The 115343-nt window shown below is 50.6% G+C and carries 104 protein-coding genes, 1 tRNA gene, 7 pseudogenes and 1 other annotated feature (2 of these 113 cut by a window edge); of the genes and pseudogenes, 15 read left to right on the forward strand and 97 right to left on the reverse strand.

The genetic code is table 11. The annotated features are described in order from the left end of the window. On the reverse strand, positions 1 to 54 hold the 5' portion of the coding sequence (locus LJ046_RS07600) for a homoserine dehydrogenase (protein ID WP_002876761.1). 1095 nt of this gene lie to the left of the window's left edge; 54 of the gene's 1149 nt are visible here — the first part of the coding sequence; its start codon is at positions 52 to 54; its stop codon lies beyond the left edge, outside the window. Between the two features lie 139 nt (positions 55 to 193). Between LJ046_RS07600 and LJ046_RS07605 the strand changes: the two genes are divergently transcribed. Further along, positions 194 to 628 carry an ACT domain-containing protein gene (locus tag LJ046_RS07605; RefSeq protein WP_002876762.1) on the forward strand — a complete coding sequence of 145 codons (435 nt, stop codon included), beginning with the start codon at positions 194 to 196 and terminating at the stop codon, positions 626 to 628. Positions 629 to 676: 48 nt separating this feature from the next. Here the strand turns inward: LJ046_RS07605 and LJ046_RS07610 are convergent, their stop codons facing one another. The 4 genes from LJ046_RS07610 to LJ046_RS07625 all read right to left on the reverse strand — a co-directional run bounded on the left by LJ046_RS07610 (position 677) and on the right by LJ046_RS07625 (position 4904). Further along, the gene (locus LJ046_RS07610; RefSeq protein ID WP_002876764.1) at positions 677 to 2467 is read right to left on the reverse strand and encodes an ABC transporter ATP-binding protein; all 1791 of its coding nucleotides are present in this window, start codon (positions 2465 to 2467) and stop codon (positions 677 to 679) included. Beyond that, a complete protein-coding gene (locus tag LJ046_RS07615) occupies positions 2460 to 4220 on the reverse strand; it encodes an ABC transporter ATP-binding protein (protein ID WP_002876766.1) in 1761 nt (586 codons plus the stop codon). Before LJ046_RS07615 ends, LJ046_RS07610 begins: the two co-directional genes overlap by 8 nt. 110 nt (positions 4221 to 4330) lie before the next feature. After that, positions 4331 to 4555, reverse strand: coding sequence for a YneF family protein (locus tag LJ046_RS07620; protein WP_002876770.1), 225 nt, complete (start codon positions 4553 to 4555; stop codon positions 4331 to 4333). Positions 4556 to 4667: 112 nt separating this feature from the next. Further along, on the reverse strand, positions 4668 to 4904 hold the full coding sequence (locus tag LJ046_RS07625; protein ID WP_002876771.1) for a DUF896 domain-containing protein: 237 nt from the start codon (positions 4902 to 4904) through the stop codon (positions 4668 to 4670). 154 nt (positions 4905 to 5058) lie between these two features. Here LJ046_RS07625 and lexA point away from each other — a divergent pair, with 154 nt between their 5' ends. After that, positions 5059 to 5679 carry a transcriptional repressor LexA gene (gene lexA / locus LJ046_RS07630; protein ID WP_002876773.1) on the forward strand — a complete coding sequence of 207 codons (621 nt, stop codon included), beginning with the start codon at positions 5059 to 5061 and terminating at the stop codon, positions 5677 to 5679. Positions 5680 to 5878: 199 nt separating this feature from the next. Then, positions 5879 to 6727 (forward strand): GRP family sugar transporter, encoded by an 849-nt coding sequence (locus LJ046_RS07635; RefSeq protein WP_002876775.1) that lies wholly within the window; start codon positions 5879 to 5881, stop codon positions 6725 to 6727. 100 nt (positions 6728 to 6827) lie between these two features. On the opposite strand, the gene LJ046_RS07640 is transcribed toward LJ046_RS07635, so the two are convergent. The 7 genes from LJ046_RS07640 to LJ046_RS10460 form a co-directional block, all read right to left on the reverse strand. Continuing rightward, the gene (locus tag LJ046_RS07640; RefSeq protein ID WP_002876778.1) at positions 6828 to 7688 is read right to left on the reverse strand and encodes a transporter substrate-binding domain-containing protein; all 861 of its coding nucleotides are present in this window, start codon (positions 7686 to 7688) and stop codon (positions 6828 to 6830) included. A 195-nt stretch (positions 7689 to 7883) separates the two neighbouring features. Then, positions 7884 to 8417, reverse strand: coding sequence for a hypothetical protein (locus LJ046_RS07645; protein ID WP_002876780.1), 534 nt, complete (start codon positions 8415 to 8417; stop codon positions 7884 to 7886). Positions 8418 to 8473: 56 nt separating this feature from the next. Next, entirely contained in the window at positions 8474 to 10708 is a 2235-nt protein-coding gene (locus LJ046_RS07650; RefSeq protein WP_002876782.1) for a DEAD/DEAH box helicase, read from the reverse strand. A gap of 22 nt (positions 10709 to 10730) precedes the next feature. After that, the gene (locus LJ046_RS07655; RefSeq protein WP_002876784.1) at positions 10731 to 12053 is read right to left on the reverse strand and encodes an ATP-binding protein; all 1323 of its coding nucleotides are present in this window, start codon (positions 12051 to 12053) and stop codon (positions 10731 to 10733) included. Beyond that, positions 12053 to 13951, reverse strand: a complete 1899-nt coding sequence (locus LJ046_RS07660; protein ID WP_002876786.1) for a TerB N-terminal domain-containing protein — start codon at positions 13949 to 13951, stop codon at positions 12053 to 12055. Before LJ046_RS07660 ends, LJ046_RS07655 begins: the two co-directional genes overlap by 1 nt. Before the next feature lie 131 nt (positions 13952 to 14082). Then, positions 14083 to 14622 (reverse strand): 5'-nucleotidase C-terminal domain-containing protein, encoded by a 540-nt coding sequence (locus LJ046_RS10455; RefSeq protein WP_231128010.1) that lies wholly within the window; start codon positions 14620 to 14622, stop codon positions 14083 to 14085. Then, complete coding sequence (locus LJ046_RS10460) at positions 14577 to 15461, reverse strand: metallophosphoesterase family protein (RefSeq protein WP_231128011.1); 885 nt, start codon at positions 15459 to 15461, stop codon at positions 14577 to 14579. Before LJ046_RS10460 ends, LJ046_RS10455 begins: the two co-directional genes overlap by 46 nt. A 109-nt stretch (positions 15462 to 15570) precedes the next feature. Here LJ046_RS10460 and LJ046_RS07670 point away from each other — a divergent pair, with 109 nt between their 5' ends. Beyond that, entirely contained in the window at positions 15571 to 16620 is a 1050-nt protein-coding gene (locus LJ046_RS07670; RefSeq protein WP_002878880.1) for an IS30-like element ISL7 family transposase, read from the forward strand. Between the two features lie 54 nt (positions 16621 to 16674). Here the strand turns inward: LJ046_RS07670 and LJ046_RS07675 are convergent. The 23 genes and pseudogenes from LJ046_RS07675 to LJ046_RS07785 form a co-directional block, all read right to left on the reverse strand. After that, positions 16675 to 17175 (reverse strand): annotated as a pseudogene (locus LJ046_RS07675) (bifunctional metallophosphatase/5'-nucleotidase); the annotation flags it as partial. Positions 17176 to 17441: 266 nt separating this feature from the next. Continuing rightward, entirely contained in the window at positions 17442 to 17789 is a 348-nt protein-coding gene (gene rplS, locus LJ046_RS07680; protein WP_002879741.1) for a 50S ribosomal protein L19, read from the reverse strand. 121 nt (positions 17790 to 17910) lie between these two features. Next, positions 17911 to 21468 carry a DEAD/DEAH box helicase gene (locus LJ046_RS07685; RefSeq protein WP_002879740.1) on the reverse strand — a complete coding sequence of 1186 codons (3558 nt, stop codon included), beginning with the start codon at positions 21466 to 21468 and terminating at the stop codon, positions 17911 to 17913. Positions 21469 to 21482: 14 nt separating this feature from the next. Continuing rightward, positions 21483 to 22220, reverse strand: coding sequence for a tRNA (guanosine(37)-N1)-methyltransferase TrmD (gene trmD, locus LJ046_RS07690; protein WP_002879739.1), 738 nt, complete (start codon positions 22218 to 22220; stop codon positions 21483 to 21485). Beyond that, positions 22220 to 22723, reverse strand: coding sequence for a ribosome maturation factor RimM (gene rimM / locus LJ046_RS07695; protein ID WP_002879738.1), 504 nt, complete (start codon positions 22721 to 22723; stop codon positions 22220 to 22222). The genes trmD and rimM overlap by 1 nt, the downstream gene beginning before the upstream one ends. Positions 22724 to 22784: 61 nt before the next feature. Further along, positions 22785 to 23057 carry a 30S ribosomal protein S16 gene (rpsP, locus tag LJ046_RS07700; protein ID WP_002879737.1) on the reverse strand — a complete coding sequence of 91 codons (273 nt, stop codon included), beginning with the start codon at positions 23055 to 23057 and terminating at the stop codon, positions 22785 to 22787. A 93-nt stretch (positions 23058 to 23150) separates the two neighbouring features. Further along, positions 23151 to 24581, reverse strand: a complete 1431-nt coding sequence (gene ffh, locus LJ046_RS07705; protein ID WP_002879736.1) for a signal recognition particle protein — start codon at positions 24579 to 24581, stop codon at positions 23151 to 23153. Between the two features lies 1 nt (position 24582). Continuing rightward, a complete protein-coding gene (ylxM, locus tag LJ046_RS07710) occupies positions 24583 to 24924 on the reverse strand; it encodes a YlxM family DNA-binding protein (protein ID WP_002879735.1) in 342 nt (113 codons plus the stop codon). Positions 24925 to 24975: 51 nt separating this feature from the next. After that, positions 24976 to 25185, reverse strand: a pseudogene (locus LJ046_RS07715) (C69 family dipeptidase); the annotation flags it as partial. A gap of 9 nt (positions 25186 to 25194) precedes the next feature. Continuing rightward, complete coding sequence (ftsY, locus tag LJ046_RS07720; protein WP_002879731.1) at positions 25195 to 26466, reverse strand: signal recognition particle-docking protein FtsY; 1272 nt, start codon at positions 26464 to 26466, stop codon at positions 25195 to 25197. Between the two features lie 2 nt (positions 26467 to 26468). Next, positions 26469 to 30029 carry a chromosome segregation protein SMC gene (gene smc, locus LJ046_RS07725; RefSeq protein WP_002879729.1) on the reverse strand — a complete coding sequence of 1187 codons (3561 nt, stop codon included), beginning with the start codon at positions 30027 to 30029 and terminating at the stop codon, positions 26469 to 26471. Continuing rightward, complete coding sequence (gene rnc / locus LJ046_RS07730; RefSeq protein ID WP_002879727.1) at positions 30029 to 30724, reverse strand: ribonuclease III; 696 nt, start codon at positions 30722 to 30724, stop codon at positions 30029 to 30031. Before rnc ends, smc begins: the two co-directional genes overlap by 1 nt. 124 nt (positions 30725 to 30848) lie before the next feature. Further along, positions 30849 to 32627, reverse strand: a complete 1779-nt coding sequence (locus LJ046_RS07735; RefSeq protein WP_035176774.1) for an oligopeptide ABC transporter substrate-binding protein — start codon at positions 32625 to 32627, stop codon at positions 30849 to 30851. A gap of 136 nt (positions 32628 to 32763) precedes the next feature. Next, the gene (locus LJ046_RS07740; protein WP_002879723.1) at positions 32764 to 34536 is read right to left on the reverse strand and encodes an oligopeptide ABC transporter substrate-binding protein; all 1773 of its coding nucleotides are present in this window, start codon (positions 34534 to 34536) and stop codon (positions 32764 to 32766) included. Between the two features lie 159 nt (positions 34537 to 34695). Then, complete coding sequence (locus LJ046_RS07745; protein ID WP_002879721.1) at positions 34696 to 35607, reverse strand: ABC transporter permease; 912 nt, start codon at positions 35605 to 35607, stop codon at positions 34696 to 34698. Positions 35608 to 35617: 10 nt separating this feature from the next. Continuing rightward, a complete protein-coding gene (gene opp4B, locus LJ046_RS07750; protein ID WP_002879720.1) occupies positions 35618 to 36577 on the reverse strand; it encodes an oligopeptide ABC transporter permease in 960 nt (319 codons plus the stop codon). 3 nt (positions 36578 to 36580) lie between these two features. Next, on the reverse strand, positions 36581 to 37537 hold the full coding sequence (locus LJ046_RS07755; protein WP_002879719.1) for an ATP-binding cassette domain-containing protein: 957 nt from the start codon (positions 37535 to 37537) through the stop codon (positions 36581 to 36583). Positions 37538 to 37546: 9 nt separating this feature from the next. Further along, positions 37547 to 38548 carry an ABC transporter ATP-binding protein gene (locus LJ046_RS07760; protein ID WP_002879718.1) on the reverse strand — a complete coding sequence of 334 codons (1002 nt, stop codon included), beginning with the start codon at positions 38546 to 38548 and terminating at the stop codon, positions 37547 to 37549. Between the two features lie 289 nt (positions 38549 to 38837). Beyond that, the gene (gene acpP, locus LJ046_RS07765; protein WP_002879717.1) at positions 38838 to 39080 is read right to left on the reverse strand and encodes an acyl carrier protein; all 243 of its coding nucleotides are present in this window, start codon (positions 39078 to 39080) and stop codon (positions 38838 to 38840) included. 61 nt (positions 39081 to 39141) lie between these two features. Next, a complete protein-coding gene (gene plsX / locus LJ046_RS07770) occupies positions 39142 to 40134 on the reverse strand; it encodes a phosphate acyltransferase PlsX (protein WP_002879716.1) in 993 nt (330 codons plus the stop codon). 25 nt (positions 40135 to 40159) lie between these two features. After that, positions 40160 to 42199, reverse strand: coding sequence for an ATP-dependent DNA helicase RecG (gene recG, locus LJ046_RS07775; protein WP_002879715.1), 2040 nt, complete (start codon positions 42197 to 42199; stop codon positions 40160 to 40162). Continuing rightward, a complete protein-coding gene (locus LJ046_RS07780; protein ID WP_002879713.1) occupies positions 42199 to 43863 on the reverse strand; it encodes a DAK2 domain-containing protein in 1665 nt (554 codons plus the stop codon). Before LJ046_RS07780 ends, recG begins: the two co-directional genes overlap by 1 nt. A gap of 19 nt (positions 43864 to 43882) precedes the next feature. Beyond that, entirely contained in the window at positions 43883 to 44245 is a 363-nt protein-coding gene (locus tag LJ046_RS07785; protein ID WP_002879711.1) for an Asp23/Gls24 family envelope stress response protein, read from the reverse strand. A 175-nt stretch (positions 44246 to 44420) separates the two neighbouring features. Between LJ046_RS07785 and rpmB the strand changes: the two genes are divergently transcribed. Then, on the forward strand, positions 44421 to 44606 hold the full coding sequence (gene rpmB / locus LJ046_RS07790; RefSeq protein ID WP_002879709.1) for a 50S ribosomal protein L28: 186 nt from the start codon (positions 44421 to 44423) through the stop codon (positions 44604 to 44606). A gap of 100 nt (positions 44607 to 44706) precedes the next feature. Here rpmB and LJ046_RS07795 read toward each other — a convergent pair whose 3' ends face one another. Then, positions 44707 to 46278, reverse strand: coding sequence for an ATP-binding cassette domain-containing protein (locus tag LJ046_RS07795; RefSeq protein ID WP_002879707.1), 1572 nt, complete (start codon positions 46276 to 46278; stop codon positions 44707 to 44709). Positions 46279 to 46370: 92 nt separating this feature from the next. Beyond that, a complete protein-coding gene (locus LJ046_RS10750; RefSeq protein ID WP_002879706.1) occupies positions 46371 to 47024 on the reverse strand; it encodes a hypothetical protein in 654 nt (217 codons plus the stop codon). Positions 47025 to 47237: 213 nt separating this feature from the next. Here LJ046_RS10750 and LJ046_RS07805 point away from each other — a divergent pair, with 213 nt between their 5' ends. Together LJ046_RS07805 and LJ046_RS07810 are read left to right on the forward strand one after the other, a co-directional pair. Next, positions 47238 to 47903 (forward strand): IS607 family transposase, encoded by a 666-nt coding sequence (locus tag LJ046_RS07805; protein WP_002879705.1) that lies wholly within the window; start codon positions 47238 to 47240, stop codon positions 47901 to 47903. Next, on the forward strand, positions 47878 to 49200 hold the full coding sequence (locus tag LJ046_RS07810) for an RNA-guided endonuclease InsQ/TnpB family protein (RefSeq protein WP_002879703.1): 1323 nt from the start codon (positions 47878 to 47880) through the stop codon (positions 49198 to 49200). The genes LJ046_RS07805 and LJ046_RS07810 overlap by 26 nt, the downstream gene beginning before the upstream one ends. A gap of 799 nt (positions 49201 to 49999) precedes the next feature. Here LJ046_RS07810 and LJ046_RS07815 read toward each other — a convergent pair. The 9 genes from LJ046_RS07815 to gmk form a co-directional block, all read right to left on the reverse strand. Next, positions 50000 to 50683 (reverse strand): thiamine diphosphokinase, encoded by a 684-nt coding sequence (locus LJ046_RS07815; RefSeq protein ID WP_002879697.1) that lies wholly within the window; start codon positions 50681 to 50683, stop codon positions 50000 to 50002. A 29-nt stretch (positions 50684 to 50712) separates the two neighbouring features. Then, entirely contained in the window at positions 50713 to 51606 is an 894-nt protein-coding gene (rsgA, locus tag LJ046_RS07820) for a ribosome small subunit-dependent GTPase A (protein ID WP_002879696.1), read from the reverse strand. After that, positions 51607 to 53598: a Stk1 family PASTA domain-containing Ser/Thr kinase gene (gene pknB / locus LJ046_RS07825; RefSeq protein ID WP_002879695.1), complete on the reverse strand. Its 1992-nt coding sequence runs from the start codon at positions 53596 to 53598 to the stop codon at positions 51607 to 51609. Further along, the gene (locus tag LJ046_RS07830) at positions 53588 to 54343 is read right to left on the reverse strand and encodes a Stp1/IreP family PP2C-type Ser/Thr phosphatase (protein ID WP_002879694.1); all 756 of its coding nucleotides are present in this window, start codon (positions 54341 to 54343) and stop codon (positions 53588 to 53590) included. Before LJ046_RS07830 ends, pknB begins: the two co-directional genes overlap by 11 nt. A 5-nt stretch (positions 54344 to 54348) precedes the next feature. Continuing rightward, positions 54349 to 55665, reverse strand: a complete 1317-nt coding sequence (rsmB, locus tag LJ046_RS07835) for a 16S rRNA (cytosine(967)-C(5))-methyltransferase RsmB (RefSeq protein WP_002879693.1) — start codon at positions 55663 to 55665, stop codon at positions 54349 to 54351. After that, positions 55655 to 56602 carry a methionyl-tRNA formyltransferase gene (fmt, locus tag LJ046_RS07840; protein WP_002879692.1) on the reverse strand — a complete coding sequence of 316 codons (948 nt, stop codon included), beginning with the start codon at positions 56600 to 56602 and terminating at the stop codon, positions 55655 to 55657. Before fmt ends, rsmB begins: the two co-directional genes overlap by 11 nt. A gap of 12 nt (positions 56603 to 56614) precedes the next feature. Beyond that, positions 56615 to 58996: a primosomal protein N' gene (gene priA / locus LJ046_RS07845; RefSeq protein ID WP_002879691.1), complete on the reverse strand. Its 2382-nt coding sequence runs from the start codon at positions 58994 to 58996 to the stop codon at positions 56615 to 56617. 62 nt (positions 58997 to 59058) lie between these two features. Further along, positions 59059 to 59280: a DNA-directed RNA polymerase subunit omega gene (rpoZ, locus tag LJ046_RS07850; RefSeq protein ID WP_002879690.1), complete on the reverse strand. Its 222-nt coding sequence runs from the start codon at positions 59278 to 59280 to the stop codon at positions 59059 to 59061. A gap of 1 nt (position 59281) precedes the next feature. Then, positions 59282 to 59896: a guanylate kinase gene (gene gmk / locus LJ046_RS07855; protein WP_002879689.1), complete on the reverse strand. Its 615-nt coding sequence runs from the start codon at positions 59894 to 59896 to the stop codon at positions 59282 to 59284. 173 nt (positions 59897 to 60069) lie between these two features. Here gmk and LJ046_RS07860 point away from each other — a divergent pair, with 173 nt between their 5' ends. Then, positions 60070 to 60375: a hypothetical protein gene (locus LJ046_RS07860; protein ID WP_002879688.1), complete on the forward strand. Its 306-nt coding sequence runs from the start codon at positions 60070 to 60072 to the stop codon at positions 60373 to 60375. Positions 60376 to 60527: 152 nt separating this feature from the next. Here the strand turns inward: LJ046_RS07860 and LJ046_RS10725 are convergent. The 10 genes and pseudogenes from LJ046_RS10725 to efp form a co-directional block, all read right to left on the reverse strand. After that, positions 60528 to 60683 (reverse strand): annotated as a pseudogene (locus LJ046_RS10725) (ABC transporter substrate-binding protein); the annotation flags it as partial. 154 nt (positions 60684 to 60837) lie between these two features. After that, a complete protein-coding gene (gene recN / locus LJ046_RS07870) occupies positions 60838 to 62526 on the reverse strand; it encodes a DNA repair protein RecN (protein ID WP_002879685.1) in 1689 nt (562 codons plus the stop codon). A gap of 21 nt (positions 62527 to 62547) precedes the next feature. Then, positions 62548 to 63363 (reverse strand): TlyA family RNA methyltransferase, encoded by an 816-nt coding sequence (locus tag LJ046_RS07875; protein WP_002879684.1) that lies wholly within the window; start codon positions 63361 to 63363, stop codon positions 62548 to 62550. Continuing rightward, the gene (locus LJ046_RS07880) at positions 63363 to 64226 is read right to left on the reverse strand and encodes a polyprenyl synthetase family protein (protein WP_002879683.1); all 864 of its coding nucleotides are present in this window, start codon (positions 64224 to 64226) and stop codon (positions 63363 to 63365) included. The genes LJ046_RS07875 and LJ046_RS07880 overlap by 1 nt, the downstream gene beginning before the upstream one ends. A 4-nt stretch (positions 64227 to 64230) precedes the next feature. Further along, the gene (locus LJ046_RS07885) at positions 64231 to 64470 is read right to left on the reverse strand and encodes an exodeoxyribonuclease VII small subunit (protein WP_002879682.1); all 240 of its coding nucleotides are present in this window, start codon (positions 64468 to 64470) and stop codon (positions 64231 to 64233) included. Further along, positions 64463 to 65833, reverse strand: coding sequence for an exodeoxyribonuclease VII large subunit (gene xseA / locus LJ046_RS07890; protein WP_002879681.1), 1371 nt, complete (start codon positions 65831 to 65833; stop codon positions 64463 to 64465). The genes LJ046_RS07885 and xseA overlap by 8 nt, the downstream gene beginning before the upstream one ends. Next, a complete protein-coding gene (locus tag LJ046_RS07895; protein WP_002879680.1) occupies positions 65820 to 66671 on the reverse strand; it encodes a bifunctional methylenetetrahydrofolate dehydrogenase/methenyltetrahydrofolate cyclohydrolase in 852 nt (283 codons plus the stop codon). The genes xseA and LJ046_RS07895 overlap by 14 nt, the downstream gene beginning before the upstream one ends. Positions 66672 to 66722: 51 nt before the next feature. After that, positions 66723 to 67121, reverse strand: a complete 399-nt coding sequence (gene nusB, locus LJ046_RS07900) for a transcription antitermination factor NusB (RefSeq protein ID WP_002879679.1) — start codon at positions 67119 to 67121, stop codon at positions 66723 to 66725. Continuing rightward, on the reverse strand, positions 67121 to 67555 hold the full coding sequence (locus LJ046_RS07905) for an Asp23/Gls24 family envelope stress response protein (RefSeq protein ID WP_002879678.1): 435 nt from the start codon (positions 67553 to 67555) through the stop codon (positions 67121 to 67123). Before LJ046_RS07905 ends, nusB begins: the two co-directional genes overlap by 1 nt. 19 nt (positions 67556 to 67574) lie before the next feature. Beyond that, entirely contained in the window at positions 67575 to 68141 is a 567-nt protein-coding gene (gene efp, locus LJ046_RS07910) for an elongation factor P (protein WP_025895739.1), read from the reverse strand. 207 nt (positions 68142 to 68348) lie between these two features. Here efp and LJ046_RS07915 point away from each other — a divergent pair, with 207 nt between their 5' ends. Further along, complete coding sequence (locus LJ046_RS07915; RefSeq protein ID WP_072557716.1) at positions 68349 to 69398, forward strand: IS30-like element ISL7 family transposase; 1050 nt, start codon at positions 68349 to 68351, stop codon at positions 69396 to 69398. Between the two features lie 64 nt (positions 69399 to 69462). On the opposite strand, the pseudogene LJ046_RS07920 reads toward LJ046_RS07915, so the two are convergent. The 3 genes and pseudogenes from LJ046_RS07920 to rplU form a co-directional block, all read right to left on the reverse strand. After that, positions 69463 to 70574, reverse strand: a pseudogene (locus LJ046_RS07920) (M24 family metallopeptidase). Positions 70575 to 70718: 144 nt separating this feature from the next. Beyond that, positions 70719 to 71018 carry a 50S ribosomal protein L27 gene (rpmA, locus tag LJ046_RS07925; protein ID WP_002879309.1) on the reverse strand — a complete coding sequence of 100 codons (300 nt, stop codon included), beginning with the start codon at positions 71016 to 71018 and terminating at the stop codon, positions 70719 to 70721. A gap of 15 nt (positions 71019 to 71033) precedes the next feature. Continuing rightward, positions 71034 to 71345 carry a 50S ribosomal protein L21 gene (gene rplU, locus LJ046_RS07930; protein ID WP_002879308.1) on the reverse strand — a complete coding sequence of 104 codons (312 nt, stop codon included), beginning with the start codon at positions 71343 to 71345 and terminating at the stop codon, positions 71034 to 71036. 16 nt (positions 71346 to 71361) lie between these two features. Beyond that, positions 71362 to 71438, reverse strand: a sequence feature (ribosomal protein L21 leader region). Positions 71439 to 71585: 147 nt separating this feature from the next. Here rplU and LJ046_RS07935 point away from each other — a divergent pair. Further along, on the forward strand, positions 71586 to 71942 hold the full coding sequence (locus tag LJ046_RS07935) for an arsenate reductase family protein (RefSeq protein ID WP_002879307.1): 357 nt from the start codon (positions 71586 to 71588) through the stop codon (positions 71940 to 71942). A gap of 41 nt (positions 71943 to 71983) precedes the next feature. Here the strand turns inward: LJ046_RS07935 and LJ046_RS07940 are convergent, their stop codons facing one another. The 29 genes from LJ046_RS07940 to LJ046_RS08070 form a co-directional block, all read right to left on the reverse strand. Continuing rightward, on the reverse strand, positions 71984 to 73111 hold the full coding sequence (locus tag LJ046_RS07940; protein ID WP_002879306.1) for a trans-sulfuration enzyme family protein: 1128 nt from the start codon (positions 73109 to 73111) through the stop codon (positions 71984 to 71986). A gap of 26 nt (positions 73112 to 73137) precedes the next feature. Next, positions 73138 to 74289: a trans-sulfuration enzyme family protein gene (locus LJ046_RS07945; protein ID WP_002879305.1), complete on the reverse strand. Its 1152-nt coding sequence runs from the start codon at positions 74287 to 74289 to the stop codon at positions 73138 to 73140. Positions 74290 to 74446: 157 nt separating this feature from the next. Next, the gene (locus LJ046_RS07950; RefSeq protein ID WP_002879304.1) at positions 74447 to 75163 is read right to left on the reverse strand and encodes an ABC transporter ATP-binding protein; all 717 of its coding nucleotides are present in this window, start codon (positions 75161 to 75163) and stop codon (positions 74447 to 74449) included. Continuing rightward, the gene (locus tag LJ046_RS07955) at positions 75156 to 75932 is read right to left on the reverse strand and encodes an ABC transporter ATP-binding protein (RefSeq protein WP_002879303.1); all 777 of its coding nucleotides are present in this window, start codon (positions 75930 to 75932) and stop codon (positions 75156 to 75158) included. Before LJ046_RS07955 ends, LJ046_RS07950 begins: the two co-directional genes overlap by 8 nt. A 15-nt stretch (positions 75933 to 75947) precedes the next feature. Beyond that, positions 75948 to 76922, reverse strand: coding sequence for a branched-chain amino acid ABC transporter permease (locus LJ046_RS07960; protein ID WP_002879302.1), 975 nt, complete (start codon positions 76920 to 76922; stop codon positions 75948 to 75950). A gap of 14 nt (positions 76923 to 76936) precedes the next feature. Then, entirely contained in the window at positions 76937 to 77815 is an 879-nt protein-coding gene (locus tag LJ046_RS07965; RefSeq protein WP_002879301.1) for a branched-chain amino acid ABC transporter permease, read from the reverse strand. Positions 77816 to 77863: 48 nt separating this feature from the next. Then, positions 77864 to 79087, reverse strand: coding sequence for an ABC transporter substrate-binding protein (locus tag LJ046_RS07970; protein ID WP_002879300.1), 1224 nt, complete (start codon positions 79085 to 79087; stop codon positions 77864 to 77866). Positions 79088 to 79396: 309 nt separating this feature from the next. Next, on the reverse strand, positions 79397 to 80662 hold the full coding sequence (purD, locus tag LJ046_RS07975) for a phosphoribosylamine--glycine ligase (protein WP_002879298.1): 1266 nt from the start codon (positions 80660 to 80662) through the stop codon (positions 79397 to 79399). Between the two features lie 15 nt (positions 80663 to 80677). Further along, complete coding sequence (purH, locus tag LJ046_RS07980; RefSeq protein ID WP_002879297.1) at positions 80678 to 82219, reverse strand: bifunctional phosphoribosylaminoimidazolecarboxamide formyltransferase/IMP cyclohydrolase; 1542 nt, start codon at positions 82217 to 82219, stop codon at positions 80678 to 80680. After that, positions 82220 to 82801 carry a phosphoribosylglycinamide formyltransferase gene (gene purN / locus LJ046_RS10470; RefSeq protein ID WP_002879296.1) on the reverse strand — a complete coding sequence of 194 codons (582 nt, stop codon included), beginning with the start codon at positions 82799 to 82801 and terminating at the stop codon, positions 82220 to 82222. Positions 82802 to 82809: 8 nt separating this feature from the next. Beyond that, positions 82810 to 83844 (reverse strand): phosphoribosylformylglycinamidine cyclo-ligase, encoded by a 1035-nt coding sequence (purM, locus tag LJ046_RS07990; protein WP_002879295.1) that lies wholly within the window; start codon positions 83842 to 83844, stop codon positions 82810 to 82812. A 2-nt stretch (positions 83845 to 83846) separates the two neighbouring features. Beyond that, positions 83847 to 85325: an amidophosphoribosyltransferase gene (gene purF / locus LJ046_RS07995; protein ID WP_002879294.1), complete on the reverse strand. Its 1479-nt coding sequence runs from the start codon at positions 85323 to 85325 to the stop codon at positions 83847 to 83849. Beyond that, the gene (gene purL / locus LJ046_RS08000; RefSeq protein ID WP_002879293.1) at positions 85301 to 87523 is read right to left on the reverse strand and encodes a phosphoribosylformylglycinamidine synthase subunit PurL; all 2223 of its coding nucleotides are present in this window, start codon (positions 87521 to 87523) and stop codon (positions 85301 to 85303) included. Before purL ends, purF begins: the two co-directional genes overlap by 25 nt. Further along, positions 87523 to 88197, reverse strand: a complete 675-nt coding sequence (purQ, locus tag LJ046_RS08005; RefSeq protein ID WP_002879292.1) for a phosphoribosylformylglycinamidine synthase subunit PurQ — start codon at positions 88195 to 88197, stop codon at positions 87523 to 87525. Before purQ ends, purL begins: the two co-directional genes overlap by 1 nt. Continuing rightward, positions 88197 to 88445 carry a phosphoribosylformylglycinamidine synthase subunit PurS gene (gene purS / locus LJ046_RS08010; RefSeq protein WP_002879291.1) on the reverse strand — a complete coding sequence of 83 codons (249 nt, stop codon included), beginning with the start codon at positions 88443 to 88445 and terminating at the stop codon, positions 88197 to 88199. The genes purQ and purS overlap by 1 nt, the downstream gene beginning before the upstream one ends. A gap of 4 nt (positions 88446 to 88449) precedes the next feature. After that, complete coding sequence (gene purC / locus LJ046_RS08015; protein WP_002879290.1) at positions 88450 to 89172, reverse strand: phosphoribosylaminoimidazolesuccinocarboxamide synthase; 723 nt, start codon at positions 89170 to 89172, stop codon at positions 88450 to 88452. Positions 89173 to 89480: 308 nt separating this feature from the next. Continuing rightward, entirely contained in the window at positions 89481 to 90776 is a 1296-nt protein-coding gene (gene purB, locus LJ046_RS08020; protein WP_002879289.1) for an adenylosuccinate lyase, read from the reverse strand. A 43-nt stretch (positions 90777 to 90819) separates the two neighbouring features. After that, a complete protein-coding gene (gene purK / locus LJ046_RS08025) occupies positions 90820 to 91944 on the reverse strand; it encodes a 5-(carboxyamino)imidazole ribonucleotide synthase (RefSeq protein ID WP_002879288.1) in 1125 nt (374 codons plus the stop codon). Then, positions 91934 to 92401: a 5-(carboxyamino)imidazole ribonucleotide mutase gene (purE, locus tag LJ046_RS08030; RefSeq protein WP_035176700.1), complete on the reverse strand. Its 468-nt coding sequence runs from the start codon at positions 92399 to 92401 to the stop codon at positions 91934 to 91936. The genes purK and purE overlap by 11 nt, the downstream gene beginning before the upstream one ends. 182 nt (positions 92402 to 92583) lie before the next feature. Continuing rightward, complete coding sequence (locus tag LJ046_RS08035; RefSeq protein WP_002879286.1) at positions 92584 to 92838, reverse strand: DUF2087 domain-containing protein; 255 nt, start codon at positions 92836 to 92838, stop codon at positions 92584 to 92586. Positions 92839 to 92847: 9 nt separating this feature from the next. Next, complete coding sequence (locus LJ046_RS10595) at positions 92848 to 92982, reverse strand: hypothetical protein (protein WP_255217697.1); 135 nt, start codon at positions 92980 to 92982, stop codon at positions 92848 to 92850. Further along, a complete protein-coding gene (locus LJ046_RS08040) occupies positions 92966 to 93733 on the reverse strand; it encodes an MFS transporter (RefSeq protein ID WP_231128014.1) in 768 nt (255 codons plus the stop codon). The genes LJ046_RS10595 and LJ046_RS08040 overlap by 17 nt, the downstream gene beginning before the upstream one ends. After that, the gene (locus LJ046_RS10475; protein WP_231128015.1) at positions 93715 to 94056 is read right to left on the reverse strand and encodes an MFS transporter; all 342 of its coding nucleotides are present in this window, start codon (positions 94054 to 94056) and stop codon (positions 93715 to 93717) included. The genes LJ046_RS08040 and LJ046_RS10475 overlap by 19 nt, the downstream gene beginning before the upstream one ends. Positions 94057 to 94278: 222 nt before the next feature. Beyond that, positions 94279 to 94761: a hypothetical protein gene (locus tag LJ046_RS08050; RefSeq protein WP_231128017.1), complete on the reverse strand. Its 483-nt coding sequence runs from the start codon at positions 94759 to 94761 to the stop codon at positions 94279 to 94281. Between the two features lie 46 nt (positions 94762 to 94807). Further along, positions 94808 to 95398 (reverse strand): hypothetical protein, encoded by a 591-nt coding sequence (locus LJ046_RS08055; RefSeq protein WP_231128018.1) that lies wholly within the window; start codon positions 95396 to 95398, stop codon positions 94808 to 94810. Between the two features lie 49 nt (positions 95399 to 95447). Next, positions 95448 to 95705 carry a hypothetical protein gene (locus LJ046_RS10210; RefSeq protein ID WP_162138038.1) on the reverse strand — a complete coding sequence of 86 codons (258 nt, stop codon included), beginning with the start codon at positions 95703 to 95705 and terminating at the stop codon, positions 95448 to 95450. An 83-nt stretch (positions 95706 to 95788) separates the two neighbouring features. Beyond that, positions 95789 to 97543, reverse strand: a complete 1755-nt coding sequence (locus LJ046_RS08060; RefSeq protein WP_002879285.1) for a hypothetical protein — start codon at positions 97541 to 97543, stop codon at positions 95789 to 95791. Positions 97544 to 97726: 183 nt separating this feature from the next. Next, on the reverse strand, positions 97727 to 99865 hold the full coding sequence (locus tag LJ046_RS08065; RefSeq protein WP_002879284.1) for a type IA DNA topoisomerase: 2139 nt from the start codon (positions 99863 to 99865) through the stop codon (positions 97727 to 97729). 188 nt (positions 99866 to 100053) lie between these two features. Continuing rightward, a tRNA-Arg gene (locus LJ046_RS08070) sits at positions 100054 to 100127 on the reverse strand. Positions 100128 to 100350: 223 nt separating this feature from the next. Between LJ046_RS08070 and LJ046_RS08075 the strand changes: the two genes are divergently transcribed. The 4 genes and pseudogenes from LJ046_RS08075 (at position 100351) to cysK (ending at position 105664) form a co-directional block, all read left to right on the forward strand. After that, positions 100351 to 102729, forward strand: a complete 2379-nt coding sequence (locus LJ046_RS08075) for a Xaa-Pro dipeptidyl-peptidase (protein WP_002879282.1) — start codon at positions 100351 to 100353, stop codon at positions 102727 to 102729. 111 nt (positions 102730 to 102840) lie between these two features. Next, positions 102841 to 103620 (forward strand): annotated as a pseudogene (locus tag LJ046_RS08080) (MFS transporter). Positions 103621 to 103916: 296 nt separating this feature from the next. Beyond that, positions 103917 to 104699, forward strand: a complete 783-nt coding sequence (locus LJ046_RS08085; RefSeq protein WP_002879281.1) for a homoserine O-succinyltransferase — start codon at positions 103917 to 103919, stop codon at positions 104697 to 104699. Positions 104700 to 104740: 41 nt separating this feature from the next. Continuing rightward, on the forward strand, positions 104741 to 105664 hold the full coding sequence (cysK, locus tag LJ046_RS08090; protein WP_002879280.1) for a cysteine synthase A: 924 nt from the start codon (positions 104741 to 104743) through the stop codon (positions 105662 to 105664). 152 nt (positions 105665 to 105816) lie between these two features. Here cysK and add read toward each other — a convergent pair whose 3' ends face one another. Both add and LJ046_RS08100 read right to left on the reverse strand, forming a co-directional pair. After that, positions 105817 to 106809, reverse strand: a complete 993-nt coding sequence (gene add, locus LJ046_RS08095) for an adenosine deaminase (RefSeq protein WP_002879279.1) — start codon at positions 106807 to 106809, stop codon at positions 105817 to 105819. A 216-nt stretch (positions 106810 to 107025) separates the two neighbouring features. After that, positions 107026 to 107367, reverse strand: a complete 342-nt coding sequence (locus LJ046_RS08100; RefSeq protein WP_002879278.1) for an HIRAN domain-containing protein — start codon at positions 107365 to 107367, stop codon at positions 107026 to 107028. Between the two features lie 191 nt (positions 107368 to 107558). On the opposite strand from LJ046_RS08100, the gene LJ046_RS08105 reads away from it, so the two are divergent. Continuing rightward, positions 107559 to 108488 (forward strand): DegV family protein, encoded by a 930-nt coding sequence (locus LJ046_RS08105; protein ID WP_002879277.1) that lies wholly within the window; start codon positions 107559 to 107561, stop codon positions 108486 to 108488. 48 nt (positions 108489 to 108536) lie between these two features. Here LJ046_RS08105 and LJ046_RS09875 read toward each other — a convergent pair. From LJ046_RS09875 to LJ046_RS08145, 7 genes and pseudogenes are all read right to left on the reverse strand, one after another. Beyond that, positions 108537 to 109235, reverse strand: a pseudogene (locus LJ046_RS09875) (transposase); the annotation flags it as partial. A gap of 188 nt (positions 109236 to 109423) precedes the next feature. Then, a complete protein-coding gene (locus LJ046_RS08115; protein ID WP_002879274.1) occupies positions 109424 to 109795 on the reverse strand; it encodes a hypothetical protein in 372 nt (123 codons plus the stop codon). Positions 109796 to 109895: 100 nt separating this feature from the next. Beyond that, a complete protein-coding gene (locus LJ046_RS08120; protein ID WP_035176702.1) occupies positions 109896 to 111116 on the reverse strand; it encodes an MFS transporter in 1221 nt (406 codons plus the stop codon). Positions 111117 to 111370: 254 nt separating this feature from the next. Then, the gene (glnA, locus tag LJ046_RS08125) at positions 111371 to 112708 is read right to left on the reverse strand and encodes a type I glutamate--ammonia ligase (protein ID WP_002879271.1); all 1338 of its coding nucleotides are present in this window, start codon (positions 112706 to 112708) and stop codon (positions 111371 to 111373) included. Positions 112709 to 112845: 137 nt separating this feature from the next. Further along, a pseudogene (locus tag LJ046_RS09880) lies at positions 112846 to 114103 on the reverse strand (methionine gamma-lyase family protein). Positions 114104 to 114108: 5 nt separating this feature from the next. Next, positions 114109 to 115026, reverse strand: coding sequence for a tRNA (adenosine(37)-N6)-dimethylallyltransferase MiaA (miaA, locus tag LJ046_RS08140; protein ID WP_002879267.1), 918 nt, complete (start codon positions 115024 to 115026; stop codon positions 114109 to 114111). Between the two features lie 80 nt (positions 115027 to 115106). Beyond that, positions 115107 to 115343 carry the 3' portion of a rhodanese-like domain-containing protein gene (locus LJ046_RS08145; RefSeq protein ID WP_002879265.1) on the reverse strand. 165 nt of this gene lie beyond the right edge of the window, so only the last 237 of its 402 coding nucleotides appear in the window; its start codon lies off the right edge, out of view; its stop codon occupies positions 115107 to 115109.

Consider the following 115343-nt stretch of genomic DNA (forward strand, 5'->3'; position numbering starts at 1 on the left):
CAGCTTGACAATGCCACCGCCAACCACGCCACGGCCTAAGATTGCAATTTGCATACCCGCCTCCGTTGTTTCTAATCTAGGGACACTTGTTTTCGAATTAAAAACATAGTATCATTATCCGCAAGGCTTGACAAGGGAAAAGTTACTTATTATTAAACAAAAATTAAAGCAATATGTCAAAGGAGAATTTGCCATGGCCGACTATTTTTACGTTCATAAAAAGATCCTGCCCAACTATCTGGAGAAGGTCCTAGAGGCAAGGGAAATGCTGGACAGCCGGGAAGCAGCCACCGTCACCGAGGCGACTGAGCGGATCGGCATCTCCCGCAACACTTATTACCGCTATAAAGACTATGTTTTTAGAGCCAAGGACCCTGCAAGGGGCCAGCAGGCGGTCTTGTCTCTGCTTTTAGCTGACCTGCCTGGGGCCCTGTCAGCCGTTTTGACCTGCGTGACCGACCACCGGGCCTCGGTTTTGACTATTTCCCAGGCCATCCCTTTGGCCAGCCACGCCAGCGTCTTGATGTCCCTGGACCTGGCCGGCCTTGAAGGAGACATCAACACCCTTTTGGCTGATTTGAAAAGTCTCCCCTTTGTTAAAAATCTCCAGCTTGCCGGATTAGAATAATAAAAGAGCGCGTCTTCTGGGCGCGCTCTTTTTTGTCTTAATTCATTCTTAGTTTTCCCGGTTTTGCTGGAGGGTGTAAAGGTCATAGTAGTAGCCCTTTTGGGCCAGCAAGTCCTCGTGCTTGCCGTGTTCGACGATTCTCCCCTTGTCTAAAACAATGATCTGGTCAGCATCAGCAATCGTTGACAGGCGGTGGGCAATAGCCAGGGTCGTGCGGCCCTGGCGGAGCTTTTTGAGTCCTGCTTGAATCAAACTTTCTGTTTCCGTGTCCACGTTGGCCGTTGCTTCGTCCAAAATCAAAATCTTAGGATTGGTTACCAGGGTTCGGGCAAAGGAAATCAGCTGTCTTTCCCCGCTGGAGAATTCCGATCCGCCTTCAATGACCTTAGCATGGTATTTCCCAGGCAATTTTTCGATAAAGCGGTCAGCCTGGACAGTTTTGGCGGCTTCTTCAATCTGCTCATCAGTGATCTTGTCATTGTACAAGCGGATGTTGGAAGCCACGTCCCCATAGAACATGAAGGGTTCCTGGAGAACCAGGCCTATTTTTTGCCGTAATTCTGCCTTGGAAAAGTCCCGGATGTCGATCCCGTCCAAAAAGATCTGGCCCGAGTGAAATTCGTAAAAGCGCATCATCACGTTGATGATTGAACTCTTGCCTGAACCCGTGTGGCCAACGATCCCCAGGGTCTCGCCTGGATTAAGGGTGAAGGAAACATCGCGGAGAACGTCATGCTTGCCGTCATATGAGAATGACACATGCTTAAACTCAATTTTCCCTTCCGTAATCTTGGCGTTGGCCAGCTCTTTTTGCTCAGGCTCGTATTCTTCCTGGTCCAAAATCTTGAAGATCCGCTTGCCAGCCACGATCCCGTCGGTAAAGAAGGTCAGCGAGTTCATCATGTCCGACAAGGGGTTAAAAAAGTTCTGCACATAGTTTGCAAAAGCATAAATCATCCCGGCCGGGACAAAAGTTGCCCGGAGGGGGTAACCGAACCAGACCAAAACGCAGGTTAAGACCAACGAATAGAGCAGGGTCGTAAACGGCGACAAGAGCAGGCCGTTGGTTCTGATCAGCTTGAAGCGGGTCTGCATCTGCTGGCGGTTGATTTTTTCAAAATCATCGTCTATCCGCTTTTCCTGGCGAAACTGCTGGATCACGGAAATTCCGGCAATGCTTTCTTCCAGCTTAGTGTTGATCAAAGAGTTGCGGGCCCGGTATTCGTGGTAGATTTTGGAGCTGACCCGGTTATAAAGCCAGATTGCCCCAACGATAAGTGGAATAAAGGCCGTCACGATCCCCCCGGCCACCGGGTCAGCCATATACATAGCAATCAAGGCAGTTACCATGGAGACGATCCCTAACAGAAAGGCAGAGAAAACCTGCATAAAGTTGCCCAGGGTCATCGTGTCGTTGGTTACCCGGGACAAAATCGACCCGGCTGGAGTCTGGTCAAAATACCGCATCCCCAGGGTGTGAATTTTTGCATAAAGGACCCGGCGGACCTTTTCCAATGCCTTTTCCCCGGCCAGGGCATAAAGGTATTCATAGGTAAATTGGCAGGCCGCCTTAAATACCACGCCAATTCCGTAGATCAAGGCAACATAATAAAACGTGCTGAAGTCAACCTTGCCCGCCTTCAAATAGTGGTCCATGTAATACCGCAGCCAGGTCGGCAAGAGCATATTGATCGCGGAAACTGCCACCATCCCTAAGACGGCAGTCAGTAATTCCCCCTTGTAAAGCCAGACAAAGGTCCAGAGCCGCTTTAAAATCTGCCCCTGCTCTTTGGTCGAAATCTGCTGCTGCCAGACTGACTGGAAGTCCTCATTATTCATCGTCATCTTCACCTACCTTCTGGGCTAATTCCTGCCGCTGCCACATCCGGGCATACCAGCCCCCCTTGGCCAGCAATTCTTCATGCGTCCCTCTTTCTGCCACCTGCCCGTCCTGCATGACCAGGATCAAGTCAGCATCCATTACGCTGCTTAAGCGGTGAGCAGCGATGACGGTAATTTTCTTTTCCCGTTCTTGCCGAAGCTTAGTCAAGATCGCCTTTTCAGTTTTGGCGTCAACAGCTGACAAAGCATCGTCCAAAATCAAGATTTCACTGTCATGAAGCAGGGCTCTGGCAATCGATATCCGCTGCTTTTGCCCGCCCGACAGGGAAACCCCGTTTTCCCCGATCATGGTCTCATAGCCATTTGGAAAGGCCAGGATATCGTCGTGAAGGGCGCTCTTTTTAGCCGCCACTTCGACCTCTTCCTGGCTGGCATCCGGCTTGGCAAAGGCAATATTGTCTCTGACCGACATGGAGAAAAGGAAGTTGTTTTGGGGAACGTAAGATATTTCTTTTAAGTAGACGTCCAGGGGAATCTGCCGGATGTCGTGGCCGGCAAAAGTGATCCGGCCCTTGTAGTTATCAAACTCCCGCATCAAAAGCTGGATAATGGTCGTCTTGCCTGAGCCAACCCGGCCAACCAGGCCGATAGTCTGCCCGTTTTTCAAGTCAAAGTCCACTGCCCCCAAGGCAGCCTTGTCTGGTTCATCCGGGTAGGCAAAACTGGTCACGTGATAGCGCAAATCTCCAGTCAGCTTCTGCTCCTTGTCCATTGAATCTAAGTCCACGATCAAAGATTTTTCATTGAGCAGGCTCATAATCCGGTCGTAGCTGGCGCTCCCCCGCTCAAGAACATTAAACAGGTAGCCAATGGCAAACATTGGCCAGACCATGGCCCCAATGTAGGACACAAAGGAAATCAGCTGGCCCAGGCTGATCGCTTTGCTGAGAACCAGCCGGCCACCGTAGATGATGGTAATGATGTAGGTAATCCCGATGATCATGGTAATCATTGGGTCGTAGAGTGAGTCGATCCGGAATACCTTTTTATTGATATCTACCGTTTCATAGGTCATCTTGTTAAAAGCTGCCGCATCCTCCTTTCCCTGGCCAAAAGTCTTCAAGACCTTAATCCCAGACAAGGATTCCTGAGTCTTGTTGTTCAAGCGGGAAAAGGCCGCCTGCGAATCCATATAGGCGTCATGCAGGCGATCACCCAGGTAGCGGGCACAGAAGGCCAAAAGGGGCAGCGGCAGCATGGCCACCAGGGTCAAGCGCCAGTCTACCAGGATCATCATGGCCAGCAAGGTGGTCCCCCCGGTAAAAATCGCGTCGATCAAAGTCAAGATCCCGTCACCTGCTACGTTCTGCACGGCCTGGACGTCATTGGTTGCCCGGGCCATCAAGTCCCCGATACGGTAGCGCTGAAAGAAGGTCCGGTCCATCTGCATAAAATGCCAGAAGAGCCGGCCGCGGAGTTCTTTTTCCAAAATCGCCGCTCCGCCGTAAATCTGCTTGCGCCAGAAATAGCGGCAGACATAAAGGGCCAAAGCCGCCAGCAAAATTGCCAGAACATAGCTAAAAAATTGCTGCCAGCTGATTCTCCCCGTATCCAGCTGGTCAGCCATCATGCCCAGGATCCGCGGCGGGACCAGGTTGGCTGCCGAAGTCAGGACTAAGGCCGTGATCCCTAAGGCGTAGCGCTTGCGGTGGGCTTTAAAGAACCAGCCCAGCTTGCTAAAAGTATCCATTTTTTCCTCCCTCTTTTATTTGGGTTTTATCTTTTTCTCCTTCTTTTCTAATCCCCCTAGCCCGAAAAAAAGAGCGCCAGGATTCCCCTAGCGCTCTATGGCTGACTAGACTAGTTCTTAGCTGCCTGATGCTTGATCATGTTCATCACTTGGTTGACCTTCTTGGCTGAAGGCTTCTGGCCCATTTGTGACATCATGGTTTCAACCATTTCCCGGGTAATCGGGGGATTCTTCTTAAAGTAGTTCTTCATGTAAGTCCGGGCACCGTAAAAACCAGCAACCGCACCCAGAAGAGCTGCCAAAATAATCAAGAAAATCGCCAAACCTAAATTCATTATCGCTAAACCTCCATTGGTCTTAATTTGTTATCCGCCTCAGCGGAGATCCATTCGTTAGTCACACAAATACTATCTTACAAAACTTCAGACCATTTTTAAAGGATAAATCTTATCTAAGAAGCTTTTTCTTCTGAATTTGCTTGGCTTTCTCCGGCGTAACGTCCTTGCCTTGATCGTCAACAATTACCAGGCTGTCCAGCTGCTGCTTGAAACCTGCCCGGAAGTTGGCGATAAACTGCTTGTGCAGTTCTTTGCGTTCAGCCTCTTCAGCCTCCGTCAAGCCGCTTTCCTGCTTCTTCTTGTATAATTCATTGATTCTTTTTCTGACTTGATCTGCTTCTGTCATATATATATCCGCCTTTCTAGTGATAAGAATAGTGTACTCGCTTTGCAAAAATAAAAAAAGTTTTAAGCCTAGAACGCCAGTTTGTAAACTTCCCGAATATTTGCTAAAATAAATAATAACCGACAATAAGATTTTTGGCGAAGGAAAAGTAACTATGGCAACTCACGACTCAAAACAATTAGAAATTCTGCAATACATCTACGATACCGTTGAAAACCGCGGCTTCCCGCCGACGGTCCGGGAAATCTGCGCGGCAGTTGGCCTGTCTTCAACCTCCACTGTCCATGGCCATTTGACCAGACTGGAGCGCAAGGGCTACCTCATCAAGGACGCCACCAAGCCCCGAGCTTTGGAAATCACCCACGCCGGCCTTGACGCCTTGGGCATCAAGCCTAAAGACATTCCGGTCATCGGGGTTGTTACCGCCGGCCAGCCGATCCTGGCTGTCCAGGACGTGGAAGACTACTTCCCGCTTCCACCGAACCTGGCCAGTGATGCCGGTGAGCTCTTCATGCTCCGGGTACACGGCACCTCAATGATCAATGCCGGTATCTTGAACGGGGACTATGTCATCGTCCGCAAGCAGACCACGGCCCAGAACGGGGAAATCGTGGTCGCCATGACTGATGACGGGGAAGCAACAGTCAAGCGCTTCTTTAAAGAAGACCTCCACTACCGCCTGCAACCGGAAAATGATGCCATGGATCCAATTATCTTGAACCATGTACAAATTTTGGGCAAGGTCGTCGGTCTTTACAGAGCAAATATTGATTAATACAGTATTGCCGGTCAGTAAACTCGATTAGCTCATATTTTTTGAAAAGATGTTTTGCTTTATGCAAAGCATCTTTTCCTTTTCAACCGTTTTCTGAAAACGATTGACATTTTCATAGCGTTTTCTATTGCTATTTTCCTGAAACTCCGTTAATCTAATAACTATTCGACAAATTATTAGTTAAAGGAGTTTTTAATTAATGAATATCATCATTGCCTTACTGCCAGCCATCGGCTGGGGGGTTATGCCTTGGACCGTCAACAAGGTGCCAAACAGCAAGCCGGCCAACCAGATCTTCGGCGTCGGCATGGGGGCGACTATTGTCGGCATCATCGTGACTTTAATCCAGCATCCGGCCATTTCCATGCCAGTTTTCTTCCTGTCCCTTCTGTCCGGTGCTTTATGGACGATCGGTCAAATCGGCCAGTTCATCTCCTTCACCCGGATCGGGGTCAGCAAGACCATGCCGATCTCAACTGGCCTGCAGCTGGTCGGCAATACCATCATCGGGGCTTTGATCTTTGGTGAATGGAAGACCAGCAACAACTTTATCTTCGGGATCATTGCCCTGGTCATCATCATGGTCGGCGTCATCTTGACCGCCTACACTGAAAAGGGCGATGGCTTCACTCAGAAGACCACCAACAAGGACATCCTCTTCCTGGTCTTGACCACGATCGGCTACCTGGCCTACTCTGCCTTCCCGAAGACGATTACGGCAGACGCTGAATCCATGTTCCTGCCGCAAACCCTGGGGATCCTGCTGGGGTCTGTGATCTACCTGGCCTTCAGCGGCAACGAGGCTGCCTTCAAGGAAAAGGCCAGCTACCTTGACCTCTTTGCCGGCATCAGCTTCGGGATTGCAGCTTACGCCTACATCATCTCCGCTCAAGTCAACGGGGTGACCAACGCCTTCATCTACGGCCAGCTGAGCGTAATCATCTCCACTATCGGCGGGATGACTCTGCTGGGCGAACGCAAGCAAGGCAAGGAACTGGTCGCAACGCTTGCCGGCCTCTGCCTGATCGTTGTCGGCGCTATCCTTTAAATCTAAATCAAAATACTAAAATACAAATAATTTACATGCTAGCTAAAAAGCTAGGAGCATCTGCTCCTAGCTTTTTACTTTTTGTATTAGTTTTTCCTTCTTATTGAATCTTAACCTTCTGGCTTTCTGCATGTTTGACGTCAAAGCCGGAGACCTTGCCGAACCACTCCTTGACCAGCTGGTCATATTTTCCGTTGGCCCGCAGCTGCTTTAATGCCTGATTGATCGCCTGGCGCATTTCGGTCTGGCCCTTTTCAACCCCGATGCCGTATGGCTCCTCAGCTAAAGAGGCCTTGGTCAAGGTGAATTCCGGGGTATCAACGATCAAACCAGCCAAAATCCCGTTGTCGTCGATCATGACATCCCCTTGTCCGGCCTTTAAGGCGTTGAAGGCTGACCCGTAGTCGTCAAACTGCTTGACACTAGCCTTTGGAGCCAGCTTAGCCACCTGGTTGGCCACGTCGGTCCCCTTGATGGCAATAACCACGACTCCCTTTTTATTCAAGTCAGCAATGCTTCTGATCTTGCTGGACTTCTTAACGATCATGGATTCGTTGGCGTTAAAGTAAACGTCAGAGAAGTCGATCACCTTCATCCGCTCCTTGGTGATGGTCATGGTTGAAATGACGGCGTCCAGGGAGCCGTTGTGCAAAAGGGTGATCCGGGTCTTTTCCGTGATCGGCCGGAAGACAGCCTTGCTTTTAGGGCCAAGGATCTGCTTGGTGATGGCCGTAGCCAGATCAATTTCAAAACCTTCGATCTTGCCGGTCTTGATGTTGGTCAAGCCAAACAGCTTGGTGTCTGGCCGGACCCCCCAGGTTATCTGCTTAGACTGCTTGGCCCGGGCATAGCTGCTCTCCTGCTTGCTGGAACAAGCGGTTAGGCTGGTCGCTAGCAAAAGCAGCAGACCGCAGGCCAAGGCCTGGATGATTCTCTTGATTGTTTGCGGCTGTCTTTTCATAGTTTTCATCTTTCTGTCATATCGGATCTATAAAATATTATACCCGATATTTTAGAAAGTTTCTTTTATTTATAATGAAAGTCTCTTTTTCTTGCTTTATTAAGTAAAACTAGGTTTATTCTTTACGAAATTAGTTTTTTCTAAAAATAAAGCTTTTTCCCAGAACTTTTCTCCATAAAAAAATTTAGATTAAAATCAGCCGTAGTCGACATTTTTCATGGCTGACCACTGCTTGCCCAGGCTTTGCCCGGCAATTTCAAAGGCCAAAAGCTGCTTCAAGTCAGCAAATTTTTCCACCTTCATCTGCCCGCCCTTCTCCAAACGCCAGGTGAGCTGCCGGTAGACCTTTCGTTCACTGGACTGGCCCAGGCTGTACTGGCGGCCGGCTAAAGAAAACTTAATGTCGCAGCCGTCTTTAATCGCCTGGACAAATTCCTCCAGGCTGTCAAACTGCACGCTCCAGACAGCTACCTCGCTCATCTGGGGCCAGCAGTCAGCCAGGGACTGACCGCCTATCTGGCAGGTCAGAAATTCCTCCATATTGGCAAAAAACTGCTGCTCTTCAGGCAAATCACAGTTGATCAAGGTCTTGCTGGCCGGGGTCAAAGGATTGCCGTCATCAACTAACAGCCACTGCTGGCCATTTAACTTAAAATGTATCTCATCGCTGTCATCAGCGGCTGTTTCTAATTCTTGAAAACTGGAAATCGGACGCTTGCTTACTGACATAAATGTCCTTTCTAAAAAATCGAGATTTGATTATTAGACATTATTGTACATCTTTTTTAAGCCTTTTGTCTCGTAATCTCTCCGATTGCCCGCCGCATTTCAGTCAAATCCAGGACACTATAGGCAAATTCTTTTCTGACCAGGTCATCTGGCAGGTATTCATCATACTTGTCAAAAACCGGAACTTCCTTTGGATAGAGCAAGTCCAAAGGGTCAAAGTCTTTAGCGGCTTCTTCAGCCAGGATCTGGTAAAAGTCTCCTTCACTGACATCCATGCTGAACTGGATGTAGTATGGCCGGACTGAGTCAAAATTCTTAAGCCCTAAACGGCTGGCACATTTCAAGCGCAAGAAGCGCTCTAGGGCCAGAAAAGCATAAGAACCCGTCCAAGGGAAAAGGCAGTAGGTCTTAGCCCCCAGGTTAATCAGCTGCTTATCTGGCAGGCCAGCGGCTTCCGCCATTGCTCTCGTTTCACGCAAGCGGGCAGCCGCGTTTTTCATCAAGTAAGGATACTGCCTCTCTTCTGCCAGAATCTTCCTCATCTGCTGGAGGACTTTGGGATGGATATCGCCGGCTACATCCCCAAAATATGCTGGGATCCGACCTTTAACCTGGTGGACGTAGACCTGCCGGCGGCGACGGTCGATTTCTTCAACCACCCAGACATGGCCGGCGATGGCGATTTTTTCACCCAAGGGCGGGGGCTTAACGATCGTCCCCAGTTCTTCTGACTCAGCGTGGACGCTGTATTCCTCGTTTTCCTGGAAAACGGCGTAAAACTTGAAATTGTTGGTCACCCGCTCGCCGGCTAGGCCGACGATCAAGCCGCCATTTTCCGTCAGCTGGATCTGGTCGGTCTTGATCAAGTGGCGGAGCAAAACTCTATAGTCATCCTGGCTGACCCAGCGGAAGTAGGACAGGGTCAAAACCCGGGAAGCAAGTTCTGCCGGGCTCATCTCCCCGCCGGCCATCAAAGTAGACATGGTCTGGTGGTAAAGGAGGCTGTATGGCAATTGGTGGTCTCTTGGCGGTTCAACCCAACGCTCTTGTAAATACAGCTCAACTAAGGCAATCCCCTGCAGAAGCGACCAAGGAAGCAAAACTGGCAGCATGGCCCGGCTTTCAGCCTGCTCTTCGCGCATGACAAACCACATCTCTGCTGGATTGCCCCTCCGTCCAGTACGCCCCATCCGCTGCAAAAAGCCGGAAACGGTAAAGGGCGCTTCAATTTGAAAGGCCCGCTCCAGCTGGCCGACGTCAATGCCCAGTTCTAAAGTAGCCGTCGCGCAGGTCGTAATATTGGCATCTTCGTCTTTCATGATAGCCTCTGCCCCCTGCCTCAGGGCCGCGGACAGGTTGCCGTGGTGGATCATGAAGCGGTCTGGTTCATTCTTATATTCGCAATATTGCCTTAGAACCTGGCAGACAGCTTCACATTCTTCCCGGCTGTTAGTAAAGACCAGGCACTTTTTGCCCCTGGTATGGTCAAAAATATAGGCCAGGCCCGGGTCAGCTAATTCTGGTGCCTGGTCGCTGGCTTGATCTAAAACGGCCTGGGCCGGCAAGGCAGAATGGTCGCCAGCCTGGTTACCGCTTTTATAGAAATGCTCCATTGACAAGCGCCAGCGCTGGGGCTGGCTTTTCACCTTAGGAATCCTGGTCTGACGGCCCGATCCGGCCCCCAAAAACTGCCCAGCCGCTTTCGGGTCCCCGATCGTAGCTGACAGGCCGATCCGGCGGGGTTTAACACTAGCCAGCCGATTTAAGCGCTCTAATAGGCAGAAGGTCTGCCCGCCCCGGCCGCTTCTTAAAAAGGAGTGCAACTCGTCGATGACAACATAGCGCAAATCGCCAAATAAGCGGGGAATATCCGCGTGCTTGTTGATCATCAGGCTCTCTAAGGATTCCGGCGTTATCTGCAGGACCCCCTGGGGCCTTTTGAACATTTTCCGCTTTTGAGCAGCTGAAACATCCCCATGATAGCGCCAAACCGGGACATCACTGCCTTCACAGATGTCTTTAAGCCGGTCATACTGGTCATTGATCAAGGCCTTTAAAGGGGCAATATAGAGGCAGGCAATAGAGTAAGCCGGATTTTCCGCCAAATCTGTCAAGATGGGAAAAAAGGCTGCTTCGGTTTTCCCGGAAGCAGTCGAAGCCGACAAAAGCAAATTGTCGTCAGTAGCAAAAATTACCTGGGCCGCTGCTGTCTGCAAAGGCCGCAGGGTCTCCCATCCCCGGGAATAGATATAGTCCTGGATGAAGGGAGCATAGCGGGAAAAAGCATCCATAAAAAACTTCCCTAATTAAAACTTAAATCGTAAATTCCGCAAAGTCGCTGGTCTTTTCATCAGACACGGCGTCTGACTTAGTGTAGGCAAAGTCCCCGTCTGTCAAAAGACTCTGCACGGTCTGGCCGGGATTTTGCAAGACAATGTCCAGCAGCTCGATAAAGTCCCGGATGATTTCTCTTGGGGTGATCATGCTGCTCGTGCCAACTCTGGCATATTCAATCTTGATAAAGTCAGCCAGGTCCTTTTCGCTGATCGTCCGCTCATTGCCATAAAGGCTGGCATGCATGTCGGCCAGTTTCTCCGTTAAAACCAGCATTTCTTCTGCCATCAAGGGTTCCAGGCGGATCACGGGAGCATACAGGTCCCGCTGCCCTTCCTTGGCAAACTTGCCTTCGGCCAGGCGGGACCTGAGGGCTTCGTAAGAGTAAACGCCCCGCCGCCGGTCTTCGACTGCCTGGGGCGTGGCCCCCATAATAATGCCCAGGTACTTGGCCTTGCCCTGCATGGCGTCATTGTATATGCTGAGCAGCTTTTCATAGTTGTACTGGCGGGAGATGGCGTTAGGAATCTTGTAGAGGTTGACTAATTCATCGACCATGATAAACATGCCGCTGTAGCCAGCCTGGCGGAAAAAGACGGCAAAAAGCTTCAAGTACTCGTACCAGTCTTCATCAGAAATAATGATGTTGACGCCCAGATCCTGCTTAGCTTCTGTTTTCAGCCGGTATTCCCCTCTAAACCACTTAACCACCTTACCCTTGGTATCCTCGTCGCCGGCCAGGTAGGCATGGTAATAGCGCTCTAACAGCTGGGCAAAGTCATAGCCATGCACCATTTCGCTCAAAGAGGAAATCTGGCTGACTATCTTTTGGTCAACGGCTGTCTGAAAGCTGGGGTCATCAAAAGGGATTTCACTGGCTACTGCCGTCTGGACATTGTTGATCCAGCGGTCCAGGACTAAAGTTAAGGCTCCGCCTTCCGGCCGGGTCTTGGTGGCCAGGTTCTGGATCAGTTCCCGGTAGGTGGCCAGGCCCTGCCCCTTGCTGCCCTGCAGGCGGCGTTCCGGGGACAGGTCGGCATCTAAGACGATAAAATTTCTGTCCATCACGTAGTTGCGGATGGTCTGCAACAAAAAACTCTTGCCTGACCCGTACCGGCCCACAACAAAGCGGAAGGAGGCCCCACCTTCTTTGACTAAGTCAACGTCGTGTAAAAGGGCCTCGATTTCCGCCTTCCGGCCCACCGTGATATATGGCAGGCCGATCCGGGGCACAACCCCGCCTTTAAGTGAACTGATAACCGTTTGGGCAATCCGCTTTGGAATCCGTTTCTTTTGCTCCACTATTTCTCCTCAATTCCTAATAAGTCAGCGAGGTCGCTCCGGTAATCTTCCACGATTTCTGCCTTCTGGCCATCGCAGTCGATTACGGCATCGCCGATTTCGTCAAAAATTTTCTCATTGATCTGGTCCACGACCACGCTTAAGAGCAGGTGCCGCTGGCGTAAAAAGTCCTGGTAGGGCTGGCCGGAAAAAAGAGCCAAAAGCAGCTGCTCTTCATTCTCGTCTAAGCCCAGGCCGCTGGCAGCCGTTTCATCAATTTCCTTTGTCATCTTTTCTTCTGCAGCAGAAGACTCAGATACTTGCTTATTACTCTCGCTAGTAATTTTCTCAGCTTCTTCGGCCTCCAGCTGCCGCTCTTCTTCAGTCAGCAGGCTTTCCTTGGTTTCAGCCGCGTCGGACCGGATCTGGCCTAGGATGGCCAGGTTGATCTTAACCTTTGGCCGGGCCCTTTCTATCAGAATTTCCTGGTAGTCAGCAATTCCTTGCACGATTGCCTGCTTAAAAGCGGGAGGCAGGTCTTTTTCTTTTAAGGCCCGCCCCTGCTTAAAGGCCTGCCGGCTCAAGCGGTCAAATTCATGCATGAAATTGGCCAAAAGCTGCCTCTGCCGGCCGGAAGGCCAGTAGACTTCATTACTCCACTGCCCGCCCTGGCAGCGGTAGACAAGGCCTGGCCCTAAAATGAGCTCAACGTCTTTGACCGGATCAAGGCTGAAGAAAACCGTATCGGCAAACATTTCTACCGGCAAGGTCGTTTTTTCTCCGACCAAAAGCTTAAGCAGCTGGTAAGGATTCAGGCGGACTTCCTGCCAGACCCGGGCCAGAAGCTCATAAAACTTCTCCGGCTCCTTTTTCAGCAAGGGATTGTTCTTGGGCAAATAAGAAGACAAGCAGCAGATGGCCTGGTAGAGTTCCTGTCCGCTCGCTTCACCAGACAGAAGATTATGATAAACTTCCCCCCGCATCAGCTCATCTGCAAAATCCGGCCGGATTTCCTCAAGAGCAAAACCGTAATAAACCAGGTAGTTCTGCAGGATGTGCTTTTCCTGCCAGCTAGTGGAAATATCCCTTTGCTCCACGCACTTGGCAAAAAGAAGGCGGAGCTGACGGAGGCCATCGGCTTTATCCTTAACCCCGATCTGGCAGACTAATTCACTGGCCAGCAAATAGACATAGGCAGCCGGAGCTGGCTTGTACTTGCCCTGCCGGAACTTGGTCCGCCAGGAAAAATAGGACCGCAACTGGTCGACGGTCAGATCATGGTAGACTGGTCGCTGCTTGTTAATTGGGACCATTTGGGCAAAGTCATCTTCATAATTAGCCATCAGCATCCCCTGCCGGTAAAAATTGCTCTCCCGCCGGGGTACGGCCAAATAGTCGTAACTCTCCTGCATCTGCCTAATCCCTTCCGGGATCACGGGCTGGCCTTTTTCAACCAGCAGGCGGTCAAAGTCGCTGTCTTTGAAAAAGGCTGGCCGCTTAGGAATTACTTCTTCTTGGAAGTCTTCTCCCTCATCATCCAGCAGGTAGATTTCATGCTCTTGCCTATCTTCTGCCGTATTTTTCGCTGTTTCCAAGGGCCGGGAGCTCTGATAGGCAGAATCCAGGGTCTTGTAAAAAAAGCGGTCGTTTAAGGCAGGATTATCTAAATCAACCCTGATCCAGGCCGGGTCCTGCATGAAGACGGCTGGTCCAAAAGCCGGCTGGGCAGCCAAAAACTTAGCCAAGGACCCGGCTTTCAGTTCAAACGTTTCGCGGCCGTCCTTCTTAAGGAGCAAGGCGAAACTTTCATTTGCTCCCGGGACCGTGACGGCAGCCAGGGTTTGCCCGGCCAGGTCGACATAGCTGGCCTCAATACCATATTTGCTTTGAATGTAGTCGGCTACTTCCGCCAAATGCATGCCTGCCCCTCCTTGCTGTTTTTATCATAATTATAGCACGATTTTTCGAACATTAGTTCCAAAACGCGTAAAATAAAATCTTCCCAAAGGGGAAGATTTCAAGAAAACAAAATTCACTTAAACTATTATTTCTATTTTTCCAGGGCCGCTGCCTGGTCAGCGGAAATTTCCACCTTCCGGTTCAAAGCCGGGCTGGCAATCTGCTTGCCGCTGGCCGTCTGCTGCTTAAGGTAGCTGATGAAGGTTTCCGTGTCAGTCCCGGTCAAGATGCCCACCTTTTTGCCAGCAGTGAACTGAGTAAAGTGGTCACCACCGCCAGCGATAAATTCGTTGGCGACAACCCGGTAAGTCTTGGTCAAGGAGAGTTCAGTCTTCTCGCCTTCACCGACATAAACCTTGACGATCTTGACCTTGCCGGCCGCGTCCTTGGTGTAGACATAGTGCAGACCGCTGACCAGGAGGTAGTAGTGGTCATATTGCTGGTTAAGGGCAGCTAAAATCTGCTTCCCGGTCATGGTCAGTACCTGCAGGCTGTTGCCAAAAGGCTGAACGGCCATGGCCGCCCCGCAAGTAATTGACTTATCACTGCCCACAGCCAGGCCGGACCGGACCCCGCCCCCGTTAGTCATGGCAAAGTCAGCCTTGAAGCCCTGCCGGTTGGCTTCTGACAATGCGCGTCAACAACCAAGTCGCCAACCGCGTTTTCATTGGAAGCATTGTTGTTTTCCCGGCCAGTGATTATTTCAGCCTTTTGGGCCGTAGCAATCTTTTGCTTGGTGATGGCTGAAACCCGCTTGTCAGCGTCAGCCACAATCTTGGCAACTGTCTTGTTATCCTTAGTCTTCGGGTCATCAGCAGCTGACAGGACTGGGTAGACATGAGAAACCAGGCTGCCCTTGACGAAATCCTTGGTCTTTGGACTGATGTAGCCGATTGAGTCAGTGTAGGCCTGGCCATACTTCAAAGCCTGAACCAGCCGGGTCTTGCCGACCTTAGCGTTGGCATACTGGTGAGAGTGGCCGGCGATCATCAAGTCAACGGTGTTTTTCGGATCGATCTTGTTCAGCTTCTTTAAGATCTTCACGCTGTCACCACTGGTGGTCAGCTTGCCCTTACTGTCCGCCGCCGTTTCAACCCCCTTGTGGGCCAAAACAACGATAGCCTTAACGCCCTTCTTGCGCAGAACCTTTTCATACTTGGCAATGGTCTTGGCTTCATCCAGGTACTTGAAGGCAGAGTAGTTTTTCTTAGTCGTCAAAGTTGGCATTTCCGTGGTCAAAATGCCGATAAAGCCGACCTTGGCCTTCTTCTTGCCCGCTTTTACGGCCTTGATGGTATAAGGCTTCCAGCCATATGGTACCTTACCGGTGGACTTTCTGACAACGTTGGCTACGATTAGCTTGATGCCTGACTTTTGGTGGGGGTAGGCCATTTCAGCGGAATTGTACTTCTTAGTTGGCTTTTTGCCTAAAAGAATCCGGTTCGCCGATTGTAAAATTAAACTGAACACTGTTCCGATCCAGTAAGAAAAATCGTTTTCACTGGATTAGAGCACAAAAAATCCATTTCAACCATCTGGTAGAATATGAATTACCACAAACATTTCTAGAGAGGTTAAAATGGATCATTCTTATTCTAACACTAAACCACACCAAAAGGGCAAGCACCTTACGCTAAACGACCGGACTACAATCCAGGAGCTGCACTCTAAGGGCTACTCTAATCGTGCTATAGCTAGAGAACTTAACTGCTCACCAAGCACGGTCGGATATGAGCTCAAAAGAGGCACAGTATCCCTGTATACCGGCAATGTGAGGCGGTATAAAGCTGTCGAAGGGCAAAGCACTTACGAACTACATAGAAGCGAATGCGGCCGCAAGAGCTTGTTTCTTCGCAGACATAAGTTCATCGACTATGTTTCCCACTGCTTTCATAATCAAGGCTGGTCTCTTGATGCTTGCGTGGGTTATGCTTTGGCCAAGGGAATCTTCCAGAAAGATCAGGTCGTATCAACCAAAACTCTGTATAACTACGTTGACTTGGGCCTAATGGACATCAAGAACGGTGATCTTCCAGAGAAGGTCAAGCGCAATACTAAGACTCGTCGTGCCCGTGTAAACAAGCGTATCCTGGGACGAAGCATCGATGAACGTAGTCCTAGAATCGAAAGCCGTAAGGACTTTGGCCACTGGGAATGCGATCTGGTTCTTGGACACAAGACTAAGGACGACGATGTGTTGCTTACTCTGTGCGAACGAAAGACGCGTCAGTTCTTCATGATCAAGATTGAGGATAAGACCTCAGCTAGCGTTATGAAGGCATTTGATAAGCTTCGAGAGTACTACGGATCCAAATGGAATCAAATCTTTAAGTCTATCACAACTGACAACGGATCTGAGTTCGCAGATCTATCCAATCTTGAGCAAGTTTCCAAGACTCTTGTGTACTACGCTCATCCTTATACATCTTGTGATAAAGGCAGCGTAGAACGGCACAACGGGCTTATCAGACGCTATATTCCCAAGGGAGACCGTATGGATAAGTACAGTGTGGAAGATATTGCTAAGATCGAGGTATGGTGCAACTCTCTTCCTCGGAAGATCTTAAACTACAAGACTCCAGAAGAGTACTTTGACACCGAACTTGACCGCATTTACCGGCGTAGATAGTCAAAATCTACCAGATGTTATGGTAAGTGTTCAATTTATTCTTGCAATTGGCGAAAGAATCCGGTTGAATTCACCCAAGCCCTCGTCAAATTCATGGTTGCCCAAAGTGCCGACGGTAAACTTCATGGCCTTTAAGGCGTGCATGGTTGGTTCATCTTGCAAAAGAGAAGAATTGGCCGGGGATGCCCCAACCATGTCCCCTGACTCGACTCTGAAGGTCGTGCCTTGCTTGTTTTTCTTCTTAAAATCTTTTTGGGCCTGGTTCAAGTAAGCGGCCAGCCGGGCTACCGTACCGGCATTGCTGTAGCTCTTTTGCCCCAAGGTCGCCGTACCAGTCGTCGACAGGTTGCCGTGCAAATCGTTAATGCTCAAAAACTGCACCGGAATATCCTTGCTGTACTTCTTGGGATTCTTCCAGTCCTTGCTTTGGGCCGGCTTGCTGGCAGTATCAGCCTTGCTGGTAACTTCTAATTTGCTGGCGCTAGCCTGGCCCGGTGCTAAAACGGCCGCGGCCAAAAGCAGAGCGGCAAGTTCTTTCTTGATGGATCTAGCCATGTTTTCCTCCGTGAATTACTCAATATTAAACAACAGCATATTGCTAGTATAGCGTAAAATGCAGCTAGTTAACAGAGAAAGTTCGGCTGCAAAAGACAAACAATTGCTTTTCCCCAATATGCTAAGCAGAAATTATGGTAAAAAACGGATTATTTTTAAGGTGAAAGTTATAATTAGTCAGAAAAAATGTTTTGCTTTTTAGGCTTTTTTGGCAAAAATAAAACTGCCTTGCAAAATGCAAAGCAGTTTCAGATTCGTTGTCAGAATTAACGACGACGTTCTGCGATACGAGCAGCCTTACCGCTACGAGTCCGCAGGTAGTAAAGCTTAGCACGACGTACGCGGCCGTGACGGATAACTTCAACCTTGGCAACACGTGGAGTGTTAACTGGGAAAGTCCGTTCAACGCCAACGCCGGAAGCGATCTTACGAACAGTGTAAGTAGCACCGATGCCAGTGCCCTTCTTCTTGATTACGACACCTTCGAAGATCTGGATACGTTCGTGAGTACCTTCAACAACACGTACGTGAACACGAACAGTGTCCCCGGCACGGAATTCAGGCATGTCATCACGAAGTTGTTCTTTAGTCAATTCTTGAATTAATGGATCCATTATTGTCTCTCCTTCTACGGCATTCATCAACCTCTCTGGGCCAGCGGAACACCCCTAATCTTTATTGGCAAAATACCACGTCTAATAGAATACCATCTTTAACCAGGCAAAGCAAGCTTCTTTAGTCCAAAATCTTGAGCAAGTCTTCCTTTTGCAGGCTGGCGCTGGAAACAGACTCTGCCGTCAAGATGCCTTGCGCCAGCTGGCTCTTGGCTTCCTGCAAGTCCAAAATAGCTTCCTCAACCGTATCCTTGGCAATCAGCTTGTAGACCGTTACCTTCTTTTCCTGGCCGATCCGGTGGGCCCGGTCAGTTGCCTGGTTCTGGGCCGCCACGTTCCACCATGGGTCATAGTGAATGACGGTATCCGCCCCGGTCAAGTTAAGGCCCGTCCCTCCGGCCTTAAGGGAAATCAAGAAGACCTTAGCCGGACTGTCTTTATGGTTGAAGACGTTGACTAAAGTCATCCGTCTGGCTTTAGGAGTCTGGCCATCGATCCGTAAAAAGACGATTTCCTCTGCCTTCAGGCTTTCTTCCAGCAGGTCCAGCATGCTGGTAAACTGGGAGAAAAGCAGGACCTTGTGGCCCCCGTCAATCGCGCTCTTGATCAAATCCACGCAGGCCAGGCGCTTTTCAGATTCGCCCTTGTAGTCTTCATAAAGCAGGCCCGGGTCGCAGCAGATTTCCCTGATCCTGGTCAATGCCGCCAGAATCTCTATCTGCTCGCGCCTGATACCTTCATCGTCCTCAGCCATAACCTTATTTTTCAAGCGGGCAATTTCAGCGTCATAGAGCTTTCTATGCTCCTTGCCCATGCCGACATAGCGGACTTCCTCCAGCTTGTCCGGCAGGTCCTTGAGGACGTCTCTTTTCAAGCGGCGGAGGATAAAAGGACCGACCATCTGATTGAGCCGGTTCAAGCAGTCCTGGTCGTCTTCCTTAACGATCGGACTTTCAAAATCCTTCTTAAATTCCCGGTAACTCTTTAAAAAGCCCGGCATGACGAAGTTAAAAATACTCCAGAGCTCACTTAAGCGGTTTTCAATCGGCGTCCCGGTCAAGGCAAAGCGGTGTTTGGCTTTAACCACGGAAACCGCCTTAGCCGCGGCTGTCCGCGGATTTTTGATCATCTGCGCCTCATCGATTACTTCATAGGCAAAAGTATGCGGCTCATAGTTGGCAATATCGCGCTTAAGCAGGTCATAAGACGTGATTACAACGTCAATTTCAGTCAAGTCTGCCAATTGCCCGCTTCGTTCTTTCTTAGAGCCAGACAAAACCAGCGTCTTCATTTCCGGGGCAAACTTTTTAAACTCAGCTTCCCAGTTAAGAACGAGAGAGGCCGGAGCCACGATCAAGCTCGGCTGGTCCTTTTGACTGGCCAGGAGGCTGATCACCTGAAAGGTCTTGCCCAGACCCATTTCATCCGCCAGAATCCCGCCAAAGCCATGCTGAGCTAGCCGGTTCATCCAGGCAGTCCCGGTCTTTTGATAAGGCCGGAGGATCTTCTCTAGGCCGGTTGGCAGTTTTAGCGGCGCTTCTTTTTGGTCAAAGTCAGCAAGTAATTGCTGGAAGTGGTCGTCTCTTTCAATTTCGCCCATCTCCTGCTCTTTTAAGAGCTGGTCGACGTAAAGGGCCCGGTAGGCCGGCATTTCCAGCTGTTCTTTGCCAAAATCCTTAGCGGTTAAATCTAAGTTTTTAGCTAAAAGGGCCAGCTTTCCCAAGTCCTGGCTGGCTGGATTAAGGAAGCTGCCGTTCTTCAAGCGGATATACTTCTTCCGGTCCTTGTACTGGCTGAAGACCTCCGCTAATTCTTCTGGCGTAAGCTCGCTTTTCAGATCCAGGCGCAAAAGCCCGTCACTTAAGGAAAGGCCAAAAGCCAGATTCAGCCTGTCTTTAAGCTTGAGCTTTTTAAAGGCTGGAGTAACTTCAACTTCATCAAAGGCGGCGAACAATTTTGGCATCCCTTCCAAAAGCTGGTATACCGCTTCGTCATCCCCTTTATCCAAGCGGCAGTCGCCGTCTTCCAGGTCAAAAAATTTCTCCAGCAGAGCAGCCAGCTTCTCTTCCTTGTACCAGTCCCGCTTAATTGCCCGCTCCCCGCTTGCGCCCAAGCGGACCGCCTTGCCTTGATAAAAGACCCGGGCCTGGCCAACTACTTCATCGCCCTCAACATCCAGGCGCAGCTGGCTATTTTCCAAGCCTCCTGCTTCTTCTAAAAGCTGCTGGGCAGCCGGGCTAATGGTCAAGTTGCTGTATTTTTTCAAAAGAGGCAGGACAGTAGCCTTGAATTGGCTCAGCTGGTTTATGTCAAAGGACACGTCAATGTTTTCTTTGTTGCCAAAAAGGGCGTACAGCATATTGCCGAGCTTGCCAGCAACAAATGCTTCATCTGTCAGCTGGTAGCTGGCCCGGATCCCCCGGAGAACCGGCGGGCAAATCCCGGTAATGCTGATCCCCCGGCCCCCGTATACATCGATCTCAAGCTCAGCTTTTTCCAGTTCGCCCCGCTTAGCAGGGACGACCTGCTTATTGTCCAAGTTTTCGACTTCGCTGCCTTCAACCGCCGCGAAAAAGCCGTCAATCCGGCCGGAAGCAATCTCAATGCTTCTTTTTGACTCTCCGTAAATGTCTGCCCCATCTGCCGCGATCGTAGCCAAGAAGCTGAACAGGCGCTGGCTGGCCGGGTCAAAAGAATCTGGTGATACCAAGACTTCTTCCTTGCCCAGGGATATTGGCCGCCAGCTTAAGACATCATCGACAAAATTCTGGATGTTTTTCACCACGTAAAGGCGCTTTTGGCCGACTTTAAACTTGACTAAAAAAGAACCGCCCGGCTCTTTCTCCAGCTGGGCCAAAAGCTTCACGCCCTCTAAGGCATCCTGGTCGAATTCTTCCAGCATCTCTGCCCTGGCCAGGGCACGGTCTGCCTGGTAGTCAGTTACTTCACCCGGGTTTTCCCGCATGATCATCAAGACCAGCTTCTGCAGGAGGGCAATTTCATGCCGGCAAGGGCCGGTAATTTCGTCTTGCTTGCATTCCGCAATATTGCACTTCAGCTCGCTTACTTGCTTAAGGCCAACTTTAACGTTGACCTTGTTCCTGTTCCCGCGGTTGGCGAAATGGATGAAGCCGGTAGCCGTTAACAGGGGCTGCTTATCATTAGCCTGGCTGTCATCCAGGTTAACGGCTCCCAAATGGGCCAGGGCCGGATTATCCCAGATCCGCTCCCAAAGGACCGGGTCAAAGTCAACCGATGCAAGAATCTTGCCAGGATCAAAAATATAGTTGACATATTTTCTGCCAAGGCCGTAGACCTTTTCAATAATCTCTTCCTGCCGCTTTTTGCGGTCGCTTGCAGGCAATTCGCTGGTCAAGGGTTCTTGAATGGCCTGCATCCCTTCAATAAAAAGCTCCGTGGCGTACAAGCAGGCTGCCTCGTGCTTGCAGTTGTAGCCTTCAGCCGCGTAAGGGCAGTCACAGTCCATCCACTTGATCTCGCTCCAGTCATCAGAGAAGTCAATCGTTACGTCATAGCTTTGCCCGGGCTTGCCAACCCGGCAGTGGATGCTGGCCGGCAATTCACTGTAGCTTGGCGCGTAGACCCAGTCCTTTTTCCAGTAATCCCTTCCCCGGTCCAGGATCCGGTTGGAAAAAAGCTTTCTCCATTGCAGGGTCATCTAATTCCCCTTTTCTATAGCTTGTCTTCTTCAGCCTGCTCGTCTTCTCTGATCTGCCGCAGCATTCTGACCTCTTCCGGGGTCAAGTCCCGCTTCTCCAGCAGGTCCGGCCGGTGCAGCTTGGTGGCCTTTAAAGCCTGGTAGTGCCGCCATTCATCGATCTTGCCATGGTTGCCTGAAAGGAGGACTTCCGGCACCTTTTGCCCCTCAAAATCAGCTGGCCGTGTGTATTGCGGATATTCCAAAAGGCCGTCTGAGAAGGATTCTTCAACTGTAGACATGGCATTGCCCAGAATCCCTGGCAGAAGGCGGACAGTGGCATCGATCATGCTCATGGTCGGCAGTTCCCCACCAGTCAAAACGTAGTCACCGATTGAGACCATTTCGTCAGCCAGGTCGTAAACCCGCTGGTCAAAGCCTTCAAAGTGGCCGCAAATGAAGGTCAGGTTTTCTTCCTTAGACCATTTCTGGGCCATCTGTTCATTGAAGGTCTTCCCCTGGGGAGCCGTAATGATGACCTTGCCCTTGTTTTCCAGTGAATCAAGGGCATCCTTGATCGGCTTGACCTGGAGAACCATCCCGGCCCCGCCCCCATAAGGAGTATCGTCGACTGACTTGTGCGGCCGGTCAGAAAAATCGCGGAAGTTGACCAGGTTCAGCTTCCACTTGCCATCTTCCTGGCCCCGGCCCAGCAGGGAAACCTGCAAGGGGGTAAACATTTCAGGAAACAGGGTCAATACGTTGATGTTCACTATCTCAAGCCCTCCATTAATTCAACCCGGACTTCTTTTTTATCAACATCCACGCTCTTAACGACCTGCGGGATGTATGGGAGCCAGAAGCTCTTGCCGTTTTCATCAGTTACTTCCCAGATGTCATTGGCGCCTGGCGCTTCGATATCAGTCAATTCGCCGATTTCTTCCCCGCTTTCATCGTCCAGGACCTTGCAGCCCAAGAGCTCTCGGTAGTAGTAGACCCCGTCAGGCAGTTCCCCCTGGTCTTCTTCGCTGATCAAGATTTCCGTCCCCTTCAGCTTTTCCGCCTGGTCAATATCAGTGATTTCCGCAAAAGTTACCAGCCAGAACTGCTTAAAGGGCCGGCCAGCAGCTACCGTCACTTCCCGGCTATCGTCGCCCAGGTAAAGGCGGGAACCAGCTCTGAAACGGTCTTCTGGAAAGTCGGTGGTCAAAGCGACCTTGACTTCACCCTTCAAGCCATGGGTCGCGATAATTTTGCCAACATTGTAGTAATTCATGGTGTATATTTTTCCTTTTCAACAAAAAAAGTTTGAAGCTAGTGCCCCAAACCTTTTCCAATTATTTGTTGTACTTTTCGTCGTGCAACTTAGCCATCAAGCCAGCGCCTGAAAGAAGTGAACGAACAGTGTCTGAAGGTTGTGCACCCTTCTTCAGCCATTCAAAGATCTTGTCTTCATCAAGCTTCAATTCCTTTGGTTGTGAAACTGGGTTGTAGTAACCAACTTCTTCGATGAAGCGGCCGTCACGAGGTGCACGTGAATCTGCTACAACAATCCGGTAAAATGGCTTTCTCTTGGCACCCATACGGCGCATACGAATCTTAACTGACATTAATTAGTCCTCCTAAATTTTAATAGTTATACTATAACACCCAAAAAGCAGCCTGTAAAGTGTTTTTACTTAACAGCCTGCTCTTTTTTAAAATTATGAGTGGAAGCGCTTGACCTTCTTCATTTTCTTGACCTTCTTCTTCTTGAAGCTCTTCCCCATCCGCCGCATGGCCATCTTAGCCATCGGGCTGTTCATGCCAGGCAATTTCTCCAAGTCCTTGAAGTTCCCCTTGGTCACCTTGGACATCATGTCCTTGGCCGTCTTGAACTCCTTGATCATCCGGTTGACTTCCACAATCGGCACGCCTGACCCGGCCGCGATCCGCCGGCGCCGGCTCGGGTTAAGCAGGCTTTCGTCTTCTCTTTCGGCTGGCGTCATGGAGTAGACGATGGCCTTGGTGTGGGCGATCTGCTTCTCATCGATTGAGAAGTTCTTCAATTGCGGGTTATTGGCCATACCGGGAATCATCTTCATGATTTCATCCAGCGGCCCCATCTTTTGCACCTGTTCCAGCTGGTCGATAAAGTCGTTGAAGTCAAAAGTGTTTTCCCGCATCTTCTGGGCAACTTTTTCCGCCTGCTTGGCATCGTAGTCCTGCTGGGCCTTTTCGATCAAGGTCAGCATGTCCCCCATGCCCAGGATTCTGGAAGCCATCCGGTCCGGGTGGAAGACTTCCAGGTCGGTCAGCTTTTCCCCTTGCCCAGTGAAGAGGATTGGCTTGCCGGTGATGGCTCTGATAGACAAGGCGGCCCCGCCCCGGGTGTCACCGTCCAGCTTGGTCAAGATGACCCCAGTCACGTCCAGGCGTTCATTGAAGGTCTTGGCCACGTCAGCAGCGACTTGCCCAGTCATGGCGTCAACTACCAAGAGGATGTTGTCCGGCTGGGTGACCGCCTTGACTTCTTCCAGTTCCTTCATCAAAGGTTCGTCGATTTCCAGCCGGCCGGCCGTGTCGATGATCACGTAGTCGTTTCTGTGGACGGCGGCTTCTGCCAGACCGTCTTCTACAATCTTGGCCACGCTCTTTTCTTCCGGATCGCTGTAAACCGGGACCTTTAAGTCCGCCCCGATTTGCTTGAGCTGGTCAATGGCCGCTGGCCGGTAGATGTCGCCGGCAATCAAAAACGGCCGGGCTTTTTCTTCCTTCATCAAGCGGTAGGCTAATTTGCCGACCGTGGTGGTCTTACCAGTACCTTGCAGACCGACCATCATGATAACAGTTGGGATGTGCGGTGACTTGGTTAAGCCGACCGCTTCTTCCCCCATCATCTTGGTCAGTTCTTCATTGACGATCTTGATGACCTGCTGGCCTGGAGTCAGTGATTCCTGCACTTCCTGGCCCAGGGCCCGCTTTTTGATGGTCTTGATAAAGTCCTTGACCACCTTGAAGTTGACGTCGGCTTCAAGCAGGGCCAGGCGGATTTCCCGGGAGGCGGCGTTGATGTCTTCTTCAGAGATCTTCCCCTTCCCGGTCAAGTTGCGCAGGGCCTTCTGCAAACGTTCGCTTAAATTTTCAAATGCCATTTTATTCTCCTCTAATTATCTGCAGCAAGTCTTCCAGCTGCAATTTGACCGTTTCCTGGTCACCGGCGGCCAGGCTGGCTAAGGCCTGGCTGATGCCTTCTTCCAATTGGCCGTAACTGGCCAGCAGCCGCAGCTTGTCTTCGTATTTTTCCAAAGACTTGGCGCTACGCCGCAAATTGTCATAGACCGCTTGTCTTGAAACATTCCGGTTGTCGGCAATTTCGCCTAAAGACAGGTCGTTGTAGTAATAATCTTCAAAATAATCCTGCTGGCCCTGGGTGAGCAAGGCGCCGTACATGGCGTACAGGTCACCCAGAGCTTCGTTTTTGCTCAATTCATCCATCTTTTTCACCTAATTACCAGTATAGCAAAAAGTACTGCAAGTGCAGTACTTTTAGAGATTTTTGTCCATATTAAAAGTTAGCTTGGACAGCTTGATGGCTTCCTTAAAGAGCTGGCCCCAAAGCTTTTCGATTTCCTGGCGGCAGTGGGCCACCGTTTCCTGGTTAGCCTTGGTCAAAAAGGTGGTCAGTTCTTCGCCAGTGAGGCCTTGGGCCTGGTCGGTTACTTCGGCCACCCGGGCGCGGAAGTAGCGGTTCAGCTTTTTTTAAAACTACAGCAGGTCGTGGAAGAGGCCGACGGCATAGTTGGCCGCGTCAAAGTCGGCCAGGTCTTCTGCCTTTTCGCCCAGGCCAACCAATTTGACTGGCAGCTTCATTTCGTGGCGGATGGACAGAACCACCCCACCCTTGGAGGACCCGTCCAGCTTGGTTAAGACTAAACCAGACAGCTTGGTCGTCTTGTCAAAGTCCTTGGCCTGCAGGAGGGCGTTTTGGCCAGTTGACCCGTCCAGAACCAGGAGGGTTTCAGCCGGCTGATCTGGCAGGCGCTTCTTGATGGTCCGCTGGATTTTTTCCAACTCGTTCATCAAATTGACCTTGTTTTGCAAACGGCCGGCCGTGTCAACCAAGAGATAGTCTGTTTCTTCCGCGATCGCCCGCTCTAAGCCGTCGTAGACCACGGCAGCCGGGTCAGCCTTGTCTGGGCCAGTTACGACTGGAACACCGGTCCGCTTGCCCCATTCAACCAGCTGCTCAACCGCGCCGGCTCTGAAAGTGTCGGCAGCGACTAACAGAACCTTCTTGCCCTGGTCGTGGAAACGCTTGGCCAATTTGCCGACCGTAGTGGTCTTGCCGGCCCCATTGACGCCGACGAAGAGGTAGACATTTGGCTTGGCGTTTGGATCGTAGGCCAGCTTTTCGTTTTCGCTGTTGGCATTTTCGTCATAGACTTCCACCAGCTTTTGAACAATGACCCGCTTTAAGTCATCCCGGCTCTTGGCCTTTTGTAGCTTGGCTTCTTCTCTGAGCTGGTCAGTCAGTTCTTCACTGGTCTCATAGCCAACGTCAGATTCAATCAGCAATTCTTCCAAGTCGTCAAAGAAGTCTTCGTCAACCGTTCTGAATTTGGCCAAAAAGGCATTGAGGCGGGCACCAAAACCCTTGTTGGACTTCTCCAGCCCCTTTTCATAGAGCTCGGTTGTCTTTTCTTCTGTACTTTCTTCTGCTGGTTCAGTGGTCTCTTCTTCAGCTTCAGTCTTTTCTTCTGCAGTTTCAGTAGTTTCTGTTTCTTCTTCTACATCTTCTGTAACTTCAGCAGATTCTTCTTCAGCTGCTTCAGTAGATTCTTCATCAGCGGTTTCTTCTTGCTCTTCAGCCTTTTCTGCTACCGCTTCTTCAGAAGTTTCAGTAGTCTCTGCAACTGCCTCATTTTCTGTTTCAGCATTTTCTTCTGCGGCTTCTTCCTGGTCAGCCTTGACTTCTTCTGGCTTTTCTTCGTCTTTTTGGCCGAACAGGCTCTTTTTGATTCGATCAAATAATCCCACGATTATACCTCATCTTTTAAATCTTTCAAGGAGACCGACAAAATCTGGGATACCCCGGATTCCTGCATGACCACCCCGTAGAGCTGGTCGGCTTGTTCCATGGTCCCCCGCCGGTGCGTAATCACGATAAACTGGGTCTGGCTGTCATATTGGCGCAGGAAACGGGCAAAGCGGACGACATTGGCATCGTCCAGGGCCGCTTCCACTTCATCCAGCACGCAGAATGGCACTGGGTTGACTTCCAGCATGGCAAAAAGCAAGGTGATCGCCGTCAGCGACCGCTCTCCGCCGGACAGAAGGCTCAAGCGCTGCAGTTTCTTGCCAGGCGGCTGGGCGATGATTTCCACCCCGCTCTCCAGCAAATCGTCCGGATCCGTCAAGGTCAAGCGGGCATTGCCTCCACCAAAGACCACCGGGAAAAGGCGGCTGAAAGAGGCCGAAATCTGCTGGAAAGTCTGACCGAAGCGGTCCTTGACTTCCTGGTCCAATTCATCCATCGACTGCTGCAGGTTGCTTCTTGCTTCCAGCAGGTCGTTCTGCTGCCCTTTCAAGAAGTCATAGCGGTCCTTGACTTCCTTATATTCGTCAATCGCGCCCAAGTTGACCGGGCCGATGTCTTCCAAAGACATCCGGTGCAGCTTGACGCTGCGGCGCAGGTTCTGCTGGTTTTCTTTCGTATTTTCCAGCTTGGCCTGGGAAAGCGCGGCTTCATAAGTCAAAGAGTAGTCTTCCCTTAAACTGTCCAGGTGCTGCTTGAGCTGGCCTTTAACCGTGGCCAGCTTGACTGAGAACTCTTCTTGTTCACTAGCCGCGTCTTTTCGCAAGTCATAGTTTCTGGTCGCCACGGCTTCCAGCTGGTTGATTTGCCCGTTTAGCTGGCCCAAAAGCTGGCTAGCTGCATCCAGGTCAGCCTGCTTGTCTTTTTGCTCAGCCAGGAGCCGGTCTTTCTCCAGGCCCAGCTCCTCTTTCTTGCTGGCTGACAATTGACTGGAGTTGTCCAAAGCAGCCATTTTTTCTTCCAGCCGCCCGATCTGCTTCTGGATAGCTGCCTTTTGCCGGCCGAGCTCAGCCTTTCTGGCTTGCAGGTTTTCCTGCTTGTTGGCTAAAACCGCCAATTGCGGGTCAAGCTCAGCCAATTTTTCTTGCACACCCTGGTTTAAATCGGTGTAGTTCTGAATGGTCTCTTGTAGGCTGGCCAGGTCGCGTTTTTGCTGGTCGGCCAAAGCGGCCAGCTCTTCCTTCTTAATCTTTTGGGCCTTTACTTTGCCAGTCAAATCTGCCAGGTAGGCAGCTTGTTCAGCCTGCTGGACCTGGTAGAGCTGAACGGCGCTTTCCAGGCGCTTGACTTCTTTTTCCTGGCTTTGGAAGGTCAAGACTGCCGCGCTCAAGTCCTGCTGCAGGCTCTGCAGGTCCCGACTGATTTGCTCCCGGGTCTCCTGCTTGTCTTTAACTTGCTTGTCTAAGTCTGCCAGCTTTTCTTCTTTGATATGGAACTGTCTTTCTAATTCCTCCAGCATGGCGGTCGTCTTGTTGATTTCAGCCGTTGTCTGCAAAGGGGAATTATTCCGCTGGTTGCGTGCCCCGCCAGTCATGGCCCCACCGGGACTGATGACATCCCCGTCCAGGGTAACGACCCGGTAGTGGCCGATCTGCCTGGAGACAGCCAGGGCCGTGTCCATATTGTCAACGATAATGATGCTGCCCAGCAGGTACTGGATAGCTTCTGAAATGTCAGTATCGCCCTTAGCCTCAACCAATTCGCTGGCCAGGCCTTGAAAGCCGGCAAAGCGTTCCAGAGCCTGCCGGGTTGAAGCGGGAATTGCCCGGTATCTTAATGCATCCAGGGGCAAAAAAGTTGCCCGGCCCAGTCTTCTGACCTTCAACTGCTGGATGGCATCTTTAGCCGCCATCCGGTCTTTAGCTACCAGACTTTGAACGCTGCCGCCAAGGGCAGTCGTCATGGCTGCTTCCAGGTCAGCCGGGAAAGTTAAAAGCTCCCCAACTGCCCCGATAATGCCCGGGAAGCGGTCTGGCTGGTTTAAAACCTGTTTGACCCCCGCATAGTAGCCATCATGCCGCTTCTGGATATTGACCAGGGCATCCCGGCGGGCAGTCAGCCGCTGGAGGTTGGTCAAATCTGCCTGCAGCTGCTTTTGGGCAACCTGCTGTTCGGCAGCTAATTTCCCTAATTGGTCGCTGGCTTCCTTTAATTCCGCCTGCAGCTGGTCAATTTCTGCCCGCAGCTTTTGCCCTTTCAACCGCAAGCCTTCCAGTTCTTCCTGGCTCTTGGCCAATTGGCTGGAGGCATCTTCATAGCGCTGGTCCTTGCTCTCTTTGGCCCGCTTGATCTCCCCTTCCAGGTAAACCAGCTGGTTGTTGGCACTGGTTTGGTCCTGCAAGGTCTGAATGTATTGCGAGCGCAGGTCTTCTACTTTCAACTTGAGGCTGGCCGGGTCTTCTTTCAGCTGGTCGACCAGCTTTTGTCTTTTGCCTTTCAGCTGATCCAATTGCCCGACATATTCAGCTTCCTGGTCAGCCAATTTGCTGATTTCCGCATCCGTAGCCGCCAGATTTTCCTTTAAATCAGCCAGCTGTCTTTGGTATTCCAGCCTAGTTGCCTGGTCAAACTGCCGGGACTGCTGGGAAACCTGCAAGGAAGTGTTGATTTCTGAGAGCCGGTTGGTCAATTTAAGGACTTCCGCTTGCACCTGGTCCCGCTTTTGGCTTTCCAGCTGGAATTCCTGCCGCTTGGCTGCCAGCTTGGCCTGGGACTGCTTGACTTCCGCGTCCAGCCGGCTTAGAAGTTCCTGACTCTTGGCCAATTTCTGGGAAACTTCCCTTTCTTCCTGGGCCAAGTCGGCGATTTCAAAGGCCAGCAGGGTCTTTAAGTCCTCATCAAGGGCGGCTTTTTGGAATTGGTATTCCTGGGCCAAGGAGCTCTGTTCATGCAAGGGCTCCAGCCGCTTCTCCAGCTCGTTGACCAGGTCGTTGATCCGGATCAGGTTGTCATTGGTCGTCTCCAGCTGCCCTTGAGCCTGCTGCTTTTGCTGCTTAAAGTGGAGCACCCCGGCTGCTTCTTCGAAAATTCCTCGTCTTTCCCGGGCCTGGGAATTGAGGATCTGGTCCACCCGCCCCTGGGAAATAATAGCCAGGCTGTTTTGGGAAATGCCGGAATCCAGAAAGAGCGCCCGGACATCCCGCAGACGGACCGGCTGCTGGTTGATCAAGTATTCATTGTCGCCGGACTTTAAGATCCGCCTGGTAATTGAGACTTGGTCAGCTGAAAAATCCAGTTCCCGGTGTCGGTTGTCGAAAACCATGGTCACTTCTGCCCGGTTTAAGGGCTTGCGGAACTGGCTCCCGGCAAAAATCACGTCTTTCATGTTGCGGCCACGCAGGGATTTAGCACTGCCTTCCCCCATGACCCAGCGAATGGCTTCAGTAATGTTGCTCTTGCCTGACCCGTTAGGGCCGACAATGCCGGTAATCCCTTTAGTAAAGTCAATCACCGTCTTGTCTGCAAAAGACTTGAAGCCTTCCAAAATCAAACTAGTTAAAGGCACTATTTTCCTCCATTCAAGTGCTCCAAGGCGTGGCTGGCCGCGTCCTGCTCAGCCTTCTTCTTGTTGCGTCCTTCCCCGCTAGCTAGCTTCTTTCCGTCGACCAGGACTTCAACTTCAAAGTGGGGCGGCTGCTGGCTCTCATTCAACACCCGGTATTCGATGGTCACGCTGCCGTTTTGCTGCAAAAGTTCCTGCAGGTCTGTCTTAAAGTCCCGAGACGGGGTAAAGTAGCCAGCCGCGATTAAAGGATAAACGGTCTGTCTAAGGAACTTTTCGACAGCTTCAATCCCCTGGTCTAAGAACAAGGCACCGTTGAAGGCTTCGAAGACGTCTTCCAAAAGGGCCTTGCGCTTGCGGCCGCCAGCTTTTTCCTCGCCAACGCCCAGGTTGATTTCTTCTTTAAAGCCGCAGTCCAGGGCCACTTTTGAGAAGCCTTCAGTGCGGACGATATTTGATCTCAATCTGGTCAGTTCCCCTTCATTTAAGTGCTGGAAGTGGCGGTAAAGGTAGTCAGAGACTGTGAATTCCAATACCGCGTCTCCCAGAAATTCCAACTTTTCATAATTCCCCAAAGTTTTGCCGGGATTTTCATTGACATAGGAGGAATGGGTAAAGGCTTCCTCCAGCAAGCGGACATCCTTGAAGCGAATCCCGTATTTTTCATCCAGCATTTTAATAAATTTAGTTGAGACCATGAACTATACATCCTTTCATAACACTAAGAATTATATCAAAAGCCCGCCATAAGGGCGGCTTTTTTACCTAAATCCAAGAAAAAACTCTGCCTTGTCCGGCAAATGGACAAAACAGAGTCGCAGATTATTTTTTATAGCCGATTTTATACCATAATGGATGGCTGTTGTTCATTTCTGCCGGTTCATAAGAGAGGTTGACCAGCTGCTTGTTGATGGCTGTAATCTTGTAGGAACTGGTCAAAGGAATTACAAAGGCTTGCTCTTGCATGTACCTTTGCCACTTTTTGAAGACCTTGATCCGGTAGTTGATGTTAAAGGCGGCATCTGAGTCCATCGCTTCCAAAAGCTGGGTATTGGTCTTGGTAGCAAAACGCTCCAGGTTGTACTGGGTCCCCGCCCCGTAGATGCCATTTTGGGAAGGCTCATTGTTTAAAGTCCAGCCGGCGATGAACATGTCGACCTGGCTGTCATCTTGGAAGAGTAGGTTGTAAAAAGTATTGAATTCCAGCAGGTGGCCAGTGGTCAGTTTGACGTTTAAGCCAATTTCTTTCCACTTCTTAATGTAGTTGTTGATGATCTTGCTTTGGCTGGCGTCACCGGTCATGGCAGCCAGGTGGATCACCAGCTTATGCCCCTGCGGGTCACGCCGGTATTTTTCCCCCGACCGGAGCTTGTAGCCTGCCTTGTCCAAAAGCTTTTTCGCCTTAGCTGGGTTATAAGGATAACCCTTGCTCTTGTCATCGTAGTAGTCGCCAAATTGCGACGGGATCAAGCTCTTGATGCGGAAGGTCAAGCCAGACGTATACTTGCGCTGGATCTGGGTGACGTTCATCGCGTAGCCAATAGCCTGTCTCAGAGACTTATTGGCCATCTTGGAATTCTTATTCATCTTGACTGAGTTGGTCTTCTCGTCCCACTTCCCCAGCTTGAAGCCCAGATAGTTGTAGCTCAAAGGAATCGTGGCCACGAACCTGTAGTTTTTTGTAGTCCTGATCTGCTGCCACTGGGAGTTAACAACTTCGATGATGTCGTAAGTTCTTTCTTTAATGGCCGTGGAGACCGACTTTGGCGAAATAATGGAGATGGTGATCTTGCTCAAGCTCGGCGTCCCCCGCCAGTAGTATTCATTGCGGGTCCAAACCACCTTCTGGCCCGCTTCAATGCTCTGGACCTTGTAAGGTCCAAAGTAAACAGGCTTTTTGCGGATTTCGATGCAGGTTCTCAGCTTACTGAAAGGCACATTCTTAAGGTAGTGATATGGCAGGGCAGATTCCCAAAAGTAGCCGTTACCGGACTTCAGCATCCCCGGGTGCATTTCTTTAAAGTGAATCACGACCTTGCGGCCATTTTCCCCATCTGGCATTTCGATCCCGCTGATCGTCTTGTCTTTCCCGTCATGGTATTCCTTCAAGCCCACCACATCCTGCAGGGAAGAAGTATAGTTAGAACTTTTTGTAGCCTTGTTGGCAATTACTTCATAGGCATATTCCACGTCTTTAGCCACGACCTGCTTGCCGTCAGACCACTTGACTCCTTTTTTAATATTAATGGTGATCTGCTTGGCCTGCCGGTCCAGGCTGAAGCTTGCCGCCCCGCTGTCCGTGATATTGTAGCTGTTGTCCGTGTCAAATAAAGATTCAGAGCCAAACTGGGCCAAAGTGGCATCAGTTGTTGAATCAGCCAGTTCATCAGAAAAAATCCCCGTGAAAGGAGTATCAGTTTCTAAGGCTACCTTGATGCTGCCGCCCTTTTTCGTCTTGACAAAACTGGTAGCCACTGGGAACTGCATGGCATCTTCTGCCCCGCTGTTGCCATTTTGCTTGCTTTTCTCCGTCTTTTGCCCGCAGGCCGCCAGACTTAGGGCCACTAGCAGGCAAAGCGTTATTTTCGTTAGTCTTTTCATCAATCAAGAGTCCTTTTGCTAAATTGCTACATAATATAGTTTACCATAACAAAAGCGGCAAGACCGGGCCCTAAGCCGGGAGAACAGAAAAAAGAGGAGGGAAAACCTCCTCTTTTGAGAAATTATTTATTATCTTTTACTTCTTAAAGCCAGTTTCGTACCACAGGGTAGCTGTCTTTGATGGCTTAGTTGAGTAGTTGACCAGCTTGCTGTTAACCGCAGTGATCGAGTATGAGTTACTCAAAGGAATTACAAAGGCTTCCTTTTGCATGTATTGTTGCCATTCGTGGAACTTTTGTACCCGGTAGCTGTGGTTAAAGGCCTTGTCACTGCTCATTTCCTTCAGCAGCTTAGTGTTTTCACTAGTTGCAAAACGTTCAAAGTTGAAAGGAGCCTTAGGACCGTAGAGGTCATCTTGGGTAGGTTCACTGGACAGGGACCATGCGGCCATGAAGACGTCTACTGATGGGTCATCGTTTTCTACCTTGTCATAGAAGGAGTTGAATTCGATCAAACGGCCAGTGGTCAAAGTTACGTGCAGGCCGATCTTCTTCCATTGCTGGAGGTAGTTTTGCACGATTGCTTCCTGGTTTGGAGACCCACTCATGGCTGCCAGGTGGATGGTTAACTTCTTGCCATTTGGATCCCGGCGGTAGGTTTCACCCTTCTTCTTCTTGTAGCCGGCCTTGTCCAACAAAGCGTTGGCCTTCTTGATGTTCAGTGGGAAGCCCTTCACGCTCTTGTCATAAAAGTCACCAAAGGCTTCTGGCACTAGAGTCTTAACTCTGAAAGACAAGCCTTGGGTGTAGTGCTGGTTTACTTCATCAACGTTCATGGCATAACCCATGGCTTGACGGAGATAGCGGTTGCTCATCTTAGAGTTCTTGTTCATCTTGACTGAGCCGGTCTTCTTATCCCACGTGCCGACCTTGAAGCCCATGTATGAGTATGACAATGGAATTGAGGCAACGAAGTTATAGCCCTTAGTCCCCTTAACTTCCTTCCATTGGGAGTTAACAACGTCGATCATGTCAAACTTCTTGGACTTGATTGCCTGGGAAGCTGAATTTGGTGAGATCACAGAGATGGTGATCTTGTCCAGCTTGGCCTTGCCACGGTAGTAGTAAGGGTTTCTTACCCAAGTAGCTGATTGGCCCCGGACCAGCTTGGAGAGCTTGTAAGGACCAAAGAAGAGTGGATTCTTCCGGACCTTGTCACTGGATTGCAACTTGCTGAACGGTACATCCTTCAAGTAGTGGTAAGGTGCGGCATATTCCCAGAAGAAGCCGTTACCGGACTGGGTCATGCCTGGTTTCATTTCCTTAAAGTGCAGAACCACCTTGCGCCCGTTTTCACCATCAGGCATTTCGATCCCAGAGATCTTCTTGGACTTGCCATCGTGGTATTCTGCCAAGCCGACGATGTCAGCAAGTGAGCTGGTGTAGCGGGATGACTGGCTGGCCTTGTTGGCGATGATTTCGTAAGAGTATTCAACGTCCTTGGCAGTTACCTGCTTGCCGTCAGACCACTTGACCCCCTTCTTAACTTCAATAGTGACCGTCTTGGCCTTCCGGTCCATCTTGAAGGTAGCGGCACCCTTGTTATTGATCTTGTATTGATCATCGGTTGCAAACAGACCTTCATTCCCAAAAGCCATAAAGTCTTGGTCATATTGGCTGTCGGAAACTTCGTTCAAGAAAACACCCTTGACCGGCGTGTCAGATTCTTCTGCGATAGTGATGCTGCCGCCCTTCTTGGCAGTTGCAGTTGCCGTAGCTTCCGGGAATTTCTTGGCATCCTTAGCCCCGCTGTTGCTGGAGCTGGAGCTGGAGCTGCTCTTGCCGCAACCGGCCAGCAAAGCTGCCCCGGCCAGAAGTACTCCAAATGTTCCGAGCATTCTTCTCTTCATAATTTAATTTACCTCCACACAATATATTCAAAAGATAAAACACATAGCATATGAATAGTTATCGTGATAGCAATTCACAAAATTTATCTTTCATGCTTTTTATTTTAGCAGTTCGATTTTAAAAGTCAATGAGAAATTTAATTTAATGCTAATTGTTTTTTAGTTTTCTCTTTGCCGGGCGTCGCCAGCCTTTTGCAGGGCCTGGCCGACATAGTTGATGCTCAAGCAGATAATCAAAAGCAAGACAGTTGCCGGCAGCCAGAGCCACGGCCGGTCAATGATGTTAACCGGGTCACTGGCAAAACCGATCAAGGTCCCCAAAGATGGAATATTGGTTGGCAAACCATAGCCGATGAAAGACAAGCCAGTTTCAATCCCGATGTTGCCGGAAACGCTCAAAACGACATCGATGATGATCATTGATGCAATATTTGGCAGAATTTCCCGGAACATGATCTTGGTATTTGAAGAGCCTGAAGTCTTAGACGCCAAAACATAGTCTCTTTCTCTTTGTGACAGAATGAATGACCGGTAGTATCTGGCTTCACTCGTCCAGCCGAACATCGAAATCAGCAGAACCAAAGTCATGGCATTATAGTTTGGCAGAACCGTTACCAAAACAATTAAAATTGGCATTTGCGGCAAAATCTGCACGAAGTCAACGATTCTCATGATGATGGAGTCAGTAGTGCCGCCATAGTAGCCGGCTACAAGGCCGACTATTAAGCCGACCAGTTCACAGAAAAGAGTGACCAAGAGACCAATCATAATCGAGTTGCGCCCGCCCATGATCAACAGATTCAAAATATCCCGGCCACCGTCATCAGTTCCCAGCAAGTGGCCGTTTTGTCCCCAGCCGGCGTATGATTCCAAAATGTGCATTTCAGTAACCTTGCTGCTGTCAAGGAATAAAGAACCGCCAAAGGTAAGTAGCAAAATAACGACAATGGTGCAAAAGGCTATAGTCGCAGCCTTGCTTTTAAAAATTTCTCTAAAAGTAATCTTTAAAGCGGATGGTGGAATTTGGGCCCGGTCATCCTGCTTCTTTTTACCAACAGTAAATAAAGCCATCATTTCACCTCTACTTCACGCGAATTCTCGGGTCAACCAGACTCATGATAATGTCAGACAGCAGGTTGCCCAGCAGGGTCAAGGTCCCGAAAATCATAATCAAGGCCGTCAAAGTGGTATAGTCACGCTGGCTGATTGAGTCAAGGAAAAGCTTCCCCATCCCCGGGAAGGAGAAGACCGTTTCAATGATCAGTGACCCGCCAAGCAGACCGGTGATGGTGTTCCCCATAAAGGCAGCGATCGGGAGGAAAGAATTCCGCAAGATGTGCTTGTTGAAGACGACTTTTTCCGGCACGCCCTTGCTACGGGCAGTCTTAACATAGTCTTCCACCTTGTTGTCAATGATCCCGGTCCGCAGGTATTGCACTGTCCCAGTCGTGGCGATGATCGCATAGAGAATTGCTGGCAAAATCATGTGCTGCAGGCGGCTAAAGAAAACACCCCAGAAGCCACTGGCATTGGCGGCAACCGTCCCGCTGATCGGAAACCAGCCCAGAGTAAAGCCGAAAAGCCAAAGGCCCAGCAGGTAGAAGACAAAGCCTGGGATAGCATATGTCACGTAGTTAAAAACTGAGATTGCCCGGTCCTGCCATTCACCTTCATGCTTGCCGGCGCTGATCCCCATCGGGATAGCAATGCCGTAAAGAAAGAAGGTTGACAAAAGCGAAAGCCAGAAAGTGTTCTGGGCCCGGTCGGCAATCAAAGATGCTACTGGGACGTGCTGGATGTAGCTTTGCCCCAAATCACCATGCAAGAGGTTCTTAATCCAGCGTACGTATTGCACCGGTACCGGGTCATTCAAACCATATGCCTGCTTTAAGCGGGCAATTTCCTTAGGACTTGAGTTAGGGTTGATCAAACCGGTAAAGGGATCCCCTGGCATCATTTTGGCCAGCATGAAGACAATAATGCTAAGCAGGATCAATTGCGGGATCATGATCAAAACCCGTCTTAAGACTGTTTTCCACATTTGCTATTCTCCTCCCTTGATTTGCTCTTTAGGCAGGGCTACCTGGTGGTTGGGGCCAACCTCGGTCAATGGGTAGACCCGGCCATCTGCATCATACCAGTTTGCCTGGTCCTGCAAAAATTCCCGTTCGATTTCCCGCCGTCTGGCTGCGTGTTCCGCCCGGTGTTCAACATCAACCTTCGGAATCGCGGACAAGAGGCGCTTGGTATAAATGTGCGCCGGATTCTTGTAAATTTCTTCCTGGCTGCCCACTTCCACCAACCGGCCCCGGTGCATGATTGCCAAGTTTTCTGACATGTGCTTGACCACGCCCAGGTCATGGGAAATGAACAAAAAGGCAATGTTGTACTGCTGTTGGATGTGCTTCATGAAGTTCAAAACCTGGGCTTGAACTGACAAGTCCAAAGCACTCGTTGGCTCATCGGCCACGATTAATTTCGGATTAGTGGCAACTGCCCGGGCAATCCCAATTCTCTGCCGCTGACCACCGGAAAATTCATGGGGAAACTTGTAAATCGCGTCACTTGGCATCCCGACGATGCTCAGCAGTTCCTGGACCCGGTCACGTTCCTGGTCAGTGGTCAAATTTTCAAAGTTCCGGATCGGTTCTGCGATAATGTCTTCAATCCGCTTGCGGGGGTTAAGACTGGACATGGAGTCCTGGAAGATCATCTGCACGTCCTTGTTGTAGTTCATCTTCCGGCGGACGGATTCCTTGGTTATGTCTTCACCCTTGTAGAGAATCTGCCCGCTGGTCACCTTCTCCACGCCAACGATTGCCTTGCCAGTCGTGGACTTACCGGAGCCTGATTCACCGATCAAGCCATAAGTTTCCCCTTCCTTGATTGAAAAAGAAACCCCGTCAACTGCCCGGACATAATCAGTAATTCTGTTCCAAAAGCCCGACCGGACTGGGTAGTGGACTTTCAGATCTTTAACTTGGATAATTTCTTCTGCCATACTTGCTACCTATCCTTCATCTTGAAAGTGGAAAGTCTTCCAGCAGGTGCAGCGGACAAAGTGATTTGGCTCAACTTCGTGCAGCTGCGGGTCTGCTTCATGCGCTTCAGCTGGAATCCAAGGAATTCTAGCCGCGAAGCGGTCGCCGGTCCGCGGCATGTTTTTCAGTGAAGGAACAGTTCCCTGGATTACATGCAGGTCATCCTTGTCATCATCTGACTGTGGAATGGAATTTAACAGTGACCGGGTATACGGGTGCAAAGGATGAGTAAACAAAGTTTTCACATCAGCTTTTTCTACAATTTGCCCCGCATACATCACAGCAACTTCATCAGCCGTTTCCGCTACAACGCCCAAGTCGTGGGTGATCAAAATGATGCCAGAGTCCGATTCTTTCTGGATCTTCTTGAGCAGGTCCAGGATCTGGGCTTGAATGGTCACGTCCAAAGCAGTCGTTGGTTCGTCAGCAATGATAATTTCCGGCTTGCAGGCCACCGCCATCGCGATGACGACTCTTTGCCGCAAACCACCGGAAAGTTCATGCGGGTACATGTCATACATGGCTTCCGGCTTAGGCATCCCTACTTGATTGAAGAGTTCAATCACCCGGTCGCGGCGCTGCTGCTTGTTCATATCCGTATGGTAAAGCAAGGCTTCCGCTACCTGGTCCCCAACCTTCATCAAAGGGTTCAAACTGGCCATCGGGTCTTGAAAAATCATGCCAATATTGTTGCCGCGAACTTGGTTAAACAAATCCTCACTCAAATTGACCAAGTTCAGGTTCTTGTACCTAATTTCTCCTTCGACCCGGGTGTTTTTCCGGTCATACAGGCCAACGATGCTGGAGGCAATCGTACTCTTGCCGCAGCCGCTTTCGCCGACAATAGCCAAAACTTCGTTGCGCTTGAGAGTAAAACCGATGCCATCAGCCGCGTCATAGAACTTGCCCTGCAGGCGGTAGCCGGTATGAAGCTTTTCGACGTCTAGTAAAACGTTTTGCTGATTATCCAACTTTTTTCTCCTTCAAAATAATTATTAGTCAGTAAATAAATACTACACTAGTAAATTTTAACCTTTTTCAAATCTCTTGCAATAGTTTTTTAATTATTTTCTAGTGCTTTTTAGTTATTTCTTCATCATTTCTGCCAATCCACATCATAATCATTAAATTATTGTTTGCTTTTTATCATATTTGCCGCCATTTCCTGGAAAGAGACCACAAAAAAAGCATTTGCCGCAGATCTTTCTTTGGCAAATGCTAATTAAATATTAGTTGTTTTCATTTCGTTTTCAATGCACTTTAGCCTTGGTGGCCCTTGATGTAAGCTACCGCGTCAGCGACTGTGATAATCTTAGCAGCGTCTTCATCAGGAATTTCAGCGCCGAATTCGTCTTCCATCTGCATGATGAATTCTACCAAGTCGATGGAGTCAGCGTCCAGATCCTTGGTAAAGTTAGTGTCCATAGTGATTTTGTCCTTGTCCAGCTGGAAGTTGTCAGCGATCAAAGTGGCAATCTTGTCAAAAATTTCTGCTTCAGTCATTATTCTTTCTCCTATAATTTCTAACTGCCCGCTTGCTTGGGCTATTTTCTTTTTCTTATCCTTACTTGCTGAATTCTTGCTTAAAGGTATTTGTTAAGTCTTCAGCCAAAATCTTGTCGATCTGCTTAACCGCGTAGTAGACGGCCCGGGCGTCTGACCGGCCATGCTGCTTGACGACTGGTGAGTTTAAGCCGAGCAAAACTGCCCCGCCATACTTGGCCGTGTCAAAGCGGCTGGCTACAGACTTCAAGGCGTCTTTAGCCAGCAGGGCCCCTAGCTTGGCCTTAACACCATTGTTCAAAAGGCCGTCTTTCAGCATGTGGATGATGACGCTGGCCGTTCCTTCGATGCTCTTTAAGACCGCGTTGCCGGTAAAACCGTCTGTGACCACAACGTCGGCCTTCCCTTGCAAGAGTTCGTGCCCTTCAATGTTGCCGGTGAAGTTCAGGGAGCTGTCCTGCAAGAGCTGGTAGACTTCCTTGTGCAGGTCGTCGCCCTTGTCGAATTCAGCCCCATTGTTTAAAAGAGCTACTCTTGGCTTGGAAACGCCACGGACCTTTTCCGCATAGTAGGAGGCCATTTCCGCCCATTGCAGCAGGTATTCCGGCTTGCTAGTAGCATTAGCGCCAACGTCAATGATGTTGAAGCCGTCATCTGAAGATTCAACTGGCATGGTCGGCATGAGGCCTGGCCGGGCCACGCCCTTGATCCGGCCGACAATGAAGATCCCGCAGGTTAACAGGGCCCCGGTATTGCCTAGTGACAGCAAAGCGTCTGCCTTACCTTCCTTGACCCAGTTAGCTGCCACGACCATGGAAGAATCCTTCTTGGTCCGCATGGCCTTGACTGGCTCATCTTCATCAAGAATAACTTCCGTGGTGGCCACGATTTCGATCTGGTCATCGCCTGCTGGCAGCAGCTCTTTCAGCTTGCCTTCATCGCCGAAGAAGATAAACTTGTCTTCCGGCAGTTCAGGCTTGGCCTTTAAAACTGCTTCTACAATCGCCTCAGGAGCGTTTTCCCCGCCCATGGCGTCAATCGCGATTTTTCTCATCAATAATCTCTTTTTCTATATTGGACTAAGCTCTCGCTTGTACGAATTTCTTATATTTTATCACAGCTTGCAGGTCTGCCAACTTTTCTGCTTTCAGGTCCGGATCAGCCTGGACGATCCGCTTGGCCTCATCCCTGGCTACCACCATGACCTGGTAGTCGCTGACAACGCTGCCCGTCCTGAATTCCGGCAGGCCTGACTGAGCCTTGCCAAAGAGGTCACCCTCGCCCCGCATCTTGAGGTCTTCTTCGGCGAGCTTAAAGCCGTCGTTAGTTTCAGCCACGATCTTCATTCGCTGCTTGCCGGCTTCTGTCTTCGGGTCAGCTAAAAAGACGCAGTAGCTTTGCGTCTGCCCCCGGCCGATCCGGCCACGCAGCTGGTGGAGCTGGCTTAAGCCAAAGCGGTCAGCGTCAAAGATGACCATCAAGTTGGCATTGGCCACGTCAACGCCAACTTCAATCACGCTGGTAGTAACCAGAATATCGACCTCCCCTGCCGCAAAGCGGTCCATGATCTGCTCTTTGTCAGCTGCCGCCATTTTCCCATGCAAAAGGACAACTTCCTGGTCTGGAAATTCACCGGCCAGCCTGTCGTGCAGGGCTTCAGCATTTTCCAGGTCAATCGTTTCCGACTCACTGATCAAGGGCGTAACCGCATAAATCTGGAAGCCTTCCGCCAGTTGCTGGCGCATCAATGAATACACCTCATCTAGCTGGCTGCTGGTCTTCCAGTAGGATTTAATCGGCTTACGGCCGGCTGGCAGGTGTCTGATTTCTGACAAGGCGGTGTCGCCATAAACAGTCAAGGCCAATGAACGGGGAATCGGGGTCGCCGTCATGGCCAGGATATCCGGCCGGTCCCCCTTGTTGATCAAGGCCAGGCGCTGGACAACGCCAAAACGGTGCTGCTCGTCGATAATAACCAGGCCCAGCTTTTTAAAGGCCACTTGCTCTTGGATCAAGGCATGGGTGCCGATCACCACATTGATGCTGCCATCAGCCAGCTCCTTGTAGATTTCCCGCCGCTCCATGGTTTTAGTTGATCCCGTTAAGAGGGCCACCCGGACGCCGAAATCTTCCAGCATGGCAGAAATTTTGTGATAGTGCTGGTTGGCCAGAATTTCAGTTGGCGCCATCAAGGCCGCCTGGTAGCCAGCCGTCACTGCCCCGTAAATGGCAAACACGGCCACTACGGTTTTCCCGGACCCAACGTCCCCCTGAAGAAGGCGCTGCATCTGCTGGTCAACAAACATATCGGCAAAGATCTCATTAATCACCTTTTTCTGGTCAGGAGACAGGGCAAAAGGCAGAGACTTGGTCAGCTTGCCGATTTCTTCCAGGTCGTAATGCTTGGCATAACCACTGTGGCTCTTATTTTGGCTGGACATCAAGGCTAGCTGCATTTGAAAGAGGAAGAATTCCCGAAAAACAGCGCTTCGGCGGGCTTCCTTAGCCTCAGTCAGGTCTTTAGGGTGGTGCATGGCGATGACCAGGTCCTGGTCAGCCATGAGCCGGTAGTGCTTCCGCAACTCCTCTGGCACAGCATTGCCCATCTCATCCATGCTTTCGGCAATCGCCAGGTCGATCATGGTCTGCAGCTTCTTTTGCTTGATCTGCCGGTTGACCGAATAAATCGGCGCCATCCCGTCATCACTGTTTTTATTGGCTAAGAGCTTATAAGCTGACAGGCTCTGCTTTCTCAGGTCATATTTGCCATAGACGGCGATTTCCTGGCCCACGCTCAGCTGCTTGGCCAGCCATGGCTGGTTAAAAAAATTGACCATGATAATATCATGATCAATTCGTAGTTTGAAGCTGACCCGGCTCTTGTGGTAGCCAAAGTAATTCTGGTAGGGGTTGGTGGCCACGATCCCCTTCAGCATGACCTTCTGTCCGTCCTCCAGCTGGTCCAGCGGGAGGTTCTCCAGTTCGTCATAGCGGTAAGGGAAGTAGAAGAGCAAGTCGTAGATGCTGTAAATGCCCAGCGACTGCAAAGCTTCTGCCGTCTTGGCCCCCACGCCCTTCAAGGCCGTCACCGGTCTGAAAATAGCCTCGTTTAAAGTCATTATTCTACAGAAATCAAGAAGTTGTAAACTGGCTGGCCACCGTCGTGAATTTCGAATTCGTAGTCATCATCTTCGTGAGCTGCTTCCAAGCGGTCAACAACTGCCTGGGCTTCTTCTTCAGTAGCATCGCTGCCGTACATCACGGTCACGATTTCAGAGTCTTCATCCAGCATCTTTTCTGTCATAGCGACAGTTGCGACAATTGGATCAACGTCGTCAACCACAATAGTGCCATCAACGATACCAATGAAGTCGCCCTTGTGGATTTCAACGCCGTTGATTTCAGTGTCACGGGTTGCCCGGGTTACTTCACCGGACTTGACAGAGCCAAGTTCATTAGTCATGGCTTCAACGTTCGCGTCAACACTGGCTTCCGGGTTGAAGGCCAGCATAGCAGTTAAACCTTGCTGGATAGTCTTGGAAGGCACGATGCCGACTGGGATTTCAGCAACTTCAGCAGCCTGCTTGGCGGACATGATGATGTTGCCGTTGTTTGGCAGGATGATCGCCTGCTTGGCGCCAGACTTGGTGATGGCGTCTATGATGTCTTGAGTTGAAGGGTTCATGGTTTGCCCGCCGGAGATGATCCGGTTGACCCCTTCGCTTTCAAAGAGCTTGCGGACACCGTTGCCGGAAGCCACTGCGATCACTGCAAAGTCAACGCTTTCTTGTTGTTCTTGCTCGTTGTCAACGATCGTTTCGTGCTGAATCCGCATGTTGTCGATCTTGATCTTGCCCAATTGGCCGAATTGTGACCCGTAAAGGAAGACCTTGCCTGGGTATTCAGTGTGAACGTGAACCTTGGCGATTTCTCCGTCAGAAACTGCTAAGAGGGAGTCACCCAGTTCTGACAGGTAGCTTCTGAATTCTTCCAGGTCGAATGGCTTCTTGTTTGGCACGTCAGCCTTGAGGTCAACCATGATTTCAGTACAGTAGCCGTTGGCAATGTCGGAAGTTGCCAGTTGCCCTTGCACTGCCTGGTGGTGGGTAGCGTTGATCAAGGAGTTCATGTCGTCAGCATCTGGCACGTACTTGTCATCGAAGTTTTCACCCAAAAGGCCTTCCAGGAAGCCTTCATAGATAAAGACCAGACCTTGGCCGCCGGAGTCAACCACGCCGACTTGCTTAAGAACTGGCAGCAGGTCAGGAGTGCTCTTCAAAGCTTCCTTGGCGCCTTCAACGATCGCCTGCATTACTTCTTCTACATCATCGGTTTCATTTGCCTTGTTAGCACCTGCTTGAGCGCCGACCCGGGCCACAGTCAAGATGGTCCCCTCAACCGGCTTCATCACAGCCTTGTAGGCAGTAGCTACACCATTGCTAAAGGCATTTGCCAATTCCTGGGCGTTCAAAGTGGTCTTGCCTTGAGTTGCCTTGTAGAAGCCGCGAAAGAGCTGGGAGGTGATAACCCCACTGTTGCCGCGCGCGCCCATCAGCATCCCCTTAGCCAGGCTTTCGGTCAAGTCGCCGACACTGCTGCTTGTGTTTTCGTAAACGGCCTTAGCCCCGCTTTCCATCGTGAGATTCATATTCGTGCCAGTGTCGCCGTCAGGAACTGGGAAAACATTTAGATCATTGACGAATTGCACGTTCTTGCTCATCCGGTGAGAGGCAATCCGCACCATGTCTCTAAATTCTTTACTGCTAATTTCACTTAAAACCAATATTGAATCCTCCACTTATCTAGTCGTCGAGAACCTTTACACCTTGAACAACGACGTTGACCGCCTTGGTGTCGATCCCCAGCTGGCTTCTTAAGTTATATTTGACACTGTCTTGTACATTACGACTTACTTCAGAAATTTTCAAGCCGTAGCCAACAATAATATAGACATCAACAGTTACTTGATTTTCGTCAGACTTAACAACGACGCCGCGCTTGTAGTTTGCCCGGCTCAAAATGCTGTCGACTCCGTCTCTGATGGCATTCTTGGATGCCATACCGACAACGCCATAGTTAGACGTAGCTGCACCACCAACAACAGTTGCAATTACACCGTTTGAAATATCAATCAAACCATACTTTGTCTTGATTTTAACAGCCATGTTTATCCTCCGTCTTATTTCCAATATACATCCTTATTTTATCATAACGAGATCAAAAGCTAACAGTTCCAACTTTATTTTCTGGAAAATACTTTTCAAAATAATAATTGAAAAAGGTCAAACTTTATGGTAAAGTCTAGTAGTATGACATGACATGTAAAGGGGGTTTAGCAGCATGGCAAAAGATTTCGTAACCGGTAAGAAGACCACTTTTGGTAAAACGCGTTCACACGCTTTGAACTCATCAAGTCGTTCTTGGAAGCCAAACCTTCAAAAAGTTCGCATTCTTGTAAACGGCAAGCCTAAGCGCGTTTGGGTTTCAACCAAGACTTTGAAGTCTGGTAAAGTTACCCGTGTCTAGTGACGAAACGAGCCCGGTAGATCAATGATCTGCCGGGTTTTATTTTTGACAAAAATTCATCAGCAATAAAAACAGGCGGCTCATTGAGCTGCCTGTTTTGTTACTTCTCGGCTAAATTGACCACCCGGTCAAACATAGCTATTTCTTCATCTGAAATCTTGTGAGCTACTTCGATTACGGTGCCAGGGAAATTCTGTAGAATTGTCTGGTGAATTTGCTTGGACAAGCGGGGATCCAGGGCTGAAGTCGCTTCATCGGCCAATAATACCGGCCGCTTGGCCAGCAGAGCTCTGGCAATTTCCAGCCGCTGCCCCTGACCGCCGGACAAGTTTTTGCCTTCTTTTCCGACTTGGTAGTCCAGACCTTTTTCCTCAATCAAGCTGGTTAAACCGGCTTTTTGACAAACTGCCAGCAGGTCTTCCCGGCTGACTTCCCTGCCTAAAGAGATATTATATTCGATTGTATCATCAAGAATATAAGGCTTCTGCTGGACAAAGGAGAAGTACTCGTGGTCCTTGCTCCAGTCACCATTGGCGTCTTCACCGTTGATCTCGTAATGTCCATCTACCAGCTTGATCCGGCCAACCAAGACGTTAAGCAAGGTTGTCTTGCCCCAGCCAGACGGTGCTTCCAGCAAGACTTTTTCACCATTTTTAACAGTCAAATCGAGATCGTTTAAAAGCTTCCGGTCCCCTCTTTGCACACTTGCATCGTCTAAAGAGAGTTCCTTAAATTCATCCCGGTCTGCAGCACTTTCTTTTGTTGTAAAATCTGCCACAGCAGTAAACTTTTCCCAGATCGGATTGCTGGTTTTAATGTCATTGACCGAAGAAAAGATACCGACAATCGGATTGATAAAGTTGTTGGCCAGCTGGGAGATCATCATGAAGGTCCCCAAAGTGATCTGCCCTTGAGTCACAAAGTAGATCCCCAGGCTGAAAGGAATGATCATGCTGCAGACGTAGGCAAAGAAAGTGATGACTTCTGTCGTCACCATTTCCGCCTTTTTCATCTTGGCCAGGGCCGTTTCCATTCTCTGGCTGTAGTGGAGCATTCTACTGTAAATACTGTCTTCAGCGTCATAGAGTCTGGCAAAAGCGGCAAAATTGATGGTGTCCGTCATTGCCTCAGTATATTTGCTGTTCTCCCCTTCCCAGGCAGAAGAAGCAGCTTCAATTTTTGGCCCGAAAATATTCTGCAAAAGGCCGGGAGCCAGGGAGGCGACCAGGAAGATCAAGGATAAAGCCCAGGAAGACAGCATGGCTGCCGCAAATGCCGCGATAAACTGCAAACCATTGAAAATAATATCCAGTTCAGCTTCCACCCGCTGACTTTCCACCTGTTTGAGGTCATTAGTCATAAAGGACAGGTCAAATTTGGGATCAGAATTATCTGAATACAACAAATATTTTGTTGCCTGCTCCTTGATTTTCAAGTTGACGTCCTTAATTATATTCGCCTGCATAATTTGGTAGATTAAGGCCAGGAAGGCAAAAAGGACAATACCCACAACCGCTTTAATAGTTAATTGTAATAAACTCCCCTTAGGATTTCCGGCAAAATTAATGAATTCCTGGAAGACATAAGCGATAAAAACCGCCTGCAGTGCCTTGGCGGCGGCGAAGACCGCAAAGACCAGCAACTTCCACTTACTAGCATATTTTAACGTCATTTCTTTCATCCTCATTAAATAATAAAGCATTTCCAAACATGCTTAAAATAATACTACTGAAAAATTAAAATGTAAATATACTATTCTAATTTTTAAAAAGCTGTATACAAAAAGCGGCTCTGAAATAGAGTCGCTTTTCCAATACTTTTATTGTTTATACAATTACTTTTCGTTCTTCTTACGCCGGCCAAAGGCGAAGAGACTTGCACTGGCCAGCAGTGCCACAATCCCTGCCAAAAAGGCAGACTTATTCTGGCTTTCGCCGGTTTGCGGCAAAGTTGCGCTTGCTTTTTGCCAGTTGCCTTGGTTTCAGTCTTGCCAGCCGGAATTACGATAGTTTCGGTTTCCCCGGAGTCAGCCGGACTTTCACTTGGTTCGTCTTCGCTTGGAGTAGTCGGAGTTTCGCTCGGCTTGTTGTCGCTTGGAGTGGTTGGAGTTTCACTCGGCTCGTTTGCTTCTTCCAAAATAGCCAGGTGCTTCTTAGCTTCAGTAAGTGCCAAATCCGCTGCTTCCTTGATCTTAGCCGCGGCAGCTGAATCAGCCTGCTTACTTGCCAAGTTGGCTTGCACCTCAGCTTGAACAGCCTGCAAGTCAGCAAGCTTCTTTTCTGCAGCAGCCTGCTTGCTTTGTGCGGTTTGTACGGCAGCGCAGGCCTTCTCTGCGTCTTGATCAGCTTCTTCTGCGGTAGCATCAAGTTCTGCCAACTTAGCCTTTTCACTGGTAGCAGTCTTTTCTGCTTCAGCCAAAATAGCAGCCTTTTCCGCAGCTTCCTTGTTTACGCTGGCCAGTTTGCTTTGTGCTGCCTTGTCTGCGGCAGAAGCTTCTTCTGCAGCTTTTTGGGCATCAGCAGTCTTTTCCTGCTTAGCCGCAGCAAGAGCTTAAAACTAGTAGCATAAAACGTGCTACTTAGTGCTATATCATAATATAATAGTCTTACCGGGAGGTGAGACTATTTTTTTATGGACAAAATATTTAAAGTAGGCGAAGCGGCCAAATACATCGGCTTTAGCGTCAAAGGCATGCAAAAGCTTGATCGAGAAAAACGCTTGGTGGCTCACAGAACCGATTCCAATCGGCGCTTTTACTATCAGTCAGAGCTTGACCGCTTCCTTGGCAGATCACCAAATTCCGCGGAAGGCAGTAAGAAGACGGTGGCCTATGCACGCGTTTCTTCCGCTGGTCAGAAGCATGATCTTAAAGATCAAATGGACTTTATAGTTCAGTATGCAAATGGTGCTGGAATCATCATCGATGAGCGCATTTCAGACATTGGCTCTGGCATGAACTACAGCCGGCCAAAATGGAATGCCCTTTTGAAGGAAGTTGAAGCAGGAAAGATTGGTCGGATCATCGTTACGTACAAGGATCGCTTCATCCGCTTTGGCTTTGACTGGTTTGATCAGTTCTGCAAGGATCACGGCTGCGAGATTGTCGTTTTGAACAATCCAGATACCAGTCCGGATGAGGAAATGACCGAGGACTTGATTTCAATCATTCACGTCTTTTCGTGCAGACTCTATGGACTGAGAAGATACAAGAAAGCAATAAGCGAGGACTCCCAGCTCCCCCACTCAAAGAAAGGAGGCGAAACAGAAACGCATGGCACAGAAAAAGAAAAAGGTTGACGGCATTATTTCGAAAAGCAGAGTCTACAAGCTCTATCCAAATGAGCTTATGGAAACGGTGCTGCTTAAGAACTGCGACTATCGGCGCTTCTGCTGGAACAAGGGCCTTGAGATCTGGAACAGAGAATATCAAGAGTACGTCATGAACGCCCCTGAAGGCTTGATCAAAGAAATGAAGAAGTCCGATGGGCGCAAGCTTACGCCCGAATGGAAAGAGATTCTCAAAGCGTTTCCAAAGCCAAGCGAATATCAAGTCAGAGACTTGATGGTAGCCCAAAAGCAGAGCTGGCAGAAACGCTATTCCTCCCGCATCCTTCAGCTTGCGGTAAAGGATCTGGCTGAGGCTTGGTCTGCCTTTATCAAGCATACTCAAGCCCGGCAAGGCAAGCCCAAGTTCCGCTCCAAGCGATCATCGACTCAGAGCTTCAAAAGCGATCAAGTCAAGTTCAAGGTGGTCAATGGACAAGCATTTCTGCACTTGGACAAGCCTAGAGAATATACAGGCGAATGGTCGGACATTCGAATGAGCGAGCGGCCGCTCGAGGGCAAATATGGCGTGGCAACCATAAAGAAGCAGGCCGATGGCTGGTATCTGTCACTGGCATTTGACGTTTCAGAGCCAGAGCCAAGAAAGAAGACTGGCAAGGCTACAGGCGTTGACGTGAACATAAGCCACTTTGACTATATTGACGGCACGAAGCGCTTTTTGTACAAGTCAAGCAGACTTGCCAAAGAATACCGCCGCATCATCCACTATCAGCGCCAGCTGGCCAGAAAGCGGGTAGAAAACGGCACGCCAAACGCGTATCGCTCCAAGCGCTATCAGAAGACGAGAATCAAGCTTCAAAGAGCGTATCAGCGAGTAAAGCGTCTGCAGGAAGATGAGATGCAAAAGTTTACGACCGAGCTGGTTAAGGAATATGATGCAATCTGCATTGAAACGCTGAGCGTAAAGGGCATGCTTATGAGCCACCGGGTTTCAAAAGGCGTGCATCGTGCCATGTTTGGTCGCTTTAAGTCGATTCTTGAGTACAAGTGCAAATGGCATGGCTGCGAGCTTGTCATGGCGGACAGACTGTATCCGTCAACTCAGCGCTGTGCGGCGTGCGGCAACGTCAAGAAGGGCGATGACAAGATCACCCTTTACGGCAACAAGAAGCACGGCACCAAGCACGATGAGTACGTGTGCTACAACGAAAAATGCCCGAACTACAACAAGGTCGTAGATCGGGACAGAAATGCAATGATGAATCTCACGCTTTTGATTGATCATCCGGAACTCAACAGAGCTTTATAATTTATCAACGAAAGGGACAGACCGTCGAGAGACAGCCTACGGGCAGGCCCTGTCCAAGGCGAGACTCTGGTTATGGAGGAGATCTCGCGGAAAAATGTCGGCTTAGACGCGTAAGACCGCACGCCTCAGTGCAGGCATCTTCGGATGTCGCGGCAGCTTCGCCCAGCGTCATGTCATGGAAACGCGTCATGACGCAGAGCCGATGAGAAAAACGAAAGAACTGTCTACGGACAGATCAAAAAATTGTGACCGAAACGACCAGAGTCATTCTGATCGGGCGTCGGGCCTTAACACCGACGATCCAAGGCGTTGATTCTCATTTGAGTCAAGGTCTTGAGGCCATAATGTAGCGATGGTATCAGTCGCACATTGTCACACGTTTTTTAGGTGCAGTTTCATTTGCCGTAGTCAAAGCTGCTTGCTTAGCAGACAGGTTGCTTTCGGCGCTTGCAAGTTCTTGTTTGGCTTGAGCAAGCTTAGCGTCAGCTGCCTTGAGCGCGTCAGCCTTTTCATCAGCCGTCTTGGCTGCTTGCGCCTTCTGGCTGGCTGAGTCTGCCGTCGTTTCAGCTGCACTTGCTTCATCTTTTTTTCGCTTTATTTTCCATATGACTTACCTCTATAAACACACAATAGTTTGAGATAATATCCCTTAACTTTTATTATACAAATAAGCTATTTATCGATAAGCGCTTTCACGGATGAATATTTGCATTTCTTTGTAAAATCACGTCAAAGGGCGAAAAAGTCCCGCTTTTCAGCGAGACTTTTTTATAATATTAATTAAACTATCTTTTGCAAATCAAGCCATTTGGTAGCGGTCTAAATCTTTAGAATAAACAACCGCTACTAAGCCTTTCTTCAAGGATAACCGGCAGCTATCCTTATCCGGCAAAAACTCATTAGAAGTAAAGGAGCGTAGGTAGTCGCCGCTATAAGGAGCCAGGTCATACAAGGCCCCCTCTATCGTCAAATCTTCTACTGGCAGAAGGCAGGTCACCCCAAAGTAGCTATAGTCCTGCTTCTTCATCTCGTAGCTGCCAGCTTGCCGGTAAAAAATCAGATTCTGCTTGTCAATCAAGGTCAGCTGGTTGGCATACTTGCGCAGGTCCGGGTTCAAAATGCCAAAAGCATTGCTCGCCGCGTGGTCAAGCCGACCGCCAGTAGCCCCGTAAACCTTTAGCTGGTCAATCTTATAATCGCCAAAAGCAATCCCCAGCATCAATTCTGAATCGGTCCAGTCCTTCTTGGGCACCGAATAGCGGATATCCGCGACCGTCCCTTCTACCCAGGCCAGTTCATCAGCCTTCAGCGAGTCAAAATCCCCGATTGCCAAATCCGGCTTAAAGCCTAATTCCAGCAAAAGCAGCGCTCCCCGGTCGACCCCGATTAAAAGGTCTCCCTTTTCTTGAGCCTGCTTCAGCTGCTCCTTCAAATCAGCCGGCCATTCTTCCTTTGGCCCGCCAAGCAACACTGCCGCGTCCATCACAAAACACCCTACCCTAACTTATTTCATCACTTCAAATATTCCGGCATTCGGCCTTCCTCGATTTCCGTCCGCATGGCCAGATAGTCATCATAGCGGAAAGCCGCGATTTCACCTAGAGCCAGCTGGCCCTTGACCGCGCACTTCGGTTCATGCAGGTGCTGGCAGCCCCGGAACTTGCAGCCCGTACTCAAGGCCTTAAATTCCTTAAAATACGTACACAGTTCATTCAGCTTGATCGGCGTCAGATCAATTGCCGAAAAGCCTGGCGTGTCTGCTAAAAAGCCTTCCCCTAATTTGAAAAGGGTAACCGTCCGGGTTGTATGTTTTCCCCGGTTCAAGCTGGTTGAGATCGCGCCCGTCGCCTGGCCCGCGTCTTCCTTGATAAAGTTCAGCAAAGTTGACTTCCCCGCCCCTGACTGGCCAGCCAGAGTCCAGATCTCGCTTTCCCCGATCTGCTTGGGAAGTTCTGCTGCCAGGCTTTCCCTGTCCAGGTAAACCCGGTAGCCGATCTTTTGGTAGTAAGCCAGCTGGCTTTCAATTTCTGTCAATTTTTCCTTTTCCAGCAGGTCGCTCTTTGACAGGTAGATCGTTACCTCTACTCCCTGCCAGGCAAAAAAGACCAGGAAGCGGTCCAGAAGAGCGGTGGAGAAATCTGGTTCAACTGCCGAAATGACCAAAAGCACGTGATCGACATTAGCCACCGCCGGCCGGCCGATCCGGTTCTTCCGGGGCAGAATCTTCACCAAATAAGCCAAGCCCTGTTCATCCAGCTTGACCTGCACGCTGTCACCGACCTGGGGCTTCTCCCGGTTCTTGCGGAAAACGCCCCGGGCCCTGGTCCGCACGACTCCTGCCGGCGTTTGCACGTCGTAGTAGCCGGCAATTAAAGAAACTACCGTTCCTTGTACTATTTCTGCCATTTAATTCCCGCTTTCACTGTCATCTGCCGAAATCGTCTCATCAACTACAGTTTGGTCATCACGGACAATCTTAATCTTACCGTCACCCTTAGTAACAGAAAAAGTGATCGTAAAGTCCGTGTCCTTGGTGATGTAAAGGTCCCGGTAAATATTGCCGAGACTGTGGTTGTCATCCTGGATATAAATCCGGACATGGTTGCCCTGGCTGGAGGAAGAGCTGGAGCTTGACTCACTCTCTGCAGCCTGGTAGTCAACCGTGAAGGTCTTCTTGACCTCTTTCTTCTCAGCCCCCTTGGAGACCGTAATCGTCAAAGTATCACCCTCAGAGACCTCACTGCCAGCGGCAGGATCAGTGGAAATCACGTCACCGCTGTCCACGCTGTCCGAGTGGTCCTTCTCAACCTTGACGTTGAGCTTCTTGCTCTTGGCGTAAGACTGGGCGTCCTTCAGGCTCTTGCCCGTCAGATCGGCCAGTTTAAAAGTTGCCTTCTTGCTGCTGGAGGAGCTTGAAGGCTTAGGCTGGTCTTCTAAAGCCACGGCCACCACCAAAGTGATCGTTGTCTTAGAGGCATCTACCTTGCGGCCGGCCTTGACGCTTTGGGAAATGATCAAGCCTGGCAGGTACTCATTTGATGGCGCCTCCCGGCTCTTGACCTTGAAGCCCAGCTTGTTCAGCTTCTTTTTGGCGATCGACAAATAAAGGCCCTCAACATCGGGCACCTTGGTCAAGTTTGGTCCCTTAGACACCAGCAGGTTGACCTTTTTCCCCTTGTCAACGGGACTGTTGGCCTTCGGCGTGGTCGAAATCACCTTGCCTTTTTTAACATCGCTGGAGTAAGTCCGCTTAACAGCGCCTACTGCCAGGCCCGAGCTCTGCAAAGAAGTCTTGGCTGCCTTCTCCGTCATGTTCACGACGTCCGGTACCCGGACATTGTTATGGCCAACTGCCAAAAACATGAAGAGCAGGATGGCAAAAACCGGGAATAATGACCCAATCCACCACCACTTATATTTCTTGATACTAGCCCAGAAAGACCGCTTCTTTGGCTCTTCAGCCTTGCCTTCCTTGGCTTTCTCAGCCTGCATGACCTTGCCGTTCAAGGCTGGCAGGATCTTAGTTTCATCATTATTGCCGTGGCTTGGCCGGTAAATTGCTTCGCCTGCCCGGCTCGGATCCAGACTGGAGTCCAGGTCTGCCTTCATTTCAGCCACGGAAGCATACCGGTCCCGCGGATCCTTGGCCGTCGCTTTTAAAACAACGTTTTCCAGGGCCTGGGGAATGGCCTTGTTTTGCTTTCTAAGGGACGGAATATCGTCTTCAGCATGCTTGAGGGCAATTGCCACCGGCGTTTCCCCACTAAAAGGCACATGGCCAGTCAAGGCCTCATACAGGATGATCCCCAAAGAATAGATGTCAGACTGCTTGGTGACCATCCCGCCCCGGGTCTGCTCAGGAGACATATAGTGCACCGAACCCAGGACCGAGTTGGTCTGGGTGATCGCGCTTTGGTTCAAGGCGACCGCGATACCAAAGTCAGCAATTTTGATGTTGCCTTTTTCATCCATCAAAATATTCTGCGGCTTCAAATCGCGGTGAATCACATTGTGCTTGTGGGCCAGTTCCATCGCTGACAAAATCTGGTCCATGATCTTGATGACCTGCGGGAGGGGAATCGGGCTGTTTTCCCGGATATAGTCCTTTAAGTCAGGTCCCTTCACGTATTCCATGACCATATATGGCAGGCCATGGTCGGTCCCCACGTCAAAAACAGAGACAATATTAGGGTGGCTCAGTTCACTGGTGGCCAGGGCCTCTCTTTGAAAGCGGGCCAGAACCTGGGAGTCCTTCTGCAAATCAAGGCGAATAATTTTAACGGCGACCTGTCTCTTCAAAATTATGTCATCAGCCAGGTAGACGTTGGCCATTCCGCCTTCACCCAGGGTGTCGACGATCCGGTAACGGTCTCCAAGCAAATAACCTTTATTGATCACTCGCGCCATCCTCCTCATTTACGGCCAGGCAGACGGTAATATTGTCGCCGCCGCCCAGACGATTGGCTTCATTGACCAACTTGTTGCACCTCTCCTGCAGGTTCAGGCCCTTGGTCGCCAAAACCTGTTGAATCAAAGGATCCGATAGGGAATTGGTCAAGCCGTCAGTGCAGAGAAGGAGCACGTCATCAGTCTTCATTTCAAGTTCATTATATTCCGGATCAATAGTGCTTGAAACGCCTAAGGCTTGCGTAATGATATTTTTCTGCGGGTGGGTCTTCGCCTGTTCTTTGGTGATCTGCCCCATCTTGACCAGTTCATTGACTAAAGAGTGGTCTTCAGTGATCTGGCGGAAATTCCCTTCAGAGTAGCTGTAGGCCCGGGAGTCACCCAGGTGGGCAAGCAAGACTTCCTGGTCAAAGAACATGGCCAGGACAATCGTCGTGCCCATCCCGTTCAAGTCCGGGAAGCGGTCTGCGGCCTTCAGAATCGTTTCGTTTTCTGAGCGCAGCTGGACGTCCAGCCATTTTCTGGCCAGATTCTTGTCGTGCAGGTCGGTGTTAGCGAAATTGTGGCCCAGGTGGCTGACTGCCATCGTGGAAGCAACGTCGCCGCCCTGGTGCCCCCCCATCCCATCACAGACGATGGCCATGGTTGCCCCAACGCGATTCTGAAAAATCTGAACGAAGTCTTGATTGCTCTCTCTAACTCTACCAATACTTGAAGCAAATGCCGTTTTAATCACAAGTACTAACCTCTTGTCGTAAACTTGGCAATGAAAAATCCATCACTGTTGTAGCTGTCGGGCAGGATCTTCAGCATACCCTTGGGCGCGGAGATCTTGGCCGTTTCAAATGGTTTCAATGCAAAATCTGGATGCGCGGCTAAAAATTTCCGCACGTTTTCTTCGTTTTCTTCTACAGAGATTGAGCAGGTGGAGTAGACTAACTCCCCGCCCTTTTTCAGCAAGCCGGATACTTCGTTCAAAATGTCCAGTTGGATTTCAGCCAAATGGCTGATGTCTTCCGCTGTTTTCGTGTAGCGGATTTCCGGCTTGCGGCGCAGCAGTCCCAGACCGGAACATGGTGCGTCTATCAATATCTTATCAAATTCTTGCCCGGAAAAATACTCCCTTGCCTTCCGCGCGTCCAAAGCTCTGACCTTGACCCGGTCAGCAACCCGCATTCTGGCGGCATTTTCCTTGACCAGACGCAATTTCTTTTCATGGATATCCAGAGCAGTCACTTGCCCGTCAGGCAATTGCTCAGCTATTTGAATGGTCTTGCCGCCTGGGGCGCTGCAGGCATCAAGGGCCTGCTCATTTCCCTTAAAGTCAAAGGCTTCTGCCACCAGGCTGGCTGCTTCGTCTTGCACCGTCACTTCACCATCTTTGAAAAAGTCGGTCATCACGATCCCGCCCCTGCTTAAGGCATAGCTGCGGCTGGCCAAAGGCGACTCCTGAGGGGCAAAATGGGCCCGGTCCAGGTCCCGGACGACCCGCTTTTCATCAGCCAAAGCCGAAATCCGGATTTCGTTTTTCGCCTTGCTGTTGAAGCTGGCCATGATTTTTTCTGCCCTGCTCTTGCCCCAGTTGGCTACGAAATAGTCGCTCAGCCAAAGGGGCATGCTGCACTTGACGCTGAGATAGTCTGGCGCGTCTTTTTCCGGCAGGACCTCTCCTCGCCGTAAAAGCGAGTGCAAAATCCCGTTAACCAGGCGGTAGCCGCTAGATTTTGGCCGGCCATAGGCCTTAGCCAGCTTGTTGGCCTCGTCTAAGACTGCCCGGTTTGGCACCTTGTCTAAAAAGAAGATCTGGTAGGCCGACATCAATAAAAGGGGCTTGATATATGGCTCTCTCAGCCGGGCCTTGACCAGGTCCTTGAGCTGGTATTCCAGGTAAAGCTGGTATTGGATGGTCCCATAGACCAGGTTGGTGGCCAGCCGGCTCTCTTCACCCGGCAGCTTAGCCGCCTTTAACGCGTGGTTTAAGCTGATATTTGAATATGAGCCCTGGTTAATCACCTTCATCAAGGTGGCCAAAGCCACGGTGCGGGCGTTAGTCTTCATCTACGATCTTTTCTCCTGCTGCAAACTTCTTCCCCTGCCCGTTCAAAAAGTCCTTGATGGCCATGGCCTTCTTGCCATTTGGCTGGACTTCAAGCAGGTTCAAGACCGTGTTGCCGGCAAAGCTGATAGCAAAGCGGCCCTGGTTGGTCAAAAGGTGGCCAGCTGGCAGACTGGTGTTGTCGTCAGCCACTTCTGCCTTCCAAACCTTTAAGCGCTGGCCCTTGATGACCAGGTAGGCGCCTGGGTCCGGATTGAGGGCCCGGATCAAGTCCTTGGCCTCCTTGGCCGTCAATTTTAAGGAAATTCTTTCTTCAACCTTGCTGATGGTTGGGGAAAAGACTACCTGGCTTGGATCCTGCGGCTTTTTGACAATTTCGCCACTGGCAATCTTTGGCAGAGTTTCCAAAAGCAGGTCCCGGCCAAGCGGAGCCAGTTCTTCGAAGACTTCCCCGCTGGTCTCATCTGGTCTGATCGGCAGGCTGGCCTGGGCATACATGTCGCCGGCGTCCATTTCCTTGACCATTTCCATGATGGTGACCCCGGTTTCCGCATCCCCGTTTCTGACCGCATACTGGATCGGTGCCCCGCCCCGGTATTTCGGCAAAAGGGATCCGTGCACGTTAACAGCAGCGATCTTAGCGGACTTCAGGAATTTGGTCGGCAAAAACTGGCCAAAGGCCGCGGTGATGATGAAATCGGCGTCAAGCTGCAGCAATTCGTCAAGTTCAGCTGACTTGGACAGGCGGACTGGCTGGTATAAAGGCAAGTCGTTGGCCAAAGCCACTTCCTTGACCGGGGAGTAAACGACCTTTTGCTTGCGGCCAACCTTCTTGTCCGGCTGGGTGACCACGGCCAAAATATGATAACCGGCCTTGATCAGGCCTTCCAAAACTGTAGCGCCGAATTGCGGCGTTCCTAAAAAGATTACTGAATTCACGTTTTTATTCCTTTACATAATTCTCTCTGGCTCTGAATCGATCTCAACAGTCAGGCCGTACTTTTTCACTTCCTGGGCCTGGTCCTGGATCTGGTGCAGGAGCTCATTTAAGTGTTTTTCTCTTTTATATTTTACCAGTATTTGGTAATAATACTGGCTCTTTAAGCGGCTGATCGTTGCCGGAGCCGGCCCTAAGATAATAGTCGGCGCCCGCAATTCCCTCTGCAATTGCCGTTTGATTTTAAAAGCCTCCCGGGCCGCGTTTTGCTCATTTTTGGCTGAAACGGAGACCAGGACCGTGTAAAAGTAAGGCGGGTAGTCGCCGGCATGGCGGACCTGCATTTCTTTAGCGTAAAAAAGCTCATAGTCCTGCTTTTGCGCCAGGTGGATAGCGTAGTGGTCCGGATTATAAGTCTGGATCATGACCTGCCCTTCCTTGTCGGCCCGCCCTGCCCGGCCAGCTACTTGCGTGAGCAGCTCAAAAGTCCGCTCAGAAGCGTTGTAGTCGGGCAGCCATAAACCAGTGTCGGCATTGATTACCCCAACCAAAGTTACATTAGGGAAGTCCAGGCCCTTGGCGATCATCTGCGTACCCAGCAAGATGTCGGCTTCTCCTTGGCCAAAACTGGTCAAAATCTTGTCATAGCTGCCCTTTCTCCGGGTCGTGTCCACGTCCATGCGGAGGATTTTAGCTTGCGGAAAAAGCTCAGCCAGCTCTTCTTGCACCTTCTGCGTCCCCGTCCCCAAAAAGCGGATCTGCCGGTCCCGGCAGTTGGGACAAATTTCCGAAACAGCTTCTTGGTAGCCGCAATAGTGGCACTGCATAGTACAAGTGTCCTTATGCATGGTCAAGGACAAGTCGCAGTTAGGGCACTTTAAAACAAAGCCGCAATTGCGGCAGAGCATGAAGTTGGCAAAGCCCCGCCGGTTTAAAAGCAGGATTACCTGCTCTTTTTTCTCCAGCCGCTTTTGAATCGCCTCAGCCAATGGACAGGAGATGTCAAACTGGCTGCCGGCAAACTGCACGTGCTTTAAGTCAAGCAGGTCGACTCGCGGTAAAGGCTGGCTCTTGGCCCGCTTTTTTAAGCGCAAAAGCTGGTAGACCCCCTTTTGGGCCCGGGCCCGGCTGGCCAAAGACGGCGTCGCGCTACCCAAAATCAAGGGACAGTGGTGGTAGCGCGACCGCCAAATTGCCACGTCCCGGGCATGGTAGCGGGGATTGTTGTCCTGCTTGTAGGAGCCTTCATGCTCTTCATCGATAATGATGAGGCCTAAATTGTCCAAGGGGGCAAAAACCGCGCTTCTAGCGCCTACGACCACCTGGGCCTGCCCCCGGCGGATCCTGCGCCATTCGTCATAGCGCTCACCTTCCGACAAGGCCGAGTGTAAAACCGCCACCTGCTGGCCAAAGCGGGCCTGGACCTGCTTGACCATCTGGGGGGTCAGGGAAATTTCCGGCACCAGCATCAAGGCTGCCCTGCCCAAGGCCAGGGCCTGGCTGATCGCCTGCAGGTAGACTTCGGTTTTCCCGGACCCTGTCACTCCTTCTAAAAGAAAGGTCTGGCTGACCCGGCCCTTGATGTCCTGGCTGACCCGGCTCAAGGCCGCGGCCTGCTCGTCATTTAGGTCTAAAGGCCGGCTGGGAGCAACCTGCTTGGTTGGCCGCCGGTATTTTTCCTGGCCTTTTTCCTGCAGCCATTTCTTGCTGACCGCCGTTTTTAAAGTTGCTGAACTGATGCCCAGACCGGTCAATTCTTCCCGGCTTTTAGGATAAGCCGCAAAGTCCCCGGCCAAATCTGCCAGCAATTTTCTTTGCTGGCTGGCCGTTTTTCTAGTTTCTAAAAAAATCTCCTGATAGTCAGCGGCCGATAGAAGCGGATAGTAGACTGAAACCAGCTTCTTTTTCGCCTTATTTTCAACCAGGTATTCTATCCTGGCCTCCCCCTTATTCAGGAGCTGCTTGACCAGCTTGATCAGACGCGGCTCTTCTAAGTTAGCCAAATCCACCGGGTCTCCCGCAAAAAGAGGCATTTGCTCTGCCCGCGGGCTGTTTGGCAGGAGGATTTTCCGGTAATTGGCCCGCATTACCCCCGGTAGCATGGTCTTGAGGATACTGATCCGGTAGGCAAAAATCTGCCGGGCCAGATCGCTGGACAGGGCGACCAGCTCGGGAGTCAAAGGCGGCATTTCATCGACCACTAAGAGCAGGTCCTTTAACTGGCCGGTAAAGTTGCTGCTTTTTTTCACGGCGACGACAAAGCCCTGGACCTTGCGGCGGCCAAAAGGCACCACTACCCGGCTGCCAATTTCAACTTCCAGGTCATCAGGAATATGGTATTCAAAAACGCGGTCAGTCTGGTGGGCGGCCACATCGACAATAACTTCTGCGATCAAGTCCTTCTCCCTTCCTTTACGCTAAAAGAGGAGCGGGCTTCTGGTCCGCTCCTCTTCAAGGATTATTTGTCAGCTTCACCGTGAGGGTCAGCGTCAATCGTTACCTTGCCGGCAGCAATTTCTTCCAATGCCTGGCCGACCGGCTTCAAGTTGTGGTAGTTGTCCAAAGCGCCCGGCTTGCCGGCTTCCAGTTCACCAGCCCGCTTGGCAGCCAGAACTGACAGTGAGTATCTTGAATCAACTTCATCTAGCAGCTTGTCAATTGATGGATAGGTAATTCTCATCTTAGTCCTCCTTAACCATTTTCCGATAATCGCCGATCACACGCTTGACGCTGACGTGTTCAGCGTCAACGATTGCTTTAATGTGGTTGACGGCGTTGGCGACAGTGTCGTTGACTACCGCGTAATCATAGTCCTGCATCACCAGAATTTCCTTGCGCGCTTGGGCAATTCTGCCCCGGATCACGTCTTCGGATTCCGTGCCCCGGTGTTCCAGCCGGTCTCTTAAAGTGTGCAGGTCAGGCGGCGTCAAGAAAATAAAGACGCCTTCTGGCATTTGTTGGCGAACAGTTCTGGCTCCGTTGACATCGATTTCCAGCAAGACGTCCTTGCCGGCAGCCAGCATTTCCTTGACCGGGCCCAAAGGGGTCCCGTAAAGGTTGCCGACGTATTCGTTGTATTCCAGCAGCTGATTGTCAGCAATCGCCTGCTTGAATTCTTCCCTGGTCACGAAGTAGTAGTCTTTCCCGTTCACTTCGCCTTCACGGGGCTTGCGGGTAGTCATTGAGACTGAGTATTCGAAGGGGAAGACCTTGTGTTCAACAATTGCGCTTTTGACGGTTCCCTTGCCCACCCCGGACGGGCCGGACAAAACCAACAGTAATCCTTTATCTGCCATGATAGCTCCTTTTTTGACTAGTAATTCTATTTTGGACCATAAGCGCCTTCTGATCAAGTCTTAAGGCCGAAAAAAGCTTTTTTAAAAAAGGGGCTTGCTTTTTCGAATACTTGTTCGTATAATATGTTTACAAACAGGCGTTCGAAAATGATTTACTTAAAGGAGTATTCACCATGTCCAAATTTCAAAACTTTGCCAGCCGAGCCACTCAGCCCCTTAAGAAGGCCTTTCACTATCTCTTTGCTTATGACAAAGACCGGCTCACCCTCCGCGGCGACAGCCTGGCAGTTAACTTAGCTAAATTGCAGCTGGCCTTCTTGAAGAGGCAGTATCTCCTGGTCACCTTAAATGACGGCAGCTGGCGGGTTGGCAAGATCACCAAGCGGATTTCACCCAGCCGCTTCGTTTTCCGCGATGCCGACAACAAGATTTTTTACTTGCTTGACATTAATGACATTTTAACAGTTGAGCTGCCTTAAAGCAAAGAAGAGCCTGGCTTTTCCAGACTCTTTTTGCACTTATGTTCTCTTACGCTTTTCGTTATTTCACGCTGGCGTACTTGAACTGCCAGCCGCCGAGGTTGTCGTTGTAGACATTATTGATTTCCGGTCTGATCAAGTAAGCAGTTGAGATAGTACTTGTTCTTGACCATCTTCCAAGACAGGTTGGACCCCGTCCAGCTCTTTTGCATATACGGCCCGTTATAAAGCATGTACTTTGAAGCCGTCCCGTAGTTGGACCCGTACTTCTTGACCGCCTTTTCTGCCTGCGGGAAGAAGAGGGCGAATCTGGGGCTATGTTTAAACTTAAATTAAAACAGCAATTATCCATTGTCAACGCTTTTTACCTGCAATTAAAGCAAAAATTGCATATTCTTCCCATGCGCATGCAAAAAACTCTCCTGCCTTCTGGCAAGAGAGTTATTTTTTGATAATTATTTTCTAATCTCGTTTCTGCTGACTGGCAATCAGGTCGGCCGCGTTTTGCTCAGCAGCTTCGCTGACATTAGCTCCGGCCATCATCTGGGCGATCATCTTGATGCTGCTGTCTTCATCAAGTTCCTTGACCTGGGTAAAGGTCTCACCGGCTGCAACCTGCTTGGCGATGGCAAAGCGGTGGTCGGCGCTGGCCGCTACCTGCGGGGAGTGGGTGATGGCGATAACCTGCTTTTGGCCGGCAATCGCGTGCATCTTCTTGCCGATGGCCGCTGCCACCCGGCCGGAAACCCCGGTGTCAATTTCATCAAAGACCATGGTGCCAACCGGCTCAACCCGGGAGAAGATAGCCTTTAGGGCCAGGATCAGCCGGGACTGTTCCCCGCCGGAAACGATCTTGACCAGTGGCATCAGCTCTTCGCCTGGGTTTGGCGCGATGTAGAAGGCCAGGTCATCAGTCCCCTTGACCGTGAAATTATCAGTCTTGGCGAAGCGGATGGAGAAACGGGCTTTGTCCATGTACAGGTCAGCCAGTTCATGCTTGATCGCTTCTTCCAGCTTCAAGGCGGTCGATTCTCTGGCCTGGTGGAGGTCAGCCGCCATGACTGACATTTTTTCCTCAACAGCGGCTATCTGCTTGACCAGTTCTTCTTCGTCAAGGCCACCAGTTTCAAACTGGCTGAGCTCCTTGGAGACTTTTGCATAGAAGTCAAAAACGTCTGCCAGGCTTGGTCCATACTTCTTCTTCAAGTTGTTCAAGAGGTCCAGGCGGTTTTGCACGTACTGGTAGCGTTCTTCATCAAATTCCAAGCTGTCCATGATGTCGCCCAGTTCTGAGCGGGCATCGCTCAGCGAATATACCCCGTCAGTAATGGACTGGGCCACATTCTTGAAGTCCTTGTCCAGGTCGGCCAAATCTTCTGCCGTTCCTTGGGCATCCCCCAGCAGGCTGGTTAAGCCATGCTCGTCATCGTCAAAAAGCTGGATCATGAAGTTGGCGGATTCAGCAATCTTCTGGTAATTATTCAGCTTGTTGAACTCGTCTTCCAAGTTCTGGTCTTCTTGCTCATCCGTCAAATCCGCTTGGGTCAACTCTTCGACCTGGAACTGGAGGATGTCCTGACGCTGGGCCAGTTCCCGGCTGTCCCGGCGCAGGTGCTCCAGGCGCCGGTTAAGGCTTTGCCAGGTCTGGTATTCAGCCTGGTACTTGCATAAAAGGGGCTTGAAGTCCTTGCCCGCGTATTCATCGACTAGGTCAATCTGCCGGCTTTGGTCCATCAGCATCTGCTGGTCGTTTTGGCCATGGATGTCGACCAGGTACTCACCAATTTTTGCCAAAGCGGTGATGGTGGTCAGTTGCCCGTTAATCCGGATGACGTTCCGGCCCTTGCTGGAAATCTCCCGGCTTATGATCAGGTCATCACCGTCCATCGGCAGGCCGTAGTCATCCGCGATTTGTTCAACTTCCCGCATTTCCTCATCTTGCAGGGTAAAAAGGCCCGTCACTACTGCCTTGCTCTGGCCAGACCGGACCATTTCTTTTTGGGCCCGGTGGCCCAGCAAAAGTGACAAAGCATCGATCAAGATGGACTTGCCGGCCCCGGTTTCCCCGATCAGGACTGTCATTTGCGGCTGAAACTTGATTTTCAGACTCTTAATGATAGCGAAATTCTGGATATCCAATTCGACAAGCATAAGCGTCCCACAGCATCCTTTCTACAGACCCTGGGCAGCCCGGTCAACCAGCTCGCTGACTGAGCCGGACCAGAGATTCTGCCCTGGATTTGCCTGGTCCTTCTTCAAGTGAAGCAAAAATTCAATATTCCCCTTGCCGCCCTTGATTGGTGAATAGTCAACGCCCAAAATGGAAAAGCCAATTTCCAGGGCCTTGGCCATAGTGTGCTCGATCACTGCCTGGTGAACCGCGTGGTCCCGGACGATCCCGTGCTTGCCGACATTTTCCGGACCGGCCTCAAACTGAGGCTTGATCAAGCAGACGGCATCCCCCTGGTCTTTTAAGATTTCATACATCGGCGGCATGATCAAGTCCAGGGAGATAAACGACACGTCGGTCATGGCGAAGTCCGGCAGGCCTTCGGTAAAGTCGGCGGGAACCGAGTAGCGGAAGTTCTGCCGCTCCATCACTACCACCCGGGGGTCATCCCGCAGCTGCCAGGCCAGTTGGTTATAGCCCACGTCCAAGGCATAGACCAGTTTGGCCCCATTTTGCAGGGCTACGTCGGTAAAGCCACCAGTTGAAGCCCCGATATCCAGGCAGACCTTGTCTTTTAAGTCAATGTTCCAGACCTTGACCGCCTTTTCCAATTTGAAACCGCCCCGGGAAACATACTTGAGCTTATCCTTTTTAATGAAAAATTCCTCGTCAACGGGAAACTTCTCCCCGGCCTTATCGATCCGCTGGTGGTTGTGGTCAGTTACAAGACCCGCCATGATGGCTCTTTGGGCCTGAGTTCTGGAGTTAAAAATTCCCTTGGCGGCCAATAATACGTCCGCGCGTTCTTTACTTGCCATTACAGTACCTTCTGATATAAATCCAAAAAGCCTAGCAAAACTTCTGCTTTTTCCCCGGCCAGGTCAGCCTTGCCTTTTTCAATCAGCTGCTTGAGTTCATTTCTGGTTGCCTCTGCCCCCAGCATGGTCAAGCTGTTGTTCTTGCCCACTTCCTGGTCCTTATGGGTCGCCTTGCCCGCTTCTTCCTGGCTTTCAACGATGTCTACCAGGTCGTCATAGAGCTGGTAAGAGCGGCCAAAGTGCTTGGCGAAGGCCAGGTACTTTTGGGCCTGCTGGTCAGGGCAAGCAGCTAATGCCGTGGCCATCTGAACGCTGGCCAAAATCAAGCAGCCGGTTTTCAGCCATTCCATGTGGTCAATCACTTCTTCACTGCTGTCTTCATTGTTGGTGGTATCGATGTCCAGATATTGGCCAGCCACCATCCCCTTTGGACCCACAGCTTCAGTAATGATCTCGACCAGCTTCCAGTTATGTTCAGCCTGGGCGATCCACTGGATACCTAAAGGCTGGAGGGCATCCCCGGCCAAAATAGCTTCAGCTTCGCCCCATTTCTTGTGGCTGGTCAATTCCCCCCGCCGGTAATCGTCATTGTCCATGGCCGGCAGGTCATCGTGGATCAAAGAATAGGTATGGATCAGTTCAATCCCGCAGGCGGCCTGGACTTCTTTTTCGGTGATCTCAACACCCAAGGCGTCTAAAGTTGCCAAAAAGAGCAAAGGCCGCAGGCGCTTGCCCCCAGCCATAACTGAATAAGCCATGATTTCAGCAAAACGGGGGTCATCGCTTTCTTTTGCCAGTTGTCCTTCTAAAAAATCATTGATGATTGGCGTGTACCTAGCTTGAAATTCTTTAAAAGTTGTCATGGCTTTATTCCTTTGGTGCTGAAGCATCGGTTGGATCAAGTTCCTTCTCGCTGCCATCAGACTCGATCAACTTGGCCACGGTGTTTTCGGCCTTGGTCAATTCCTGCTTCAATTCCCGGCTCAGCTTGACTCCGGTCTGGAACTGGGCCAATGATTCTTCCAGTGACAACTGGCCATTTTCCAGCTGGCCAACGATTTCCTGCAGCTCCTTGAGCTGGCTTTCAAAATTGTTCTTCTCAGTCATTCTTTTCCTCCTTAATCTCTTCAATCCGGCCGATGGCCTGGCCATCCTTTAAGTGCAGGCGAACCTGGTCGCCTGGAGCCAATTGCTGAACTGACTTGACTACGTTGCCGCTCGCGTCAGTCGTGTAGCTATAGCCCCGGGCCAGGGTCTTTAAAGGACTGTAGTCGTCCAGCTGCTGGACGGCCTGCCGGCAGGCAGCCTTCTTTTGTTCCAGAATCCGCTTGATCCCCATTTCCAGGCTCTTGGCCAGGTAGCTGTTTTCCTGCTTAAGCTGCTTGATTCTCCGGTCTGGGGCCTGGTGCTGGAGGCGCTGGGTCAAAAGGCTGAGCTTTTGCCCCTGGTCTTTGACAATTACTTCCATCATCTGGCTCAGCTGCTGGGACAATTGGTCGACCTGCTGTATCTTCTGCTCATAGAGGCGCTGGGGCTCTTTCATGATAAAAGAATTCTCCAGCTGGGCCAGGGCCTGGGCCCGGACCTGGATCACGGCCCGGATGTCGGTCAAAAGCCGGGTCTGCAGCTGGCCAATTTCAGCCAGGACCAGGGTTAGGGCCGGCGTCGCCATTTCAGCGGCTGCCGTTGGCGTAGCCGCCCGGCAGTCAGCTGTCAGGTCACAGAGGGTGGTATCTGTTTCGTGACCAACTGATGAAATCACCGGCATCTTCATGGCATAAACCTGGCGGACCACTTCTTCTTCGTTAAAAGGCCACAGGTCTTCTAAAGACCCGCCCCCCCGGCCGATAATGAGCACGTCATATTCATCTGCCCGGGCTTGGATCTGCTGCATAGCAGAAACCAAGCTGCCAGCTGCGCTTTCCCCTTGCACCTGGGCTGGAAAAAGGTCAATTTCAGCGTGCGGGAAGCGGCGGTTAGCCGTTACCATGATGTCGTGGATGACCGCCCCGGAGGCTGAAGTCACAACAGCGATCTTATCTGGAAAAAGGGGCAGAGGGCGCTTGTGCTCTTGGGCAAAGAGGCCTTCTTTAGCCAGCTTCTCCTGCAGCTGCCTAAAGCGTTCATACAAGGCACCAAGGCCGGCCGGTTCCATGCTTTTGGCATAAAACTGGTAGCTGCCCTGGGCTTCATAAGTTGACAAGCGGCCGGTCACGTAGACCTTCATCCCTTCTTCCGGCTCGAACTTAACCTTGTCAAAGTCTCCGCGGAACATCACCACATTGATTTTAGACTTGTCGTCTTTTAAAGAAAAGTACTGGTGACCACCTCTCCGGAAGCGGAAATTCGACAATTCCCCTTGGAGAAAAATTTGCCGCAGGTAGGGATCCCGGTCAAATTTCTGCTTAACATACCAATTTAATTCACTGACAGTCAGGTACTTTTCGTCCGTCCCCTTAATCGAGTCCATGCTGTCTCCTCGTCAATTTGATGACTTCTTCCATTAAAAACTCTACCGTCAAAGGGCCAACCCCGCCAGGCACAGGCGTGATCCAGCTGGCCTTTTCTTTAACGGGGGCAAAATCAACGTCACCGACCAGGTGGCCGTCCACCCGGTTGATGCCTACATCAATCACGACCGCCCCTTCTTTAACCATGTCCGCCTTGATCATTTCCGCCTTGCCGACCGCGCAGACCAGGATGTCGGCCTGCTTGGTCAAGTCAGCCAAGTTCCGGCTGCGGGAGTGCAGGATTGAGACAGAAGCGTTTCTTTCCAGCATCAAGGCAGCCAGGGGCTTGCCGACAATGTTTGACCGGCCGACAATCACGGCGTTCTTGCCAGTCAAGTCAATTTGGTAGTGGTCCAAAAGGGCAATGATGCCGGCAGCCGTAGCTGGTTCGACAAAGTGCTTGCCCTGCCAGAGGCGGCCGATATTGGCCGGAGTCAGGCAGTCAACGTCCTTCTCCGGATCGATCCTTTCAATGACCCGGTCAGCATTGATCTGCGGGGGAACCGGTAACTGGACCATCAGGCTGGAAACTTCCGGGTCCGCGTTCAAGCTGTCGATCAACTTTAAGACATCCTCTTCGCTTTTATCAGCCGGCAATTGATAAACTACCTGCTTGATGCCCAGCTCCTCAGCCTTCCGCTTCTTGGAGGCGACATAGACCTTGCTGGCCGGATCATCGCCAATATTGATGACACAGAGCTTGGGACTGACCCCATGCTCTTTTAAGGAAGCCACTTCACTGCCTAACTTTTCCCCTAATTCCCGGGCCAGCTTCTTCCCGTCTAAAATTTCTCCCAAAACTGCCTCCTCCTTAAGAAAAAAAGCCGGCGAAACGCCGGCTTTTAAAGATTATTCTTGCACAAAGTTTGCCAATATGCCATTGATGAAGGCCTTTGACTTCGGATCATCAAACTCGTCACACAAGTTCAAAGCCTCGTTGATGGCTGACCGATCTTCAATAACCGGGCTGTACAGCATTTCATACAGGGCTACTTCCAAAATTGCCAAGCTGGTCTTGCTCAGCCGTTCCAAGCGCCAGCCTTGCTTCAAGTTGGCGGAAAGTTTGTCACGCAGTTCAGCCTGCTTGTCGATCACGCCGCTGACCAGTTCCTGGCTGTAGGCCGGCAAAGTATCCAAGTCCAAAGCGGACTTGACATTGTTTTCCAATTCACTGGCCGTCACGCTGGGATCCTGGTTATACAGATAAATGGCTTGCAGTGCAATTCTTCGACTATCGTGTTGATTCATTACTTATCTTCTTCTTGATCGGGGAATAATGGTTGATCAGCATCTTCAAAGTTCTTTTCATCTTCAGGGAAGACGAGACCAACGACATGAACATCAATGGACTTCAAATTCATATCCGTCATCTGAGTCAGCTGCTGCTTCAGAGCTTCTTGAATCTTGCCCGCAACAGCTGGCACGTTGACGCCGTACTTGAGATATACGTAAACGTCAGCCGTCAGTTCGCCGTCTTCATCAACTGAGACGGCAACTCCCTTGCCCCGATCCTCGCGGCCAAAGACACGGCTCAAGCCTGACTTCAAGCCAGCGCGCATCCCGGCAACACCGTCGACCTTCTGAGCTGAAATGCCCAAAATGACTTCGAGTACCTGCAGGTCGATCTTTATTTGATCGCCCTCATCATTGCCGCTTAAAACGATTGTTGAATTATCAGCCATTTTTCCACCTCGAAAACTACTACTTAGAACGTGATACGTATGAACCGTCACTAGTGTTAATCGTCAGCACGTCACCAACATTGATAAAGAATGGCACAGTGACAACCAAACCGGTTTCCATCGTAGCTGGCTTACCACCACCTGATGAGGTATCGCCGCGGATGCCTGGTTCGGTTTCAACGACTTTCAGGTCAACCGTGTTTGGCAGGTCCAGACCCAAGGTTTCACCATTGTGGGAAATAATGTTCACAATCATGTTTTCCTTCAGGTACTTGGCTTCCTGGTCGATCTGAGCGTTTGGCACTTCCAATTGCTCGTAAGTTGCCGTGTCCATGAAGACATAGCTTGAACCGTCGTTGTAAAGGTATTGCATTTGCCGAGTTTGAATGTCAGCCGTTTCGACCTTGGCAGTTGAACGGAAAGTGTATTCTTGAACGGCGCCGGTCCGCAAGCTCTTCAGCTTTGAGCGAACGAAGGCACTGCCCTTACCTGGCTTAACGTGCTGGAATTCAACGATACGCCACAGGTCGTTGTTGTATTCGATCGTGAGGCCGTTCTTGAATTCGTTAACAGAAATCATTGTCATCTGGTAAATCCCCCGTTTCTACATCTTAAATTGTACCAATAAACACTAAATTTTACCATAAAAATAATCTTCGCCGATTGTAAAATTAAACTGAACACTGTTTCGATCCAGTAAGAAAAATCGTTTTCACTGGATTAGAGCACAAAAAATCCATTTCAACCATCTGGTAGAATATGAATTACCACAAACATTTCTAGAGAGGTTAAAATGGATCATTCATATTCTAACACTAAACCACACCAAAAGGGCAAGCACCTTAAGCTAAACGACCGGACTACAATCCAGGAGCTGCACTCTAAGGGCTACTCCAACCGTGCTATAGCCAGAGAGCTTAACTGCTCGCCAAGCACGGTCGGATATGAGCTCAAAAGAGGCACAGTATCCGTGTATACCGGCAATGTGAAGCGGTATAAAGCTGTCGAAGGGCAAAGCACTTACGAACTACATAGAAGCAAATGCGGCCGCAAGAGCTTGTTTCTTCGCAGACATAAGTTCATCGACTATGTTTCCCACTGCTTCCATAATCGAGGCTGGTCTCTTGATGCTTGCGTGGGTTATGCTTTGGCCAAGGGAATCTTCCAGAAGGATCAGGTCGTATCAACCAAAACTCTGTATAACTACGTTGACTTGGGCCTAATGGACATCAAGAACGGTGATCTTCCAGAGAAGGTCAAGCGCAATACTAAGACTCGTCGTGCCCGTGTAAACAAGCGTATCCTGGGACGAAGCATCGATGAACGTAGTCCTAGAATCGAAAGTCGTAAGGACTTTGGTCACTGGGAATGCGATCTGGTTCTTGGACACAAGACTAAGGACGATGATGTGTTGCTTACTCTGTGCGAACGAAAGACGCGTCAGTTCTTCATGATCAAGATCGAGGATAAAACCTCAGCTAGCGTTATGAAGGCATTTGATAAGCTTCGAGAGTACTACGGATCCAAATGGAATCAAATCTTTAAGTCTATCACAACCGACAACGGATCTGAGTTCGCAGATCTATCCGATCTTGAGCAAGTTTCCAAGACTCTTGTGTACTACGCTCACCCTTATACATCCTGTGATAAAGGCAGCGTAGAACGGCACAACGGGCTTATCAGACGCTATATTCCCAAGGGAGACCGTATGGATAAGTACAGTGTGGAAGATATTGCTAAGATCGAGGTATGGTGCAACTCTCTTCCTCGGAAGATCTTAAACTACAAGACTCCAGAAGAGTACTTTGACACCGAACTTGACCGCATTTACCGGCGTAGATAGTCAAAATTTACCAGATGTTATGGTAAGTGTTCAATTTATTTTTGCAATTGGCGTAAAAATAATCTTACAGGTGAATGAGTTCGTCCTTTGGTAAAGTGGACAAAACTTTCGGAGTGTCGCCATTAACCAGAATATCATCTTCGATCCGGACCCCGCCTTGCGGCAGGTAGATGCCTGGTTCAACCGTGTGCACGATCCCGTTTTCCAGGGTCGTCTGGCTGAACAAAAATTCCGGCTGACACATTTCATGGATTTCCAGGCCGATTCCGTGTCCAATCCCATGGCCGAAATATTGCCCGTAGCCGGCGTTATTGATGTAGCCTAGCCCCGGGCTGCCTGGTCAACGTCCTTGCCAGTTGCCCCGGCAACAGCGGCGGCAATCCCCCGCTTTTGTGCTTCCAGAACGATCTTGTAGATCTTTTCCAGTTCATCTTCCACGCTGCCCAAAGCGTAGGTTCTGGTAATGTCGGCGGTGTAGCCGTTATATGAAGCGGCCGCGTCAATTACGACCAGTTCGTGCTCTTGCATCAAGCGGTCGCTGGCCACCCCGTGGGCCCAGGAAGAACGGGGACCAGAAGCGATAATTGAGTCATAGCCCGGGCCGTCGCCGCCGTAGAGCTTGAAGAGGTAGTCGAGCTTGGCGCCCACGTCTCTTTCCTTGGCACCTGGCTTAAGCATTGGCAGAACTTCTTCAAAGGCTCTTTCTGAGATTTCAACAGCCTTTTTAAGAGTGGCCAGTTCCAGGTCATCCTTGACATTGCGGACCCGTTCAACGATTTCAGTAACCATCACCAGGTCAACATCTGGCAGCTGGGATTTGATCGCGTCATATTCATAAGCAGAAACAAATTCTGCTTCGACTAAGAGTTTCTTGACCCCCAGCTTTTTGACCTCTGCCGCGATTTCGGCCGCTTCGTGGCCATGCTTCATGACTACCTTCAGTTCACCCACTGCCTGGGCTTCGATTTGCGGGGCAAAGCGGGAGTCTGACAGAAGCACCCGGTCGCCGTTTTTGGCAATGATCAGCTGGGCTTCTTCACCGGTAAAATTGGTCAGGTAGCGGTAGTTTGCCCGGTTGAAAACCAAGAGGGCATCCGCGTCCTTGTCCTTGATCAAGTCGGCAGTTTCCTTGATCCGTCTGGTCAACAGACTTAACAATTCATTGTTCTTGCTCATAAGCACCATCCTTTTCTGCAGATTTTAAGCTTTTATTCATGATGCTTTTATTATACAAAAGATCAAGGACTTAAACATTCTTTCCCTGGAAAAAGGGCAAGAAAAAAGCAGGCAGCTGGACTGTCTGCTCCTTTGCCGGCTTGATTATTCAGCGTCTTCTACTGGCAAAACAGAAACTTGCTTCTTGTACTTGCCAAGACGTTCGAACTTAACAACACCGTTAGTCAGTGCGAACAAAGTGTCGTCGCCACCGCGGCCAACGTTCTTGCCTGGGTGGATCTTAGTACCACGTTGACGGTAGATGATTGAGCCAGCGTGTACTTCTTGACCGTCGGCACGCTTTGCGCCCAAACGACGACCAGCTGAGTTACGACCGTTGGTAGTTGAACCACCACCCTTGTGGTGGGCAAGTAACTTTGCGTTTGAAAGAATGTTCATCATCATAGTGTTCACCTCTTACTAAGCTTCGATGCTCTTAACAGTAACCTTGGTGTAAGGTTGACGGTGACCGTACTTAGAATGTGAGTGCTTCTTTGGCTTGTACTTGAAGGTTACAACCTTCTTTTCCTTGCCTTGCTTGTCAACACTAGCAACTACCTTAGCACCTTCAACTAATGGAGTACCAATCTTAACGTCGTCACCATTAGCTACCAGGATAACTTGGTCAAAAACAACTTCTTCGCCAGCTTGTACGTCAAGCTTTTCAACGAAGATACTTTCGCCTTCGGCAACCTTGTATTGCTTGCCACCGGTCTTAATAACTGCGTACATTAGTACACCTCCGTATAAAATTACTTAGACTCGCCATCAAAGGTGCTGCCCAAAGCAGGCTTGTCAACCTTATCTGCGCGGTTGCAGAATCGAGGTATCACTCAAATTGCAACTCTGTTAGTATAGCACGCTTTGCCCGCCTTGCTCAAGTTTTTTGCCAGGCAAATTCCTGTTTTTGCCAGATTTTTTGCGTTAAACTCAAAAGAGATAATTTAGTAAGGAAGAAATCGAGGGAAAAACATGCCAAAATTCTATGGATACAAGCGCTGCTCCACTTCCCGGAAGGCCCAGAAGTGGTTTGACGACAAGGGCATCAGCTATGACTTCCAGGACCTGGTGGAGACTCCGCCGGAAAAAGACCTGCTCTTGTCCTGGCTGACCAAGTACCAGGACCGCGGCCTGCGATACTTTTTCAACACCAGCGGCCAGCACTACCGGCAAATGGGCCTGAAAGACAAGTTGCCAAATATGACTATAGAGGAAGCCGCTGATCTCTTGTCTAAAGACGGCAAGCTGATCAAACGCCCCCTGGTCGTTGATGACCAGCACTTAACCTGCGGCTTTAACGAAGAGGTCTACGAGCAGACCTGGAAATAAGCAAAAACAAGTTCCGGCTTCTGGAACTTGTTTTTTTGCTTTTATTCCCCCAAGGCCTGGGCCAGGTCGGCAATCAAGTCGTCCGCGTTTTCCAGGCCCACTGAGAGCCGCAAAAGCCGCGGCGTAATTCCCAGCCTGAGACGCTGGTCTTCTGCAACATCGTCATGGGTCTGGTAGTAAGGAATGGTCAAGAGGCTTTCTGCCCCGCCCAAGCTTTCCGCGAAAGTAATCAGCTTGATGCTCTTGAGAACCCGGTCGACTTCTTCGTCGCTGTCCAAATAAAAGGAGATCATCCCCGCCTTGCCCGGGTAGAGGACTTTTTCCACGTGCGGCGCCTGCTCTAGGAAAGAAACGATCTTTTTCGCGCTGGCCGTGTGCTGCTGCATTCTTAAAGGAAGAGTCTTCAAGCTTCTTGTCAAAAGCCAGCTGTCAAAGGCGGACATAGTGTCGCCAACCGTAATGGTGTACTGGAAGTAAAAGTCGGCCAAAACCGGATCCTTGACCACCACGATCCCGCCTAAAATGTCGTTATGCCCGCCCAGGTACTTGGTGGCCGAGTGAATGACCACGTCTGCCCCTTGGGTCAGCGGCTTTTGGTAATATGGCGTGTAAAAAGTATTGTCAACGGCCACCAGGATATCAGGATTATAGTCATGAACAGCATCAGCCACGGCCTGGATGTCTACGCTCTTCATCATCGGGTTGGACGGGGTTTCCAGCCAAACAAGCTTGGTCTTTGGCGTCAAAAGCCCCAGCAAATTTTCCAAAGTTTCCCCGTTCCAGAGCTTGAACTTGATCTGGAAGTGGTCTTCCAGGTGACGGAAGTAGCGGAAGTCGCCCCCATAAAGGTCGTCTAAGCTGACCACTTCATCCCCGGTCTTCAAAACACTTAAGACCAGCTGGACAGCAGCCATCCCGCTGGCTACAGCGAAACCTTGGCAGCCTTCTTCCAGTTTGGCCAGAGTCTCTTCCACGGTTTTCCGGTTAGGGGTTTCCACCCGGGAATAGGTAAAGCCCTGCAAGCGGTCAAAGTTGACCGCCTGGTCCAAGTCCGGGTGCCGGTAACAGGCCGACAAGTACAGGGGCTGGGCGACCGGATTGGCTCCGTCTTTTATGCTGCCGGCTTCCGCCACGATGGTCTCAAAAGACCGGGTATCTTTTTCTGTCATCTTTTTCCTCCATTTCCTTAAATCCATTATCTTTTAGCTTCGGCCAGGGCCTGGTCAATGTCAGCGATCAAGTCCGCCGCGTCTTCAATGCCCACGGCAAAGCGGATAAGGCCCGGCTTGATGCCGGCGGCCAGCTGCTCTTCTTCTGACAGTTCGGCATGGCTCATCTTGCTTGGCAGTTCGACCAGGCTTTCAACCGCCCCTAAGCTTACTGCCAGGCTGAACAGATTTAGACTGTTAACAAAAACTACCGGGTCATAAATATCGTTGTCCAGTTCACAGGAGAAGACCCCGCCCGCCCCCTTGGCCTCTTTGCGCAGGTCATCATAGCCGGCTAGGTCCGGATCACCTGGATAGTAAATCTTGGCGATTCCGGCCTGCTTTTTCAAAAATCCAATAATCGCTTGAACATTTTCCATCTGCCGGTCTAAGCGCAGTGACAAGGTCTTGATCCCCCGGGCAAGTTCATTGGAATCTTCCGGCGACAAAATCCCCCCAATGGCATTTTGCACAAAGTAGATCCGGTCAGCCAGCTCCTCTCCCTTGGCAATAACGGCCCCGGCACTAACATCAGAGTGGCCGGCCAGGTACTTGGTGGCGCTATGAACAACCAGGTCTGCCCCGTATTCAAGCGGGCGCAAAAGATAGGGGCTGAGGAAGGTGTTGTCGGTAATAGCCAGGATGCCGTGCTCATGGGCTAATTGGGCAATCCCGGAAACTGGCGTCACCTGCAAAAGCGGATTAGTCACCGGCTCAAAGTAGATTGCCTTGGTATTCGGCTGGATGGCTTTTTCCACTGCCGCCAAATCCCGGGTGTCAACTGCCGTAAATTCCAGGCCCCGGTCTTTGAAGTACTGGTAGACGATCCGGAAGGTGCCCCCATAAATTTGGTCACCGATGACGATATGGTCCCCAGCTGCAAAAATTGCCAAAGCCGCGTGAATCGCCGCCATTCCGCTGGCAAAAACAAAGGCCCGGTCTCCCCCCTCCAAGCAGGCCAGCTGTTCTTCAACGGCATTTCTGGTCGGGTTGCCCGACCGGGAGTAGTCGTACTTTACTTGCGCCCCGATTTTTGGGTAGGCAAAAGTGGTCGCCTTGTAAACCGGCACGGCAACGGCCCCTGTTTGATTGTCATTTTGCCGGGGCTGGTGGACCAGCCGGGTGTTGAATCCCGCCATCTTTTTCCTCCTATTTGTATTAAATCTTATTCCATTATTAACTGTTTTCTTAATCTAAAACTAATTATACCCCAAGGATCAGCCTTTTCCTAGCAGATAAGAAATGAAGAAAAAATAACCTTCGAAAGCAGTTTCCCGCTTTCGAAGGTTATTCTTTTTAACCACCAAGGTAGGCCTTTTGCACGGCCGGGTCGTTGAGCAGGTCCTGCCCGCTGCCGGTCATCTTAACTTCGCCTGAGGCCAAAACGTAGCCCCGGTTGGCAATGCTGAGGGCCTGTCGGGCGTTTTGTTCAATCAAGAGGACAGTCATGCCTTCCTTGTTGATGCTTTTAATAATGTCAAAAATTTCCTGGATGTAGATTGGCGCCAAACCCATGGATGGTTCATCCAGCAAGAGCAGCTTCGGCCGCGCCATCAAGGCCCGGGCCATGGCCAGCATCTGCTGTTCCCCGCCGGAAAGAGTTGCGGCGTCTTGCTTTTGCCGTTCCTTCAAGATCGGGAAGCGTTTAAACATGGCTTCCATGTCCTTTTCCACCCCGTCCTTGTCCTTTCGGAGGTAAGCACCCAGCTGCAAGTTTTCCTTAACCGTCATCCCGGCAAAAATCCGCCGGCCTTCTGGTACCTGGGAAACCCCGGCAGCCACGATCTTAGGCGCGGTCAACTTAGCCAGGGACTGGCCCAGAAAGACGATTTCGCCATTAGCCGGCTTCAAAAGACCGGAGATAGTCTTCAAAATGGTCGACTTGCCGGCTCCGTTGGCCCCGATCAAGGTGACGATTTCGCCCTCCTTAATGTCAAAGCTGACATCGCGGACAGCCTTGATTGCCCCGTAATTGACTGAGAGCTGGTCGACTTCCAAAATTTCTTTAGACATCTGCTCCACCTCCGAGGTAAGCGTTGATAACTGCTTCGTCATTTTGGATTTCACTTGGCGTCCCCTTAGCCAGCAGCTTGCCTTCCGCTAACACATAGATTCTTTCCGCCAGGTTCATGACCAGGGACATGTCGTGTTCAATCAAAAGTACGGCAATCCCGTATTCGGTCTGCAGGCGCTTGATCAATCTGGTCAAGTCAGCCGTTTCTTCCGGGTTCATCCCCGCGGCTGGTTCATCCAGACAGATGATCTTGGGCTCCGTAGCCAGGGCCCGGACGATTTCCACCCGCCGCTGAGTCCCGTATGGGAGACTGCCGGCCGGGAAGTACATGACATCTTCCAGGTCAAAGTCCTTCAAAAGTTCCTTGGCCCGCTCTTCCATGGCTTCTTCCGTCTTATAGTAAGCAGGAAGGCGGAGAACCGCCGTCAGGAAGTTTTCCTTGTAATGGTTGGTCAAGGCGATCAAGACATTTTCCAAAACGGACAACTGGCTGAAGAGGCGGATGTTCTGGAAAGTTCTGGAAATCCCCATCTGGGCCACCTTGTAGGCCTTGGTGTTCTTCTTGACTTCCTGGCCGCCAATCTTGACCGTCCCGGTCGTGGCTGGTCCCACCCCGGTCAGACAGTTGAAGAAGGTGGTCTTCCCGGCCCCGTTCGGCCCGATCAGGGCAACCAGTTCTTTTTCGCCCACGTGCAGAGAAACATCGTCGACCGCGGTCAAACCGCCAAAGACTTTGGTGATGTGGTCCGCGTTTAAAGCATCTGTCATTTCAGTTCCTCCTCACTACTTGCTTTCTTTTCCGGCTTCTTTCATATCGCCGTCTTGCTTTTTCGTCAAAAGGCGCTTGAAAGAGAATTCCCATTTACCAAACAGACCGCCTGGCTTGAAGATCATGATGATGATCAAAGCGACCGCGTAGAAGACCATCCGCAAAACGCCCAGGCTTTGCAGGGCCGCGTCCAAAACGCCCAAGAGGGTGGTGGCCACGAAGGTCCCGGTAATGCTGCCCAAGCCACCAAGAACCACAAAAATCAAGATGTTGATTGATTCCATAATCCCGAAGGTGGATGGCACGATCGTCTGCAAGTAAGAAGCGTACAGGGAACCGGCGATCGCGGCCGTTGCCGCCCCTAAAACAAAGGCTGACAACTTCCACTTGGTCGTGTTGACCCCCATGGCTTCAGCCGCTATTTCGTTTTCCCGGATGGAGATAACCGCCCGGCCGTCACGGCTGTGGATGAAGTTGACGGTCACGATCGTGGTCAAGCAGACAAAGATGTAAACCACGTCCCAGGTCGCAAACTGAGGGATGTTGAACAGACCAGCTGCCCCGTTGGTGATCTTCATGTTGTTGATCACGATTCTGATAATTTCCGCTGCCCCCATCGTCGCGATGGCGAAGTAGTCACCATGCAGGCGCAGGGTTGGAATGCCGACCAGCAAGGCAACGACGATTGAAATGACCACCCCGACCAGAATTGACAGGTAAAAGCCCCCTGCCGTGTTCATCGTCTGGGTCATGATCCCGGTGGCGTATGCCCCCAGGGCCATGAAGCCGGCGTGGCCCAAAGAGAATTGTCCTGAAAAGCCGATGACCAGGTTCAGCCCGACCGCCAGAATGATGTTGATCCCAATCATTACCAGCATGTTTTCAATGAAGGTATTGATCACGCCAGCCAGCATCAAGGTGTTGATCAGGTAAAAGCCTGCCACCATGAGGATCAGCCAGCAAAGATTGTATTTCCAGTTTTTCTTCATCTGACTTCTTCCTCCTAAACCTTTTCAACTTGCTTCTTGCCAAACAGACCGCCCGGCAGGACAAGCAGGATAACAATCAAAACGATGTAGACGGCCGCGTCTCTGAAGGCTGAGAAGCCCATGGCCTGGACAGCCGTTTCCAGAAGACCGATCAAGAAGCCGCCGACAGCCGCGCCTGGGATGGACCCGATCCCGCCGAGCACGGCGGCAACGAAGGCCTTGATCCCTGGCGTCATCCCCATCAGTGGGTCGATTGAGTTGTAGTACAAGCCGATCAAAACGCCGGCTGCCCCAGCCAGGGCACTGCCCAGGGCGAAAGTAATTGAAATTGTGTGGTTGATGTTGATCCCCATCAAGCTGGCTGCATCGTAGTCAGTTGAAACTGCCCGCATGGCCCGCCCGGTCTTGGTGCAATTGATGATGTACATCAAGCCCAGCATCAAGATCAAGGTCGTAACCAGGATGATCAGCTGGATGTTGGAAATCGTCACCCCGCCCAGGTCAAAATTCTTCCGCTTGATAACCTGTGGGAAGTTCCGCGTGTCTGAAGTGACCAGGTAGGACATCCCGTTTTCAAGAAAGAAGGACACGCCGATGGCGGTGATCAAGGCTGCCACCCGGGGGGCGTTTCTCAAGGGCCGGTAGGCAACAGCTTCAATAATCACGCCGGCCAGGCCACAGACAATCATGGCCGTGATCAAGGCGGTGATAAAGCCAAAGTGCAGGTAGTTGATCGTGTAATAACCCCAGTAAGCACCTAGCATGTAGACGTCCCCGTGGGCGAAGTTAAGAAGCTTCGAGATCCCATAAACGATCATGTATCCCAAAGCCAGCAAAGCGTAAATGCTGCCGAGGGAAAGCCCATTTATCAATTGCTGGAAAAATGTTTGCAAGTTTAAAACCTCCTTAACTTGCCTGTGGCATTACCGGCTAAAAATTAATTACTTAACCGTGTAAGCCTTGTTGATCTTGCCGTTAGTCATTTGTTCAACAACGACTGACTTTTGCGAGTTGTGCTTGGAGTCCATAGTGATCTTCCCAGTTACCCCTTTGAAGTTCTTCAGAGTTGCCAGACCCTTTTGGATAGCGCTTGAAGATACTTCGCCTTCCTTCTTGGCCGCGTCGACGATCATGTAAACTGAATCGTAAGCCAAGGCGCTGAAGGTTGCCGGTTCTTCACCGTACTTAGCCTTGTAGGTCTTCAGGAACTTAACAACTTCAGGTTCCTTGGACTTGATTGAGAAGTGGGTGGTGTAGTAAACGTTAGTGGCGTTCTTCTTACCGGCGATTTGGGCCAGTTTTGGTGAACCCATCCCGTCACCACCAACAACTGGAACGTTTAAGCCCATTTCCCGGGCTTGCTTGAGGATCAGGCCGATTTCAGTGTAGTAGCCTGGCAGGTAGAGGGCATCTGGCTTCTTGCCCTTGATCGTGGTTAGGGTTGAGTTGAAGTCCTTGTCGCCTGATTGGAAGTATTGAGTAGTTACAACCTTGCCGCCCAACTTCTTGAATTCCTTGGTGAAGGACTTGGTCAGACCAGTACCGTAGTCAGTGGAGTTGTCAGCCAGGATAGCCACTCTCTTCTTCTTTAAAGTGTTGTACACGAAGTCAGCTGCCTTCTTACCTTGGAATGGGTCAATGAAGCAGGCACGGAAAGCGTACTTTTGCGTCTGCCCGCTCTTGGTTTGGGTAAATTCAGAGGCAGTGGCTGATGGACCAACCATTGGCACGCCGGCCTTGGTTAGGTTGGCGATTGAAGCAGTCGCGTAAGCCGTGGCTGCCGGGCCGACTTGGGCAACGATCTTGTCGCTGTTGGCCATTTGAGCGGCTACTGAAGCTGCGGTTGAAGTGGATGACTTGTTGTCGCTGATAAACAGCTTAACCTTATAAGTCTTGCCGCCGATCTTAACGCCCTTCTTGTTGATTTCCTGGGCTGCTAATACGACACCCTTCTTTTCTTGCTGGCCGTAGCTGGCAACTGAACCGGAAAGTTCCAGGTTAACCCCGATTCTGATCGTATTGTCGCTGGACTTGTTGCCGGCAGTTGAGCTGGTCTTAGCGGTTGCACAGCCAGTCAGGGCTGCGGCGGACATCATAGTTGCGGCGGCTACACCGAAAGCTTTCTTAAAATTCATGACGGTTTTCCCCATTTCAATTAAATACATTAGACTTCAACTTCTGTTTTTAACGCTTAAACCTAAATTAAAAAGTCTTCACTCATCCAGTGAGTGAAGACTCTTAATCCGGATCATTGAGCTCACTCACAAATGCTAACGAAGAAGAGCTCATTCAGAGCTCTACATAATTTGCAAGAGAGTAATGACGGCAGCTGAGAACAGCATGGCATTATTCATTTGTTGACACATTTGACATTTCATAATTCTCAGCTCCCTTTAATTTTAAGTTGCTTTTATTTTATTTAACTTTCTCCTTAATGTCAAGCTCATTTATCATTTTTGCTTAATTCTCCAGCTTTAAAAGCGCTTGCCGGTTGCCCGGTAGCCGATATCACGCCGGTAGAATGTCTGCGGGATATCCAGCTTGGCCAGGTAGGCATAAACGTGTTCTTGGGCTTCTTTTAAGTCAGCTGCCTCAGCCCGGACCATCAAGATCCGGCCGCCGCTGCCGGCCAAATCAGCAGCCGGGCCGGTTACGTTGGCACAGTCAACGAAAATGCCATCTTCAGCTGGCAATTGGCCCAGTTTTTGCCCCTTAAGCGGCTTCTTCGGATAGCCTTCAGCGGCCAAAATGACACCGAGGACTGCCTCAGCCTTTTCTTCAACGGCTGGCATTTCCTCATCATTTACGCAGGCAGCAACCAGTTCCGCAAAGTCGCTTTTCAAGCGCGGCAAAACAACTTCCGTTTCCGGGTCACCCAGGCGAACATTGTATTCGATCATTTTCGGCCCCTGCTTAGTCATCATGAGGCCCAGGTACAAAACGCCGTGGTAGTCATAGCCGCCAGCCAGCAGACCCTTGGCCGTCGGTTCAACCAACTGATCAACGATTTCCTGGTATTCAGCCTGGCTCAATTGCGGAACCGGGCTGTATGAGCCCATCCCGCCGGTGTTCGGCCCCTTGTCGCCGTCATAGGCCCGCTTGTGGTCCTGAGCCAGAGGCAGGAGGCGGTAATTGCCCCCCTGCATAACGGCAAAGACGGAGTATTCCGGGCCAGTCAGGAATTCTTCAAGAACTACCTGCTTTTGCCCCTTGGCAAACATTTCCGTCAAAGTACTTTCCGCCGTTTCCTGGTCTTCAGCGATGATCACGCCTTTCCCGCCGGCCAGGCCGTCTTCTTTCAAAACGACTGGCAGGCCAAAGTCTGGCAAGGCACTAATGGCAGTTTCTGCACTCTGGAAGGTTTCATAACGCGGGTGCGGCACCTGGTACTTTTCCATGAACTGCAGAGCATAGTCTTTTGACCCTTCCAATTGGGCCGCTCTGGCATTAGGCCCGAAGATCTTCAAGTCAAAAGCATGGAAGTAGTCAACAATCCCGGCTACCAAGGCATCTTCCGGACCCACAAAGGTCCAGGCAATGTCTTCCTTAATAGCAAAGTCCTTCAAGGCCTTGAAGTCGTCTTCTGGAATGCCAGTAGCTTTAACGCCGATCGCGGCCATGCCGGAGTTGCCCGGCGCGCAGAAAACTTCTGCAACGTGCGGGCTCTTCTTCAAAGCGCGGGCAACGGCGAATTCCCGGCCGCCAGACCCGACTACCAAGATTTTCAGCTTGTCTTTCATTTTTTATCAGCCCTTTTAGTGTCTAAAGTGACGGACGCCAGTGAAGACCATGGCAATGCCGTACTTGTTGGCCATGTCGATGGATTCCTGGTCACGGACAGACCCGCCTGGCTGCACGATGGCCTTGATGCCGTGCTTACCGGCATATTCAACGCAGTCGCTGAACGGGAAGAAGGCATCGCTGGCGATGACTGCCCGGTCGTCCAGGGCTTCTGCCGCGTGGTCGATGGCAATCTTTTCAGAGTCGATCCGGTTTGGCTGGCCGGCCCCAACACCCAGGGTGCGTTCATTGTTAGCAACAACGATCGCGTTGGACTTGGTGTGCTTGACTACCTTCCAGGCAAAGAGGAGACTTTCCAGCTGCTCTTGCGTTGGCTTGGCTTCAGTTACGCATTCCCAGTCAGCGAAGTCTTCGTCCAGAACATCCTGGTCTTGCACCAGCAAACCGCCCATGACGGATACAGTTTCCTTGCTGGTCGCTTCGTCCTTCTTGCTGAAGTCCAGCTTAAGGATCCGGAGGTTCTTCTTCTTGGTCTTCAAGGCTGCCAAAGCATCATCATCGTAGTCTGGTGCGATGATGATTTCCAGGAAGATCTTGTGCATCTTTTCAGCAGTTGCCAGGTCAACCTTCCGGTTCAAGGCAATTACCCCGCCAAAAATTGATACAGGGTCAGCAGCATAAGCCCGGTCCCAGGCTTCTTCTAAAGTATTCCCTTGGCCGATCCCGCATGGGTTCATGTGCTTCATGGCCACGAGAGTTGGCTTGCTGAATTCGCGGACGCATCTCAAGGCTTCGTCAGCATCCTTGATATTGTTGTAAGACAGCTGCTTGCCGTTTAATTGTTCAGCCTGCAAAACTGAGAAGGCCTTTGGCAGGGCATCTTCGTAGAGCCAGGCCTTTTGGTGGCTGTTTTCCCCGTAGCGCATGGCTTCCTTTAAGTCGTAAGTTAAAGTCAGCTTTTCCGGAGCAGTTTCGCCGGCCTTTTCAGTCAGGTATTGGGAAATCAAGGCATCGTATGAAGCAGTCAAGCGGAAGGCCTTAGCCGCTAAGCGGGCCCTGGTTTCCAGGCTGGTAGAGCCGTCTTTTTCAATTTCAGCCAAAACCTGGTCGTAGTCAGCCTGGTCAACCACGATCGTTACATCGCGGTAGTTCTTGGAAGCTGACCGCACCATGCTTGGGCCACCGATGTCAATGTTTTCGATAGCTTCAGCCAGGGTCACGTCAGGATTTTCAATGGTCTGCTTGAATGGGTAGAGGTTAACGCAAACCAAGTCGATTGGCGTAATCTTGTGTTCCTTCAAAGTTGCCACGTGTTCCGGCAATTCCCGCCGGGCCAGGAGGCCGCCATGGATGTAGGGGTTCAAGGTCTTGACCCGGCCGTCAAGAATTTCCGGAAAGCCAGTCACATCTTCAACTGAAATAGTTGGGATGCCGGCTTCATCCAAAACTCGCTTGGTACCGCCAGTCGACACGATTTCGTAATCATTGGCCACCAGGCCCTTGACGAAAGGAACCAAGTTGGTCTTGTCTGAAACACTTACAAGTGCACGCTTCATTTATTTGTTCTCCTCTTCAAATTTCAGCAAAGCTTTTCTCAAGGCTTCCGGATACAGGTAGTGTTCACATTCGTGAATTCTTGCTTCCAGAGTATCAACCGTGTCGTCGTCATAGATCGGCACGTGCTTTTGGGCAATGGCCGGACCAGAGTCCAGGCCAGAGTCGATATAGTGAACCGTTACCCCGGTTTCAGCCGGGTGGTCGGCAAAGGCCCGTTCAATTGAGTGCAGGCCTGGGTAAGCCGGCAAATAAGCCGGGTGAAGGTTGACGATTCTGCCTTCATATTCGCTCAAAATCGTTGGCCCGATCACCCGCATGTAGCCAGCCAGGGCAATAAAGTCGATTTGGTAGTCCTTTAAGACTTGAAGGATCTTTTCTTCGTACTTTTGCTTGCCGCCGCAGGACTTGACCGTAAAAGTCACTACCGGTGTGTGGAATTTTTCTGCCCGCTTGATCACCGGAGCGTCCGGGTGGTCACAAAAGAGCAGGGCAAGGTCGCCAGACAGGTCGCCCTTTTGAAAATGTTCGGCCAGAACTTCATAGTTAGTTCCGTTGCCGGATGCAAAAATTGCTACTTTCATTATTCTACCTATTTAATAATGATCTTCTCACCGTCAGTTCTCTCACTCAAGTGGCCAACTTCAAAGACCTTTTCGCCACTTGCCAAAAGCAGCTGCTTGGCTTCTTCTTTCTTGTCAGCCGGTACTGCCAGGATCATCCCCAAACCCATGTTGAAGGTCTGCCAGCAGTCATCATCTGACAAATTGCCGACTTGCTTGAGGTAGTTGAAGATGTCCGGGACTTCCCAGCTGCCAGCGGCAATTTCTGCCCGCAGGCCGTCATTGAACATCCGCGGCACGTTTTCGATGAGGCCGCCCCCGGTAATGTGGGCCACGCCGTGAACCAGCCCTTGCTTGATCAAAGGCAGGACAGACTTGATGTAGATTCTTGTTGGAGCCAGCAGGCTTTCACCCACGCTCTTGCCCTTCAGTTCAGCTGGCTTGTCAGTCAGCTTGACATCATGGTCCTTAAAGAGGATCTTGCGGACCAATGAAAAGCCATTGGAGTGGACGCCACTTGAAGCCAGGCCCAAGAGAACGTCACCAGCTTGCGGAGTGTCAACTGACAAAAGACGGTCTTTTTCCGCTACCCCAACTGTAAAGCCGGCCAGGTCGTATTCGTCTGGGGCGTACATGTCAGGCATTTCCGCGGTTTCCCCGCCGATCAAGCTGGCCCCGGCCTGCTTGCAGCCTTCAGCCACGCCTTGGACAACTGAAGCCAGGAGGGCTGGATCGTTGTGCCCGCAGGCAATGTAGTCCAGGAAAAAGAGCGGTTCAGCCCCTTGAGCCAGGACGTCGTTAACGCACATGGCCACTACATCGATCCCAACGGTGTCATTCTTATCCATCTTTTGGGCGATCATCAGCTTGGTGCCGACCCCGTCAGTCCCGGAAACCAGGACCGGGTGGTCATAGCCCAGGGAATCAAGATCAAACAGACCGCCAAAGCCGCCAATATTGCCCACGTAGCCTGGCCGCTTGGTTGAGGCTACCGCCCCCTTGATCCGGCGTACCAGTTCATAGCCGGCATTAACGTCAACGCCTGCATCCTTATAGCAATTCACGATCATTCACCTCTGTTTTGCTTCTTTAAAATTTCTTCAACCGGTTCCACATTCAGCGGTTCCTTGATTTGTTCTTCGTAGTCGTACAAAGGAGTCGGGTACTTGCCGTCAAAGTAAGCAACCGTAAGGCCCCCGTTTGGCGCGTCACCGGTATCTGGCATGTCGACTGCCTTGATCAGGCTTGGAATGCTCAAAAAGCCCAGGCTGTCGGCCCCGATCAGCTTGCACATGTCGCTGACGCTGTACTTGGCCGCCATCAAGTCTTTTCTTTCAGAAATATCAATCCCGTAGAAGTGCGGGTATTTGAAAGGCGGAGAAGCAATCCGCATGTGGACGGACTTGGCCCCGGCTTCTTTCAGCATCTGCACGATCTGCCGGGAAGTCGTCCCGCGGACGATTGAATCGTCAACGACCACGATATTTTTGCCGCTGACCACCCCGCGGACAGGAGCAAGCTTCATTTTAACCCCCTGCTCACGCAGAGCCTGGGTCGGCTGGATGAAGGTCCGGGCAATATATTGGTTCTTGATCAAGCCCATTTCATAAGGCAGGCCGGCTGCTTCAGCATAACCAGTCGCGGCTGACAGTGAAGAGTTTGGCACCCCGATAACCATGTCCGCTTCTTCTGGAGCTGGCTGTTCCTTAGCCAGCAGTATCCCCATCCGCTTTCTGGCAGTGTGGATGTTAACCCCGTGGATAATGGAGTCTGGCCGGGCAAAGTAGATGTATTCCATTGAGCAGACGGCCAGCTGGGTTTCAGTCGTGTAGTGGTCAATCTTGATCCCATCTTTGTTGATGATGATGAGTTCACCTGGCTGCACATCCCGGACCAGCTTGGCGTGTACCGCGTCAAGGGCGCAGGATTCACTGGCTACGACATAGCTGCCGTTGTCCATTTGCCCTAAAACCAGAGGCCGGAAGCCGTTAGGGTCAAGGGCGGCATAGAGAGTGTCATTGGTCATCAAGAGGAAGGCAAAGCCCCCTTTGACTTCGTTCAAGCTGGCCTTCAAGGCTTCGATAAAAGGCATACGGACCTTGCGACGGATCAAGTGGATCAAGACTTCCGTGTCAGAGCTTGACTGAAAGACTGACCCGGAATCTTCCAGGCGCTTTTTCAGCGTCTTGGCATTGGTCAAGTTCCCGTTGTGGCAAAGGGCGATTTCCCCGTCCTGGAAGTGAAAGAGGAAGGGCTGGACATTGGCCAGGGAGTCTGAACCGGCAGTACCGTAGCGGACGTGGCCGATAGCCATGTTCCCTTTTAAAAAGTCCAGGTCAGCCGGGTTGGAAAAGACTTCTGACAAGAGCCCCCGGTCACGGAACTGGCGGAGCTTCTGGCCATCGCTAGCCACGATCCCGGCCCCCTGCTGGCCCCGGTGCTGGAGGGCATGGAGACCAAAGTAGGTCACGTTGGCCGCGTCAGGAACATTGTAGATCCCGAAAACGCCGCATTCTTCATTTAATCCTTTGATTTCATAAGGCATGGCAGGGCTTCCTCCCAAATTTGCTTCAATTCCGCTACCGGCAAGTCGGCTGCTTGGTCCTTCAAGGTCAGCTTCAGGCTATCGCCAGCAGTTTGGCCGATCTTAACCGCATCAGCTGCCAAAGCTGCAGCAAATTCAGCTGAGTATTCGCTTGGCACGCTGACCAGGAAGCGGCCTGGAGTTTCGCTGAAGAGTTCGGCACTGGTCAAGTCGCAGGCAACTTCTGCCCCAATCCCGTGGCCAAAGCTGCTTTCAGCCAGACTGACAGCCAGGCCGCCTTCGCTTAAGTCGTGGGCGCTGGCCACGTGGCCGGCTTCCATTTGGGCCAAGAGGCGCTTCTGGTAGTCCTTAATGTGGTCTAAATCCAAATCGTTCAAGGACCCGGAGATTTCCCCGGTCAGCATCTTTTGCAGTTCTGAGCCGGCGTAGTCTGCCCCGGTTTGGCCGACCAAGTAAAGATCATCGCCTTCTTCTTGGAAGCTGTCTCTGACCAGGTGGTCCAAGTTCTTGACCAAACCAACCATGCCGACCATTGGGGTTGGGTAGATGGACTTGTCGTCAGTTTCGTTGTAAAGGGAAACGTTACCAGAAACAACTGGAGTTTCTAAGACTTCACAGGCCTTGGCAATCCCCATGACTGAGTGGTGGAGTTCCCAGAAGACTTCTGGTTCGTTCGGGTTACCGAAGTTCAAGCAGTCAGTGATGGCCAGAGGTTCTGCCCCGCTGGCGATGATGTTGCCAGCTGCTTCAACAACGGCCCGCTTGCCCCCGATTTCCGGGTCCAGGTAGATGAAACGGCCGTTGCCGTCAGTGGTCATGGCAATCCCCTTGTGGGTGCCGCGGACCCGCAAAACGCCGCTGTCTTCACCAGGCCCGACGACCGTGCTGGTTCTGACCATGGAGTCGTAGGTCTGGGTGAACATTTCCTTAGAAGCGATGGTTGGCTGGGCCAGCATCTGCTTGTAGGTCTTTGCCAAATCAGTAATCTCAGGTTCCCAGGCCGGCTTAGCCGCGTCATCGATCATGTGCTGCGGCTGCTTTTCTTCGCTTGACTCTTCCAAGACGTCTTCAGTCAGGCTGGTTACCGGGATGTCGCAGACAACTTTGCCGTGGTGGCGCAAAATGTAGTTGTGACCGTTGGTAATCCGGCCGATAACAACGGCGTCAAGGTCGTAGAAGTCGAAAATCTTCTTGACGTCTTCTTCGTGGCCCTTCTTAACGCAAAGCAGCATTCTTTCCTGGGATTCACTCAGCATGATTTCGTAGGCTGACATCCCGCTTTCTCTTTGCGGTACCAGGTCCAGGTTCAGTTCCATGCCAGACTTGCCTTCTGAAGCCATTTCTGAACTTGAGGAAACGATCCCGGCTGCCCCCATGTCCTGGATGCCGACCAGCCAGTCAGCGTGCTTTTGGGTCAATTCCAGGCAGGCTTCAAGCAGCAGCTTTTCCATGAAGGGGTCACCAACTTGGACAGCTGAGCGTTGGCTTTCGTGTTCTGAGTCAAAGGAGTGAGAAGCAAAGGTTGCCCCGTGGATCCCGTCACGGCCAGTCTTGGCCCCGACGTACATTACGGCATTGCCTTCACCTTGGGCCAGGCCCTTTTGCATGTCCTTAACGTCCAAAAGGCCCACGCTCATGGCGTTCATGACTGGGTTGCCCTTGTAGATGTCGTCAAAAGTGAGTTCGCCGCCAACAGTTGGGATCCCCATGCAGTTGCCGTAGCCGCCGATGCCGGCGACAGTTTCGTTTAAAAGCCAGCGGGTGTGGGCGTCATCTAATTCACCAAAGTGCAGAGAGTCCAAAGTAGCAACTGGCCGGGCCCCCATGCTGAAGACGTCACGCAGGATCCCGCCGACACCAGTAGCTGCCCCTTGGTAAGGTTCAACAGCAGTTGGATGGTTGTGGCTTTCAGCCTTGAAAACGACAGCTTGGCCGTCACCGATGTCAACAACCCCTGCCCCTTCACCAGGCCCTTGCAAAATGCGGGGACCCTTGGTTGGGAAGAGACGGAGAACCGGCTTAGACTTCTTGTATGAGCAGTGTTCGCTCCACATGGCTGAGAAAAGGCCGGTTTCAGTGTAGTTTGGCAAGCGGTGCAAAAGCTTGTCACAGATGTAGTCGTATTCTTCTTCAGACAAGCTCCAATCGAGATAAGGCTTCTTTTCTTTGATTTCTTCTGGAGTCATTTCCTGCATCATTACGCTTTTACCTCCGCGTGGTCCAAAATTGACTTAAACAGGCGCAAGCCGTCGGTGTTGCCCAAGAGGGCTTCGACTGCCCGTTCCGGGTGAGGCATCATCCCTAAGACATTGCCTCTTTCGTTGGTGATCCCGGCAATATTGTTCAAAGAGCCGTTCGGGTTTTCCTTTGAGTAGCGAAAAACGACCTGGCCATTGTCTTCGATCTTCTGCAAGGTTTCCGGGTCGGCGTAGAAGGAGCCGTCAGCGTGCGCGATCGGCAGGTTGATCTTCTTGCCCTTTTGGTATTCAGAAGTAAAGATGGTGTCGTTGTTGGCTACTTCCAGTTCAACCGTCTTGCAGACAAACTTCAAAGAGTCATTTCTCTTCAAAGCGCCTGGCAAAAGGCCAGCTTCGGTCAAGATCTGGAAACCGTTGCAGGTCCCAAAGACCGGCTTGCCGGCCTTGGCCATTTCGACAATAGCGGGCATGATATTGGTAAAGCGGGCAATAGCGCCGGCTCTCAAGTAGTCCCCGTATGAGAAGCCACCTGGCAGCATGACAGCGTCAAAGCCGTCCAGGCTGCTTTCCTTGGAAGGAACGTAGGCCACGTCAGCTCCACAAACCGTATGCAGGGCTTTGTAGAGGTCGATGTCGCAGTTGGAGCCCGGGAATTGGATTACCGCAAACTTCATTATTTTTCCTCCAAGATCTTGTAGCTGTAGGTTTCCATGTTGAAGTTGACCAGCAGCCCTTCAGAAATTTCCTTGACAGTTTCGGCTACAGGCTTGTCTCCTTCTTCAATAGTTACATCGAAGAACTTGCCGACCTTGACGCCCTTGACTTCATCGTGGCCCAAAGAGTGAATTGAGTTGGTGATGGCTTCACCTTGCGGGTCGAAAACTGATCGCTTGTAAGTAACGTAAATCCGTACAGTAGTCATTTGCTTAATCCTCCTTGGCCAAGGCATCCTTCAAACGGGCCAAAACTCTTTCGTAAACATCGATCAGGTTGCCAATTTGCCGGCGGTAAACGTCCTTGTCCATGTGGTCCTTGGTTTCCATGTCCCACAGGCGGCAGTTGTCTGGTGAGAATTCGTCAGCCAGGACGACTTCACCGTTTGGCAGGGTCCCGAATTCAACCTTGAAGTCAACCAGCAGCATGCCGGCATCGGCAAAGAGCTTAGTTAGAAGTTCGTTGACCTGGCGGGAGATTTCCCAGATCTGTTCATGTTCTTCATGAGTCAGCAGGTGGAAAGCAATGGCATCTGATTCATTCATCAGTGGGTCGTGCAGGGCGTCGCTCTTCATGAAGAGTTCTTCAACTGGGGTGTCCAGCTTCTCGCCTTCTTCCTTCAAGCCATAACGCTTGCAGAATGATCCAGCCGCGATGTTCCGGGTAACGACTTCCAGGTCGATCATCTTGACCTTCTTGACCAATTGTTCGTTTTTAGACAAGCGCTTGATAAAGTGCGTCTTCACCCCATGCTTCATCAAATATTCGAAAACCAGGCTGGAAATTTCCGCGTCAAGTTCACCCTTGTTTTGGAAGACATCGTGCTTCAAGCCGTCCAAAGCGGTAGCGTCGTCCTTGTAAACAGCGCGGAGCACTTCTGGATCGTCAGTGGTCCACATTTCCTTAGTCTTACCCTGATAAAGCAATTCTGCCATTTTTTACCCTCCGATTAACACGAACTATAATAATTTAAACAGGAATTACTATTCGTAATTTCTTTCTTGAACTAAGGATATCAACTTAAAAAAGTTTGGTCAAGTGATTAGCGAACATTTTTATCTATTATTCAGATTACAATCGGATATAATCTCATTATTTTTGAACAAAAACTTTAGAAAGCGAAAATCAAGGGATAAAACCCGAACAAAAAAGCGGCTCACTTTATGAGTCGCTTTTAATCATCTAGATTTCTCTATCCTTTTATATATTGGCAATCGCATTGAAAATCATTGCCCTTTTACACTTATTCCAAACCTAAGCGCTTGTAGATGTCGTCAACGTGGCGCAGGTGCCAGTGGTAGTCGAAGGCATCGTCAAGATCAGCCTTAGTCAGTTGCTTTTGAATGGTTGGGTCTGCTTCAAGGAGAGGCCGGAATGGAACTTGTTCAGCCCAGCACTTGGCCGTGTATGGCTGGATCAAGTCGTAGGCAGCTTCCCGGCTCATGCCGCTTTCAACCAGCTTGAGCAGAACGCGGCCGGAGTAGATCAAGCCCAATGTCTTGTCCATGTTCTTCTTCATGGTTTCCGGGAAGACATCCAGGTTGGCCAGGATCTTGCCCATCCGGTTGAGCATGTAGTCAAGACCGATGGTGCTGTCTGGCAGGATTACCCGTTCAGCACCTGAGTGGGAGATGTCTCTTTCGTGCCACAGGGTTACATTTTCGTAGGCAGTTACAACATTGCCGCGAAGAACTCTGGCCATCCCGCAGATGTTTTCTGAACCGATCGGGTTGCGCTTGTGCGGCATAGCGGAAGAACCCTTTTGCCCCTTGGCGAAGTGTTCTTCAACTTCGTGGATTTCCGTTCTTTGCAAAGAACGGATTTCCGTAGCGATGTTTTCCAAAGAAGTTGCAACCAGGGCGATGGCAGCAATGTATTCAGCGTGCAGGTCACGTGGCAGGACCTGGGTTGAAATTTCCTGGGCGTGCAGACCCAGCTTCTTGCAGACATATGCTTCAACTTCCGGGTCAACTTCAGCGAAAGTCCCGACGGCACCGGAAATCTTGCCGGCTTCCACTCCGCAGGCAGCATGTTCAAAGCGTTCCTGGTTCCGCTTCATTTCTGAGTACCAGCGGGCGAACTTCAAGCCGAAAGTAGTTGGTTCAGCGTGAATGCCGTGGGTGCGGCCCATGCAGACCGTATCCTTGAATTCAAGGGCCCGCTTGGCCAGGATGTCGATAAAGTCCTGGATATCCTTGCGGAGGATGTCGTTAGCCTGCTTCAATTGGTAGCCCTGGGCAGTGTCAACCACGTCAGTACTGGTCAAGCCGTAGTGCACCCACTTCTTTTCCGGCCCCAATGATTCAGAAACGGTCCGGGTGAAGGCAATAACGTCGTGGTGAGTCATGGCTTCAATTTCGTTGATGCGGTCAACGCTGAACTTGGCGTTTTGCTTAATCTTTTCCACGTCTTCTGCCGGAATGTGGCCAAGCTTGGACCAGGCTTCGTCAGCAGCAATTTCTACTGCCAGCCAGCATTCATACTTCTTTTCATCAGTCCAAATGGCGCCCATTTCTGGTCGGGTATAGCGTTCAATCATTTATTTTCCACCTTTAAAAAATCAACAATAATCTGCTTTTTAATTATACATCCCAAACTTTAGTCTCGGCAATCTCGGCCAAAGTCTTGTCGACATCATCAGTCAGGATCGTCACATGCCCCATCTTCCGGTCTCTGCGGACCTCGCCCTTGCCATAGTCATGGAAGGACCACTGCGGCTTTTCGGCGATCAGATTTTCCGTGCCGGCCACGTGCTGGCCTAAAACATTGACCATGACGACCGGGCTGAGCAGCTTGATCTTTGGCAAAGGCCAGTTGCAAATTGCCCGGTTGTGGACGGCAAACTGGGAGAAGTTGCAGGCTTCAATCGAGTAGTGACCGGAATTGTGGGGCCGGGGGGCCAGTTCGTTGATGACGATTTTATCGTCTTTAGTGACAAACATTTCCACGCCCAAGATCCCGCGCAGGTCAATGGCTTCAGCGATCTTGACGGCAGCGTCCTGGGCCTTTTGGGTCAAGTCCGGGGAAATCCGGGCCGGGACGATACTTTCATGCAGGATTTCGCCCTGGTTGATGTTTTCGCTGACCGGGAAGACCGTGACTTGGCCATCAGAGTTGCGGCCAACCATGACGGAGGCTTCCATACGGAAGTCGACAAATTTTTCCAAAATGCAGTCACCGCAAGCTAAGACATCAGCAGTCTTGTCCAAGTCGGCAGCTGCTTTTAAAACAACCTGGCCCTTGCCGTCATAGCCGCCTTCACAGGTCTTTAAAACAGCTGGCAGACCCAAATCATTAACAGCAGCGTCCAGGTCAGCCCGGTTCTTGACCGCTCTGAACTTGGCCACTTCACAGCCAGCACTTTGGATAAAAGTCTTTTCCCGGATCCGGTTGTTGGTCGTGTAAAGGAGCTTGGTCCCCTGCGGGATAAAGACCTGGTCCTTGACGCTTTCCAGGGCATCCAGGTCCACGTTTTCAAATTCATAGGTCAAGACATCGCTTCTAAAGGCCAGTTCATGGATGGCGTCGATATCACTGTATTCAGCGACGATCTGATCATCTGCGGCCTGGCCAGCCGGGCAAGCCGGAGTTGGGTCCAGGATGATGACCTTCATCCCGCTGGCCTTGGCATCAAAAGCCAGCATTCGCCCTAATTGCCCCCCGCCAATGATGCCGATCGTTTGACCGGGCTTGATTTTAATAGACAAGGTCTGCACTGCTTTCTTTGGCTTGGTCGTGCATTTCCTTGCGGTAGTCCACGATCTTTTGCTGGAGTTCTTTATCTTCGATGCCTAAGATCTGTATGGCTAAAAGAGCCGCGTTCTTGACGCCGGCCGAGCCGATGGCAGTCGTCGCTACAGGGATGCCGGCTGGCATTTGCACGATGGAAAGAAGGGAGTCCATCCCGCCTAAAGCGCTGGTCTTGGCTGGGCAGCCAATTACCGGCAAGGGAGTGTTGGCGGCGATCATGCCTGGCAGGTGGGCAGCCCCGCCAGCGCCGGCAATGATCACCTTAGTACCGTTTTCCGCTGCTTTTTGGGCAAAAGCGAACATTTCCTCCGGCATTCTGTGCGCTGAAATAACCTGCTTGTCGTAGTCAACCCCGAACTTGTCTAGCAACTTGCAAGCTTCCTGCATATAGCCCCAGTCTGACTTGGAGCCCATCACAACACTGATTCTACTAGTCACGATTATTCCTCCTGTCTGCTTTCCCTTAGGATAACAGAAAACCGGACTTTTTTAAAGAGAAAGATGAACTATTGCTCGTGAATGCGGTTAAATCATTCGCTTTTAATTAAAAATCGTAAAAAAAACACCACCATGTAGTGATCTTAAATGCCATAAAATCAATCTTCCTTTTCTGCCCGCCAGTAATGATGACCATAAGGGTCCCGTTCCAAGCGGCCCGTGTCAACCAAGTAGCGGCGCAAAATCGCGTAGTCGTCATAGACTGCCGCCAAAATCTCATTGACTTTCTTTTCAGTATAGTCCCGGCCAAATTCAAAATGATCGATCAAAGCATCAAACAAGGCATCTTTCGCCTTTTGCTTGCGGGGAATGACCTGCAGACGGCCAGACTTGAAAAATCCTGTAATCTCCATTTAAATTTCTTAAACTTCCAACTTCTTACTCTGCATGCCTAAAATTGCCAGCAAAAAGATAACTAAGCCCAAAACAGCCAGACTTACCCAGGCAAAGCCGATGCCATAGTGGTCGGACAAAAAGCCGTTAATTGCCAAAATCACGACTTCGGCGCCCGCGTCCAAGGCATTGGCAACAGACAATAATAGTCGCCCGGCGGTTCTCTGTTTGAATCGTCGTTTGCAAAACAATCCCGCCCAGCATGTTTTCCAAGCTGCCAAACATGGTATGGAGCATAAACAAGGCGAGAGACCCATAATACCAGTTTTTCAAGCCAACCACGCCGAGCAAAGTAGCAGCCATCATTACCGTGCTGACAACAATCAAGCGGGTCTGTCCTTTATTAGACAGCGGCTTTTTGGACACATAGCGGTTGTAAAGGGAAATCGCCAGCATCCCGGACAGACTCATCAAGACAGAAATCGTCCCGGAATTAACAGTCTTGCCCCTTTGAAAGTACATCTGCCACTGGTCAAGCGGGCCGGCTGAAATAATTGCCACAGGAAGCAGAAGCAAGATCCAGGCAAAAGTTTTCTGCTCCTGCTTGACCATGTATTTTACATCGGCAACCAAGTTCAACTTTGGCATCCCTTCTTCCGCCTCAGCCAAGTTTTGGCTGTCATATTTCAAGAGAGGGATGATGGTCAAACTGGTCGCGAGCAAAAAGGCCGCGCCGATCAGCAAGGGCAGGTCCAGGCGGATATTGCCTAAAATATTAGCCCCAACGAAGGTGGCAGCCATGGTCAAAGGCGTGCCAATAAGACTGTAGCCAGAGAAAATCGCGCCAAGCTGGTCTTTTTCGCCATGCTCAATGGCCTTGTTGGCAATCCAGGAAGTCATGGTGCCCGATTGCAAGGAATCTCCCCCAGCGCGGTCAAGACCCCGCTGAGTGTCATCCACAATAAATTCATGGGACTGAGTGCCAAAATTATTAAACCTAAGGCTCTGATGATCCCGCTGGCCATGATCGTTTTTAAATAACCAAATTTGTCAGCAATGTAGCCGGATGGTATTTCGGCAAAAAAGGTGACTAGCCAGAAAATCTCCAAGAAAAGATTGATCAAGCTATAGCTGTAGCCGTTATGCCGCATAAACAGGTAAATCGTTCCGCTCCATAACGAGGTCCCCACCGTATATAAGATGCTGATGTAGTAAAAAATATACTTGTATTTTTTCATCGCTCCTCCAGTTTGTTATCTCCATAAATCCGCTCTTACCGCGACTAAGTATACCTCCTTAATTTACCATCTTTCTAAAAAAGTTCCATCTTTTTCTTCATATTATATTAATAATAATGTACTCCTTTATCATCATCCCGCGCAAAATAAGCTTTCACTTATTATTTTTAGATAAAAAATGCACCAGGCAGTTATCCGCCTAGTGCATTTCAGTAAGAATATTTATTTTTTAAGAGCCTGCTCTTGAGGCTGTTTCGCCATATTCGAGTCAAAAACTTCTGCCCGCTTGTTTATGGCTATATAGATCTTTGACTTGTAAGAAGCCAGGCCCTCTACTTCCCGCTTGGCATTGAAGTGGTAGTAGTTGACCAAGTTACCCTTGGCATCAATCTTAAACAGGTAATCGTTAAAAGCAATGTAATAGCACTTGTGGGCAACATTGTAAGTAAAGCCCTGTACCTGGCTGGAGTTAGAGACCAAGTCACCATTCGTGGCGGCTGCTTCTTTAACCTTGAAGCTGTTGCCCGCCCGGGTGATCTTCCAGATTTCAAAGCGGTGCTTGGACTTGCCGTGGAACAAGACCAGCATGGTGTTGTCGTCAATCACGTCCTCGTTTAAGAAGTGGCGGTTGTTTTCCCGCTTGCCGTTGCTGACGGCAAAAGTCCAGATCCGCTTGACCTGCATGTCCTTCTTGTCAATATGCAAAAGCTCGTTTGACCGCAACTTTTTGGTATGGTTCCAGTTGGCCAGCTCATAGATATAACGGGAAGTTGACCCAGCAAACTATGTGCCCCCGGGCTCCGTACTTGGATGATTCAGGCCCGCCATAAAAGTTGGTCGTAACCATATCCTGGCCGTACACGTCCAAACCCTGGACATTGCCCCGTACATTGGTCTCCTGGCTTCCTTCCAGCAGGCTAAAAGAATTTGGCTCATAAAACTTAGTGGTCAATTTAGCCGTCTTCTTGCCATGCTTGTCAGTCCCGACGTAAGTGTGCGAGCTACCCTGGGCATTGTAGTTGCCTCTAAAAGCCAGTTCATGCGGGAACCAGGTCTTGCCAACATTGCCGCCCTTGCCCAGCTTGGCATCAGCCTTGGAAATCCCTTCATTGGCATCGCTTCTGACCGTCACCGCGACCTTCCCGCTGGCCTTGCCGTAGCGGTAAGTCACCACGTACCGGCCCGGCGTCTTTTCAGAAATCCGGTCGGCCGACCGCTTCACCGAATTAACGTCAACCACACTGCCGTGCTTGTCTGTCACGTAGTTGATGGAATCAGTCGTCACGAAGCCGCTGGTATCCAGCTGGTTGTTGACCAAGCTGACGCTCTTAACCAAAGACATCTTACTTCTGGCAAAAGCCCGCTCGCTGACATAGCCGACCCCGCGGCCGTCAACTTAGACATAGTAATACCGTCTGCCCCGGGCGAGTTTGTAGGATCGGGACTGGACATGGGCCCACTTGAATTCTTTCGTAGTGGCCAGCTTCTTGCCAAACTTCCAGGCCAGCTTGGTCTTTTTCTTCTTGCCCTGCCAGTCTTGACCTTACCTGCTTTAAGCTGGAATAGATCCCATAGTTCTTCTTCCCATCGATCACCTTGGTCGACAGCTTCTCACTCGCGGCTGCAACTGGCTGACCAGCTTTAAACAAACGGCAATGGCCATAAATGCGGCTGAAAATACCAGCCCCTTCTTTAATTTCATTCTTCCTATACTCACAATCATTAGACTCAACTATTTTGTAATATGATCCACTTTCAAAGTTTCCGTCGGATGGTTCAAGTTGACGTAGAGCTCACCTTTGTAGCTGCTCAGGCCTTCAAATTCCCGGCCAGTGTCAAACTTGTAGTAGTTCAAAAGCTTGCCGGCCTCCGTGCCGCCATATAAGCCTGCCCCGATCTTAAAGAGGTAGTCGTTAAAGGCGATGTAGTAAACGTCATAGGCGCTGTCCCAGACAAAGCCCTGGACTTCAGGGTGGACTTCAGCGGAATTGCTGATGGGGTCGCTGCCGGTTCTGATGAGGTCGCTGCCGGTTGCCCCAACTTCCTTAGCCTTGAAGCTGTCACCGCTTCTGCTGATCTTCCAGTATTCATAGCGGTGCTTAGAAGCATTGTGGAAGAGGGCAAGCAAAGTGTTGTCGTCAATCACGTCCGCGTTGAGGAAAATCCGCGGATACTTGGCTGACCCGTTCCAAACCTTGAAGGTCCATATCTTGTCAATTTCCATGGTGGACTTCTTGACCCGGATCAGTTCCTGGGAGTTGGACCAGTTGTTGGACCGGTTCCAGTTGGCCAAAACGTAAACATACTTCTTGGTGCTGCCGACTGACTGGCCATGGCCCAGCTTCATGTATGGGCTGACCTTGATGTTCTTGATATAGCTCAGCCAGGTGTTGAAGCTCAGAATCTTGCTTGGAATCAGCTGCCAGTTGCACTTCTTGACCCCCCGCATGTTATAGACCCCCCGCATGTTGTAGTAAACCATGTGGCCCCGGGCCTCCCGGCTGTCGGCCTGGCCTAAGTCAAGGTTGCTGGTCACCAGGTCATTGTCATAAACATCAATCCCTTGAACGGCACTTGATACCTTGGCCTCCAGGTTGCTTGAACCTGGCGCGCTCAAAACTGCCGGATGATAGAAGATGGTTTCAATATCCGCGCCTTTAGCGTTGCCAGACATGTTGGTCGCCCAGTACGTGTGGGAGCTGGAAACCGCATCTTTTGAAGTAGTAGTTGAAGATGAGGACAATCTGGCCCCGTCGTTGGCTGACCAGGTCTCAAGCTTTGGCAAATCAGTTTTCACCGGCGTTACATCAGCCGAGCTGATCCCTTCTTTGGCATCCCCGCGTACCGTCAGCTTGCTGGTCGCCTTGGCCTTGCCGTACTTGAAGGTCAAAACTGCCGTCCCGGCCTTGCGGCTGGATACATAGCCAGTATCAGAAATATTCAATTTAGCAGACTTGCAGCTGATCTCAACTGAATCATTGTCAACCAGACTGCCGTGCTGGTCAGTCACGTAGTTAATCGCGTCTTCGGCATTAAAGCCAACTGAATCAGACGGGTTGTTGACCAAGCTGACCTGGGAAACCACATTAGCTTTCGAAAGGGCAAAAGCCTTCTCATTCACGTAGCCAACTGGCCGGCCGTCAACGTAGATGTAGTAGTAGCGCTTGCCACCCTTAACCTTGTAGGACTTGGACTGAACGTGAGCGTATCTGAAGTCAGCCGAGGCCGCCAATTTCTTGCCGAACTTCCACTCCTTCTTCTTCTTGACCGTGTACTTCTTCTTTCCCTTGCTCTTTGTCTTGACCTTCTTAGTTACCTCTTCCAGCTTGAGCGAAGAATAGACCTGGTAGCTCTTGTTACCCATGATCTTGGTCACAAGATCGGTCTTCGTGCTCTTACTATAGTCTTTGCTGCTTGCTTGCACCTGACTGGCCAGGCCGGCCATCAGTGCCGCACTGGTCATCATGCACAGGGCAAAACGTCTCATCAAACTCTTCCCTCACTTCTAAAAATACAAAACTCATAAATCTATGGTTATTAACAAAAAGCACCCAGATAATTTACACTTTTATCACGAAATGCCTTTTCATACTTTACCACAGTTTTCGGACGCTATTTCATTTGTAAAAAATTTGTTAACTCATTTTAAGAAATATTGCTTTTGCAAAAATCAGTCAAAAACCAAAGAGAGCTTGTCCCCTTCCAGCTGCAGCTTGGCTGAATACCGCTGCCCGCTCTTTTTAGAGACAAAACCGTCCAGCTTGTCAGTCTTGCCCTTGCTGATCAAGGTCTTCACAATCCGCTTGCCCATATTCTTGCCGGCAAACTTCTTGGGCAAGGTGAAATGGCATCCGCCCCGGTAATTACTGCAGCCATAAAACTTGCCCTTGTCAGTAATTTCCCCTTGCTTGCAGACCGGGCAAAGTCCGATTGCCGCGGCTTCGGCTTGCCGGGTCTGGGCTTCTTCCTGCAAGCCCTGATCAACCTGGATCTTGCCTGGCACTTCTGTAATCATCTTTGAAATGAATTTCTTGATCTGCCCTAAAAAGTTATCCTGGCTCCGCTCTTTGGCCCCGACTTGCTTTAAGGCCTTTTCCCACTGGGCCGTCATCTGCGCGCTGACTAAGAGTGGCTCAGCTTCCGCCGCCTTGCAGAGGATGGTCCCTTCCGGGGTAACCGACAATTTGTTTTGCCGGCTTTGCATGTAGCCCCGCTTCTTCAAAATTTCGATGGTGCTGGCCCGGGTAGCTTCCGTCCCGATCCCTTCAACGTCCTTTAAAATAGCCTGGGCCTCTTCATCATCCAGGGTCTTGCCGGCCGTCTTCATGGCCGTGATCAAGCTCCCTTCCGTAAACTTAGCCGGAGGCTTGGTCTCTTCTTCTTGCTCTTTCAATTTCGCCGTCAGTTCCTGGCCGACTTCCAGGGGCGGCAGCTGGGCATCTTTAACCGGCCCTTCCAGAATCTTCCAGCCCAGATTCACGCTGACATTGCCGCTGGCTTTAAAAGTCAATTGGCCGACATTAATCAAAGCCGTGGTCTTCTCATAGACATAGGCCTTTAAAAACATCTCCAAAGTTCGCCGCAAGACCAGGTCATAGACCTGCCCCTCCAGCTTGGACATTTTGCCCATTTGTGCCTGGCTGGGCACGGTCTTGGTCATGATGATGGCGTGGTGCTCCTGGACCTTGCCGGAGTCGACATAGCGCTTCTCCGCCTTTAAGGGCTTCATTTGCTCTTTGACTTCTGCAGAATTTGGCAACAGCCCCTGGTAGCGGTCCAGGTTCTGGGCCAGGTAGGCATACTCATTGTCCGTAATATAATTGCAGTCTGTCCGCGGATAGCTTAAAAACTTATTTTCATACAAATTCTGCACAGCCTGTAAAACCTGGCTGGCTGAAGCATGGTAGCGGCGGTTGGCTTCCGTCTGCAGGCTGGACAAGGAGAAGAGGCGGGGGCTGGCCTGGCTCTTTTGCTCCTTGTCCACCTTGGACACCTGGCCAGTCTGCTTGCCCAGACTTCCCCCTTTAGCCAGCAAAAACTGCTCCAGTTCTGCCGGGCTCTTAAATTTCGTTTCCGGCAGCAAGCGGCCGGTAAATTTCTTTCTTCCCTGCCAAAAATCGGCCATGAGCAACCAGTACTTCTCCGGCTTAAAATTGGCAATCTCCTGGTCACGCTCATAGACCATGTACAAAGTTGGCGTCTGCACCCGGCCGATTGAATAGGTCCCCTTGACCCCCTGCTTTCTTAACAGCAAGGTAAATAAGGGACTGCCGTTCATCCCGACCAGCCAGTCACTGATCTGCCGGGTCTGGGCTTCCTTATAGCGGTAGTAGTAGTCCCAGCCTGGCCGCAAGTTCTGGAAGCCTTCCCTGATCGCGGCTTTTTCCAGTGAATTGATCCAGAGGCGGAAAAGGCGCTTCTGTTTCAAATCGATCCCCGCCTGCCGCATAATGGACCAGGCGATGTTTTCCCCTTCACGGTCACTGTCCGTGGCAATCACGATCGTATCTGCCCGCTTGAGCAAATTAGCGACAATATTGAACTGCTTCTTCTTGTCCCGAGGAACCAGGTACTTGTACTGGTCGGGAAAAATCGGCAACTTCTTTAAAGACCAGCGCTTGTAGCTGGCGTCATAGGCTTCCGGCAGGGCCATTTCCACTAAATGGCCAAAACCATAAGTGATCACCGTGTCTGCCGGCAAGATCGGGTCCGCCACCTTAATTTGCCCTTCCCCCTTCTGGCTTTGGGCGAAAGCGGCCGCGTATGCCCGGGCCTGGCTGGGCTTCTCTGCTAAAATTACCGTCGTCATTACATTTCCTACCTTGTGTTAAAAATCCCGAGCAAATAAAAAGGCCCCGGCCAAGTGGCCAGGATTGCTCGAACAAACGTTTAATATTTGTTCCATTATAGTTTACTTTTGCCGGCTTGGCAAATTTTCTGCGAATATAACAAAAAAATCACCGAGGCAAGCCTCAGTGATTTCTCTGGTTGCAATCATGATTCGGGTGAGATTCGAACTCACGACCCACGGTTTAGAAGACCGTTGCTCTATCCAGCTGAGCTACCGAACCGTTATACTCCGACGCAACAAATTAAGTATATTAGACCAGGGATAAATTGTCAAACATATTTCGGAAAAAGTTGCTTTTTTTCTTGGTCATTTTTTCCTTGACAAAAAGGAAGCGGTTTGCTTGCATTAACTTGAGAACTTGCTTAAAAAACAGCTAAAAAAACTGGATAAAGCAAAAAGATACAATATCCCATAGATGTAAAGATATAAAGATGAGGTAAAGCATGAAATACAATCAATATGCCTACGTTGAAACCAGTCCGGAAAAGGCAACTGAAGAGCTGCTGGCGATCAACTTCTTGCCGGAAAACTACTCTTCTCTTTCCTTTAGTGAGCTCCTGGCCGTCTTGACCGGCAATGTCCTGGCGGAAGCCACGACCCGCCAGGCTAAAGACGCCAAATTGGCGGAATTTGCCGTGGACGACCAAACCGACCTGGCCGCCTTTCTTTTGGACACGCCGACTGCCATCACGGCCAGCCAGTTCGCTAATGTTGCCCTGCAGCTTTTAGGCTACCACCCAAACTACGACTACAGCCTGACTGATCCTTTGACTTGCGGGAAAAAGCATGCCCTGCCCGCCTTTAAGGACTTGACCAGCAAGGAAGAATTAATTTTTGCCTTCTACCGCCTGCTCAACACCCGGAGCAAAAACGGGCAGATTCTCTTGGACGTCATGGCCGGCAAGGGCTACTTCACCCAGTTCTGGGGGGAAGGCAAGTTTATGTTCTTCAACGGCAAGTCCCTGCCAGTTTTTGACACAAGCCAGGTCATCCGCGAGGTCGTTTACGTGCAAAGCGACCTGGACACGGACGGCGATGGCAAGGGCGACCTCTTGCCGGTCACGGTCTTCCGGCCAGTTGAAAGCCAGGACCAGCTGAAGGTCCCAGCCCTCTACACGGCTTCACCTTACTTTGGCGGGATCATCGACAATGTCAAGACTAACCACAATGTCGACGAGAACCTGACTGACGCGACCACTTGGACCAATCCCAAGTACGTGGCCAAGCCTTTAGTTAAAAGCCCTGCCCCCAGTGGCCAGGACGTGCCGGCCACTGAACTGGCAACCGGGCAATCTTCTTACGGCTTAAACGAATACCTCCTGGCCCGGGGCTTTGCCTCTGTCTTCTCTGGGGCCATCGGCAACCGGCACGGGGACGGGATCCGGATCACCGGGTCACCGGAAGAAACCATCTCCCAAAAAGAAGTCATTGAATGGCTGACTGGGGACCGAGTGGCTTATACTGACCGGACCCGCCGCTTTGAAACCAAAGCCAGCTGGTGCAGCGGCAATGTCGGCATGACTGGCCGCTCTTACCTGGGGACCTTGCAGATCGCCATCGCGACGACCGGGGTCAAGGGCTTGAAGACGGTGGTTTCTGAAGCCGCTATTTCCTCTTGGTATGACTACTACCGGGAACACGGCCTGGTTGTCGCGCCAAGCGAATGCCAGGGCGAAGACATGGACAAGCTGGCTGAAGTCTGCCAGTCCAACCTCTGGGACGGGGGCAATTTCACTGCTAAAAAGGCTTATGAAGCAGAGCAAGCCGAACTTTTAGCCGCCCAAGACCGGGCAACCGGCCAGTACTCTGATTTCTGGGAGTCCAGAAACTACCGCCACCACACCGATGGCATCAAGTGCTCCTGGATCTCCGTTCACGGCTTAAACGACTGGAATGTCAAGCCGAAGAACGTCTACAAGATCTGGCAAAAGGTCAAGCAGCTGCCGGTGGAATCCCACCTCTTCCTCCACCAGGGTCCGCACTACAACATGAACAACCTGGTTTCCATCGATTTCACCGACCTCATGAACCTCTGGTTCGTCCACGAGCTTTTGGAAGTGGAAAACGGGGCTTATGAGCAATGGCCAAAGGTCATGATCCAAGACAACTTGGAAGCTGACAAGTGGCACGCAGAAAGTGACTGGGCCAACGACCTGGGTCAGGCCAGCCTCTATTCACCAACGGCTGACGGGTACCTGTCAACGGTTGAAAACGGGACAGGCCAGCTAACCTTCACCGACTTGGGCGGGACAGAATTCAAGAAGGCCGGCATTAGTGAAACTGACTGGGAATACCAGTTTATCAGCGGGGAGGAAAAATGGGCCAAGGCCAGCCTCCGCTTTGAAAGCGAGGAATTCCTCCACCCGACTACCCTGGTCGGCCGGCCAAAGGTCCGGGTCCGGGTAGCAGCTAATAAGACTGTCGGCCAGCTGTCTGTTGCCCTGGTTGACCTGGGGACCCGGCAGCGGCTGACGGCTACGCCAAAGATTTTTGCCAGAGGAAACCAGCCCTTTGGCTACCGCTTCGGGGCAGACTCCTTGCAGGAATTCGTCCCGGACAAGGCCACTAAGGCCAAGCTGATTACCAAGGCCCACATGAACCTGCAGAACTACCAGGACATGAAGCAGCCAAGCAAGCTGGAAGCCGGCCAGTTCGTCGACCTGGAATTTGAACTGCAGCCGACCTACTACACCCTGCCAGCCGGAGCAAAATTGGGTCTGATCATCTACTCAACCGACCAGGGGATGACCAAGCGGCCGCTGGAGACCGAAGACTACACGGTTGACTTAGCCGGAACTGCTCTTTTGCTCTACCGGAAATAATGCCTGGGCAAAAATTGGCGGTTTATTCTAAAATAACTTTATCGCAAACAAAGTAAAAGGCTGTCGCGGAGCTACCGCTGACAGCCTTTTTGTGTTCTTAGAAAGGTTCTTATGGAAAAATCAAGCAAAGTCAACCTCGCTATTTTCAGTGCGGGCCTGATGACCTTCATCGGTATTCTGAATGAAACCTCCATGAACGTCACCTACCCGCTTTTAGTCAAAGAGTTCCACCAGCCCCTGGCAACCGTCCAGTAGATCGCTACCGCCTATCTCTTGACAGTGACCATCGTCATGGGAACTACCGCCTACCTGCTCTTGCTGGGTCTGGCCCTTTTTGCCATTATCTATGCCTTATCTTTAATCGGGACCAGCAGCTTGATCAGCGGCCTGGTCCTTTTGCCAGGCTCCTGCGTGGGGGCCGTCATCTCGCCTTTTGCCGGGAAACTGGCCGACAAGCGGGGCTTCAAGTTCCCACTAACCCTGGGCGGCTGCCTCTTTCTTTTGGGCAACTGCCTGCTTTTGGTCCTGCAGCCCTTGCTGACCCCGGTCTTGATCGTTGTCTGCCATATCGTGATCCGGTCCGGCTCCAACTTGAGCTTTGCCAACACCATCTCCAACGCCTCAACTTTGGTTGACCGGAAAAACGTGGCTGACGTTAACTCCTCTTTCAACATGCTCCAGCATTTTGCCGGTTCAGTCGGCATCAGTCTGGCCACGCCCCTGATCTCCCTGGCCCAGAAAACGGGGCAAGGGACTTTGGGCCAAAGAAGCTACCAGGACGGGAGATACGACTTTATCATGTTCAGCTGCCTAGCTTTGGTGACCCTTTTAGCCATCTGGCAGAACTTCTGCCTGCAGGAGCAGAAAAATAAAGGAAATTATTTTTTGTAACTTTTTTCTAATTTTCTTGCCAAAGCAAAAAATAGCGGTTATACTTCAAGTAACTAATTTAGGAGGTAAGCCAAATGTTCAACAAGAACCTGTTCAACGTAAACATGACTGCTTGTTGTTGTGGATTGTGTCTTAAGCAATCCACTATTTGGCTTGGACTGGAAAGCTAGGAGCAGACCAGAATTCCCAAATATCCAAATAACTTTGATTGTTTAAGACGCGTAGAGCTTGGCTCGCGCGTCTTTTTGTTTTCCCAGATTTACCTGCTATTTTTTAAAAAAGGACTGACAAACAAGATGAGCAAGAAAATCGGCATTCTCAATTTGATGCATGACAAGATCGACACCCAGAAACGGTTCAGCCATGTGATCAAAGAAGCCAGCCCGGAAACTCAAATCACTTATTTTTACCCCCAAAGCCACTATCTAAACCGGCCCCGACCCCAAAACTGGCCGGCTGAGCCGCTAAATCTCAAGACAGTTGCCAAGCTGGACGGCTTCATCGTCACCGGCGCCCCGATCGAGCTCCTACCCTTTAGCGAAGTCGACTACTGGGAGGAATTGACCAAGCTCTTTGACCTCTTAAAGGCAAAAAACATTCCCCAGCTCTATGTCTGTTGGGGCGCCATGGCGGCTCTCTACTATTTCTACGGGATCGGCAAGCATCCCCTGCCGGAGAAGATTTTCGGCATCTACCCCCAGGAGATCCTGGCTCCCGCCCCCCTGTTAAGTGGCCTGGTCACAGGCTTTCGGGCCCCGCATGCCCGCTACGCTGAGATGAACAGGAGCGAGATTGAGCAAGAAAAAGCTTTAACCATCAACGCGGCCACACCAGATGGCCACCTTACTCTGGTCACTGGGCCTGGCCAGCAGGTCTTTCTCTTCAGCCACCTGGAGTACGGCCCCCAGGCTTTTAGCAAGGAATACCAGCGGGAATTATCCGCTATAGGAGGTGATGAACGGAAGCTAGCGAAACCGCAGCGGTATTTCGCGGATGAAGCCGCCATGTCCCTGCCCCAGTTTACCTGGGAAAGCAGCCAGCAGCACTTTTTTAAAAACTGGCTGCAAACTATCAAATAAGGTTTAGAATTTTTTAGCGAATAATTTAAGGAGAAAAAACTATGTCAACTGACCGCATTTATGGCAACATTTTGGAAACTATCGGCCACACCCCAATCGTTAAGTTAAACCGGGTCGTCCCGGAAGGAGCTGCCGACGTCTACGTCAAGCTGGAATTCTTAAACCCGGGCGGGTCGATCAAGGACCGGATTGCCCTGGCCATGATTGAAAAGGCAGAAAAAGAAGGCAAGCTTAAGCCTGGCGACACCATCGTAGAACCAACTTCCGGCAACACCGGGATTGGCCTGGCCGCTGTTGCCAGCGCCAAGGGCTACCACTTGATCATCGCCATGCCGGAAACCATGAGCGAGGAAAGAAAGAAGATCATGCGGGCCTACGGGGCTGAACTGCTTTTAACCCCGGGCAAGGACGGGATGCCAGGTTCTATCGCTTTGGCGGAAAAGCTGATTAAAGAAAAGGGCTACTTCCTGCCAATGCAGTTTGAAAATCCGGCTAACCCGGAAATCCACGAACTGACCACGGGCCAGGAAATCGTCAACGCCTTTGCCGGCGATTTGCCAGACGCTTTTGTAGCCGGGGTTGGTACCGGCGGCACTTTGACCGGGATTGGCCGGGCCTTGAAGAAGGCCGGCGACGTCAAGGTCTACGCCCTGGAACCGGCGGAATCCCCGCTTTTGAAGGAAGGCAAGAAGGGCCCGCATAAGATCCAGGGGATCTCTGCTGGCTTCATTCCAAAGACTTTAGACCAGTCTATCTACGACGGGATTGTCGAAGTTTCCAGCGATGATGCCTTTGCAACAGCTAGAGAAGTTGCCCGCCTGGAAGGCTTTTTGCCAGGGATCTCTGCTGGGGCCAACATCCACGGGGCCATCGAACTGGCCAAGAAGCTGGGTGCCGGCAAGAAGGTAGTCACTGTAGCGCCGGACAAGGGGGAACGCTACCTGTCAACGGCTCTGTACCAATAAGTTAAAAGTAAAAAAGATACAATAAAAGGCAATAAACAAAACAACCAAATCAATCTAATTTAGTACTTAACACTTTACCGCTTAACACCAACAACTAATCAAAAAACTGCATCCCCAGGGATGCAGTTTTCTTCGTTCTAAAATCTTTAGGCTTATTTTTCCAGCAAGGCCAAAAGGCGGTCTTTTTCCTCCTGGCTGGCAAAAGCGGCTCTAACCGAGTCTAAGTAAAGCTGCTTTTCTTCAGACTTAGTCAAACCCTGCTCTTCCATGAGCTGGTATTCGCGGGGCAGGTTGGTCACTGAGACCGTCATGTTGTCGGTATTCAAGGTTACCCGCAGATTTTGCCCCAGCATGGAGCGGAGGGGGTATTCGGCGATCTGGTCAAAAACCTTGGTGTTCAGGTTTGAGCTGGCGCAGCATTCAAGAGTAATCCCGTCTTCAGCCAATTCTTTAACCAGACTTGGGTCTTCCTGGCAGCGGATGCCGTGGCCGATCCGCTTGGTCCCTAAGGCCAGGGCCTCTCTCATCGACTCTGGCCCCATGGCTTCACCGGCATGGATGGTGTATGGAATCCCCCATTCTCTTGCCTGCTGGAAAAAGGGCGCGTACTTGCGGTTGGCCACTTCTTCGTTTTCCGGGCCCGCCAGGTCCAGGCCAGCTACTCCCTGATCTTTAAACTCTTTAGCCACTCTTAAAGTTTCCCAGTTTGCTTCATCCTGACCAACTAGCCGCATCAAGCAAAGGAGGAAGTTGGCGTGCAGGTCGTCTCCTTCCTGCCCTTTTTGCCAGGCGTAAAAATCGTCTCTGCCATCGAGAACCGCCTGGGCAGCTTCTGCCTGGGTCAAAGTTTCCGTGTGCTTCTGCGGGGCAAAGCGAATTTCCGCGTAAACCAGGCCTTGTCCACGCAGCTCTGCTAAGAGTTCTTTGACAATCAGACGCAAGTTTTCTGCTGTCTGCATCAAGGACAAGGGGAAGTTGAACTTGTCCAGGTATTCGTCCAGGTTCCGGCAGTCCGGGCTGACTGAAAGTCTTTTTCGCAGGTCAGCTTCCGGCAGGCTTCTCCCCTCTTTAGCCAGCAGTTCACGGACGGTTTGGTAAGGTAGGGAGCCATCTAAGTGCAGGTGGAGGTCAATCAGTTTTTTCATAGTGTCTTTTACCCCTGTAAGAAAATAATTGTTACTATTCTAGCACCATTTTCACTTTTTTAAAGTTGGATTTTTGCTAAAAACTTTAATGCCATTAACACAAGCCAAGCATAGTTACTCTATTGTTCGGGATTTGTTGAAATATATTTTCTTTAAAAAAGCAAAATCCTGCTTGAAAGCAACATTGCTGTCTCAAGCAGGATTTTTCACGGCAAATTAATAATTCCTGTGTTTTTTATAAATCTTTTTAACTTTTTCAAAACCAGTCTCTTCCAGCTCGCAGACCAGCCCTTGCGGCAGGACGTAGAGCACCCGGCCTGTCGCCCCGTCGTCGATCAAGTCGTACAGGCGGCCGGCGCTGCGGCTTTCGCCCAAGACAGTATACGGGCTGTTGGCCACGTAGCCGATCTTGACTAAAGCCCGGGCTTCCACCCTAATGGCTTCCTTGTCATACTTGTTGTCAGGTCCCTTGTACAAGGTTACCTTCATTCTCGGCTTGAAAGCTTCCGTCCCAAAGTAGTGGTTGCAGCCCGTTACCGTAAAGAAAATGTCTTCCATACCGCTCGCCTCTATTCGCGCATATAGTCAAGAAGTTTTTGTAGTTTTTGCAAAAGATTATTCTATCTTAACTATAATCCTGCTTTTATCCGGCGGCAAGCATTTTCTCCCCATCTTGCCCATTTGTCCATTTTTCACTAAAATATGATTAGGATAAAATTTTTTAGAATAATAATGCTCGGAGGAAAAATATGAAAATTGCTGTTTTAACAGACAGTTCTGCTTACCTGAGCGAGGAGCAACAAGAGAAGTATCATATCGACGTGGTGCCGATTCCCTTGATTTGGGACGGGAAGACCTACTACGACCTGGTCGACATCAGCTATGAAGAATTTTATGAAAAAATCTCTACTAGCCAGACCCTGCCGACCACTTCCCAGCCATCTTTGGGTCAGATCATGGAATTCGTCGACCGCTACGTGGAAGAAGGCTACACCGACGTAATCATCCTGCCTTTGTCCAGCGGGATCTCCAGCTCCTACAACAACCTGGTCAACTACGCGGCTGAAGAAGACCGGATCAAGATTCATCCTTTTGACTGCCGTACTACCTGTGCCGGCCTGGCTGACTGCGCCATTTTGGCTGCCCGCCTGGTTAATGCCAGAGCCAGCGTCGACCTCATTATGAAGGACCTGGAAGACCTGCGCAAGACGATCGGCGTCCGTTTCTTGGTCGACAACCTGGGCCACCTCAAGCGGACCGGCCGCCTGTCAAACGCGGCCAGCTTTATCGGCACCTTACTCCACATTACGCCAATCCTAGCCATGGACGTGCAAAAGACTGGCCACATCTCCGCCATTGCCAAGGAACGCCAATATAAGCGGGCCTACAAGCATATCCAAAACGACTTCCGCGAATTGACGGAAAACAAGGACTACCCAATCCAGGCCACGATTTTTGACGCGGCTAACCCCGATCGGGGCGACGAATGGATTAAAGATTACCAGGCTGCTTTCCCAAAGGACAAGTTTGACCGGTCCATCATTGGCCCCGTTGTTGGCGTTCACTGCGGGAAAAATACCATCGCCATCATTTGGTGCCGGGACATCGACAGCTACTTTGACCAAGACGGCCAGCCTCTGCCAGATGTCGAATCTGCGGAAGTCGGCGAAAAGTTTTAAATTAGGCAAAAAAGAATAAGCAACAAATAAACTCCTGTGCTACTAGTGAAGTGCCTCAACTTTTGACATCCACTCATCGCCAACATGATCCATAAACTCGAAAACAACGGCTTTCTTCTTGCCATGGGCTAAGTAGAGAATATACCCTGTTTCCCAGTCTATGATTGCGGTGGCGTACTTATGGCCATCGTGGAGCTTAAACTCATCAATGGCTAAGTATTTTGCCTGCCTTTCAGGTTTTATGAGTGTCTTGCCATCAGTTGTAAATTTAGACAGCAGAAGAGACTTGTGAATTGGCTTTACAGTTATCTTATCCAAGCCAGTAAGCCAAGCCACTGCCTTTAGAGTAAGGCTATAGCTTAACAGTTTCTCAGTGTATTCTTTTAAAGGTTTGGTGATGCGATAATCATTAGCTTTAAAAGGGATAGACTGGCTTCTAGTGTTGAATTGGCAATCAATGTTAAGACAACGAAAACGTGCATAGGACACTCTGATATTGGTGCGTATTCCACCAATAGCGACGTGCTTAAGAGTAGATTCTAAAGACCCATTTTTAACTAGCTTTCTTGAGCAATTAGGACAGAAAGTATCACCACACTCATCTAGCTTTCCTACAAAGGTTAATCCATCTTCATTTTGAATTGGCTCGCAAACTTGAATAAAATCGGAAAGACCTGATTTAAAGAATAAGACACCTTTGTTAGGCATAACATCTTGAGTAGCAACTGACAGTTCTGTATAATTCATAGTAAGAAGGGCCCCTGTGTTTTTGTCGTTATTAACATTGTAAGGGACAACCCTTCTTTTTTTATTGCCTATTTTCTATTTACACAAGAATTTATACTGAACCATTTTTATAAAAAAGCCCTGCACAAGCGTGCAAGGCTTCTTACCTTCTCATAGAATATCTATTTTTTCTTTTATATTCCTACTTTTTAAGCAATAAAGGAAATCATGATTTCCAGCTGCATCAAGGCATCGATGGCACCAGGCAAACTTTCTTCACTGACTGTCTGCTCAATAACGGCATGGTCTTCATCAAAGTCAAAACCAGCGTCCATAATCATCCCGGCCGCGTACTCGTTCAAATCCTCGTTTTCTTCCAATGGGTTGTACTTGTACATGAGGTAGCCATCATCAGTTACCGTGTACTTGTCCCCGCTTTTTTCGACCAGGATAAAAGGCTTGCGGCCGTAAGCATCAACCAGTTCGTTTTCTACCTGGAAAACCGTGTCTGACCAGGGCTTAAAAACTGTCTGCCCCGCCAGCCAATTGATGTAATCTGCCTTCAATTTCTCGATTTCCATTATTCTTTTCTTCCTTCCAAAAAATTTACGCTATCATCAATTATAGCCAATTAAGAGGTAAAAGAAAAACCAGCCTGGCGGCTGGTTTAATTTTTGTATTTTAGTGATTATCAATTGCCCCGTTCAAGTGCTTGCGCCAAATTAGGTAAACGATCAAGGCCAAAGGTACCACGATCAGCTGGACCAGGTAGAACCAGCGGCCCGGCAGAGCCTTGGCCACAACCCCGGCCAGCATCGGCCCAAAGGCCATGGCGATGTCCAGGCCCAGGTAAAAGGTGGCGCTGCCCAGACCCTGTTCATTAGCCGGTGACAAAAGCAGGGCCGTTGACTGCAGGACGGAGTAGATCAAGCCATAGCCGACCGCCATCCCGGCCGCCCCCAGGGCCATCATCCAGTTGCTGCTCATGTAGGCCAAAAGGACCAGGTAAATGGCCGTAGCCACCAGGCTCAGCCAGAACCAGACCCCGAAGCGGACCGTGTCAAAGTAGTTCTTGAGGAAGGTCCGGATCAAGAGCAAGACGATGGCGTAGATGAAGAAGTAGCTCCCTACCGCCACTGGCATGTGCATCTTGGCCACGTAAGTCACGATGTCGGCCTGGGTGACGAAGTATGGAATCCCGAAACAGGTCGTCAAAAGTGCTACTGGCAAAGCGTTGACGGAGATCATCTTGAACTGCTTCTTTTCTTTTTGCCGAGGACTAGGAACAGCCCGGTTGCCGACGAACTGGATGATGATGATCATGATCAAAGTTGCCGCGGCTGGCAGCATCATGGTTTTCCGGTAGCCAATCACCTTATAAAGGTTGATGGAAATAGCCGGGGCAATGGACATGGCCAAAGCATTCATCAGCCCGTACAAACCCATGGCCGACCCGACGTGCTGGCGGGGAACCAGGAAGGCGATCCAGGTGGTCATGCAGACCGTGCAAAGGACAAAACCAGTCCCGTTGATGATTCTAAACAAGAGCAAGAGCTCCCCGTTAGGCGAAACAATATAGCCCACGATCCCGATAAGGATCAGCACCCCACCGATAAAAGACAGCTGGTACTTGGAGAACTTGTCAGTCAAGTTACCGGCGATTGGCCGGAGAAACATGGCCGCGAAGCTCATAATCCCCACGATCACCCCGGATAAAATGCTGCTGGCCCCCAGGCTTTCAGCATAGCCGTTGATCAATGGGTTGTTGAACATGGTCCCGAACAAAAACAGGAAGGAGGCGGTCATGACCAAGATGACGTCTTTGGAATAAATCGACTTTCCCTTTTCCTGCTCCATCCGCCCCGCTTTGGCCGGGGAAATACTTGCGCTCTTGCTGCTCACTGTAAAACCCTCTTTAGTCTCAATCAATTCAATCAACGTTTTTTTGCTTAAAAACAAATTAGATTTTACCATATTTCGCCCTTCTTCGCTAAGGCTGGCAAAAATCTCTTTGCCTTTTTTCGATTATCCAGCAGTAAAGCGCTAGCAAGCGACTGCTTGCTTAAGATAATTAAGCCTGATTTCTTCATAAGAAAAAAGTCTGCCCAAAAGGCAGACTTTCTGATTAGTCAATGATAAATATCGTATTCTGAACTTTAGTAATTGAAGTAGCGCTTTACTTCCCATTCTGAAACTGATTGGGTGTACAGAGCCCATTCAGTTTCCTTCAATTCCAGGAAGCTGTCAACGATGTGTTTGCTGAAGGCAGACTTGACGACTTCGTCTTCCTTGAAGGCCTTGATAGCATTGTGCAGGGTTGATGGCAATGGCTTGATGCCCAGTTCCTTGCGTTCGTCATCAGTCATTTCAAACAGGTTGGAAGTTACAGGTGCCATTGGCAGCTTGCCTTCCTTGATCCCGGTCAAACCAGCCTTCAAGCAGGCTGACAAAAGCAGGTATGGGTTAGCAGTTGGGTCAGTTGACCGCATTTCCAAACGAGTGCCGACTTCGTTGGCGTTAGGAATCCGGACCATTGGTGACCGGTTCCGGCTAGCCCATGAGATGTAAACTGGGGCTTCAAAGCCTGGGATCAGCCGCTTGTAGGAGTTGACCGTTGGGTTAGCCACGCAGGTAATAGCGCGGGCGTGTTCCAAAATCCCGTTCAAGAAGGTCAAGGCAGTAGTTGACAGGTGGTATTGGCCATCCTTGTCGTAGAAGGCGTTCTTGCCGTCCTTGAGGAGGGACATGTTGGTGTGCATCCCGTTGCCGGCCAAACCTTCAACTGGCTTAGCCATGAAGCTTGCGTACAGGTGGTACTTGCGGGCGATAGTCTTTACAACCATCTTAAAGGTTTGCAACTTGTCAGCAGTTGCCAAGGCATTGTCGAAGCGGAAGTCGATTTCCTGCTGGCCATCGCCGACTTCGTGGTGGGCAGCTTCTACGCGGAAGCCCAGCTTTTCCAAAGTTTCCACGATTTCCCGACGGCACTTGGCGCCTTCGTCTTCAGAAGCCATGTCGAAGTATGAGCTGTGGTCGGAAACCTTGGTGGTTTCTTCCCCGTTCTTGCCTTCCTTGAAGAGGAAGAATTCAGCCTCAAAGCCGATTTCAAAATCGGAGAAGCCCATTTCTTCCATTTCCGCAATAATCTTCTTCAAGTTGTTGCGTGGGTCACCTTCAAATGGAGTGCCGTCTACGTTGTGAACTGAGCAAACCAGGCGGCCGATCGTGCCTTCTTCAACAGTCGTCCATGGCAGAACTAACCAAGTTGACAGGTCTGGGTACAGAACCATGTCACTTTCTTCCAGACGAACGAAGCCGTCGATTGATGAACCGTCAAAACGGGTTTGGTTGCCCAAGACGTCGTCCAATTGGCTGACAGGAACTTCCAAGTTCTTCAGCGTACCGTTAATGTCAGTGAAGGCCAAACGCAAAAAGCGAACGTTCTTCTCTTCTACATCTTTGCGGATTTCTTCTTCAGTAATTACCTTGCTCATGTTCTCACCTTTAAAAATCAAGAATAAATTTACGATCAACTACTCAATTGGCTCTATGCTAATCGATGCTTTAAAGATACCACTCTAACCGCGTGAGGTCAAATTGGTCTAAAGACATTTTTAATAAAAAAGGTCTTTTAGCCATTTTCCTTAAAAAACAAATGATTTACGGCAGTTGTAACTGCTATTCTATCGTGAACATAAGTTAGACCACCTTGCATGTAGAGGGCGTAAGGCGGCCGGATCGGGCCATCTGCTGAGAATTCCATGGTTGAACCAGAGACGAAATTGCCGGCGGCCATGATAACCTTATCTTCGTAACCTGGCATATCGCTTGGAATTGGCTCAACGAAGGAGTCAATTGGCGAATTTTTCTGCACTTCTTTAGTAAAATTGATCATCTTTTTCCGGATCATTGAAGACGATCGTCTGAATGAGGTCGGTTCGCGGTTCATGCCATTTTGGCGTGACTTCACAGCCCATTTTTTCCAAAAGAGCTGCTGAGAAGATCATCCCCTTGATGGCTTCACCGGTTGTGTGCGGAGCCAGGAAGAAGCCTTCATAAAACTCGTGCATGTTGGTCAAGGTGGCCCCTTCTTCCTTGCCGATCCCCGGAGCCGTCAAGCGGATAGCCGCGTTTTCGACCAGTTCCTCTTTGCCGACGATGTAGCCGCCAGTCTGGGCGATCCCGCCGCCGGCGTTCTTGATCAAGGAGCCGGCCATAAAGTCGACCCCGTATTCAGTCGGCTCATGCTTTTCAGAAAATTCCCCATAGCAGTTGTCGACGAAGACCAAGCTTTCTGGGCTGACCTTTTTAACAAAAGCAGTCATTTCCTTGATCTGGTCAACCGTGTAGCTCTGCCGGGTGTCATAGCCCCTAGACCGCTGGATGACCACGATATGGGGCTGGTCGCGCTTGAGGACCTTTTCCGCTTCTTCGTAGTCAACCCCGCCTTCTTCGTTTAAAGGCACGTAGGAGAAGTTGATCCCCTTTTGGATCAATGTCCCCCGCTTCTTCGGGGCCAGGCCGATCACCTGCTGCATGGTGTCATAAGGCATCCCGGTCAGGTAGGTCAAAGTTTCACCTGGCAAAAGGTTGCCGTCTAACGCCACGGCCAGGGTGTGGGTACCGGAGACGAACTGGGGCCGGACCAGGGCGTCTTCAGTCAGGAAAACCTGGGCATAGATGGCTTCCAGCTTTTCTCGGCCGATGTCATCATCCCCGTAGCCGTTGGTCCCCTTGAGGTCAGCTTCCGCCACCTGGTGGTCGACAAAGGCCTTGAGGACCTTTCCCTGGTTATAGACCACCTAGTCGTCAATCTCCCGCAGGCGGGGGGCAATTTTCTGGTCAACTTCAGCCAGGATTGCCTTTAATTCTTCTGGTAATTTTCTCATTTTTCTTACTTCATCCATTCTTCTATTCTGACAGCAATCCGGTTAGCACAGTTGGGATCCGTCAAGGGATCATACCACTCAACCGGCAATTTATTCCTAAAGTAAGTCAGCTGCCTCTTGGCATACCGCCTTGAGGCCGTCTTAAGGGCCGTCACGCAGGTTTCCAAGCTGGCCTCTCCTGCAAAATAAGGGAAAAATTCCTTATAGCCGATAGCCTGCAGGACCTGGTGCTCACCTGCCCGGTGCTCGTAGACAAAGCGGGCCTCTTCTAACAGCCCGGCCTCCATCATCAAGTCCACTCTCTGGTTGATCCGCTGGTAGATGGCCTCCCGGTCACTGTTTAAGCCGATGATCAAGTAGTCATAGCGGGGCTTTATTTCTGCCTGCTGCTTGGAAAAAAGCCCGCCCGTCCGGCTGATCACGCTGAGGGCCCTAAGGCTTCTTCGGCTGTTGGCCACCGGGATCTTCTTAGCAGCTTCCGGGTCTTTCTTGTTTAATTCCTCCCACAAGGCCTGGGGGCCGTTAGCTGCTAAAAAGTCTTCCCATTCCGGATCCACGCTGGCTGCTTCTTCTTCCTTGTCCCCCAGCTGCATGTCATTTAAAAGGGCATTGACGTAAAAGCCAGTCCCGCCTGCGATAATCGCCAGCTTGCCCTTGCCCGCGATCTCTCCGATGGCGGACCGGGCCTCATCAACAAAATTTTTTACGGAAAAATTCTCAAAGACCGAGTGGGCATCCACCAGGTAGTGCTTGACTTCTGCCTGCTCTTCCCGGCTGGCCTTGGCCGTGCCAATGGCTACTTCTTTGTAGATCTGCATGGAGTCCCCGGAGACGATCTCCCCGTCCAGTTTCTTGGCGATCTCGATAGCCAGGCTGGTCTTGCCCACGGCGGTCGGCCCGACTATGGCCACTACTTTCTGCATAAAATCCTCCTGCAATTTTCTCTTCTATCATCATAAACCAAAAAAGCCTGCTTGAGAAATTTTCTCAGCAAGCTTTCAGCTTAGTTCTTGGCTGCCTTCTTGCGGCCGTCCCATTGGGAGAAGCCGTCCTTGAGGTAAAAGACCTTGGCAAAATTGTGCTTGCGCAGAATGCTGGCGCAGCGCAGGGTCATGGTCAAAGAGTCCGAGTAGAGGTAGACCGGCAGGTCTGGCCGCAGTTCGGTGTATTGGTACTTGAACATGGTATATGGGATGTTTCTTGCCCCATCAATATGTTCATGCTTGAACTCATTGGCTTC

Source organism: Lactobacillus delbrueckii subsp. jakobsenii ZN7a-9 = DSM 26046, assembly GCF_001888925.1.
GTDB lineage: Bacteria > Bacillota > Bacilli > Lactobacillales > Lactobacillaceae > Lactobacillus > Lactobacillus delbrueckii.

Excerpts from the sequence above, each read along its gene's own strand:
- LJ046_RS07605 (WP_002876762.1), top strand. The coding sequence starts at position 194 with ATGGCCGACTATTTTTACGTTCATAAAAAGATCCTGCCCAACTATCTG.
- LJ046_RS07610 (WP_002876764.1), bottom strand. The coding sequence starts at position 2,467 with ATGAATAATGAGGACTTCCAGTCAGTCTGGCAGCAGCAGATTTCGACC.
- LJ046_RS07615 (WP_002876766.1), bottom strand. The coding sequence starts at position 4,220 with ATGGATACTTTTAGCAAGCTGGGCTGGTTCTTTAAAGCCCACCGCAAG.
- LJ046_RS07620 (WP_002876770.1), bottom strand. The coding sequence starts at position 4,555 with ATGAATTTAGGTTTGGCGATTTTCTTGATTATTTTGGCAGCTCTTCTG.
- LJ046_RS07625 (WP_002876771.1), bottom strand. The coding sequence starts at position 4,904 with ATGACAGAAGCAGATCAAGTCAGAAAAAGAATCAATGAATTATACAAG.
- lexA (WP_002876773.1), top strand. The coding sequence starts at position 5,059 with ATGGCAACTCACGACTCAAAACAATTAGAAATTCTGCAATACATCTAC.
- LJ046_RS07635 (WP_002876775.1), top strand. The coding sequence starts at position 5,879 with ATGAATATCATCATTGCCTTACTGCCAGCCATCGGCTGGGGGGTTATG.
- LJ046_RS07640 (WP_002876778.1), bottom strand. The coding sequence starts at position 7,688 with ATGAAAAGACAGCCGCAAACAATCAAGAGAATCATCCAGGCCTTGGCC.
- LJ046_RS07645 (WP_002876780.1), bottom strand. The coding sequence starts at position 8,417 with ATGTCAGTAAGCAAGCGTCCGATTTCCAGTTTTCAAGAATTAGAAACA.
- LJ046_RS07650 (WP_002876782.1), bottom strand. The coding sequence starts at position 10,708 with ATGGATGCTTTTTCCCGCTATGCTCCCTTCATCCAGGACTATATCTAT.
- LJ046_RS07660 (WP_002876786.1), bottom strand. The coding sequence starts at position 13,951 with ATGCATTTGGCGGAAGTAGCCGACTACATTCAAAGCAAATATGGTATT.
- LJ046_RS07670 (WP_002878880.1), top strand. The coding sequence starts at position 15,571 with ATGGATCATTCTTATTCTAACACTAAACCACACCAAAAGGGCAAGCAC.
- rplS (WP_002879741.1), bottom strand. The coding sequence starts at position 17,789 with ATGGATCCATTAATTCAAGAATTGACTAAAGAACAACTTCGTGATGAC.
- LJ046_RS07685 (WP_002879740.1), bottom strand. The coding sequence starts at position 21,468 with ATGACCCTGCAATGGAGAAAGCTTTTTTCCAACCGGATCCTGGACCGG.
- rimM (WP_002879738.1), bottom strand. The coding sequence starts at position 22,723 with ATGAATTACTACAATGTTGGCAAAATTATCGCGACCCATGGCTTGAAG.
- rpsP (WP_002879737.1), bottom strand. The coding sequence starts at position 23,057 with ATGTCAGTTAAGATTCGTATGCGCCGTATGGGTGCCAAGAGAAAGCCA.
- ffh (WP_002879736.1), bottom strand. The coding sequence starts at position 24,581 with ATGGCATTTGAAAATTTAAGCGAACGTTTGCAGAAGGCCCTGCGCAAC.
- ylxM (WP_002879735.1), bottom strand. The coding sequence starts at position 24,924 with ATGGATGAATTGAGCAAAAACGAAGCTCTGGGTGACCTGTACGCCATG.
- rnc (WP_002879727.1), bottom strand. The coding sequence starts at position 30,724 with ATGGTCTCAACTAAATTTATTAAAATGCTGGATGAAAAATACGGGATT.
- LJ046_RS07735 (WP_035176774.1), bottom strand. The coding sequence starts at position 32,627 with ATGAAAAGACTAACGAAAATAACGCTTTGCCTGCTAGTGGCCCTAAGT.
- LJ046_RS07740 (WP_002879723.1), bottom strand. The coding sequence starts at position 34,536 with ATGAAGAGAAGAATGCTCGGAACATTTGGAGTACTTCTGGCCGGGGCA.
- LJ046_RS07745 (WP_002879721.1), bottom strand. The coding sequence starts at position 35,607 with ATGGCTTTATTTACTGTTGGTAAAAAGAAGCAGGATGACCGGGCCCAA.
- opp4B (WP_002879720.1), bottom strand. The coding sequence starts at position 36,577 with ATGTGGAAAACAGTCTTAAGACGGGTTTTGATCATGATCCCGCAATTG.
- LJ046_RS07755 (WP_002879719.1), bottom strand. The coding sequence starts at position 37,537 with ATGGCAGAAGAAATTATCCAAGTTAAAGATCTGAAAGTCCACTACCCA.
- acpP (WP_002879717.1), bottom strand. The coding sequence starts at position 39,080 with ATGACTGAAGCAGAAATTTTTGACAAGATTGCCACTTTGATCGCTGAC.
- plsX (WP_002879716.1), bottom strand. The coding sequence starts at position 40,134 with ATGAGAAAAATCGCGATTGACGCCATGGGCGGGGAAAACGCTCCTGAG.
- recG (WP_002879715.1), bottom strand. The coding sequence starts at position 42,199 with ATGACTTTAAACGAGGCTATTTTCAGACCGGTGACGGCCTTGAAGGGC.
- LJ046_RS07785 (WP_002879711.1), bottom strand. The coding sequence starts at position 44,245 with ATGGCTGTTAAAATCAAGACAAAGTATGGTTTGATTGATATTTCAAAC.
- rpmB (WP_002879709.1), top strand. The coding sequence starts at position 44,421 with ATGGCAAAAGATTTCGTAACCGGTAAGAAGACCACTTTTGGTAAAACG.
- LJ046_RS07795 (WP_002879707.1), bottom strand. The coding sequence starts at position 46,278 with ATGACGTTAAAATATGCTAGTAAGTGGAAGTTGCTGGTCTTTGCGGTC.
- LJ046_RS07805 (WP_002879705.1), top strand. The coding sequence starts at position 47,238 with ATGGACAAAATATTTAAAGTAGGCGAAGCGGCCAAATACATCGGCTTT.
- LJ046_RS07810 (WP_002879703.1), top strand. The coding sequence starts at position 47,878 with ATGGCACAGAAAAAGAAAAAGGTTGACGGCATTATTTCGAAAAGCAGA.
- LJ046_RS07815 (WP_002879697.1), bottom strand. The coding sequence starts at position 50,683 with ATGGACGCGGCAGTGTTGCTTGGCGGGCCAAAGGAAGAATGGCCGGCT.
- rsgA (WP_002879696.1), bottom strand. The coding sequence starts at position 51,606 with ATGGCAGAAATAGTACAAGGAACGGTAGTTTCTTTAATTGCCGGCTAC.
- rsmB (WP_002879693.1), bottom strand. The coding sequence starts at position 55,665 with ATGAAGACTAACGCCCGCACCGTGGCTTTGGCCACCTTGATGAAGGTG.
- rpoZ (WP_002879690.1), bottom strand. The coding sequence starts at position 59,280 with ATGAGAATTACCTATCCATCAATTGACAAGCTGCTAGATGAAGTTGAT.
- gmk (WP_002879689.1), bottom strand. The coding sequence starts at position 59,896 with ATGGCAGATAAAGGATTACTGTTGGTTTTGTCCGGCCCGTCCGGGGTG.
- LJ046_RS07860 (WP_002879688.1), top strand. The coding sequence starts at position 60,070 with ATGTCCAAATTTCAAAACTTTGCCAGCCGAGCCACTCAGCCCCTTAAG.
- recN (WP_002879685.1), bottom strand. The coding sequence starts at position 62,526 with ATGCTTGTCGAATTGGATATCCAGAATTTCGCTATCATTAAGAGTCTG.
- LJ046_RS07875 (WP_002879684.1), bottom strand. The coding sequence starts at position 63,363 with ATGGCAAGTAAAGAACGCGCGGACGTATTATTGGCCGCCAAGGGAATT.
- LJ046_RS07880 (WP_002879683.1), bottom strand. The coding sequence starts at position 64,226 with ATGACAACTTTTAAAGAATTTCAAGCTAGGTACACGCCAATCATCAAT.
- LJ046_RS07885 (WP_002879682.1), bottom strand. The coding sequence starts at position 64,470 with ATGACTGAGAAGAACAATTTTGAAAGCCAGCTCAAGGAGCTGCAGGAA.
- xseA (WP_002879681.1), bottom strand. The coding sequence starts at position 65,833 with ATGGACTCGATTAAGGGGACGGACGAAAAGTACCTGACTGTCAGTGAA.
- nusB (WP_002879679.1), bottom strand. The coding sequence starts at position 67,121 with ATGAATCAACACGATAGTCGAAGAATTGCACTGCAAGCCATTTATCTG.
- LJ046_RS07905 (WP_002879678.1), bottom strand. The coding sequence starts at position 67,555 with ATGGCTGATAATTCAACAATCGTTTTAAGCGGCAATGATGAGGGCGAT.
- efp (WP_025895739.1), bottom strand. The coding sequence starts at position 68,141 with ATGACAATGATTTCTGTTAACGAATTCAAGAACGGCCTCACGATCGAA.
- LJ046_RS07915 (WP_072557716.1), top strand. The coding sequence starts at position 68,349 with ATGGATCATTCATATTCTAACACTAAACCACACCAAAAGGGCAAGCAC.
- rpmA (WP_002879309.1), bottom strand. The coding sequence starts at position 71,018 with ATGATGATGAACATTCTTTCAAACGCAAAGTTACTTGCCCACCACAAG.
- rplU (WP_002879308.1), bottom strand. The coding sequence starts at position 71,345 with ATGTACGCAGTTATTAAGACCGGTGGCAAGCAATACAAGGTTGCCGAA.
- LJ046_RS07935 (WP_002879307.1), top strand. The coding sequence starts at position 71,586 with ATGCCAAAATTCTATGGATACAAGCGCTGCTCCACTTCCCGGAAGGCC.
- LJ046_RS07940 (WP_002879306.1), bottom strand. The coding sequence starts at position 73,111 with ATGACAGAAAAAGATACCCGGTCTTTTGAGACCATCGTGGCGGAAGCC.
- LJ046_RS07945 (WP_002879305.1), bottom strand. The coding sequence starts at position 74,289 with ATGGCGGGATTCAACACCCGGCTGGTCCACCAGCCCCGGCAAAATGAC.
- LJ046_RS07950 (WP_002879304.1), bottom strand. The coding sequence starts at position 75,163 with ATGTCTAAAGAAATTTTGGAAGTCGACCAGCTCTCAGTCAATTACGGG.
- LJ046_RS07955 (WP_002879303.1), bottom strand. The coding sequence starts at position 75,932 with ATGACAGATGCTTTAAACGCGGACCACATCACCAAAGTCTTTGGCGGT.
- LJ046_RS07960 (WP_002879302.1), bottom strand. The coding sequence starts at position 76,922 with ATGAAGAAAAACTGGAAATACAATCTTTGCTGGCTGATCCTCATGGTG.
- LJ046_RS07970 (WP_002879300.1), bottom strand. The coding sequence starts at position 79,087 with ATGTATTTAATTGAAATGGGGAAAACCGTCATGAATTTTAAGAAAGCT.
- purD (WP_002879298.1), bottom strand. The coding sequence starts at position 80,662 with ATGAAAGACAAGCTGAAAATCTTGGTAGTCGGGTCTGGCGGCCGGGAA.
- purH (WP_002879297.1), bottom strand. The coding sequence starts at position 82,219 with ATGAAGCGTGCACTTGTAAGTGTTTCAGACAAGACCAACTTGGTTCCT.
- purN (WP_002879296.1), bottom strand. The coding sequence starts at position 82,801 with ATGAAAGTAGCAATTTTTGCATCCGGCAACGGAACTAACTATGAAGTT.
- purF (WP_002879294.1), bottom strand. The coding sequence starts at position 85,325 with ATGCCTTATGAAATCAAAGGATTAAATGAAGAATGCGGCGTTTTCGGG.
- purL (WP_002879293.1), bottom strand. The coding sequence starts at position 87,523 with ATGATGCAGGAAATGACTCCAGAAGAAATCAAAGAAAAGAAGCCTTAT.
- purQ (WP_002879292.1), bottom strand. The coding sequence starts at position 88,197 with ATGAAGTTTGCGGTAATCCAATTCCCGGGCTCCAACTGCGACATCGAC.
- purS (WP_002879291.1), bottom strand. The coding sequence starts at position 88,445 with ATGACTACTGTACGGATTTACGTTACTTACAAGCGATCAGTTTTCGAC.
- purC (WP_002879290.1), bottom strand. The coding sequence starts at position 89,172 with ATGGCAGAATTGCTTTATCAGGGTAAGACTAAGGAAATGTGGACCACT.
- purB (WP_002879289.1), bottom strand. The coding sequence starts at position 90,776 with ATGATTGAACGCTATACCCGACCAGAAATGGGCGCCATTTGGACTGAT.
- purE (WP_035176700.1), bottom strand. The coding sequence starts at position 92,401 with ATGGGCTCCAAGTCAGACTGGGGCTATATGCAGGAAGCTTGCAAGTTG.
- LJ046_RS08035 (WP_002879286.1), bottom strand. The coding sequence starts at position 92,838 with ATGGAGATTACAGGATTTTTCAAGTCTGGCCGTCTGCAGGTCATTCCC.
- LJ046_RS10475 (WP_231128015.1), bottom strand. The coding sequence starts at position 94,056 with ATGAAAAAATACAAGTATATTTTTTACTACATCAGCATCTTATATACG.
- LJ046_RS08055 (WP_231128018.1), bottom strand. The coding sequence starts at position 95,398 with ATGTCTTTGGTTAAGAGCGTCAGCTTGGTCAACAACCAGCTGGATACC.
- LJ046_RS08060 (WP_002879285.1), bottom strand. The coding sequence starts at position 97,543 with ATGAGACGTTTTGCCCTGTGCATGATGACCAGTGCGGCACTGATGGCC.
- LJ046_RS08065 (WP_002879284.1), bottom strand. The coding sequence starts at position 99,865 with ATGACGACGGTAATTTTAGCAGAGAAGCCCAGCCAGGCCCGGGCATAC.
- LJ046_RS08075 (WP_002879282.1), top strand. The coding sequence starts at position 100,351 with ATGAAATACAATCAATATGCCTACGTTGAAACCAGTCCGGAAAAGGCA.
- LJ046_RS08085 (WP_002879281.1), top strand. The coding sequence starts at position 103,917 with ATGAGCAAGAAAATCGGCATTCTCAATTTGATGCATGACAAGATCGAC.
- cysK (WP_002879280.1), top strand. The coding sequence starts at position 104,741 with ATGTCAACTGACCGCATTTATGGCAACATTTTGGAAACTATCGGCCAC.
- add (WP_002879279.1), bottom strand. The coding sequence starts at position 106,809 with ATGAAAAAACTGATTGACCTCCACCTGCACTTAGATGGCTCCCTACCT.
- LJ046_RS08100 (WP_002879278.1), bottom strand. The coding sequence starts at position 107,367 with ATGGAAGACATTTTCTTTACGGTAACGGGCTGCAACCACTACTTTGGG.
- LJ046_RS08105 (WP_002879277.1), top strand. The coding sequence starts at position 107,559 with ATGAAAATTGCTGTTTTAACAGACAGTTCTGCTTACCTGAGCGAGGAG.
- LJ046_RS08115 (WP_002879274.1), bottom strand. The coding sequence starts at position 109,795 with ATGGAAATCGAGAAATTGAAGGCAGATTACATCAATTGGCTGGCGGGG.
- glnA (WP_002879271.1), bottom strand. The coding sequence starts at position 112,708 with ATGAGCAAGGTAATTACTGAAGAAGAAATCCGCAAAGATGTAGAAGAG.
- miaA (WP_002879267.1), bottom strand. The coding sequence starts at position 115,026 with ATGCAGAAAGTAGTGGCCATAGTCGGGCCGACCGCCGTGGGCAAGACC.